This is a genomic window from Streptomyces sp. NPDC041970 (assembly GCF_055588985.1).
On sequence record NZ_JBVJCD010000003.1, the window covers coordinates 1 to 108,513 of the forward strand.

General features: G+C 73.1%; 89 protein-coding genes, 10 tRNA genes, 1 other RNA gene, 1 pseudogene and 1 riboswitch. Of the genes and pseudogenes, 53 read left to right on the plus strand and 48 right to left on the minus strand.

Features of this window, described 5'->3' with window-relative positions; genetic code table 11:
- Positions 1 to 158: 158 nt before the first annotated feature.
- Positions 159 to 2,417 carry an MMPL family transporter gene (locus ACZ6EJ_RS02545; RefSeq protein WP_469263990.1) on the minus strand — a complete coding sequence of 753 codons (2,259 nt, stop codon included), beginning with the start codon at positions 2,415 to 2,417 and terminating at the stop codon, positions 159 to 161.
- Between the two features lie 238 nt (positions 2,418 to 2,655).
- On the opposite strand from ACZ6EJ_RS02545, the gene ACZ6EJ_RS02550 reads away from it, so the two are divergent.
- Positions 2,656 to 3,855 carry a sensor histidine kinase gene (locus ACZ6EJ_RS02550; RefSeq protein ID WP_469263991.1) on the plus strand — a complete coding sequence of 400 codons (1,200 nt, stop codon included), beginning with the start codon at positions 2,656 to 2,658 and terminating at the stop codon, positions 3,853 to 3,855.
- A complete protein-coding gene (locus tag ACZ6EJ_RS02555) occupies positions 3,852 to 4,607 on the plus strand; it encodes a response regulator (protein ID WP_469263993.1) in 756 nt (251 codons plus the stop codon). The genes ACZ6EJ_RS02550 and ACZ6EJ_RS02555 overlap by 4 nt, the downstream gene beginning before the upstream one ends.
- Positions 4,608 to 4,721: 114 nt before the next feature.
- On the opposite strand, the gene ACZ6EJ_RS02560 is transcribed toward ACZ6EJ_RS02555, so the two are convergent.
- Together ACZ6EJ_RS02560 and ACZ6EJ_RS02565 are read right to left on the minus strand one after the other, a co-directional pair.
- Positions 4,722 to 5,903 carry a spore photoproduct lyase family protein gene (locus tag ACZ6EJ_RS02560; protein ID WP_469263995.1) on the minus strand — a complete coding sequence of 394 codons (1,182 nt, stop codon included), beginning with the start codon at positions 5,901 to 5,903 and terminating at the stop codon, positions 4,722 to 4,724.
- A gap of 788 nt (positions 5,904 to 6,691) precedes the next feature.
- Entirely contained in the window at positions 6,692 to 7,288 is a 597-nt protein-coding gene (locus ACZ6EJ_RS02565) for a hypothetical protein (RefSeq protein WP_469263996.1), read from the minus strand.
- Between the two features lie 418 nt (positions 7,289 to 7,706).
- On the opposite strand from ACZ6EJ_RS02565, the gene ACZ6EJ_RS02570 reads away from it, so the two are divergent.
- The 3 genes and pseudogenes from ACZ6EJ_RS02570 (at position 7,707) to ACZ6EJ_RS02580 (ending at position 8,981) form a co-directional block, all read left to right on the plus strand.
- A complete protein-coding gene (locus ACZ6EJ_RS02570; protein ID WP_469264243.1) occupies positions 7,707 to 7,829 on the plus strand; it encodes a BsuBI/PstI family type II restriction endonuclease in 123 nt (40 codons plus the stop codon).
- 383 nt (positions 7,830 to 8,212) lie between these two features.
- Positions 8,213 to 8,404, plus strand: a complete 192-nt coding sequence (locus tag ACZ6EJ_RS02575; RefSeq protein ID WP_469263998.1) for a hypothetical protein — start codon at positions 8,213 to 8,215, stop codon at positions 8,402 to 8,404.
- Between the two features lie 13 nt (positions 8,405 to 8,417).
- Positions 8,418 to 8,981 (plus strand): annotated as a pseudogene (locus tag ACZ6EJ_RS02580) (HD domain-containing protein).
- On the opposite strand, the gene ACZ6EJ_RS02585 reads toward ACZ6EJ_RS02580, so the two are convergent.
- Positions 8,969 to 9,436: an NUDIX hydrolase gene (locus ACZ6EJ_RS02585; protein ID WP_469263999.1), complete on the minus strand. Its 468-nt coding sequence runs from the start codon at positions 9,434 to 9,436 to the stop codon at positions 8,969 to 8,971. The pseudogene ACZ6EJ_RS02580 and the gene ACZ6EJ_RS02585 overlap by 13 nt on opposite strands.
- Positions 9,423 to 10,196 (minus strand): XRE family transcriptional regulator, encoded by a 774-nt coding sequence (locus ACZ6EJ_RS02590; RefSeq protein ID WP_469264000.1) that lies wholly within the window; start codon positions 10,194 to 10,196, stop codon positions 9,423 to 9,425. The genes ACZ6EJ_RS02585 and ACZ6EJ_RS02590 overlap by 14 nt, the downstream gene beginning before the upstream one ends.
- Positions 10,197 to 10,293: 97 nt before the next feature.
- Here ACZ6EJ_RS02590 and ACZ6EJ_RS02595 point away from each other — a divergent pair, with 97 nt between their 5' ends.
- From ACZ6EJ_RS02595 to ACZ6EJ_RS02615, 5 genes are all read left to right on the plus strand, one after another.
- The gene (locus ACZ6EJ_RS02595; RefSeq protein WP_469264001.1) at positions 10,294 to 10,986 is read left to right on the plus strand and encodes an HAD family hydrolase; all 693 of its coding nucleotides are present in this window, start codon (positions 10,294 to 10,296) and stop codon (positions 10,984 to 10,986) included.
- Positions 10,987 to 11,092: 106 nt separating this feature from the next.
- On the plus strand, positions 11,093 to 11,995 hold the full coding sequence (locus ACZ6EJ_RS02600; protein ID WP_469264003.1) for a radical SAM protein: 903 nt from the start codon (positions 11,093 to 11,095) through the stop codon (positions 11,993 to 11,995).
- Positions 11,988 to 12,629 carry a P-loop nucleotide/nucleoside kinase family protein gene (locus tag ACZ6EJ_RS02605; RefSeq protein WP_469264005.1) on the plus strand — a complete coding sequence of 214 codons (642 nt, stop codon included), beginning with the start codon at positions 11,988 to 11,990 and terminating at the stop codon, positions 12,627 to 12,629. Before ACZ6EJ_RS02600 ends, ACZ6EJ_RS02605 begins: the two co-directional genes overlap by 8 nt.
- The gene (locus tag ACZ6EJ_RS02610; protein WP_469264007.1) at positions 12,547 to 13,194 is read left to right on the plus strand and encodes a class I SAM-dependent methyltransferase; all 648 of its coding nucleotides are present in this window, start codon (positions 12,547 to 12,549) and stop codon (positions 13,192 to 13,194) included. The genes ACZ6EJ_RS02605 and ACZ6EJ_RS02610 overlap by 83 nt, the downstream gene beginning before the upstream one ends.
- 16 nt (positions 13,195 to 13,210) lie before the next feature.
- On the plus strand, positions 13,211 to 13,798 hold the full coding sequence (locus ACZ6EJ_RS02615) for a class IV adenylate cyclase (RefSeq protein WP_469264008.1): 588 nt from the start codon (positions 13,211 to 13,213) through the stop codon (positions 13,796 to 13,798).
- Between the two features lie 746 nt (positions 13,799 to 14,544).
- Here the strand turns inward: ACZ6EJ_RS02615 and ACZ6EJ_RS02620 are convergent.
- The 6 genes from ACZ6EJ_RS02620 to ACZ6EJ_RS02645 form a co-directional block, all read right to left on the minus strand.
- Positions 14,545 to 14,618, minus strand: a tRNA-Lys gene (locus ACZ6EJ_RS02620).
- Between the two features lie 226 nt (positions 14,619 to 14,844).
- Positions 14,845 to 17,127: a DEAD/DEAH box helicase gene (locus tag ACZ6EJ_RS02625; protein WP_469264245.1), complete on the minus strand. Its 2,283-nt coding sequence runs from the start codon at positions 17,125 to 17,127 to the stop codon at positions 14,845 to 14,847.
- Between the two features lie 228 nt (positions 17,128 to 17,355).
- Positions 17,356 to 17,952: a hypothetical protein gene (locus tag ACZ6EJ_RS02630; RefSeq protein WP_469264009.1), complete on the minus strand. Its 597-nt coding sequence runs from the start codon at positions 17,950 to 17,952 to the stop codon at positions 17,356 to 17,358.
- Positions 17,953 to 18,572: 620 nt separating this feature from the next.
- The gene (locus ACZ6EJ_RS02635; protein WP_469264011.1) at positions 18,573 to 18,968 is read right to left on the minus strand and encodes a fluoride efflux transporter FluC; all 396 of its coding nucleotides are present in this window, start codon (positions 18,966 to 18,968) and stop codon (positions 18,573 to 18,575) included.
- Positions 18,965 to 19,423: a FluC/FEX family fluoride channel gene (locus ACZ6EJ_RS02640; RefSeq protein WP_469264012.1), complete on the minus strand. Its 459-nt coding sequence runs from the start codon at positions 19,421 to 19,423 to the stop codon at positions 18,965 to 18,967. The genes ACZ6EJ_RS02635 and ACZ6EJ_RS02640 overlap by 4 nt, the downstream gene beginning before the upstream one ends.
- Positions 19,420 to 19,770, minus strand: coding sequence for a metallopeptidase family protein (locus tag ACZ6EJ_RS02645; RefSeq protein ID WP_469264013.1), 351 nt, complete (start codon positions 19,768 to 19,770; stop codon positions 19,420 to 19,422). Before ACZ6EJ_RS02645 ends, ACZ6EJ_RS02640 begins: the two co-directional genes overlap by 4 nt.
- Before the next feature lie 124 nt (positions 19,771 to 19,894).
- Between ACZ6EJ_RS02645 and ACZ6EJ_RS02650 the strand changes: the two genes are divergently transcribed.
- The 4 genes from ACZ6EJ_RS02650 (at position 19,895) to ACZ6EJ_RS02665 (ending at position 21,875) form a co-directional block, all read left to right on the plus strand.
- Entirely contained in the window at positions 19,895 to 21,511 is a 1,617-nt protein-coding gene (locus tag ACZ6EJ_RS02650; protein ID WP_469264014.1) for a metallophosphoesterase family protein, read from the plus strand.
- Positions 21,512 to 21,591: 80 nt separating this feature from the next.
- Positions 21,592 to 21,664: transfer RNA gene (locus ACZ6EJ_RS02655), tRNA-Glu, on the plus strand.
- Positions 21,665 to 21,702: 38 nt separating this feature from the next.
- Positions 21,703 to 21,777 (plus strand) — tRNA-Asp (locus ACZ6EJ_RS02660).
- 21 nt (positions 21,778 to 21,798) lie between these two features.
- Positions 21,799 to 21,875, plus strand: a tRNA-Phe gene (locus ACZ6EJ_RS02665).
- A gap of 408 nt (positions 21,876 to 22,283) precedes the next feature.
- Here ACZ6EJ_RS02665 and ACZ6EJ_RS02670 read toward each other — a convergent pair.
- The 3 genes from ACZ6EJ_RS02670 to ACZ6EJ_RS02680 are packed head-to-tail and all read right to left on the minus strand — an operon-like array spanning position 22,284 to position 24,414.
- On the minus strand, positions 22,284 to 23,159 hold the full coding sequence (locus ACZ6EJ_RS02670) for a cytochrome c biogenesis CcdA family protein (protein WP_469264015.1): 876 nt from the start codon (positions 23,157 to 23,159) through the stop codon (positions 22,284 to 22,286).
- The gene (locus ACZ6EJ_RS02675; protein WP_469264017.1) at positions 23,156 to 23,959 is read right to left on the minus strand and encodes a DsbA family protein; all 804 of its coding nucleotides are present in this window, start codon (positions 23,957 to 23,959) and stop codon (positions 23,156 to 23,158) included. The genes ACZ6EJ_RS02670 and ACZ6EJ_RS02675 overlap by 4 nt, the downstream gene beginning before the upstream one ends.
- Positions 23,960 to 24,018: 59 nt before the next feature.
- Entirely contained in the window at positions 24,019 to 24,414 is a 396-nt protein-coding gene (locus ACZ6EJ_RS02680) for a hypothetical protein (protein WP_469264019.1), read from the minus strand.
- A gap of 170 nt (positions 24,415 to 24,584) precedes the next feature.
- Between ACZ6EJ_RS02680 and hrpA the strand changes: the two genes are divergently transcribed.
- The 3 genes from hrpA to ACZ6EJ_RS02695 all read left to right on the plus strand — a co-directional run bounded on the left by hrpA (position 24,585) and on the right by ACZ6EJ_RS02695 (position 29,281).
- The gene (gene hrpA, locus ACZ6EJ_RS02685; RefSeq protein WP_469264020.1) at positions 24,585 to 28,532 is read left to right on the plus strand and encodes an ATP-dependent RNA helicase HrpA; all 3,948 of its coding nucleotides are present in this window, start codon (positions 24,585 to 24,587) and stop codon (positions 28,530 to 28,532) included.
- A 163-nt stretch (positions 28,533 to 28,695) separates the two neighbouring features.
- Positions 28,696 to 28,770: transfer RNA gene (locus tag ACZ6EJ_RS02690), tRNA-Asp, on the plus strand.
- A 148-nt stretch (positions 28,771 to 28,918) separates the two neighbouring features.
- Positions 28,919 to 29,281, plus strand: coding sequence for a DUF6274 family protein (locus ACZ6EJ_RS02695; protein WP_469264022.1), 363 nt, complete (start codon positions 28,919 to 28,921; stop codon positions 29,279 to 29,281).
- A gap of 570 nt (positions 29,282 to 29,851) precedes the next feature.
- On the opposite strand, the gene bldC is transcribed toward ACZ6EJ_RS02695, so the two are convergent.
- Positions 29,852 to 30,058: a developmental transcriptional regulator BldC gene (gene bldC / locus ACZ6EJ_RS02700; RefSeq protein WP_003949541.1), complete on the minus strand. Its 207-nt coding sequence runs from the start codon at positions 30,056 to 30,058 to the stop codon at positions 29,852 to 29,854.
- A gap of 653 nt (positions 30,059 to 30,711) precedes the next feature.
- Positions 30,712 to 31,557, minus strand: coding sequence for a DUF8083 family protein (locus ACZ6EJ_RS02705; protein WP_469264023.1), 846 nt, complete (start codon positions 31,555 to 31,557; stop codon positions 30,712 to 30,714).
- 172 nt (positions 31,558 to 31,729) lie between these two features.
- On the opposite strand from ACZ6EJ_RS02705, the gene ACZ6EJ_RS02710 reads away from it, so the two are divergent.
- Positions 31,730 to 32,821, plus strand: coding sequence for a Leu/Phe/Val dehydrogenase (locus tag ACZ6EJ_RS02710; protein ID WP_469264024.1), 1,092 nt, complete (start codon positions 31,730 to 31,732; stop codon positions 32,819 to 32,821).
- Between the two features lie 369 nt (positions 32,822 to 33,190).
- Positions 33,191 to 33,448 (plus strand): DUF3073 domain-containing protein, encoded by a 258-nt coding sequence (locus tag ACZ6EJ_RS02715; RefSeq protein ID WP_084993563.1) that lies wholly within the window; start codon positions 33,191 to 33,193, stop codon positions 33,446 to 33,448.
- Between the two features lie 135 nt (positions 33,449 to 33,583).
- Here the strand turns inward: ACZ6EJ_RS02715 and purM are convergent, their stop codons facing one another.
- The 9 genes from purM to purS form a co-directional block, all read right to left on the minus strand.
- The gene (gene purM / locus ACZ6EJ_RS02720; protein WP_469264026.1) at positions 33,584 to 34,657 is read right to left on the minus strand and encodes a phosphoribosylformylglycinamidine cyclo-ligase; all 1,074 of its coding nucleotides are present in this window, start codon (positions 34,655 to 34,657) and stop codon (positions 33,584 to 33,586) included.
- A 60-nt stretch (positions 34,658 to 34,717) separates the two neighbouring features.
- Positions 34,718 to 36,244 (minus strand): amidophosphoribosyltransferase, encoded by a 1,527-nt coding sequence (gene purF / locus ACZ6EJ_RS02725; RefSeq protein ID WP_469264027.1) that lies wholly within the window; start codon positions 36,242 to 36,244, stop codon positions 34,718 to 34,720.
- Positions 36,245 to 36,596: 352 nt separating this feature from the next.
- The gene (locus tag ACZ6EJ_RS02730; protein WP_469264028.1) at positions 36,597 to 37,451 is read right to left on the minus strand and encodes an META domain-containing protein; all 855 of its coding nucleotides are present in this window, start codon (positions 37,449 to 37,451) and stop codon (positions 36,597 to 36,599) included.
- Positions 37,452 to 37,510: 59 nt separating this feature from the next.
- Entirely contained in the window at positions 37,511 to 38,314 is an 804-nt protein-coding gene (locus ACZ6EJ_RS02735) for a maleylpyruvate isomerase family mycothiol-dependent enzyme (protein WP_469264029.1), read from the minus strand.
- Positions 38,315 to 38,367: 53 nt separating this feature from the next.
- Positions 38,368 to 39,204, minus strand: a complete 837-nt coding sequence (locus ACZ6EJ_RS02740; protein WP_469264030.1) for a peptidoglycan DD-metalloendopeptidase family protein — start codon at positions 39,202 to 39,204, stop codon at positions 38,368 to 38,370.
- Positions 39,205 to 39,231: 27 nt separating this feature from the next.
- Positions 39,232 to 39,738 (minus strand): ArsR/SmtB family transcription factor, encoded by a 507-nt coding sequence (locus ACZ6EJ_RS02745; protein WP_469264032.1) that lies wholly within the window; start codon positions 39,736 to 39,738, stop codon positions 39,232 to 39,234.
- 122 nt (positions 39,739 to 39,860) lie between these two features.
- Positions 39,861 to 42,110: a phosphoribosylformylglycinamidine synthase subunit PurL gene (gene purL / locus ACZ6EJ_RS02750; RefSeq protein WP_469264034.1), complete on the minus strand. Its 2,250-nt coding sequence runs from the start codon at positions 42,108 to 42,110 to the stop codon at positions 39,861 to 39,863.
- Positions 42,107 to 42,787 carry a phosphoribosylformylglycinamidine synthase subunit PurQ gene (gene purQ, locus ACZ6EJ_RS02755; RefSeq protein WP_469264035.1) on the minus strand — a complete coding sequence of 227 codons (681 nt, stop codon included), beginning with the start codon at positions 42,785 to 42,787 and terminating at the stop codon, positions 42,107 to 42,109. The genes purL and purQ overlap by 4 nt, the downstream gene beginning before the upstream one ends.
- Positions 42,784 to 43,032 carry a phosphoribosylformylglycinamidine synthase subunit PurS gene (gene purS, locus ACZ6EJ_RS02760; protein ID WP_469264037.1) on the minus strand — a complete coding sequence of 83 codons (249 nt, stop codon included), beginning with the start codon at positions 43,030 to 43,032 and terminating at the stop codon, positions 42,784 to 42,786. Before purS ends, purQ begins: the two co-directional genes overlap by 4 nt.
- Before the next feature lie 408 nt (positions 43,033 to 43,440).
- Here purS and ACZ6EJ_RS02765 point away from each other — a divergent pair, with 408 nt between their 5' ends.
- The 8 genes from ACZ6EJ_RS02765 (at position 43,441) to ACZ6EJ_RS02800 (ending at position 48,799) form a co-directional block, all read left to right on the plus strand.
- Positions 43,441 to 43,776 carry a histone-like nucleoid-structuring protein Lsr2 gene (locus ACZ6EJ_RS02765; RefSeq protein ID WP_469264039.1) on the plus strand — a complete coding sequence of 112 codons (336 nt, stop codon included), beginning with the start codon at positions 43,441 to 43,443 and terminating at the stop codon, positions 43,774 to 43,776.
- Positions 43,777 to 44,092: 316 nt separating this feature from the next.
- A tRNA-Gly gene (locus tag ACZ6EJ_RS02770) sits at positions 44,093 to 44,164 on the plus strand.
- A gap of 80 nt (positions 44,165 to 44,244) precedes the next feature.
- Positions 44,245 to 44,317: transfer RNA gene (locus ACZ6EJ_RS02775), tRNA-Gly, on the plus strand.
- Between the two features lie 129 nt (positions 44,318 to 44,446).
- Positions 44,447 to 45,463, plus strand: a complete 1,017-nt coding sequence (locus tag ACZ6EJ_RS02780; protein ID WP_469264041.1) for an ABC transporter ATP-binding protein — start codon at positions 44,447 to 44,449, stop codon at positions 45,461 to 45,463.
- Positions 45,460 to 46,284, plus strand: coding sequence for an ABC transporter permease (locus ACZ6EJ_RS02785; protein WP_469264042.1), 825 nt, complete (start codon positions 45,460 to 45,462; stop codon positions 46,282 to 46,284). The genes ACZ6EJ_RS02780 and ACZ6EJ_RS02785 overlap by 4 nt, the downstream gene beginning before the upstream one ends.
- A 95-nt stretch (positions 46,285 to 46,379) precedes the next feature.
- Positions 46,380 to 48,086, plus strand: a complete 1,707-nt coding sequence (locus ACZ6EJ_RS02790; protein WP_469264043.1) for a histidine kinase — start codon at positions 46,380 to 46,382, stop codon at positions 48,084 to 48,086.
- On the plus strand, positions 48,083 to 48,703 hold the full coding sequence (locus tag ACZ6EJ_RS02795; RefSeq protein ID WP_469264044.1) for a response regulator: 621 nt from the start codon (positions 48,083 to 48,085) through the stop codon (positions 48,701 to 48,703). Before ACZ6EJ_RS02790 ends, ACZ6EJ_RS02795 begins: the two co-directional genes overlap by 4 nt.
- 23 nt (positions 48,704 to 48,726) lie before the next feature.
- Positions 48,727 to 48,799: transfer RNA gene (locus ACZ6EJ_RS02800), tRNA-Gly, on the plus strand.
- Positions 48,800 to 48,849: 50 nt separating this feature from the next.
- On the opposite strand, the gene ACZ6EJ_RS02805 is transcribed toward ACZ6EJ_RS02800, so the two are convergent.
- The 6 genes from ACZ6EJ_RS02805 to ffs all read right to left on the minus strand — a co-directional run bounded on the left by ACZ6EJ_RS02805 (position 48,850) and on the right by ffs (position 58,245).
- The gene (locus ACZ6EJ_RS02805; RefSeq protein WP_469264045.1) at positions 48,850 to 49,764 is read right to left on the minus strand and encodes a phosphoribosylaminoimidazolesuccinocarboxamide synthase; all 915 of its coding nucleotides are present in this window, start codon (positions 49,762 to 49,764) and stop codon (positions 48,850 to 48,852) included.
- 95 nt (positions 49,765 to 49,859) lie between these two features.
- Positions 49,860 to 51,320 (minus strand): N,N-dimethylformamidase beta subunit family domain-containing protein, encoded by a 1,461-nt coding sequence (locus ACZ6EJ_RS02810; RefSeq protein ID WP_469264046.1) that lies wholly within the window; start codon positions 51,318 to 51,320, stop codon positions 49,860 to 49,862.
- A 1,227-nt stretch (positions 51,321 to 52,547) separates the two neighbouring features.
- Positions 52,548 to 54,194 (minus strand): M48 family metalloprotease, encoded by a 1,647-nt coding sequence (locus ACZ6EJ_RS02815; RefSeq protein ID WP_469264047.1) that lies wholly within the window; start codon positions 54,192 to 54,194, stop codon positions 52,548 to 52,550.
- Between the two features lie 352 nt (positions 54,195 to 54,546).
- Positions 54,547 to 55,797, minus strand: coding sequence for a phosphoribosylamine--glycine ligase (purD, locus tag ACZ6EJ_RS02820; protein ID WP_469264048.1), 1,251 nt, complete (start codon positions 55,795 to 55,797; stop codon positions 54,547 to 54,549).
- Positions 55,798 to 55,875: 78 nt separating this feature from the next.
- Positions 55,876 to 58,083 (minus strand): DNA polymerase III subunit gamma and tau, encoded by a 2,208-nt coding sequence (locus tag ACZ6EJ_RS02825; protein ID WP_469264049.1) that lies wholly within the window; start codon positions 58,081 to 58,083, stop codon positions 55,876 to 55,878.
- A gap of 65 nt (positions 58,084 to 58,148) precedes the next feature.
- Positions 58,149 to 58,245: signal recognition particle sRNA small type (gene ffs / locus ACZ6EJ_RS02830), an RNA gene on the minus strand.
- 142 nt (positions 58,246 to 58,387) lie between these two features.
- Between ffs and ACZ6EJ_RS02835 the strand changes: the two genes are divergently transcribed.
- Positions 58,388 to 58,475, plus strand: a tRNA-Ser gene (locus ACZ6EJ_RS02835).
- 90 nt (positions 58,476 to 58,565) lie between these two features.
- On the opposite strand, the gene ACZ6EJ_RS02840 is transcribed toward ACZ6EJ_RS02835, so the two are convergent.
- The 6 genes from ACZ6EJ_RS02840 to ACZ6EJ_RS02865 form a co-directional block, all read right to left on the minus strand.
- The gene (locus ACZ6EJ_RS02840) at positions 58,566 to 58,847 is read right to left on the minus strand and encodes a helix-turn-helix transcriptional regulator (protein ID WP_469264051.1); all 282 of its coding nucleotides are present in this window, start codon (positions 58,845 to 58,847) and stop codon (positions 58,566 to 58,568) included.
- Positions 58,831 to 59,595, minus strand: coding sequence for a hypothetical protein (locus ACZ6EJ_RS02845; RefSeq protein WP_469264052.1), 765 nt, complete (start codon positions 59,593 to 59,595; stop codon positions 58,831 to 58,833). The genes ACZ6EJ_RS02840 and ACZ6EJ_RS02845 overlap by 17 nt, the downstream gene beginning before the upstream one ends.
- Positions 59,592 to 60,923 (minus strand): hypothetical protein, encoded by a 1,332-nt coding sequence (locus ACZ6EJ_RS02850; RefSeq protein WP_469264053.1) that lies wholly within the window; start codon positions 60,921 to 60,923, stop codon positions 59,592 to 59,594. The genes ACZ6EJ_RS02845 and ACZ6EJ_RS02850 overlap by 4 nt, the downstream gene beginning before the upstream one ends.
- Complete coding sequence (locus tag ACZ6EJ_RS02855) at positions 60,920 to 62,899, minus strand: hypothetical protein (RefSeq protein WP_469264054.1); 1,980 nt, start codon at positions 62,897 to 62,899, stop codon at positions 60,920 to 60,922. Before ACZ6EJ_RS02855 ends, ACZ6EJ_RS02850 begins: the two co-directional genes overlap by 4 nt.
- Positions 62,896 to 63,705, minus strand: a complete 810-nt coding sequence (locus ACZ6EJ_RS02860) for a toll/interleukin-1 receptor domain-containing protein (RefSeq protein ID WP_469264055.1) — start codon at positions 63,703 to 63,705, stop codon at positions 62,896 to 62,898. The genes ACZ6EJ_RS02855 and ACZ6EJ_RS02860 overlap by 4 nt, the downstream gene beginning before the upstream one ends.
- A gap of 186 nt (positions 63,706 to 63,891) precedes the next feature.
- On the minus strand, positions 63,892 to 65,220 hold the full coding sequence (locus ACZ6EJ_RS02865; protein ID WP_469264056.1) for a helix-turn-helix domain-containing protein: 1,329 nt from the start codon (positions 65,218 to 65,220) through the stop codon (positions 63,892 to 63,894).
- Between the two features lie 441 nt (positions 65,221 to 65,661).
- Here ACZ6EJ_RS02865 and ACZ6EJ_RS02870 point away from each other — a divergent pair, with 441 nt between their 5' ends.
- Positions 65,662 to 65,841, plus strand: a complete 180-nt coding sequence (locus ACZ6EJ_RS02870; protein ID WP_469264057.1) for a hypothetical protein — start codon at positions 65,662 to 65,664, stop codon at positions 65,839 to 65,841.
- Positions 65,842 to 66,428: 587 nt separating this feature from the next.
- Positions 66,429 to 68,171 (plus strand): lysyl oxidase family protein, encoded by a 1,743-nt coding sequence (locus ACZ6EJ_RS02875; RefSeq protein WP_469264059.1) that lies wholly within the window; start codon positions 66,429 to 66,431, stop codon positions 68,169 to 68,171.
- A 303-nt stretch (positions 68,172 to 68,474) separates the two neighbouring features.
- Here the strand turns inward: ACZ6EJ_RS02875 and ACZ6EJ_RS02880 are convergent, their stop codons facing one another.
- The 4 genes from ACZ6EJ_RS02880 to ACZ6EJ_RS02895 all read right to left on the minus strand — a co-directional run bounded on the left by ACZ6EJ_RS02880 (position 68,475) and on the right by ACZ6EJ_RS02895 (position 75,040).
- Positions 68,475 to 69,626, minus strand: a complete 1,152-nt coding sequence (locus ACZ6EJ_RS02880) for a hypothetical protein (RefSeq protein ID WP_469264060.1) — start codon at positions 69,624 to 69,626, stop codon at positions 68,475 to 68,477.
- 78 nt (positions 69,627 to 69,704) lie between these two features.
- Positions 69,705 to 73,310: a cobaltochelatase subunit CobN gene (gene cobN, locus ACZ6EJ_RS02885; RefSeq protein ID WP_469264061.1), complete on the minus strand. Its 3,606-nt coding sequence runs from the start codon at positions 73,308 to 73,310 to the stop codon at positions 69,705 to 69,707.
- 89 nt (positions 73,311 to 73,399) lie between these two features.
- Positions 73,400 to 73,479, minus strand: a riboswitch (cobalamin riboswitch).
- Between the two features lie 278 nt (positions 73,480 to 73,757).
- A complete protein-coding gene (locus ACZ6EJ_RS02890) occupies positions 73,758 to 74,627 on the minus strand; it encodes a hypothetical protein (protein ID WP_469264063.1) in 870 nt (289 codons plus the stop codon).
- A gap of 5 nt (positions 74,628 to 74,632) precedes the next feature.
- Positions 74,633 to 75,040 (minus strand): hypothetical protein, encoded by a 408-nt coding sequence (locus tag ACZ6EJ_RS02895; protein ID WP_469264064.1) that lies wholly within the window; start codon positions 75,038 to 75,040, stop codon positions 74,633 to 74,635.
- 698 nt (positions 75,041 to 75,738) lie between these two features.
- Between ACZ6EJ_RS02895 and ACZ6EJ_RS02900 the strand changes: the two genes are divergently transcribed.
- The 3 genes from ACZ6EJ_RS02900 to ACZ6EJ_RS02910 are packed head-to-tail and all read left to right on the plus strand — an operon-like array spanning position 75,739 to position 79,241.
- The gene (locus ACZ6EJ_RS02900) at positions 75,739 to 77,031 is read left to right on the plus strand and encodes a cobalamin biosynthesis protein CobG (RefSeq protein WP_469264066.1); all 1,293 of its coding nucleotides are present in this window, start codon (positions 75,739 to 75,741) and stop codon (positions 77,029 to 77,031) included.
- A 57-nt stretch (positions 77,032 to 77,088) separates the two neighbouring features.
- Positions 77,089 to 77,715, plus strand: a complete 627-nt coding sequence (locus tag ACZ6EJ_RS02905; protein ID WP_469264067.1) for a precorrin-8X methylmutase — start codon at positions 77,089 to 77,091, stop codon at positions 77,713 to 77,715.
- Positions 77,715 to 79,241, plus strand: a complete 1,527-nt coding sequence (locus ACZ6EJ_RS02910; protein WP_469264068.1) for a precorrin-2 C(20)-methyltransferase — start codon at positions 77,715 to 77,717, stop codon at positions 79,239 to 79,241. The genes ACZ6EJ_RS02905 and ACZ6EJ_RS02910 overlap by 1 nt, the downstream gene beginning before the upstream one ends.
- A 9-nt stretch (positions 79,242 to 79,250) precedes the next feature.
- On the opposite strand, the gene ACZ6EJ_RS02915 is transcribed toward ACZ6EJ_RS02910, so the two are convergent.
- The gene (locus ACZ6EJ_RS02915; protein ID WP_469264070.1) at positions 79,251 to 80,012 is read right to left on the minus strand and encodes a cobalt-precorrin-6A reductase; all 762 of its coding nucleotides are present in this window, start codon (positions 80,010 to 80,012) and stop codon (positions 79,251 to 79,253) included.
- 17 nt (positions 80,013 to 80,029) lie between these two features.
- Between ACZ6EJ_RS02915 and ACZ6EJ_RS02920 the strand changes: the two genes are divergently transcribed.
- Positions 80,030 to 81,172, plus strand: a complete 1,143-nt coding sequence (locus ACZ6EJ_RS02920) for a cobalt-precorrin-5B (C(1))-methyltransferase (protein ID WP_469264072.1) — start codon at positions 80,030 to 80,032, stop codon at positions 81,170 to 81,172.
- 6 nt (positions 81,173 to 81,178) lie between these two features.
- On the opposite strand, the gene ACZ6EJ_RS02925 is transcribed toward ACZ6EJ_RS02920, so the two are convergent.
- On the minus strand, positions 81,179 to 81,550 hold the full coding sequence (locus ACZ6EJ_RS02925; RefSeq protein ID WP_469264074.1) for a hypothetical protein: 372 nt from the start codon (positions 81,548 to 81,550) through the stop codon (positions 81,179 to 81,181).
- Between the two features lie 685 nt (positions 81,551 to 82,235).
- Here ACZ6EJ_RS02925 and ACZ6EJ_RS02930 point away from each other — a divergent pair.
- Positions 82,236 to 82,763 carry a GNAT family N-acetyltransferase gene (locus tag ACZ6EJ_RS02930; protein WP_469264075.1) on the plus strand — a complete coding sequence of 176 codons (528 nt, stop codon included), beginning with the start codon at positions 82,236 to 82,238 and terminating at the stop codon, positions 82,761 to 82,763.
- Between the two features lie 55 nt (positions 82,764 to 82,818).
- On the opposite strand, the gene ACZ6EJ_RS02935 is transcribed toward ACZ6EJ_RS02930, so the two are convergent.
- Positions 82,819 to 83,739 carry an NAD(P)-dependent oxidoreductase gene (locus ACZ6EJ_RS02935; RefSeq protein ID WP_469264077.1) on the minus strand — a complete coding sequence of 307 codons (921 nt, stop codon included), beginning with the start codon at positions 83,737 to 83,739 and terminating at the stop codon, positions 82,819 to 82,821.
- Positions 83,740 to 83,798: 59 nt separating this feature from the next.
- On the opposite strand from ACZ6EJ_RS02935, the gene ACZ6EJ_RS02940 reads away from it, so the two are divergent.
- A complete protein-coding gene (locus tag ACZ6EJ_RS02940) occupies positions 83,799 to 84,272 on the plus strand; it encodes a MerR family transcriptional regulator (RefSeq protein WP_469264079.1) in 474 nt (157 codons plus the stop codon).
- A gap of 90 nt (positions 84,273 to 84,362) precedes the next feature.
- Here the strand turns inward: ACZ6EJ_RS02940 and ACZ6EJ_RS02945 are convergent, their stop codons facing one another.
- The 3 genes from ACZ6EJ_RS02945 to cbiE form a co-directional block, all read right to left on the minus strand.
- A complete protein-coding gene (locus ACZ6EJ_RS02945; protein ID WP_469264081.1) occupies positions 84,363 to 84,941 on the minus strand; it encodes a dihydrofolate reductase family protein in 579 nt (192 codons plus the stop codon).
- A gap of 529 nt (positions 84,942 to 85,470) precedes the next feature.
- Positions 85,471 to 86,220 carry a precorrin-4 C(11)-methyltransferase gene (gene cobM, locus ACZ6EJ_RS02950; RefSeq protein WP_469264083.1) on the minus strand — a complete coding sequence of 250 codons (750 nt, stop codon included), beginning with the start codon at positions 86,218 to 86,220 and terminating at the stop codon, positions 85,471 to 85,473.
- Positions 86,217 to 87,494, minus strand: a complete 1,278-nt coding sequence (gene cbiE / locus ACZ6EJ_RS02955) for a precorrin-6y C5,15-methyltransferase (decarboxylating) subunit CbiE (RefSeq protein ID WP_469264084.1) — start codon at positions 87,492 to 87,494, stop codon at positions 86,217 to 86,219. Before cbiE ends, cobM begins: the two co-directional genes overlap by 4 nt.
- 243 nt (positions 87,495 to 87,737) lie before the next feature.
- Here cbiE and ACZ6EJ_RS02960 point away from each other — a divergent pair, with 243 nt between their 5' ends.
- From ACZ6EJ_RS02960 to ACZ6EJ_RS02985, 6 genes are all read left to right on the plus strand, one after another.
- Positions 87,738 to 88,148 (plus strand): YciI family protein, encoded by a 411-nt coding sequence (locus ACZ6EJ_RS02960; RefSeq protein WP_469264086.1) that lies wholly within the window; start codon positions 87,738 to 87,740, stop codon positions 88,146 to 88,148.
- A gap of 22 nt (positions 88,149 to 88,170) precedes the next feature.
- On the plus strand, positions 88,171 to 89,406 hold the full coding sequence (locus tag ACZ6EJ_RS02965) for an RNA polymerase sigma factor (RefSeq protein ID WP_469264088.1): 1,236 nt from the start codon (positions 88,171 to 88,173) through the stop codon (positions 89,404 to 89,406).
- An 888-nt stretch (positions 89,407 to 90,294) separates the two neighbouring features.
- Positions 90,295 to 90,921, plus strand: a complete 627-nt coding sequence (locus ACZ6EJ_RS02970) for an HhH-GPD-type base excision DNA repair protein (RefSeq protein ID WP_469264090.1) — start codon at positions 90,295 to 90,297, stop codon at positions 90,919 to 90,921.
- A gap of 229 nt (positions 90,922 to 91,150) precedes the next feature.
- Positions 91,151 to 92,677, plus strand: a complete 1,527-nt coding sequence (locus ACZ6EJ_RS02975; RefSeq protein ID WP_469264247.1) for a M28 family metallopeptidase — start codon at positions 91,151 to 91,153, stop codon at positions 92,675 to 92,677.
- Positions 92,678 to 93,278: 601 nt separating this feature from the next.
- The gene (locus ACZ6EJ_RS02980) at positions 93,279 to 93,575 is read left to right on the plus strand and encodes a type II toxin-antitoxin system VapB family antitoxin (protein ID WP_003955420.1); all 297 of its coding nucleotides are present in this window, start codon (positions 93,279 to 93,281) and stop codon (positions 93,573 to 93,575) included.
- Positions 93,576 to 93,735: 160 nt separating this feature from the next.
- Positions 93,736 to 94,332: a LytR C-terminal domain-containing protein gene (locus ACZ6EJ_RS02985; RefSeq protein WP_469264248.1), complete on the plus strand. Its 597-nt coding sequence runs from the start codon at positions 93,736 to 93,738 to the stop codon at positions 94,330 to 94,332.
- Positions 94,333 to 94,563: 231 nt separating this feature from the next.
- On the opposite strand, the gene upp is transcribed toward ACZ6EJ_RS02985, so the two are convergent.
- Entirely contained in the window at positions 94,564 to 95,199 is a 636-nt protein-coding gene (gene upp / locus ACZ6EJ_RS02990; RefSeq protein ID WP_469264092.1) for a uracil phosphoribosyltransferase, read from the minus strand.
- Between the two features lie 103 nt (positions 95,200 to 95,302).
- Between upp and ACZ6EJ_RS02995 the strand changes: the two genes are divergently transcribed.
- The 11 genes from ACZ6EJ_RS02995 to cas2e all read left to right on the plus strand — a co-directional run bounded on the left by ACZ6EJ_RS02995 (position 95,303) and on the right by cas2e (position 108,085).
- Positions 95,303 to 95,545 carry a hypothetical protein gene (locus ACZ6EJ_RS02995; RefSeq protein WP_469264094.1) on the plus strand — a complete coding sequence of 81 codons (243 nt, stop codon included), beginning with the start codon at positions 95,303 to 95,305 and terminating at the stop codon, positions 95,543 to 95,545.
- A 215-nt stretch (positions 95,546 to 95,760) separates the two neighbouring features.
- Positions 95,761 to 96,318, plus strand: a complete 558-nt coding sequence (locus tag ACZ6EJ_RS03000; RefSeq protein ID WP_469264250.1) for a tRNA adenosine deaminase-associated protein — start codon at positions 95,761 to 95,763, stop codon at positions 96,316 to 96,318.
- Between the two features lie 331 nt (positions 96,319 to 96,649).
- A complete protein-coding gene (gene tadA, locus ACZ6EJ_RS03005; protein WP_469264251.1) occupies positions 96,650 to 97,078 on the plus strand; it encodes a tRNA adenosine(34) deaminase TadA in 429 nt (142 codons plus the stop codon).
- A gap of 66 nt (positions 97,079 to 97,144) precedes the next feature.
- Positions 97,145 to 97,229: transfer RNA gene (locus tag ACZ6EJ_RS03010), tRNA-Ser, on the plus strand.
- A 1,199-nt stretch (positions 97,230 to 98,428) separates the two neighbouring features.
- Entirely contained in the window at positions 98,429 to 103,072 is a 4,644-nt protein-coding gene (casA, locus tag ACZ6EJ_RS03015; RefSeq protein WP_469264252.1) for a type I-E CRISPR-associated protein Cse1/CasA, read from the plus strand.
- Entirely contained in the window at positions 103,069 to 103,836 is a 768-nt protein-coding gene (casB, locus tag ACZ6EJ_RS03020; RefSeq protein WP_469264096.1) for a type I-E CRISPR-associated protein Cse2/CasB, read from the plus strand. The genes casA and casB overlap by 4 nt, the downstream gene beginning before the upstream one ends.
- Positions 103,837 to 103,952: 116 nt before the next feature.
- Positions 103,953 to 105,221, plus strand: a complete 1,269-nt coding sequence (gene cas7e / locus ACZ6EJ_RS03025) for a type I-E CRISPR-associated protein Cas7/Cse4/CasC (protein ID WP_469264098.1) — start codon at positions 103,953 to 103,955, stop codon at positions 105,219 to 105,221.
- Complete coding sequence (cas5e, locus tag ACZ6EJ_RS03030) at positions 105,218 to 105,979, plus strand: type I-E CRISPR-associated protein Cas5/CasD (RefSeq protein WP_469264100.1); 762 nt, start codon at positions 105,218 to 105,220, stop codon at positions 105,977 to 105,979. Before cas7e ends, cas5e begins: the two co-directional genes overlap by 4 nt.
- Entirely contained in the window at positions 105,979 to 106,767 is a 789-nt protein-coding gene (gene cas6e, locus ACZ6EJ_RS03035; protein WP_469264102.1) for a type I-E CRISPR-associated protein Cas6/Cse3/CasE, read from the plus strand. The genes cas5e and cas6e overlap by 1 nt, the downstream gene beginning before the upstream one ends.
- Positions 106,764 to 107,723 carry a type I-E CRISPR-associated endonuclease Cas1e gene (gene cas1e / locus ACZ6EJ_RS03040; RefSeq protein ID WP_469264103.1) on the plus strand — a complete coding sequence of 320 codons (960 nt, stop codon included), beginning with the start codon at positions 106,764 to 106,766 and terminating at the stop codon, positions 107,721 to 107,723. Before cas6e ends, cas1e begins: the two co-directional genes overlap by 4 nt.
- Complete coding sequence (gene cas2e, locus ACZ6EJ_RS03045; protein ID WP_469264105.1) at positions 107,720 to 108,085, plus strand: type I-E CRISPR-associated endoribonuclease Cas2e; 366 nt, start codon at positions 107,720 to 107,722, stop codon at positions 108,083 to 108,085. Before cas1e ends, cas2e begins: the two co-directional genes overlap by 4 nt.
- The last annotated feature ends 428 nt before the right edge of the window (positions 108,086 to 108,513 follow it).

Here is a 108,513-nt window from a genome sequence, read left to right on the forward strand (position 1 = left end):
CGGGGGGGGTGGGGGAGGGAAGGGGGACAGGCCTGTCTCCCCCCCCCCCCCCCCCCCGGGCACCCCCCCCCCCCCCCCCCCCCCCCCCCCCCCCCGACGGGGGGGGGGGGGGCCGCGGCCGAGCGGAGGGCGGCGCGGGGCCGGCCCGTCCCGTCGGATCAGGTGGTGGTCGTGAGGGACGCGCCCCGGTCGTCGGTCGCGGCGGTCGGCGGCACGCCCGGCTCAGGGCGCTTCCCGCGGCCGGGGCGCCCGCCCGGTCGGACCGGCCACCAGATACGGCGTCCGAGCAGCGCGGCCGCCGCCGGGACGATCACGATCGAGAGGACGAAGGCGGACAGCAGGATGCCGAGTCCCGTCGCGAAGCCGATCTGCTGCGTGGAGGCGTTCGAGCCGACGGCGAGGCTGCCGAAGGACGCGGCGAGGACGACACCCGCGGTGGCGATGGCCGGCGCGGTGTGGCGTACGGCCCTCGCGACCGCGGCGCGGGCGGTGCGCGGCCCCCCCATCTCCTCCCGGATGCGGTCGCTGATCAGGATGTTGTAGTCGGTGCCGATCGCGACGACGAAGAGGAACAGCACGAGCGGCAGGGCGAAGTCGACGCCCGGCTTGCCGAGACCGTGCTGGAAGACGAGGGTCGCCGCGCCCAGCGTGGCGGCGAAGCACAGACCCACCGAGAGCATCAGGACGACCGGGGCGAGCACACTGCGCAGCAGCACCAGAAGGATGAGGGCGATCAGTCCGGCGGCCACGGGGAAGACGGTCCGGAGGTCCTTGTCGACGGCGGTGGAGATGTCGGCGAAGATCGCCGCCGTACCGCCGACATGGGCTTCCACGCCCGCCGGGGCGTGGGCCGCGACGGCGTCGCGCACCGGCCCCGAGACGAGGTCGCGGGCCTCCGGGGTCCGGGAGTCCGCGGTCAGGTACAGATCGATGCGGGCGGCGTCGCCCTTCTCGTTGAGGACGGGCGCGCCCACCGTGCCGACGCCCTCGACGCGGGCCAGCCCGCCGGGCAGTCCGCCCAGGTCCGCGGTGGTGAGGCGCCGGCCCTCGGGGACCGTGACGTAGACGGTGGCCGGGTCGAAGACGCCGGCCGGAAGGGCGCGGGCGATCTCGGCCCCGGTGGCGGCGGCCGGCGTCCCGTGGCCGGTCCCGCCCTGACCGAAGTCCATGCGGATGCCGACCAGGCCCACGGCGAGCGCGCCGAGCAGGACGACACCGGCGAGCACCGACGTCAGCGGCCTGTCGGCGACGAAGTCGCCGGTCCTCCCGGCGAGCCCGTGGCGCGGCGTGCGCTTCAGGGCGCGGGAGGGCCAGAACATGCGCCGGCCGGTCACCGCGAGCAGGGCGGGCATCACCGTGAGGCTGGCCAGGAGCATGACGAGTACGGACACGGCCACGGCGGGACCCAGCACCCGGAACTGCCCGAAGGTCGCGATGCCCAGTGTCGCGAAGGCGGCCACGATGGTGAGGGCGGCGGAGGTGACGGCGGTGCCGACGCGGGCGCCCACCTCGGCCGCGACGGCCCGCGGGGGCGCGTCGGGACGCTCCCGCAGGAGCTCGCGGAAGCGGAAGAGCAGGAAGAGGAAGTAGTCGATCCCGATGCCGACCAGGACGACGCTGATCATGCTGGGCGTGGAGGTGTCCAGCCTGACGCCGGTGAGCAGGGCGCCCCCGACGACCACGCCGGTCGCCGCGCCGCCCACGATGACGACCGCGATCAGCGGGACGAACGCGGCGAGCACACTGCGGAACACCAGCACGTTGATCAGCACGATCAGGCCCAGCATGACCATGCCGACGACGCGCTGGGTCGTCTCCTCCGCGTCCAGCGTGTCGACGATGTCGGCGAGGCCCCCGGTGAACCCGGTCCGCAGGCGCACCTCGGCGAAGGCCTCCTCGGTCTGCCCGCGGAAAGCCTCGTAGAGGCCGTGCAGAGCGGGGTCGGTGGTGTTCCCCTCCAGTTGCACGGACAGCAGCGCGAAGCTGCGGTCGGGGGCGGTCATGCCCACGGCGACCTCGGGGGTCTGCGCGTAGTCCTCGGTGAGGAACGGGATCGGGTCGTCGTCCGCCGTCGTCGCGGTGTCCTTCGGGTCCGGCATCGTCACGCGGCGGCTGCCGAGCTCCTTCGCCACGGACGCGATGTGCTTCTGGTCCGCGCCGGTCAACGGCTCCCCGTCGGGCCTGCCGACCAGGACGGTGACCGTACTGGCGTCGGGCCGCACACCGAACCGGTCCTCGGCGACCTGGAGCGCGGCGGCCGAGTCGTAGCCCTTCGGCAGGAAGTCGCCGCTCTGCGCCTGCGTCGCGCGGGGTCCCAGCGCCCCGGCGATCACGGCGAGGAAGACGCCGACCACCGACCACAGGGCGATGACCTTCCAGGGATGGCGGGTGGAGAACCCGGTCAGGGCGCGTATCACGGACTGCCTCCGGAGCAGAGAGGTGAGGGGGGTCGCCGGCGCTTTCCGGCCTGCCTCCAGCACATCAGCGCGCCCGTACCGGCTCATCGGAGCAGGGAACGAGAAGCAGGGTGGGAGTGCGGTGTCACCGGCCCCCCGGACCAGGAGCCCGCTCCCAGACCGGGATCGTCCTCAGGCCCTGCCCGCCGGTCCCGAGTACGGGGAGAATGGACGTGCCCGCGGCCGAGGAAGGAACACGATGCCCACGCCCCACGCCTCGTCCGCCGAGGAGCAGGCCCGGCCCCCGACCGGGGCGGGCGGGGACGCCGTGCCCTGGACCCGCAACGACGCGCTGGTCACGGTCGGCGCCGCGGCCCTCGACCTGATCGGCTTCACCCTCACCAGTCAGGACGTGCAGGGCTTCGTCCCCGTGGCCGGCTGCCTGCTGATGACGGTGTCCGCCCTGGCGCTGCTCGCCCGGCGGCGCGCCCCTCTCCTCACCCTCGCCGGCGTCCTCGCCGTCGGGCTCGCCGTCCAACTGAGCTGGCCGGTGGGGCAGGGCTTCAACGCCGCCATGGTCGTCGCCCTGTACTCCGTCGTGCGCGCCCGCGGCCCCCGCGTCTTCGTGCCGGCGGCTCTGGTGAGCATGGCGCTGCCGCTGATCGGGGGCGCGTTGCGCTTCCACAGCGTGTTCCTGCAGTTGGTGGGGAACTGCACGGCCGTGCTGTTCGTGGTCGTCGCCGGGATCGTGATGAACCGCTGGCACCAGGAGGTCGAGGCCCACCGCAGGCTGCTCGCCGAACGCGCCGTGGCCGACGAACGCCGCCGTATCGCCCGCGAGATGCACGACATCGTCGCGCACCATGTGACGACGATGCAGTTGATGGCGGGCGGCGCCCGCGCCAACCTCGACCGGAACCCGGAGGTGACGCGGGAGGCGCTCGTCACCCTGGAGGGCCTGGGACGTACGGCGCTACGCGAGATGCGGCAGTTGCTCGACGTCCTGCGGGCCGACGGCGAGACGCGGGAGGAGACGACCGCGCCCCAGCCCGGCATCGCGGACCTGGACCGGATCGTCGCCGAGTCGTCGGCGGCGGGCCTGCCGACGGAGTTCGAGGTACGGGGAGAGCCCCGGCCGCTCCCGACCAGCGTGGAGCTGACGGTCTTCCGCGTGGTCCAGGAAGCGCTGACCAACGCCCGCAAGCACGCGGGAAGCGGCGCCCGCGCACGCGTCCTCCTCGTGTACGGGGACCGCGAGGCGAGGGTGGAGGTCATCGACGACGGGGAGGGGACGCCCGGCGGTCCCGTGTCCCTGCCCGGCTCCGGTCACGGCCTGATCGGCATGGGCGAACGCGTCGCGCTGCACGGCGGCGCCTTGGAGACGGGGCGCCGGCAGGGCGCCGGCTACCGGGTCGCGGCACGGCTGCCGCTGCCCGAGGGAGAGGGGGCACGGCGATGAGCGGGACGAACGGCGGCACGGAGGCGACGGACGGGAAGCCCGTGGCGACCGGTGGCGAGGCGGCCTCCGCCACCATCCGCGTACTGATCGCCGACGACCAGCTCCTCGTACGCTGCGGCCTGGTGCTCATGCTCGGGCCCGAGCCCACGATCGAGGTGGTCGGCGAGGCCGCGGACGGCGCGCAGGCCGTGGAACTCGCCCGGCGGCTGCGGCCGGACGTCGTCGTCATGGACATCCGTATGCCGGTCCTGGACGGCATCGCCGCGACCGAACGCCTCACGCGGGAGGCGCCCGAGTGCCGGGTGCTCGCGTTGAGCACCTTCGACATGGACGAGCACGTCGTCGCCGCGCTCCGCGCGGGCGCCTGCGGGTTCCTGCCGAAGGACATCTCGCCCGAGGAGCTGGTCACGGCAGTGCGTGTGATCCACACCGGCGAGGCGGTGGTCGCCCCCCGCCTGCTGACCCGGCTCATCTCCTCCTACGTGACGGCCCCGCGGCGGCCGTCGCGACGCGCGTCCGCCGGCCCACCGGCGAACGCCCCCGACGGGCTGACTCCGCGCGAGCGGGAGGTGTGGCGGCTGATCGCCCTCGGCCTGGACAACAACGAGATCGCCGACGAGATGGCCGTGAGCCCGTCCACGGTGAAGAACCACATCACGGCGCTCTTCGCCAAGCTCCGGGTCCGCGACCGGGCCCAGGCGGTGATCGCCGCCTACGAGACGGGCCTGATCAGGACGGGCGAGCGCGACTGACGGGGCCCGCGCGGACGGTGGCCCGTACGAGGCCGGGGGCCGCTGTGCGGGCCGCGGGCGATCTGCCGGGCCCCGGTCCGTACCTCCTCGGGCCGGCAGGGGGGGCGGGCGGGCTCAGAACGCGTACCTGATCCGGAGCCACGGGGCGTGGGCGGCGATCGACTCCCGCAGCCGGACGATGGCGTGGTGCTTGACCTCGCGGGCGTAGCGGACGTTGAGGGCGCCGTTCTCCGAGCGTTTCGTCTCCTGCGCGGCCGGCTGCCACAGGAGGTCCTCGGCCCGCGGGTGCCAGCCCAAGTTGACCTCGTGGAGCTGCTGGTTGTGGGTCAGCATGATGATCTCGGCGGCCGCCTGCTCCTTCACCCGGCCGGGGAGGACGTCGTCGAGCTGGACGAGGAGCTCGGCCCAGTCCCGCTGCCAACCGGGGCGCAGCACCACGGGGGAGAGGTTGAAGTGGACCTCGTACCCCGCGTCGAGGAAGTCGGCGGCGGCCGCGATGCGCTCAGCGACCGGGCTGGTGCGGATGTCCAGCAGGCGGGAGTCGTCCGCGGGCATCACCGAGAAGCGCACCCGAGTGCGGCCCCGCGGATCCAGTGCGAGCAGGTCGGGGTTGACGAACTTGGTGGCGAACGAGGCCTTCGCGGTGGGCAGCGTCCGGAACGCGGCGATGAGGTCGGCCGTGTTGTCGCAGATCAGGGCGTCGACGGAGCAGTCGCCGTTCTCGCCGATGTCGTACACCCAGGAGTGCGGGTCGCACTGGTTGGGCTCCCGTTTGGGGCCCTGCGCCCGTACATGCCGTCGTACGTGGGCGACGATCGCCTCGATGTTGGTGAACAGCGTGATCGGGTTGGCGTACCCCTTGCGGCGCGGGACGTAGCAGTACGCGCAGGCCATGGCGCAACCGTTGGAGGCCCCGGGGGCGATCCAGTCGGCCGACCTGCCGTTGGGGCGGGTCGTGAGGCTCTGCCGGACGCCCAGGACCAGGGTCTCGGTCTTGATCCGGGTCCAGCGGGCGATGTTGCCGTCGTTGCCGTGGAGGGAGGGGATGCGCCAGTGGCCGGCCACCTCGGTGACGGGCACGCCCGGCAGCCTCGCCAGGATCTGCTGCCCGCGCGGGGAGGCGAGCGCGGCGGGTTCCGCGTACACCTCCCGTACGTTCAGCATCCGCCGGGCCCGCGCACTGTCCCGGAACCCGCTCCCGCCGCCCGTCCGCGAGGCGGGCGCCGCGTCCTCCCAGCCGAAGAGGGCCTGCTGCTCGGGCCCTGCGGGTTCGCCCCCGCCCGGACGCTGATTCACGGCACCGCCCCCGCTCCTGTCACGATCCGGGCGCCCGCCTCCCACCGGAGAACCCGAAGCGGACGGACCCGACCCTATGCGGGCGCACGAGGAGGACGGGGGCGGGGACACGGCGGCGTACGGGTGGGGGGGGCTGCCGGCCCTGTGCGGGGCGGCGTCTGCGCAGCGACCACGCGCCCACGCGTGGGGCGGAGGAGTCGCCCGCTCGCCTCCGCGTCACCGCCACCCGCTTCCATGCGGGCCGGCAGCGGGCCGGCAGGAGGCCATTTCCCGTGCCCGCACGGCGAAGCCCCCAGCTCGATCGGGCTCTGAGCTGGGGGCGAGGCGGTAGGCCGTGTGGGACCCGAACCCACAACCAACGGATTAAAAGTCCCGGCAAGTTCCTGCCGGGACTTCCGTTGGGGACTTCGGGGATCCAGAAATCCCTGGTCAGCGACTCGCCCCTGCCGTCCGGTCCAGATCTGAGCGCGTCGTGCCGAAACGTCCGCTCACGCATCCGAGCTCGCCGCAGGCATCGCGTCCCGACACGCTCTCTCCCGTTCGCCCGGGAGTCCTGGAGGGTTCGCACGCGTCCTGACCTGCGGCAGAGCGTGCTCGCCGGGGTGACGTGAACGGGCTTGCACCCGGCTGAATGCAACCCGGACTGCACCCTTGTCGGGGCGCGGGCGTCGCACAGTTGCGGTCCCGGCGGGTTTGCCGCCCCGTCCCGCTGACAGGGGGGTGGCGGCCGACGACGTTTTCCTTACGCTGCCCTCAGCAGGCGGGCGCGTCTGCTGAGGGCCGGGGCTCTACTCTTCGGAGGCATCGTCCACGCCGAGATCGTGGCGCATGGCGGCCCTCAGGTCGGACAGCAGGGCCCACGACATTTCCGTCTCGATCTCGAGGGCATCGAGTTCGCTGGTGCTGGGATGGCCGCCTGCCATCATTCTCTTCAGCAGCCCGTAGGTTTTGTTGAGCTGGTGGTTTGTTGCTCGGGCGTCTGCCAGCACGGCGCCGGGCACGATCATCTGTGCTTCTGCGTAGCTGTCGCGAAGGACCAGGCGCCGTGCCTCAAGTTGCTCGGCACACGCCTGGGTTTCTGCGTCATTCCGGGCGCGTAGGACGTGCATGAGGTTGATCTGTGCGGTCTGGTACTGCCGTGCCGTGGTGTTGAGGGAGATATAGCAGGCGCGGCGCAAGTCGGTCAGTTCGCGTCGCGCCGTAAGGCGTGTTTCCTGCTGCCGGACCTGTTCGGCATGGGCGCGGTCTTCGCGTTGCTGGCGAGCGGTCGCTTCCAGTTCATGGCGCTTGAGCCGATCGGCTCTGCTCTGTGTCAGCAGAGCCGCGCCCAGGGTGCCGATGACACCGACGACAGCCACAACGAGCGCACCCCAGGTCTGTCCCACAGCTCCCACCTCGTATCGGGCAGGTGGGACCTGCCCTGCCTGCATCAATGGTGCCGATCATAAAGTTCGGCCTTGTGCCATGACTCGCTGTCCGCTTGTTCGGCAGAACTTCCCTGGCCGACGGGGGCCAGGGCGGTCACTGATCGTGCGGGACGCTCTCTTCGGCAAGGGGGAGGTCGTGGGGCAAGCGCTGGTTTGCGCGCAGTGTGCTCGGGACCAGGCGCAGGGCGACGTGTGCGTCGAGTTCCGGGCCGTCTGGGTCGAGGCAGTGGGCCTGGGGGATGTCGAGAACGGTGCACCGCCCATCGCGGCTGGTGGCGGAGGCGTAGACGAGCCCGTCGATGGGTCGTTCCCGGCCGAAGGCCGGAAGAGATATTCGGTGACGATCTGCGTGGGCACATAGGTCAGGTGCTCGTGGCTGAAGAAACTCTTCGCGACGGACAAGGCAGGGTTGGTGTTCGTGAACTGCTTCCCGGACCGCACCACGATGCGCACATGGCCGGCCGATCTCGCCTGGGAGACCGAAGCCCCGGGTGGCTGACGCGCCTGATCACCTGATCCACCTGAACGGCTCACGGTTCCTCGGCCCCTACGAGTGAGCCCCTCCAGCTTGCGCTCTGATCAGGTGAGCCCCGGCGGGCGCGGTAGTGACAAGTCCGGTGTGAACCGCGGACAACCCGGCGGCCAGTAGCGCGCACAGCTCCTCCCTCATCCGATTCTCGGCGAGCCGGTGGGCGTGACTGCCGGGGCCCGTCTTACAAGAAGTAGCTGCGCGGCCGCTTTCCTGTTGCCATGGTGGTACCTGTGTCCCGTCGAAATGCAGCCCAAGATCACGCAATCATCACCAACGCCATGACACTTGCGTTCGGCCATCAGGTGGCTGCCACCTGGTTGGGGATCCACTCCGGGGCAAGTGCTTCCCAGGTGGTGGAGTTTTCGGAGACGCAGTCGCTCAGGGCTCGGGTGGCTGCTGTCGAGGTGTACGCGGCGACGGGGAAGACGAGCGAGGAGGATGGGCCGGCTCTCCTTGAGCACGAGAGTCGGAGCTACCAGGACCTGATGCGGAACGAGCTGTCCACTGGCGAACTCAACCTGCCCGCCTCCGGCGCGCGGTGAGCGGCGGCGGAGCATGAATGGATCACTGTCGAAGTGGGCGTTCTCGGTGGCTGAAGCGGAGTTGAGCGAACCGCTTCCTCGTCGATGGATGCACTCGTAAGGGGTCGCGTGGCGCGGGAGCGAACTGGCGGAGCTCGTCGAGGACGCGGCGGACCTGTTGCTTGCTGCTGCGGTACTGCACGACGTGGGTTACGCGCCTCGCCTGGCCGTCACTGGTTTTCACCCGCTGGACGGCGCTCGGTTCCTGCGTGACGCCCACGCTGCTGACGAACGGCTGGTACGGCTCGTAGCCAACCATTCGCTTGCGTTGCTGGAGGCAGAGGAGCGCGGCTTGAGGGCCGTGCTGGAAGCCGAGTTTCCACTTCTGGACGACCAGCGCCTTGTGGACGCACTTGTGTACTGCGACATGACGACAACACCGGACGGCCAGGTCACGACGGTCGAGGCTCGGTTGGCCGAGATCACCGGGCGATACGGGTCCGACAGCGTGGTGGGGCGGTTCATCCGTCGGGCATCGCCGGACATCCTGGCGGCCGTAGGGCGGGTGGAGGCGGCGTTGGCGGCTCAGCCCAGATAAGGGTATGTGCCAGCCAGGTAGTCGCCGATCTGCTGGCGCATGCTGGGGTGGATGTCGTAGTCGTCCAGATCGTTGGGGTGGACGTAGCGGACGCCGTCAGCTTCATCGTTGACGGCGGGCTCGCCGCCCACGGGGCGGCCGATGTAGGTGTTCTCGTACTGCTGGCGGATCTCGCCGTCTGTATAGGCCACGATGTGGTTCGGGTTCGTGTAGACCCCCAGGAAGCCCGTGATCTCGGCAATGATCCCGGTCTCTTCCAGGCACTCGCGCACGGCGCACTGGGCTGCTGTCTCGCCGATGTCCTGGGCGCCTCCCGGCAAGGCCCATTGGCCGGTGTCCCTGCGGCGCTGGAGGAGTATGGCGCCGTTGTCGTCAACGACGAGCAGGTTGTTGGCGGGGATGAGCGTGTTCGCCTTGGGGGCCTTGGGGTCGTTGTAGTACTCAGTCCTGCCCATCTGACGAGGGCTCCTCCTGGTCTGGTGTCCAGGGCCGTGCGGTGGCCCAGACAGCTTCGAAACTCTGAGCGTAGTTGTCGAACCAGCCCGTGGTGTCAGCTCTGCGGAGATGCAGGAGGGGGTTCGCGCTGGCCGGCTGGCCCCAGACGTGCGGGTTGACCAGGAGGTTGTTGTCGTAACGGAACATGGAGGTGTAGAGCGTGGTGTCGTGCAGTCTCACCTCGCAGCCTGCCTCGGAGAGTAAGGGCCGGTAGTAGGTGAGGGAGGCACGGATCTTGGCGGCGAGGGTGTCGCCGATACCCTCCTCCCGGCCCCGGATGGCTGCTGCCTGGCCGTTCGAGTCGCCGAAGCAGAGACGCACTCGCACCCCGTCCGACGCACGCTCGGCGAGCATCTTCGCGACGTGGGGGTTGGACTGGGCGAAGAAGGTGCCGGAGAACACGAGGACGTTGATCTGCTCCTGCGCGCCTTTGAGCAGCGACAGCCAAGTGTCCCGTGGGACGCTCGCTCTGTTCTGGTAGGTCGTGACGAGCTCCTGCTCTGACCCGGCGGCTTGCTGGAGGACCGAGCGTTCCGGCGCCGGCCAGAGGAACAGCTCCTCCACCCGCAGGTGCCGGGCGACGCGGAAGCGGTGGCGGGCGTGGGGAACACGTCCGCCGAGCCATCGGCTCACCGTCTTGGGGTCGACCTCGCAGACTTCGGCTAGGGATTCGGGTGGGATGCCGCGTTGGGCGAGTACGGAGTGCAGTCGCTCGTTCACAGGTGCCATAGAAGCTGAAGGGGCCGGGAGCGGCAAGGACGTTCCGGGACGTTCTGCGGGACATCGACGGCACGACCAGGGTGCTTACGCTGGGCGTATGGAGCTCATCGTCCTGTGGGACATCGACCACACGCTGATCGAGAATGCCGGGGTCAGCAAGGAGATCTACGCCGCTGCCTTCACAGCGCTGTCGGGGAGAGAGCCCATGGGGCCGGCGCGGACGGAAGGTCGTACGGATCGCTTGATCATGCGCGACATGTTCCACCGAAACGGTGTGTCTGAGCCGGACTGGGCTGCTGTCGAGGACGCTCTCACGGCCGCGGGTGCCGCGCGTCTGTCCGAGCTCAGCCAACGCGGAACAGCCTTGCCTGGCGTGCGTGAGATCTTGAAGGAAGTCTCCGTACGCAGTACCTGGGTGTCCTCGGTGCTCACCGGAAATGTCGCGGCCAACGCGCGGGTGAAGGTATCGGCCTTCGGCCTTGACTCCCTGCTCGATCTGCGAGTTGGCGCCTATGGTGCTGATGCTCTTCACCGGCCGGACCTGGTTGCTGTCGCCCGTGAGCGTGCTCAGCGGCTGCGAGGTACGCAAGGTGACGTGCCCGTCGTGCTCGTGGGCGATACGCCCAGGGACGTTGAGGCCGCGATCGCTACGGGCTCCGAGATCATCGCGGTCGCCTCCGGCGTCCACAGCGCCGAGGAACTGGCCGCTGCCGGTGCTCAAAGGGTGCTGCCCGATCTCGTGGACACCGCTCGCCTCCTCGGGATCCTGGAGACGTTCGCGGCGTCCTAAAACGTCCCAGGACGTCCTTGGAGCGTCCCGATACGCGGTGACGGGGTCCGCACCTGCCCCGCCAATATCAGGTCTCCCACCAGGCAAACGCCCGAAGGAGACCCTCGTGATCAGCGAAATCACCGGGATCCGCAGAATCCGGATGCTGTACCTGCAGCTGCTCTACCGCTGCAACTTCCAATGCCTGCACTGCTTCCACGGCAAGCGGCTCCAGCACGCCGACGCCTTCACCGCGGACGAGGCGATCAACCTCATCACCCTCATGCGCGATCAGTACGGCACCGAGGCCGTCACCCTGCTGGGCGGCGAACCGTTCGTCTACCGGGACCTCACCCAGGTTCTCCGGTACGCCAAGCGGGGCCTGGGCCTGCGGGTCGAGATCTGCACCAACGGCTACCGGATCGAGCGCCGGCTGACCGAGATCGCCCCCGACCTGGACCTGCTCCGGGTATCGCTGGAGGGCATCGGCTCGACCAACGACCACATCCGCAAGTTCGGAAGCTACCGCAGCGGGCTGAGCGCCCTCGAAATCGCCCAGCGCCTCGGTGTCCGCACCGGAGCCACCATGACGGTCACCTCACGCAACATCGAAGAGGTACTGCCGCTCGCTCGCGTACTCCAGGGCTACGGCGTGGAGCAGCTGAAACTGCACTGCCTCCGGCCGGTCGGCAACGCTGCCGATCACCCCGAGCTCCTGATCGCCGACCCTGCGGCCTACACCCGTCTTCGCGGCCGGCTGGATGCGGCCGACCTGGAGATCGAGGTGATCGTCGACGAGGACCTGTCCGAGGCCGGCGCCCCGGACTCCTGCCCTCCCGACGGGGGCCCCGTCGAGATCGAGCGGATCGAGGCCGACCCCCGTGGCGCGCTCACGATGTCCTGCAAAGCAGTTGGCAAGGACTCGCACGCCTTCTGGTACGACAAGCTGGCCGACCACATCGACCACCGGCCCTCACCCACCGACGAGCTCACACTCGCGGTACCGGACGTGGTGTACGGCCGTGTCTGACGGTCCGCTGTTCGAGAGCCTCGAAGGGCTCCGTGGCACCGGAAAGTCGACCATCGCCCCGATGCTGGCAGCGGCCCGCCGTGCCGTCCTGGTCCCGACCGTACCGCTCTTCTACCAGCCGCTGCGCCGGGAGGTGGACCGGCGTGGAAACACCGAAGCCCGGATGTGCTTCTACCTGTCCGCGCTGTTCACCGTGACCGATGAGATCGGGCGCCTCCTGGCCGAAGGCACCTCGGTGGTCGTGGAGAGCTACTTCGCCCGCTGCCTGGCCAACCACCAGGCACTCGGCTCCAGCCTCGGCGTCAGGCTCCCACCCAGCCTGCCCCAGCCCGTGACGTACCAACTGACGTGCGGCAAAGGCGAGCGGGAGCGCAGGCTCGCCGAGCGCATCAAACCGGTCTCCCGCTGGGACGTCCTGGCAGAAGAGATGGCAGACCGCGTTTCCGACGCCTATGCCCAGTTCCCGATGCACCACGTGGACACCACACATCTGGACCCCGACGAGGTCCTCCAGACGATCCTGTCCATCGACACGCGAGGAGCCCCCCACCGTGCATACGCAGAGCCTGTGGGAGCACACCCTCACGTTCTTCCCCCAGTTCCTCGCCGCGCTGAAGGAGCGTGCCGCTCCTGACGCCACGGTCATGGTCGTGGGAGCGAGCGACGGAAAATTCGTCCTGCCCCTGGCCGCGGCCGGCTACCAGGTGATCGCGGTAGAGCACGACCCGCTCGCTCTGCATGGTGGCGAGGTCATCCTCCCGGGTGACAACCAGGCCCACGCCATGGGCCTCGTCGACCGCCTCAAGCTCGAATCACTCCACGACCGCGTGCAGACCGTGGAGGAGGACTTCCTCCAATGGGAGCCTTCGGGCACGCTCTGCGATGCCATCTGGACGAGCTGCTCCTGGCATTACAGTGCCAACCATCATCGCCCGCTCGCTGATTTCGTCACCCGCATGCAGTCCTCTGTCGGTCGGAACGGCCTGTACGGGGCTGAGTTCATGATGCCCATCACCCAGCGCCAGCACCTGATCGAGCACTACACGTCCCCCGAGAAGCTCAGGTGCCACTTCATCGGCGACTGGGACGTCCTGCTGACCCTGCGCACGAACGAGTTCACCGAGCGAGCCCACATCGGCCAGCTCCAGGACCACACCCACCGGATGGGCCTGCTCCTCGCAGCCCGCACCCCCTCCTAGTACGAAGGACGAACCCGTGAAGCACGAGTACGAGGCCAAGTTCCTCGCCATCGACGTCACCGGCCTTCAGACCCGGCTGACCGCCCTGGGCGCCACGCAAGCGTTCCCGCGCACCCTCCTGACCCGCAAGATCTTCGAGAACGACGCACTCGAAGGAGGCGCCTGGGTGCGACTTCGGGACGAGGGCACGCGATCGACGCTGACGCTCAAGCAGGTCACCGACGCCACCACGATCAACGGCACCACCGAGATCGAGACCGAGGTCACCGACCTGCACGCCATGGCCGAGATCCTGCGCGGCCTCGGTATGCGCGAGGTCCGTTACCAGGAGAACTACCGCGAGGAATGGCGCCTTGGAGAGGTCGCCTTCGACTTCGACACCTGGCCGGACCTCCCCACCTTCGTCGAGATCGAGGGCCCCGACGAGGCATCGGTCCGCCAGGCAGCCGCCCTGCTCAACCTGGACTACTCCGAAGCACGCTTCGGCAGCGTCGATGAGATCTACAAGAGCGAGTCCGGCAGGGACATCCTGGCCGAATCCACCCTCCTCTTCGCCGACGCCGACAAGCAAGCTCCGGCCGGGGCAGCTATCCCGAGCGAGTGATCTCTAGGACCGAGCTGTGTGCATAGAACTGGCCGTGGCACCTGGGGTCATACCCGGCATCGCCGAGTTCGCGCGCGGCGGTCTACCCGCCGCAGCAGACACTGACGACGGCAATACATGGACGGACGGAATCTGCTGGCTCTACTGCGGCCGGCGCTGGACCCGTGTTCTGTGGATCGGCCCCGTGAGCGCAGCCGGCGCCCGGGCAGCCATGTTCGCCTGCGGTTCGTGCATCCGCGTTTCGCAGGAGCAGGTCTGGCAATCCCTTCTCCTTCACGATGACCCGGCTCGTCAGGCCCCGGCGAGCACGGCCCCGCGCCCGAGCGACCTGGCGAACGCCGTGTCGGAAGACATCGGGCGCGGGGCGGCCTGTTCCAGTCGTGGATGAGGCCGTCGGAGGTCAGCGAGCCTGTGACGCCCCTTCACGCTGCTGTCGGGGCTTTGGCGCCCTCCGACGGCCGGCCCGGTCACCAGGTGTGGTGACCGGGCCGGCCGTCGTTACGCACGCCCATCAGCGGGGTTGGCTGGCTCCAGGCTGGGTGGCGATGCGTACGGCGGGGGCATGGCCTCTGTTGCTGACCGGTCTCTATGGATCCGGCTAGCCGCGCGCGACAACCGCCCCCACGAGCCAGCCGAGCCGACCTCGCCGCTGACTGTTGAGGAGAAAGACGAAGCGCCCCGGCCGACCGAAGCCGGTCGAGGCGCTAAGTAGCAGGTCAGAGGGGTTGTCCTCGCCCTGCTGTCGGTAGGCCGTGTGGGACTCGAACCCACAACCAACGGATTAAAAGTCCGCTGCTCTGACCAATTGAGCTAACGGCCCTCGATCGATCACCCCCGAGCATAGCCCGCCCGGGCCCGGCAGCCGATCCGGTATCCCGGTCCGGGGCGTCGTGCCCGGTGGGAGGCGGTGCCCGCGGGTGGGGGCGCCGGGGGTGGAGGGGGTCGGGGATGGCAACAGGGCCCGTACAGCACCGAGTCGGTTCGGTGGCGTACGGGCCCTGTCGGTCCGTCAGGCGGACGGGCTCGGCCGGGGGGCCGGGCCGGTGTCAGCCGTTGCGCTTCCAGCGCGGCTTGTCGTCGCGGCGGCCGAAGGTACCGGTGTTGGTTCCGGTGTTGGCGCCGCGGTGGTCGTCACGACGACCGGTGGGGCGGTCGCCGCCGCCGGGGCGGAAGCCGCCCGAGGGGCGGTCGTCGCGGCGGTCGCGGTTGAACGGACGGTCGCTGCCGCCGGCGCGGAAACCGCCCGAGGGGCGCTCGTCGCGGCGGTCGCGGTTGAACGACGGACGGTCGTTGTCCCGACGCTCGAACGGACGCCCACCACGGTCATCGCGGCGGTCGCCGCCACCGGAGCGGAAACCGCCCGAGGGACGCTCGTCACGACGGTCGCGGTTGAACGACGGACGGTCGTTGTCCCGACGCTCGAACGGACGCCCACCACGGTCATCGCGGCGGTCGCCGCCACCGGAGCGGAAACCGCCCGAGGGACGCTCGTCACGACGGTCGCGGTTGAACGACGGACGGTCGTTGTCCCGACGCTCGAACGGACGCCCACCACGGTCGTCACGGCGGTCGCCGCCACCGGAGCGGAAGCCACCGGACGGGCGGTCGTCGCGGCGGTCGTTGCCGCCGCGGTAGCCCCCGCGGTCGCCGCCCCGGTTGTCGCGGCGCTCGTAGTTGCCCCGCTCGTCGCGGCGCTGCTCGTCGCGGGCGGCCGGCTGCTCCGGTACGGAGACGGCTGCCACGAGGGCGGCCTCGGCCTCGGCGGCCACCTCGGCCACCGCCGCCTCCGGGTCGTCGCCCCGCTCGCGGGCGGCACGGGCGACCAGGCGGTCGGCCTCCTCGCGCAGCTCGACGGCACGGCGCTGGACGCGCTCCAACTGCTTCGTCAGGTCGGCGGCCTCGCGCTCGGCCTGCTTGGCGGCGTTGTTCGCGGAGTCGGCCTGGACCTCGGTGAGCGAGCGGGCGCCGGTGATCTCGGCGACCTCCGGCTCGAAGACGCCCGCGCCCTGCACGATGTGGCGCGAGGCGTCGACGCCCGCGTCCTCCATCAGGCGGAAGATCTGGCGGCGCTGGTGCGGGAGCGCCAGCGAGACGACTACACCGGACTTGCCGGCGCGGGCGGTGCGGCCCGAGCGGTGCAGGTAGTCCTTGTGGTCGCCGGCCGGGTCCACGTTCAGGACCAGGTCGATGCCGTCGACGTGGATGCCTCGGGCGGCCACGTCGGTCGCGACGAGCGCGTTGACGTAGCCCTTCTTGAAGTCCTCCAGGACCCGCGTACGGGCGCCCTGGGTCATGCCGCCGTGCAGCGCGTCGGCCTTCACGCCGGACTCGATGAGCTGCTCGGCGATGCGGTCGGCGCCCAGCTGGGTGCGGACGAAGATGATCGTGCGGCCCTTGCGGGCGGCGATGGCGGCGGTGACCGGCGCCTTGTCCTTCGGCTTCACGACCAGGACGTGGTGCGACATGGTCGTCACGTTGCCCTGGGCGCTGTCGACCTCGTGCGTGACCGGGTCGGTGAGGTAGCGCTTGACCAGCGTGCCGATCTCGTTCTCCATGGTGGCGGAGAAGAGCATCCGCTGGCCGCCGCCGGGGATCTGGTCGAGCAGCTCGGTGACCTCGGGCAGGAAGCCCAGGTCGGACATCTGGTCGGCCTCGTCGAGGACGGCGACCTGGACGTTCGCGAGGGAGCAGGCCCCGCGGTTGATGATGTCGCGCAGGCGGCCCGGCGTCGCGACGAGGACGTCGACGCCGCGCTCCAGCGCGTAGATCTGGTTGCCCATCGACGTACCGCCGCAGACGACCTTCATCTTGAGGCCGAGCACGTCGCCGTAGGGCTGCAGCGCGTCCGCGACCTGCATCGCCAGCTCACGGGTCGGCGTGAGGATGATGCCGCGCGGCTTCTTCTTCTCGGTGGAGCCGCCGGCCAGCGTGGCCAGCAGCGGCAGGCCGAAGGAGAGCGTCTTGCCGGAGCCCGTACGGCCGCGGCCGAGGATGTCCTTGCCGGCCAGGGCGTCCGGGATGGTCGCCGCCTGGATCGGGAAGGGGGCGGTCACACCGTTCTGCGCGAGCTTGCGGACGATGCCCTCGGGCAGGCCCAGGGAGCCGAAGGTGACGGTCGGCTCGGCGTCGGCGGGCTCGGCCGTCTCGACGTCGGCCTCCGGCGTCTCCGTCGTGTCGGCGGAGGCCTCCTCGGCCTGCGCGTCCGCGACGAAGTCGGCCACGGACTTCTCCTCGACGGGGGCGGCCGGGGCGGTGGCGCCGGCGGGGGCCTCGGTCACAGCGGCCTCGACGAGCTCGGTGAGCTCGGCGTTGTCGATGTTCTCGGGCATGACGGTGCGGTCAGAACTGGAAATTGACATGCGAAATGCGAAACCTTCCGGAGTCTCGGCACGCGCCCATAACTCCGTGATTCGCAATTTCGACCGCCTCAATGCGGTCCAGCCACGGCAAGGGAGAGTACGCGCCACACGGCGCTCTTCTGTGTCGGCGCCGGGCAATGGGATCAAACGATCTACTACCATACGCACCCTCCCCCACTTTGCGCAAGCCGCCCCCCGTTACACCGCTCCCACCTGCGGTGATGCCTCCGGAGTCCGCATCGCCACGGTGCCGTGCGGGCCGTGCAGCGCGTAGGTGCGCAGGTGTCCGGCGGGCGTGGTCGAGGGGGGCGGTTCCGGGGGTTGGGTGGGCTGCGGCTCGGGTTCCGGTTCCGGCTCCGGGGCGGGCGTCGAGGGGGGCGGAGGCGGCGGAGGGGGCGGGGGCTGCGGGGTGGCGGGCGGCTCCTCCCCCGGCCCCGGCGTGGAGGGCGTGGGCGTCGGGGTCGGGCGCCCGCGGGTGGGCTGCGGAGCGCCGGGCCGGGGACGCGCCCCCTTCTCCGCGGCCGGCCGCCCGCTCCGGGACGCGTCCGGGCGGGGGCCGCCGCCCTCGGGGACCTCCCGGTCCGACTGCGGGTGGGCGTCGCCGCCGTGGGCCCCGGCCCGCCCGGTGCGGGGCGTCGTGGCCCCGGCCGGGTCGGCGGCCGACCCCTTCGGCACGTCGGACCGCGTGGGCCCCGGCCTGGCGCCGTCCTCGCCGACGCTCATACAGCCGGTGGACGCGGCGATCGTCAGCGCGGTGACGGCTGCCCAGCGGACGGGGGCGGACAAGTGGCGCACGGGTGGCACCTCCGGGAAGAGGGAACGGCGGGCGGGCGCGGGGCGGGGAGCGCGGTGACGGGGACGGGGACGGGTTACGGCAGCGCGACACCGCGCGGGCCGGAGCGGTCGCAGCGGCGGGGTGGTACGGCGTCGCACCGTGCCCAACTCCCCCGACCCCGCCGGAGACACGCCCGAACGGTCACCCGACCGCCACACCCCGGCCCCCGCCCGGCCGACGCCACCCCGAACCAGACCCCCACCGCCACGCCCGGAGCCCGCCGACACCGGGCTCGCGACCCCCGCGCCCCGCGCCCCCGCCTTCGAGCGGCCGCACCGACGCACGCCCCCGCGCCCACACCGGCGCGCGGCCCCCGCACCGACGCCCGCCTCCGCGCCCCGCCCCGCGTAACCCGCCGACACCGGCTCGCGCCCCCCGCGCCCACACCGGCGCGCGGCCCCCGCACCGACGCCCGCCTCCGCGAACCCGCCCCCGAGCGGCCGCACCGACGCCCGCCTCCGCGCCCCGCCCGCGTAACCCGCCGACACAGGCTCGCGCCCCACCCCCGAGCAGCCGCACCGCCACACGCCCCCACGCGCCGCCCGCCCACGCCCCCGCCCCGCGACACGCGCCGCCCGCCCTACCCCCCGGTGAACCCGCCCGCCACCTGCGTCCCCAGGAACACCGCGCCCAGCCCCACCAGCACGGACGCCGCCACGTTGGCCGCGGCCAGGAAGGTCCGGCCCGTCTCGGCCAGCCGGAGGGTCTCGTACGAGAACGTCGAGTACGTCGTCAGCGCCCCGCACAGGCCCGTGGCGAGCAGGGCGTACGCCGGGGAGGAGGCCGGGGCGGCGGAGGAGACCGCCGCCCCGGTCAGGAGCCCGAGCAGCAGGCTGCCCGCCGCGTTGACCGCGAAGGTGCCCCACGGGAAGACGTACGGGGTGCCCGGACCCTGCCGCACCCGCACCGCGCGGTCCGCCAGATAGCGCAGGGACGCGCCGGCCGCCCCGCCGGCCATGACCAGGAGCCAGTTCACGCCGTCCGGCCCCCGTCCCGGTCCAGCAGCGCCCGCGTCGCCGAGGCGGCCGACCAGACCGCGCCCAGCGCGGCCGCCGCCGTCGCCGCCGCGTACCCGAGGGCCGTCGCGGTCTCCCCGCGCGTCAGGAGGCCCGCGACGTCGGCGGCGTACGTCGAGAAGGTCGTGAAGCCGCCGAGCACGCCGACCCCGAGGAACGGGCGCACCAGCGGGTGCGTCACCCGGCCCCGCTCGACGGTCAGCACCATCAGCACGCCGATGAGGGCGCAGCCGCTCGCGTTGACCGCGAGGACCGTCCACGGGAAGCCGTCGCCGCCCGCGGGCCACAGCGCCAGGGCCCCGTACCGGGCGAGGGCGCCGAGCGCGCCGCCCGCCGCGACCGCCGCCAGCACCCGGCCCTGCGGGGCGGCGGGCGGGCCGGGCGGCGGCAGGGGTCCGGGGGCGGGTGCGCTCACCCGTAGCCCAGGGCGTGCAGCCGGTCGTCGTCGATGCCGAAGTGGTGGGCGATCTCGTGGACCACGGTGATCTCGGTCTCCGCGACGACGTCCTCCTGCGAGTCGCACATGCGCAGCGTCGGCCCCCGGTAGATGGTGATCCGGTCCGGCAGCACCCCGGCGTACCACTCGCCGCGGTCGGTGAGGGGGGTGCCCTCGTAGAGTCCGAGCAGGTCGGGGTCGCCGGGGTCCGGTTCGTCCTCGACGAAGACCGCCACGTTGTCCATCAGCCGCGTCAACTCCGGCGGAATCCGGTCCAGAGCCTGGCTCACCAGCTCCTCGAACTGTTCGCGCGTCATCTCCAGCACCCGGCCATTGTCGCGTACGGGGGCCTCCGCGGGCAGGCCGCACGCGCCCCCGACCGCTCCCCCGCGCCGCCGCCCCGCCCGGTGATCGCGCATGGGCCGGGCCGTACCGGGGCATACGGGCCCAATGGTCCGCGTCCCGTTCCGTGCCGCAGCCGACCGCATACGGCACCGCCTCACCCGGCAGCCCCGCCCGACGTCCTGCGCACACACCCCGGCGCGCACCCCCGCGCACCACTCCTCACCTCTCGCGCCCCGCGCGCGCCTCGCCGGACGCCCGTTCGCGCGCGCCCTCGGCATGGTCGCCGTCGTCGCGCTGGGGGCCTGGCTCGGGCTGCTCGCCGTGGGGAGCATCCGTACGCCGGTCGGCCCCATGGACACCACGATGACCCTGCGCCCGTCGCTCACCGGCGGCAGCAAGATCAACGTGTCGCCGCTCGGGGCCCTGGAGCTGGACTCGCACATCGCGCCGCTGCGGCTGGACGTGGACGTGGACCGCCTCGACCCGGAGCGCTCGCAGGCCCTGGTCGACCAGCCGGAACGGTTCTCCGGACTCCAGGACGAGGTGACCCGCGACGTCGCCTCCGGCACCCGCGAGCTGGCCGTGCGCTCCTGCGTCGCCGTCCTCACCGGCGCGACCGCGCTCGGCCTCGTCGTCTACCGCCGCCCCCGCCGCGCCCTGGCCGCCGGCGGGCTCGCCCTGGCCCTGCTGGCCGCCTCCGGCGTCAGCGCGTACGCCACCTGGAACCCCAAGTCCGTCCTGGAGCCGCGCTTCTCCGGGCTGCTCTCCAGCGCCCCGTCCCTGGTCGGCGACGCCCGGTCGATCGTCACCGAGTTCGACGTCTACCAGCGGGAGCTGGCCCGCCTGGTCACCAACGTCACCAAGCTGTACGACGCGACCTCCACGCTCCCCGTCTACCAGCCCGACCCCGGCACCATCCGGGTCCTGCACGTCTCCGACATCCACCTCAACCCGGCCGCCTGGCACATCATCGCCTCGCTCGTGAAGCAGTACGAGATCGACGTGATCATCGACTCCGGAGACACCATGGACCACGGGTCCACCGCGGAGAACGGGTTCCTCGACCCGATCCGCGGCCTGGGCGCGCCCTACGTCTGGGTGCGCGGCAACCACGACTCGCAGGACACCCAGGACCACCTGCGGACGCTCCCGAACGTGCGCGTCCTCGACGACGGCGCGGCGGTCGACGTGGGCGGGCTGCGGATCGCGGGCACCGGCGACGCCCAGTTCACCCCGGACCGGTCGAAGCCGGTCGGGGGCGACCAGGCCGCCCGGCTGGAGGGGATGCGCCTGGCGTCGGCCCTGCGCGACCAGGAGCGCGCGGGCGCCCCGGTCGACATCGCGGTCGCCCACGATCCGAAGACCGCCCGCGAGACCGACGGCACGGTCCCGCTGGTCCTCTCCGGCCACGTCCACCACCGGGTCAACGAGCAGCTCGAACTCGGCACGCGGCTGAAGGTCGAGGGCTCCACGGGCGGCGGCGGACTGCGCGCGGTGCAGAACGAGAAGCCGGAGAAGGTGCGCGCCTCGGTGCTCTACATGGACCGCTCCACCCGCCGCCTCCAGGCCTGGGACGAGATCACGCTGGGCGGTCTCGGGCTGACGACGGCCGAGGTCAGCCGCCATCTTCCGGAGGAGAACCTGAAGAAGGGCGCCCCCTCGCCCACGCCGTCCGCCCCGTCCCCGACGCGCTCCCCCGCGCGCCCGACGCCCTCGCCGTAAACCGTTTTGGCGATAGCTCCACCCATCCCATATGCTTCTCACGTCCCCGACGCGCTGCAAAGCGAACAGGCGGGCCCTTAGCCCTCATCGTCTAGTGGCCCAGGACGCCGCCCTTTCAAGGCGGTAGCACGGGTTCGAATCCCGTTGGGGGCACGTTTTACCGTGTGCGAGACTTGTTTCGCACATTGCTTGGTCCTGTGGAGCAGTTTGGAGTGCTCGCCACCCTGTCAAGGTGGAGGCCGCGGGTTCAAATCCCGTCAGGACCGCTGCAGCCCCAGCGGCTGCGTGGCTGGGTAGCTCAGTTGGTACGAGCGATCGCCTGAAAAGCGATAGGTCGCCGGTTCGATCCCGGCCCCAGCCACCACACCGAGAACGCCTCGACGGCCTGCCGTCGAGGCGTTCTCGTTGCGTGCGCCGGCACGGGAGGCCCTGGGAGCAGTCGTCTCCCAGGGCTTCCCGTTGAGCGAGGTCACGCGGCCGGAGTCGCGGAACGTCGAGATGCGGAACCAGCCCTCGGGGACACTCGTGACGTAGCCGCGCTCGAACGCCACGCACTCCGGGCAGCCGCGCTCGAACGCCATGCGCTCCAGGCAGCCGCGCTCGGTCGCCACGCACTCCAGGCAGCCGAGGTCGAGCACCGCCGCAGGTCGCCGGGCAGCTCCCTCCGCGCCGTGCTCCGGTCGCACACCGACGTCGGGGCGGGCGGGGCCGACGGTCGTGGGTCGTGCTTGTCGAGGCGACCCGGAACCCTGGGACCAGGGCCCTCGCCGTGTCACACCGTCGCGTCGACCTCCGCCTCCGCCTCCGCCTCCGCCTCCGCTCCGGCCTTCCGCCGGCTCCGTACGACCCGCACGCCCAGGACCAGCAGCACGACGACCACCACGGCCCCCAGCAGCGCCGCGTCCGGGACCCGCCCGCCCAGGTCCTGCGCCCGCTGCTCGACCGCGAACGAGGCGTCGACCCCGAGCAGTCCGGGCAGCGCGGTCGTCCCGTCGTACACGAGGAACAGCGCGCCCAGGGCGATGAAGAACAGCCCCGACAGCAGCGACGTGGTGTGCAGCTCGAACCGGCCGAGCCGGACGGTCCGGCCGCGCAGCCAGGCGCGGCGGCCGAGGTCGAAGCGCTCCCAGAGCAGCGCCAGCACGAACAGCGGGACCGCCATGCCCAGCGCGTAGACGGCCAGCAGCAGTCCCCCGTAGACCGGGCTGCCGCTGACCGCCGCGACGGTGAGGACGCTGCCGAGGATCGGACCCGCGCAGAATCCGGCCAACCCGTAGACCGCGCCCAGGGCGTAGACGGAGAACGCCGTGGTGGGGCGAATGCGGCCGCTGAGGGCCGCGATCCGCCGCGAGGCGAAGCCCAGGCCGACGATCTGCGCCGCGCCCAGGGCGATGATCAGCCAGCCCGCCCCCGTCACCAGGGCGTCGCGGTGCCCGTAGAACAGCCGGCCCGCGTAACTGCCGGCCGCGCCGAGCGGGACGAGGGTGGTGGCGAGGCCGGCGTAGAAGATGCCGGTACGGGCCAGCAGCCGCGAGGCGGAGTCGATGGAGTACGCGAAGAAGGCCGGGAGCAGCAGGGCGCTGCACGGGCTGACCAGGGCGAGCAGCCCGCCGAGGAAGGCCGCGAAGTAGCCGATGTCGGCCGTCACTTGGCGGGCACCCCGGTGCTCCCCGCCGTGCCGGCCGCCTTCGCCTGCTCGGCGGCCGCCTCGATGGCCTCGGTGAACGTCTCGTCCGGCTGGGCGCCCGCGATCGGGCGGCCGTTGATCAGGAACGACGGGGTGGACGTGGCGCCGATCCCGTACGCCTGCTCCTGGTCCGCGGCGACCGCCTGCCGGGCGGCCGGGCCGTCGAGGTCCTTCCTGAACCGGGCGAGGTCCTTCACCCCGGCCTCTGCGGCCAGCGCCTCGACCCGGTCCTTGCCGAAGCCCTTCTCCTTCGCGCCCTCGGCGTAGGCGGCCCGGTGGAACTCCCAGAAGCGGTCCTGCTGCCCGGCGGCCCAGGCGGCGCGCGCGGCGGTCTCCGACTCCTCGCCGAAGATCGGGAAGTTGCGCCACTCGATGCGCAGCGTGCCGTCCTTCACGTACTTCTCGATCAGCGCGGGCTCGGTGTCGCGGGCGAACTTGCCGCAGTAGCCGCACTTGAAGTCGGCGTATTCGATCAGGACGACGGGCGCGTCCGCGCGGCCGGTGGCCAGTTTGTCGTCCGCGTCGCGGCGGGCGAGCTTCGCCAGCTCCGGGTAGACGCCCTCCCGCGGGTCGGCGGTGACCTCGGCGGCCGGGGCGGACGCGGCGCCGGGGGAGGCGCCGTCGGGGGCGGTGGCGCGGTAGGAGGCGAAGCCGAGGAGGCCGGCGGCGAGGACGACCGCCGCTCCGTAGACCAGGGGCTTGCGCGAGGAGGGCTTGGCGTTCGAGGACGTGGCGGGCCGGGTGTTCCGGGGCGTGGGCATACGGCGCTCCGTGCTGGTGGTGCGGGAAGAGGGCAGGGGTGCGGACGGCGCGGGCCGGCCTACACCCGCAGCACGGAGAGCTGGACCGGGGTCGGTGTGGCGGGGACCGGCGCGCGCACCCGTATGTCCGGCGACGGCGCGGCCGGCAGCGCGCCCGTCGCGGCGGGCAGCCCCCAGGAGGCGAGGCCCGGCGCCAGGTCGCACCCGGCGCGGGCGCGGGAGGGCACGGCGGGCTCGCCGTCGTGGTCCTGCGACCTCCCGCAGCCGGGGACCCCGCCGTCCTCCGCCGCGGCTGAGGCTTCCGGGGCGTGGGCGGCCTCCGGTACGGAGGCGGGCGCCGCGGACACGGGCGCCTCGGGCGCTCCGGCCGGCCCCGCCCCCGCCGCCGGTCCGCACAGCAGCCCCACGACGACCGCGAGCAGCGCCGCCAGGGCGCACCACTGCTGACGGGACACGGGCGGGCCTTTCCGGCTGGGCGGGCGGGGCGAGCGTTCGACTGCCCGAAATGGTACGTGCCGTGATCGCGCCCGCCGCCTCGGTCACCGCGTACGGGTCCGGTGCGTGACGCACTCCGCGGGAAATGAGGTCGCCACTCCTCGGGGCCGGGTGAGATCCTGGGACCCGTATGTCTACTTCCTTCGCTGATCTCCAGTCCCAGCTCGGACAGCTCTCACTCCGCGACGCGAACCGGCTCGGCCGGCGCCTCGAAGGGGCGCGCCGCATCCGCAAGCCCGAGGCCCGACAGTCCGTCCTGGACGAGATCGCGGCCGAGGCGGGCAAGGCGGCCGAACGGCTCGCGGCGCGCGCGGCCCGGCTGCCCGCCCTGTCGTACCCCGAAGAGCTGCCGGTCAGCCAGAAGAAGGACGAGATCCTGGAGGCGATACGCGACCACCAGGTCGTGATCGTCGCCGGCGAGACCGGGTCCGGGAAGACCACGCAGATCCCCAAGATCTGCATGGAGCTGGGGCGCGGCGTCCGGGGCATGATCGGGCACACCCAGCCCCGCCGCATCGCCGCCCGCACGGTCGCGGAGCGGGTCGCGGACGAGCTGAAGACGCCGCTCGGCGAGACCGTCGGCTGGAAGGTCCGCTTCACCGACCAGGTGAACCCGGAGTCGACGTATCTGAAGCTGATGACGGACGGCATCCTGCTCGCCGAGATCCAGACGGACCGCGAGCTGCTGGCGTACGACACGATCATCATCGACGAGGCCCACGAGCGGTCCCTGAACATCGACTTCCTGCTCGGTTACCTCGCCCGGCTGCTGCCCAAGCGGCCGGACCTCAAGGTCGTCATCACCTCGGCGACCATCGACCCGGAGCGGTTCGCGCGCCACTTCGGCGAGGCGCCGATCGTGGAGGTCAGCGGGCGGACGTACCCCGTCGAGGTGCGGTACCGCCCCCTCCTCGAGGACGAGGGCGAGGACTCCGACCGCGACCAGATCACCGCGATCTGCGACGCCGTCGACGAGCTGGGCCGCGAGGCGCCCGGCGACGTCCTGGTCTTCCTCTCCGGCGAGCGCGAGATCCGGGACACGGCGGACGCGCTGAACAAGCGCGACCTCCGGCACACCGAGGTGCTGCCGCTCTACGCGCGCCTCTCCCACGCCGAGCAGCACCGCGTCTTCCAGCGCCACACGGGGCGCCGCATCGTCCTCGCGACCAACGTCGCCGAGACCTCGCTGACCGTCCCCGGCATCAAGTACGTGATCGATCCGGGCAACGCCCGCATCTCCCGCTACAGCCACCGCACCAAGGTCCAGCGCCTCCCGATCGAACGGATCTCCCAGGCCAGCGCCAACCAGCGCAAGGGCCGCTGCGGCCGTACGTCGGACGGCATCTGCATCCGGCTGTACTCCGAGGACGACTTCCTCACCCGGCCGGAGTTCACCGACCCGGAGATCCTGCGGACCAATCTGGCCTCCGTCATCCTCCAGATGACCGCGGCCGGGCTCGGCGACATCGAGAAGTTCCCCTTCATCGACCCGCCGGACCACCGCAACATCCGCGACGGCGTGCAGCTCCTCCAGGAGCTGGGGGCGCTGGAGACGGGCGAGAAGTCCCCGCGGGAGGGGCGCGGCGGGCAGCGCCTCACCCCGCTCGGCCGCAAGCTCTCCCAACTGCCCGTCGACCCGCGCCTGGCCCGCATGGTCATCGAGGCCGACCGCAACGGCTGCGCCCGCGAGGTCATGGTCATCGCCGCCGCGCTCTCCATCCAGGACCCGCGCGAGCGGCCCTCGGAGAAGCAGACGCAGGCCGACCAGCAGCACGCCCGGTTCAAGGACGAGACGTCCGACTTCCTGGCGTACCTGAACCTCTGGCGCTACGTCCGCGAGCAGCAGAAGGAGCGCGGCTCGTCCTCGTTCCGCCGGATGTGCAAGCAGGAGTACCTGAACTTCCTGCGCATCCGCGAATGGCAGGACATCTACGCGCAGTTGCGCACGGTGGCCAAGCAGATGGGCATCGCCGTCGAGGAGCCCAAGGCCGACGAGTCCGTGCCCGAGCAGGCGGTGCACACCTCACTGCTGGCCGGACTGCTGTCGCACATCGGGCTGAAGGACACCGAGAAGAACGAGTACCTGGGCGCGCGCGGCGCCAAGTTCGCGATCTTCCCCGGCTCGGCGCTGTTCAAGAAGCAGCCCCGGTTCGTGATGTCGGCGGAGCTGGTGGAGACCTCCCGGCTCTGGGCGCGGGTCAACGCGAAGGTCGAGCCCGAGTGGATCGAGCCGCTGGCCCAGCACCTGCTCAAGCGCACGTACAGCGAACCGCACTGGGAGAAGGACCTGGCCGCGGTGGTGGCGTACGAGCGGGTCACGCTCTACGGAGTGCCGATCGTCGCCCAGCGCAAGGTCAATTTCGGCCGTATCGACCAGGAGACCTCGCGGGAGCTGTTCATCCGCAACGCCCTGGTCGAGGGCGACTGGCGCACCCATCACCAGTTCTTCCACGACAACCGCAAACTCCTCGGCGAGGTCGAGGAGTTGGAGCACCGCGCCCGCCGCCGCGACATCCTCGTGGACGACGAGACCCTGTTCGACTTCTACGACCAGCGGATTCCGGAGCACATCGTCTCCGGGGCGCACTTCGACGCGTGGTGGAAGCAGAAGAAGCGCGAGGAGCCGGACGCGCTCGACTTCGAGCGCTCGATGCTCATCAACGAGAAGGCCGGGGCCGTCACCAAGGACGACTACCCGGACACCTGGCGCCAGGGCAAGCTCTCCTTCAAGGTGACGTACCAGTTCGAGCCCGGCGCGGACGCGGACGGCGTGACCGTCCACATCCCGCTCCAGGTGCTCAACCAGGTCACCGCCGAGGGCTTCGACTGGCAGATCCCCGGACTCCGCGAGGAGGTCGTCACCGAGCTGATCCGCTCGCTGCCGAAGCCGATCCGCCGGCACTACGTCCCCGCGCCGAACTACGCGGACGCGTTCCTGGACCGGGCCGTCCCGCTCCAGGAGCCGCTGCCCCAGACCCTGGCCCGCGAGCTCCAGCGGATGGTCGGCGTGCCGGTCACCGCGGACGACTTCGACCTGGACCGGGTCCCGGACCACCTCAAGGTCACGTTCCGGATCGTCGACGAGCGGCGGCGCAAGGTCGCCGAGGACAAGGACCTGGAGGCGCTGCGGCTGCGGCTGCGCCCGAAGGCCCGCCAGGCCCTCTCCAAGGCCGCCGCGGCGACCGCGGGGCCCACGGGCGAGTCCATCGAGCGTTCGGGCCTCACCGACTGGACGATCGGCACGCTGGACCGGGTCTTCGAGACCCGCCGGGCCGGCCAGCCGGTGAAGGCGTACCCCGCCCTCGTCGACCAGGGCGACACCGTCGCCGTACGGCTCTACGACACCGAGGCCGAGCAGCAGCAGGCGATGTGGCGCGGCACCCGCCGCCTGATCCTGCTGAACATCCCGGTGCACCCGGCGAAGTTCGCCTCCGACCGGCTGACCAACCAGCAGAAGCTCGCCCTGTCCCGCAACCCGCACGGGTCGGTGCAGGCCCTCTTCGAGGACTGCGCCACCGCCGCCGCCGACCGGCTGATCGCCGCGCACGGCGGCCCCGCGTGGGACGAGAAGGCGTTCCGGACGCTGTACGACAAGGTCCGCGCCGACCTGGTGGACCTCACCGTCCGCACGATCGACCAGGTCCAGCAGATCCTGGCCGCCTGGCAGGCGTGCGAGCGCCGGCTGAAGTCCACCGGCAGCCCGACCCTGCTCGCCAACGTCGCCGACGTCCGCGAGCAACTGGCCCGTCTCGTACCGCCCGGTTTCGTTACGGCGACGGGGCTGCGCCGGCTGCCGGACCTGATGCGCTACCTCGTCGCGGCCGACCGGCGGCTCCAGCAGATGCCGACGGCCGTGCAGCGGGACACCACGCGCATGGCCAAGGTCCACGAGATGCAGGACGAGTACGCCTGGCTCCTCGAACAGCTCCCGCAGGGCAGGCCGGTGCCGCAGGAGGTGCTGGACATCCGCTGGATGATCGAGGAGCTGCGGGTCAGCTACTTCGCGCACGCACTGGGCACCGCGTTCCCCGTTTCCGACAAGCGGATCGTGAAGGCGATCGACGCCGCGGCGCCCTGACGCGGGGGCCGCCGAGGGGCCCCGCCCCTCGGCGGTACGGGGGCCGGTGGAAGGCCCTCCGCGGCGGTGACGGCGTCACCACCAGGAGTGAAGTCGACCTGGACCTCTTCCCTCCTGTACAGTCTGGTTTCGCAGCGAGCCGCAAGGCAAGCGGCGAAAACCTGGTCCTGTGGAGCAGTTTGGAGTGCTCGCCACCCTGTCAAGGTGGAGGCCGCGGGTTCAAATCCCGTCAGGACCGCAGTGACGAAAGCCCGGATCGCATCGATCCGGGCTTTCGCGCGTCTTGACGGCGGCGTACACCACGGGTACCCCGGAGAGTCACAGGTTGTCCCCCGCCCGCCGCCGATCCCCGACGGGGCGGCCGGGCCCACCGGGAGGTGGCTCGTATGTCCGCGTCCACCGCACGCCATGAGACCCGCGCGCTGCTGCGCGCCCATCTGGCGGCCGCTTCCGGCTACCGCCACCTCACCCGGCACTGCCCCATCTGCCACCGGCTCCTGCGCCTCGCCATGGAACGGGCGGAGGCCGCGGAGCCGGCGGGTCCCGCGGAGCCCCCGGACCGCCGCGAGGGCGACGCTCCGTCACCGACCGGCGCGGACCCGCAGGGCGGGGCAGGGAGCCCCGCAGCGGCCCAGGAGGCCCCGCGCGCCCCCGAGGGGCCCCGTAGCGGCGCCGGACGCCACGAGGCCGCCGACGCCCCCGCGGGGCGGCCGGGCCGGGGCGAGGACGAAAGGCCCGCCACGACGTGACCATCGGCCGAGTGCTTCCGCGCCCGCGCGGTGGCAGGCTGATAAGTGGCGGACAGCGGGGTTGGCAAGCTCCGCGCGGTGTGACGGTAGTCACCGGATGACTTTTCCGACCGGGGGAATTTACGCCTCTCCTACAAGTGGTGAATTTAATATGTGCAATTGCACGGGGGTGGCCGCTCGACGGGGACCGTTCCGTCCGGAGCTGTCCCGCCGCGTCCCGGACGCTCACCCACACTCCCCCACAGACCCGCGCACAGGCCCACGAACACCGTCCGAGCGACCCCGAAGCGGACCGACCGCCCGGTTCTGAACGGCCCGTCGAAGCCCCGGCGGACCCGCACCGGGCGGTCCGCCCCGAGGCCCGGCCAGCCCTGCCGGAGGGCACAAAAAAGATCGCGCTGGACCCGGCGGAGTCCAACGCGATCGAGATGACGCACCCATGGGACACAGGTATGACGCCCGTTGGGGCAGGCGTCCGTCGAGTGGAGCTATGGGGCGGGCGGCAGGGTTGGGGGACCCGGAAACCGCCCTGTCGGTGATGCTGTGCTGCTGCGGCGCGACAGGGGTGTGTCAGGCCTCGCTGCGCTGCTGCGGAATGCCCGCCAGCAGGGCGCGGACCTCCGCCTCGCGGTACCGGCGGTGTCCACCGAGCGTGCGGATGGACGTGAGCTTGCCAGCCTTGGCCCAACGGGTGACCGTCTTCGGGTCCACGCGGAACATCGTGGCAACCTCAGCCGGGGTCAGCAGCGGCTCGGCATCAGGGGTGCGAGCGGTCATGAGCGGCCTCCTCGGGAGAACCGAACCTTCTCGGTTCTTTCCTCTAAATTCTGCACCTTGACCCGCGTTGCCCGAAATGGCGAACGCGGGCCGAGTCGGTTATAGGACGAACGGCTTGTCCTCGGCACTACAACTACACCATCCGCCCAGCCACGTCGGCCAAACCGATGGAATTGCCCTCCCAGGTGTTCATCAGCGACGGAAGCCGATGGACCATGCCATAGCGGACAGTCACCCAACCGTGACGATCAGTCACAGAGCGATCAGGAGTCGTCAGACCCCCCATAGAGTGCAATGCTGAGCATTCTGCCCCTACTTGGACAGAAGGAGCCCTCCCCGGACTCCTTGTCCTATTTTGGCACGAGGAGTAGGGAAGGGCGCAAGGGCCCCGTTAGTGCTGTCCATCACGCTTGAGGCAAAGGCCCGGTTCGGGACGTAGGTCCTGAGCGCGGTCACTGTGCTTCCGCCTCCCTCACCCCACGTGACCCACGGGACGCAGGTTCACGACCCGTCAGTTCCCTGCCGTCGTCGTCGCCGCCCTCCGCCGTGGCGGCCCGCGCGCTCTCCTCCCTCCGTCCCACCGGCCTGCCGACCGTCCTGGATGAAGGATGCCCCGGTTCCATCACGTTGATGCCGCTGTGGGTCTTTTCACGTCAATTGGTGAACTGCCGGTCCCTGACGGCCCGCCAGCGCTCCGCGAGCCGCGCGTACGCCGCGCTCGCACCCTCGCCGTCGCCGTCCCGCAGCGCGGCGAGCCCCTCCGCCACGTCCGCCGCCGACCGGTCCGCGGCCAGCCCCTCCGCCGGGAGCGCGTGCACCAGGCCGCCGTAGTCCAGCTCGACCAGCGAGCGCGGGTGGAACTCCTCCAGCCAGCGGCCCACGTCCACCAGCCCTTCCGTCAACGGACCCTCGGCGAGGTTCTCCCGGAGCGTGCGCAGCGCCCGCGCCAGCCGCCGCCGGGCCTCGACCATCGGGGTGCGGTAGCGCAGGACCGGCCCCGCGCCGCCGCCGTCCGCCGGGGCGTACTCCCGCTCGTCGTCGTGGAAGAGGACGAACCACCGCACCGGGACCTGCCAGACCGTGGTGCGGATCCACGGCCGCGCGTCCGGGTGCCGCCGCCGCCAGCGCTCGTGGTCCGCCCGCGCCTGACCCCGCACCACCGGCGGCAGCAGAACGTCCAGCACGTTGGCCGGAAACATGCCCTCCAGTTCCTCCAGGGCCAGCCACCCCCGCAACCTGGTCCGCCACGGGCAGACGCACACCGCGCCGTCCAGCTCCGCCACGAACGCGTCGCCGCTCTCGTGCACGGGCACCCCCACCGGAGGCGTCGGCGCCAGGTCCGCGAGCGAGCGGCGCAGCTCGTCCTGGGCCGTGGGGCGGTCCGGACGCCGCGCGTACCGCGCCCAGTGGCCGCGCTCCGGCTCCGCGAACGCGGCGAGCGGCTCGTAGACCCGGAGATAGGACGTGTAGGGGACGAGCACCGAAGACACCACCGACATGGAGCGCATCGTGTCATGGCCGTACCCCCAGGGGGTGATCCTTCGCACGGGGGGAGATGCGCGCCGTCCGAGGACTTACGCTCTTGCCCATCGGGCCGGCCGCGCCGGTCGGTCCGGGGCTCTCCCCACCCTCAGGAGGGCTTCCGCCGCTTCGTACTTGGGAGTCACCACCGTGACCGATGTGACCGGCGTGCCTGACGACGTACTGCACACCCTGTTCCACTCCGACCAGGGGGGACACGAGCAGGTCGTGCTCTGCCAGGACCGTGCCACCGGCCTCAAGGCCGTCATCGCCCTCCACTCCACCGCCCTGGGCCCGGCCCTCGGCGGCACCCGCTTCTACCCGTACGCCTCCGAGGCGGAGGCCGTCGCCGACGCGCTGAACCTCTCGCGCGGGATGTCGTACAAGAACGCCCTGGCCGGTCTCGACCACGGGGGCGGCAAGGCCGTCGTCATCGGCGACCCGGAGAAGATCAAGACGGAGGAACTCCTCCTCGCCTACGGCCGGTTCGTGGCCTCGCTCGGCGGGCGCTACGTCACGGCGTGCGACGTCGGCACGTACGTGGCCGACATGGACGTCGTCGCCCGCGAGTGCCGCTGGACCACCGGCCGGTCGCCCGAGAACGGCGGCGCCGGGGACTCCTCGGTGCTCACGGCCTTCGGCGTCTTCCAGGGGATGCGGGCCTCGGCCCAGCACCTGTGGGGCGAGCCGACGCTGCGCGGCCGCACGGTCGGGATCGCGGGCGTCGGCAAGGTGGGCCGCCACCTCGTCGAGCACCTGCTCGGCGACGGCGCCCGCGTGGTGATCACCGACGTGCGCGAGGAGTCGGTGCGCCGGATCACCGACGCGCACCCCGAGGTCGCGGTCGCGGCGGACACCGACGCGCTGATCCGCACCGAGGGCCTGGACGTCTACGCGCCGTGCGCGCTCGGCGGCGCGCTGAACGACGCGACCGTGCCCGCGCTCACCGCCAAGGTGGTGTGCGGCGCGGCCAACAACCAGCTCGCGCATCCGGGTGTGGAGAAGGACCTGGCCGACCGGTCGGTTCTTTACGCGCCCGACTACGTGGTCAACGCCGGCGGCGTGATCCAGGTCGCGGACGAGCTGCACGGGTTCGACTTCGACCGGTGCCGGGCGAAGGCCGCGAAGATCTTCGACACCACGCTGGAGATATTCGCACGTGCGAAGGCGGACGGCATTCCGCCGGCCGCGGCGGCCGACCGGATCGCCGAGCAGCGCATGGCGGAGGCCCGCGTCCGCTGACCGGATCGGGCCGCCGCCCCCGGCCGCCCGGACCGGAGCGGTCCCGCCCCGTCGTACGGCGCCGCGCGCCCCCTCCACGGCGCCGTACGCGCTCGCGCCCCCGCCCCGCCGACCTGGCCGAGACAAGACTCACGCCGGTCGGCGGGTCGTACGCCCGCAAGAGGTTAAAATCGCGGTTGACCAGGGAGGACGGGGCTCCTCACTGGCCCTGTGCCGGGACCGGGACGCGGGCGGCGTACCGTATGGCCACGGAAGCAGGTACCGTTAAAGCCCTACAGGCACGGTCTCTCTGCCGAGAGACCGTCCTGAAACATGAACGGGTGTCAAGACTCTGGGGCCGTCGAGCCCCGTCACCGAGGGGGTCGAGCCATGGGGCGCGGCCGGGCAAAGGCCAAGCAGACCAAGGTCGCCCGCCAGCTGAAGTACAGCACCGGCGGGACTGACCTGTCGCGTCTGGCCAATGAGCTGGGCGCATCGCCTTCGAGTCAGCCACCGAACGCAGAGCCGTTCGAGGATGACGACGAGGAAGATGACCCGTACGCACAGTACGCGGATCGCTACAACAAGGATGACGACGACGATCAGGACGATCCGTCCGGGCCGTCGTCGCAGCGCCGCGGCGCTTGACCTCGCGCTGACACGAGAACCCGGTCCGGGCCCGTCCCGGACCGGGTTCTGTGCTGTCCCGGTCCGGACGGCGGCTGCCCGGCCCGCGGGGTCCGGCGGTGTGCCGGACCCCCTCGGCGGGCGGGGCCGCCTGCCTCAGCGCGCGTAGTCGCCGGTCAGCTCGGCGCCCGTGGCGTGGTCGCCGCGGGCGGTGATCTCGCCGGCGACCCACGAGTCGACCCCGCGGTCGGCCAGGGTCGTCAGGGCGGCGTCCACCGAGTCCGCCGGGACGATCGCGATCATGCCGACGCCCATGTTCAGCGTCTTCTCCAGCTCCAGCCGCTCGACCCTGCCCGCCGTGCCGACCACGTCGAAGACCGCGCCGGGCGTCCACGTGGAGCGGTCGACGGTGGCGTGCAGGTGGTCCGGGACGACGCGGGCCAGGTTGTTCGCCAGGCCGCCGCCGGTGACGTGGCTGAAGCCGTGCACCTCGGTCGTCCGGGTGAGGGCCAGGCAGTCCAGCGAGTAGATCCGGGTGGGCTCCAGCAGCTCCTCGCCGAGCGTCCGGCCGAACTCCTCGACCTCGCGCTCCAGCGACCAGCCGGCCCGGTCGAAGACCACATGGCGGACGAGCGAGTACCCGTTGGAGTGAAGACCGGAGGAGGCCATCGCGATCACCGCGTCGCCCTCGCGGAGGCGGTCCGGGCCGAGCAGCCGGTCGGCCTCGACCACGCCCGTGCCGGCTCCGGCGACGTCGAAGTCGTCCGGGCCGAGGAGACCGGGATGCTCGGCGGTCTCGCCGCCGACCAGGGCGCAGCCCGCCAGGACGCAGCCTTCGGCGATGCCCTTCACGATGGACGCGACCCGCTCGGGGTGCACCTTGCCGACGCAGATGTAGTCGGTCATGAACAGCGGCTCGGCGCCGCAGACGACGAGGTCGTCCACGACCATGCCGACGAGGTCGCGGCCGATGGTGTCGTACACGCCCATCTGCCGGGCCAGGTCCACCTTGGTGCCGACGCCGTCCGTGGCGGACGCGAGCAGGGGGCGCTCGTAGCGCTTGAGCGCCGAGGCGTCGAAGAGGCCGGCGAACCCGCCGAGGCCGCCGAGGCCCGCGACCTCGGGGCGCTGGGTCTTCTTCACCCACTGCTTCATCAGCTCGACGGCGCGGTCGCCGGCTTCGATGTCGACGCCCGCTGCCGCGTAGGAAGCGCCTGTTGTCTCAGACATGGCCTGGGATCTTTCGTGTGGAGAGACGGGGCTGGTGCAAGGGGCGCGGACCGGTCCGGGTCACGGACGGCGCAGCGCGTCGGCCGCGGCGGTCGCCGCGGGGCCCGCCGCCAGCTCGGTCTCCAGCAACTGCTTGCCGAGCAGCTCCGGGTCCGGGAGGTCCATCGGGTACTCGCCGTCGAAGCAGGCGCGGCAGAGGTTCGGCTTGTCGATCGTCGTCGCCTCGATCATCGAGTCGATCGAGATGTACGCGAGGGAGTCGGCGCCCATCGAGGTGCGGATCTCGTCGACGGTCATGCCGTTGGCGATCAGCTCGGCACGGGTGGCGAAGTCGATGCCGAAGAAGCAGGGCCACTTGACCGGCGGGGAGGAGATCCGGATGTGGATCTCGGCCGCTCCGGCCTCCCGGAGCATCCGGACCAGGGCCCGCTGGGTGTTGCCGCGGACGATCGAGTCGTCGACGACCACCAGGCGCTTGCCCTTGATGACTTCCTTCAGCGGGTTCAGCTTGAGCCGGATGCCGAGCTGCCGGATGGTCTGCGAGGGCTGGATGAAGGTCCGGCCGACGTAGGCGTTCTTGACCAGTCCGGCGCCGAACGGGATGCCGCTGGCCTCCGCGTACCCGATCGCGGCGGGGGTGCCCGATTCCGGGGTGGCTATGACGAGGTCCGCCTCGGCGGGGGCCTCGGCGGCCAGGCGGCGCCCCATCTCCACGCGGGAGAGGTAGACGTTGCGCCCGGCGATGTCGGTGTCGGGGCGGGCCAGGTAGACGTACTCGAAGACGCAGCCCTTGGGCTTCGCTTCCGCGAACCGCGAGGAGCGCAGGCCGTTCTCGTCGATGGCGACCAGCTCGCCCGGCTCGATCTCGCGGACGTAGCTGGCGCCGCAGATGTCGAGCGCGGCGGACTCGGAGGCGACCACCCAGCCGCGCTCCAGCCGGCCGAGGACCAGCGGGCGGATGCCCTGGGGGTCGCGGGCGGCGTAGAGCGTGTGCTCGTCCATGAAGACGAGGGAGAAGGCGCCCTTGACGTCGGGGAGCACCTTGGTGGCGGCTTCCTCGATGGTGAGCGGCTTGTCGTCCTCGTCGCGCTGCCCGGCGAGCAGCGCGGTCACCAGGTCGGTGTCGTTGGTCGCGGCGACCTGGGTGGCGCGGCCGTCCTTGCGCGGGAGGTCGGCGACCATCTCCGCGAGCTGGGCGGTGTTGACCAGGTTCCCGTTGTGGCCGAGGGCGATCGAGCCGTGCGCGGTGGCACGGAACGTCGGCTGCGCGTTCTCCCACACCGAGGCGCCGGTGGTGGAGTAGCGGGCATGTCCGACCGCGATATGGCCCTGGAGGGAACCCAGAGACGTTTCGTCGAAGACCTGCGAGACCAGTCCCATGTCCTTGAAGACCAGGATCTGGGACCCGTTGCTCACTGCGATGCCCGCGGATTCCTGTCCGCGGTGCTGCAGGGCATACAGTCCGAAATAGGTGAGCTTGGCGACCTCTTCACCCGGAGCCCAGACACCGAAGACGCCGCAAGCGTCCTGGGGGCCTTTCTCTCCGGGGAGCAGGTCGTGGTTGAGTCGTCCATCACCACGGGGCACGACACCGAGTGTAGGGGAGATCGACCACTGGTCCGAATTGGGGACCGGTCGGCGAAGGCGGGGCGGAGCACGGCGAACGCGTCGCGGGCGGAGCGCGGAGGGGCGTTTCGGGGGGCTTCGGCCGGTCACGCGGTGTGACCGGCCTCCGGGCGCACGCCGCGGCGGAGACGGGCGTGCGCCGTCCGGCGGCCGGTCGCGGGGCCGGTCGCCGGCGCGTCGGAGCCGTGGCGGACCGCCCGGCGGCGGGCGGGCGGCCGTGGCGTTCGGTGAACCCCGGCGGCTGCGGCCCCGGCGGTCGGCCGCGCGGCCGTTCCGTGGCGAGCCTCACACCCCCAGGGGCGCGCGGACCGGGTCAGCCCCGCTCCTCGGGGGCGGGTCGCGCGCCGCCCTCCGGCTCCGGGGGCGCGGCCTGGGCGCTGATGCCGGCGCCGTCGGCGGACGCGGTGAGCGTGAGCGTTCCGCCCGTGATCGTGTAGGCGGTCGCGCCCTTGAGCGCCGCGAGCACCGCGCGCTCGGTCCCGCCGTCCGCCCCCGGGCACATCCGGCGGGTGCCCGCCAGCGGGCCGAAGGTGATCGTGCCGTTCCCGACCTCGGCCGGGCCGCGGAAGGCGTTGCAGCCGGAATGGCCCGCGACCGTGCCGTCCGCGCGGAGGGTGAGGTGCGGCCGCCGCTCGGGCGGCAGGTCGGCGGGGACGCCGGTGGCCGTCTCGCCGTCGAGCAGGGTGGTCACCTCCCACCGGGTGCCGGTCAGCTCCGCGGCGGGCTGCTCGCTGAGCGCGAGGGCGTCGCCGTTCGCCGCGGTGAGGGTCAGCGTCCGGCCGGACAGTCGGGCCGTGAGCCGGCCGGTGAGCGTGGCGGTGGCGGCCTTCTCGAACGCCTCCACCTCCGCGTCGCACGCCATCTGCGTGGAGACGGGGCGGCCCACGGTGATCCGGTCGCCCTCGACCCGCGCTTCGGCGCTGACGCGGTTGCACCCGAAGCCGGCGGTGGCCGCGCCCTTCCGGTCGAACTCCAGCCGGGAGCCGGGCGGGGCCTTCGTCTTCTCGCCCCCGGCGGTCAGGGAGTCGACGTTCCACCGCACCCCGGTGACGGGCACGTCGCTGCGCGCGGTGTCGCCGGGCCCGCCGGAGCCGGGCTCCGTGCCGCAGGCGGCGAGGGTGAGGAGGGCCAGGGCGCTGACGCTGAGAGTCATCCGTTGGGTGCGCATGGCGATCTGACGGTGCGGGGGCCCGGTTCGGTTCCCCCGCGCCGGGCGGGCGGTCCGGCTCAGCCCATGAGGGGCAGCAGCGCGGCGAGGTCCGCCCGTTCGCCGCTCGCGCTGACCTGGGCGTCCGCCAGGGCCCGCGCCCACTCCGTACGGCCGGTGGCGAGCCGCACCCACGTCAGCGGGTCCGTCTCCACGACGTTGGGCGGGGTTCCGCGGGTGTGCTGGGGGCCGCTGATGCACTGGACCACCGCGAACGGCGGGACGCGCACCTCGACCGAGCCGCCGGGGGCCCGGTCCGCGAGGGCGTCCGCCAGCAGCCGGACGCAGGCGGCCAGGGCCTGCCGGTCGTAGGGGATCTCCGCCCCGAGCGCCTCGTTGAGGTCGTCCGTGTGGACGGTCAGCTCGACGGTCCGGGTCACCAGGAAGTCGGTCAGCCGCATGGAGCCGACCCGCGTGGGCAGCAGCCGGTCCCCCGCGCCGGAGGCCGGGACGTCCGCGGCGAAGCCCGCCTCCACCTCCTCGTACAGCGCGGCGAGGTCGGGGCGGTCGGCCGCCAGGTCCTCGACGTCCTCGGCGATCCGGGCGGCGTACGCGGCGGTGGCGGGCGGCCACTCCAGCAGGGTGAGGCCGGGCTTGGGTCCGGGCGGCTCCGGCAGCGCCAGGGACCGGCTCACGCTGCCCAGGACCATCGCCACGTGCGCGGCGAGCTCGCGGACCGTCCAGTCGCCCAGCCGGGTGGGGCGGGCGAGCTGATCGGGCGTCAATCCCGTGACGGCGTCGCGGACATGGGCGAACTGGGCGAGGACCGCGGTCCGGGTCCGGAGGTGGTCGTAGGCGCGCGGGCGCTTCTTGGCCTGGGGCATGGGACCGAGACTAACCGGCGGCGGTGGCGCCGCGGCAGCCCCCGGCCCCCTCCTCAGACCGGCTCGGTCCGCTCCCCCGCCGTGAACGCCTCGCCGCCCGCCGGGACCCCCACGCCCCGCCAGGTGAACGGCACGCCACGGGCGTCGTCGGGGTCCGGGCCGTCCATGAGCTGGAAGTGGAGGTGGGGTTCGGTGGTGTTCCCGCTGTTCCCGCAGCGCCCGACCACCTGCCCGGCCCGCACGGTGTCGCCCGCCCCCACCTGGAGCGAGCCGCGCCGGACGTGGGCGTAGAGGGCGTACGTGCCGTCCCCGAGGTCGAGGACCAGGTGGTTGCCGATGATCCGGCCCGCGCCGAGGACGTCCCGCACGGGGGCCTCGATCAGCATCAGGTAGAGCAGCGCGGGCAGCGAGTTGCGGCTCAGGTGGTCGCGCCGGCCGTCGCTCGCCCGGACGACCACCGCGTCGGCCACCGCGAGCAGCGGGGCCCCGAACGCCGGGAAGTCGCGGTTGCGGCGGAACACCGGCCACAGGGCGCGGAACGGCGGGCGGGCCGGGGGCTCCCCGTCGCCGGTCTCCGGCTCGGCCACGACGTCGATCGCGTACGTCTGCCCGTACACGTGCGTCCCGTGGCTCGGGACCTTGTCCGCCGGGCTGTTCAGCGCGGACCAGCGGCCGGTCACCGGCGGTTCGACCTCCCTGGCGGGGCGGTCCCGCGCCGCCCCCGAGGGACCGCTGCGGCTCACGACGAGGCCGATGACCACCGCCACGACCGCGGGCGCGAACGTCGGGACGAGGGGCAGCGGATCGGAGAGGACCCCTACGAGCACCACCGCGAGGAAGACGAGCCAGCACACGCGGTACAGCACCATCACGGCCTTGCGGACGGACATGTCGTCTCCCCCAGGGGTCTGCGGTTCCTACGGTCGCGCCGCCGTGAGCGCCACCAGCAGCGGCACCACCCGGACGGCCGGGATCTCGTACCGGCCGCGTCCGGCCGCGTGCAGCCAGCCCGCGCCGGTCAGTTGGCGCAGGTGGTGGTAGATCTGGCCGGTGGTGCCCGCCCCGTCGAGCGCGGCCAGCTCGGCGGCCGTCCGCACGCCGCCGAGGATCTCGCGGAGCAGCCGCAGCCGGACCGGGTGGCCCAGCGCGGCGAACGCGTCGGCCGCGTCCGCCCAGTCCCCCTCGACCAGGGCCGCGGTCAGCGCGCCGTACTGCCACTCGTAGCGCTCGCCGGTGGGCAGCGTGACCGCTCCGGTGAAGAGCACGCCCCCGTCGGCCGCGACCTCCCCGGCCTCGGCGAGCTGCGCCTTGAGCCCTTCCAGCGCCCAGAAGTCGCCCTCGCCCAGCGCGGGCTCGTCGCGGTCCTTCCGCTCCAGCGCCGTGAGCCGCCGCTCCAGCGCGGCGACCCGCTCCTCCAGCTCCACAGCATCCACCTTACGTAATTACGTAATAACGTTCAACGGGTCGGCGCCGAGCAGCGCGAAGCCCCCGCCCGGACCGGACGGGGGCCTCACACGTGCCGCTCGACGCGCGACCCGGCCTGCGCTCAGGCGAGCAGCGCGGGGATCGTCGCCTCGTGCGCCGTACGCAGCTCGCTCAGCGGGATGCTGAACTCGCCCTGGACCTCGATCTCCTCGCCGTCCACCACGCCGATCCGGGCGACGGGCAGACCCCGCGCGCCGCACATGTCGGTGAACCGCAGCTCCTCGCTGCGCGGGACCGAGACGACCGCACGACCCGCCGACTCCGAGAAGAGGAAGGTGAACGCGTCCAGGCCCTCCGGCACGACCAGCCGGGCGCCCTTCCCGCCGCGCAGGCAGGACTCGGTGACCGCCTGGACGAGACCGCCGTCCGAGAGGTCGTGCGCCGCGTCGACCATGCCGTCGCGGGAGGCGGAGATCAGGATCTCGGCCAGCAGCTTCTCGCGCGCCAGGTCCACCTTGGGCGGCATACCGCCGAGGTGATGGTGGACGACCTCGGACCAGGCCGAGCCGCCGAACTCCTCGCGGGTGTCGCCCAGCAGGTAGAGGAGCTGGCCCTCTTCCGCGAAGGCGACCGGCGTACGCCGGGTGACGTCGTCGATGACGCCGAGCACGGCCACGACCGGCGTCGGGTGGATCGCCGTCTCGCCGGTCTGGTTGTACAGCGAGACGTTGCCGCCGGTGACCGGGGTGCCCAGCTCCAGGCAGCCGTCCGCGAGGCCGCGGGTGGCCTCGGCGAACTGCCACATGACGTCCGGGTCCTCGGGCGAGCCGAAGTTCAGGCAGTCGGAGATGGCGAGCGGCTTGGCGCCGGAGGCGGCCACGTTGCGGTACGACTCCGCCAGCGCGAGCTGCGCGCCGGTGTACGGGTCGAGCTTGGCGTACCGGCCGTTGCCGTCGGTCGCGATGGCCACGCCCAGGTTGGTCTCGGCGTCGATGCGGACCATGCCCGCGTCCTCGGGCATGGCGAGCACGGTGTTGCCCTGGACGAACCGGTCGTACTGGTCGGTGATCCAGGACTTGGACGCCTGGTTCGGGGAGGCGACCAGCTTCAGGACCTGCTCGCGCAGCTCGGCGGCGTCGGCCGGGCGGGGCAGCGCGCCGGCGTCGTCCGCCTGGAGCGCGTCCTGCCAGGACGGGCGGGCGAACGGGCGGTGGTAGACGGGGCCGTCGTGGGCGACCGAGCGCGGCGGCACGTCCACGATCTGCTCGCCGTGCCAGAAGATCTCCAACTGCGAGCCCTCGGTCACCTCACCGATGACGGTGGCGATGACGTCCCACTTCTCGCAGATCTCCAGGAAGCGGTCCACGTGCCGCGGCTCGACGATCGCGCACATGCGCTCCTGCGACTCGCTCATGAGGATCTCCTCCGGCGAGAGGGAGGAGTCGCGCAGCGGCACGGTGTCCAGCTCGACGCGCATTCCGCCGGAGCCCGCCGAGGCCAGCTCGCTGGTGGCGCAGGAGAGCCCGGCGCCGCCGAGGTCCTGGATGCCCGCGACGAGCTTCTCCCCGAAGATCTCCAGGGTGCACTCGATGAGCAGCTTCTCCTGGAAGGGGTCGCCGACCTGCACGGCGGGGCGCTTCGTCGGCTTCGCGTCGTCGAACGTCTCGGACGCGAGGACCGAGACGCCGCCGATGCCGTCGCCGCCGGTGCGGGCCCCGTACAGGATGACCTTGTTGCCGGGGCCGGACGCCTTGGCGAGGTGGATGTCCTCGTGCCGCATCACGCCGATGCAGCCGGCGTTGACCAGCGGGTTGCCCTGGTAGCAGGCGTCGAAGACGACCTCGCCGCCGATGTTGGGCAGGCCCAGGCAGTTGCCGTAGCCGCCGATGCCCGCGACGACGCCGGGCAGGACGCGCCGGGTGTCGGGGTGGTCGGCCGCGCCGAAGCGCAGCGGGTCCACGACCGCGACCGGGCGGGCGCCCATGGCGAGGATGTCGCGGACGATGCCGCCGATGCCGGTGGCCGCGCCCTGGTAGGGCTCGATGTACGAGGGGTGGTTGTGCGACTCGACCTTGAAGGTGACCGCGTACCCCTGGCCGACGTCGACGACGCCCGCGTTCTCCCCGATGCCGACGAGCATCGCGTCGTTGGCGGGGACCTTCTCGCCGAACTGCTTGAGGTGGACCTTGCTGCTCTTGTACGAGCAGTGCTCCGACCACATCACCGAGTACATGGCCAGCTCGGCGCCGGTGGGACGGCGGCCCAGGATCTCGCGGATCCGGGCGTACTCGTCCTCCTTGAGGCCCAGCTCCCGCCAGGGCTGCTCGGCGTCCGGGGTCTCGGCCGCGTGCTTGACCGTATCCAGGCTCATGCGTTGACCAGCTTCTTGATGATCGAGGTGAAGAATCCGCGTCCGTCGGTGCCGCCGGTGCCGATCAGCGGCTCCACCGCGTGCTCCGGGTGCGGCATGAGGCCGACGACGTTGCCGGCGGCGTTGGTGATGCCCGCGATGTCGCGGAGCGAGCCGTTGGGGTTGCCGTCCAGGTAGCGGAAGGCGACGCGGCCCTCGGCCTCCAGCTCGTCGAGCGTGCGCTCGTCGGCGGTGTACCGGCCGTCCATGTTCTTGAGCGGGACGCTGATCTCCTGGCCGGCGCTGTAGTCCGAGGTCCAGGCGGTCTCCGCGTTCTCCACCCGCAGCCGCTGGTCGCGGCAGACGAAGTGCAGGTCGTTGTTGCGCAGCATCGCGCCGGGCAGCAGATGCGCCTCGGTGAGGATCTGGAACCCGTTGCAGATGCCGAGGACCGGCAGCCCGGCCTTCGCCTGCTCGATCAGCGTCTCCATCACCGGCGAGAAGCGGGAGATGGCGCCCGCGCGGAGGTAGTCCCCGTAGGAGAAGCCGCCGGCCAGGACCACCGCGTCGACCTGGTGCAGGTCCTTGTCCCGGTGCCACAGGGGGACGGGCTCGGCGCCGGCGATCCGCACGGCGCGCAGGGCGTCGCGGTCGTCGAGGGTGCCGGGAAAGGTGACGACGCCGATACGGGTGGTCACTTCTCCTCCACCTTCACGGTGAAGTCCTCGATGACGGTGTTGGCGAGGAAGGTCTCGGCCAACTCGTTGATGCGGGCGAGGGCGGCGTCGTCGACCGGCCCCTCGACCTCCAGCTCGAAACGCTTTCCCTGACGAACGTCCGCGATTCCCTCGAAGCCGAGACGGGGCAGTGCGCGCTGCACCGCCTGTCCCTGCGGGTCGAGGATCTCGGGCTTGAGCATGACGTCGACTACGACGCGTGCCACTGGCACTCCCGGTGTGGTGGTGTGGTGCGGCTGTCTCTCCGGGGGGTTCCCCAGACCCCCGCGGGTCCACTCAGCGTACCTGCCCAAAATTTCTACGCGGGTAGATATCGGGCGGCGCAAGTGCGGCGCAGATCACGTCAAGATTTCGATCGCGACACCGCGCGGGAAAAGGTCCGGAAAAATTCCCTCGCGGATTGCGCACGGATTGCACACGGACACGCGCGACTAATTGGCCGGACTTCGCCATGCGGTACCCACCGCTGTACAAATGATTACCGGGGAAAGCAGTATTGACCTGGGACACCGGAACAGTCGGCTTCCCGTCGACCCGCATCCGCCCGCCTGACAGCCGGAAGGCAGGCATCGCGCACGCAACACGCGCGCTGCCGTGAGAAAGGACCGATATCCGTGGCTCAGCGTGTAGTGGTGACGCTCTTCGACGACATCGACGGAGGAGAAGCAGCGGAAACGGTGACCTTCGCCCTGGACGGGAACACGTACGAGATCGACCTCAATCCCGCCAACGCGAAGAAACTGCGGAAGGCCCTCGCGCCGTACGTGGCCGCCGGCCGGACGCAGACGAACGCCGGCAGGCACGGCAGGAAGCCGACGGCCTACCGCCACACCTCCGTCGCCCCGGACCCGGCCGCCGTCCGCGCCTGGGCCCGCTCGCACCGGATGGAGGTGCCGGCCCGCGGGCGCATCCCCAAGAAGGTCTACGAGGCGTTCCAGGCGGCCAGTTGAGCCGGAGGGCCGATCCGCGGCGGGGGGGCTCGGCCGAGCCCCCCGCCGGATGCCCGGCAGCCTCCGCGGGCGCCCCGGCGGCCCGCGCCGGGCAGCCGCGGCGCCCTCCCTTGGACCGGGCCGCCGGCCCCTCCCGCCCGCTCCGCGCCCGCGCGTCGGACGCTCCGTCAGGCGCGGTGCCGCGGACCGCGACTCCCTCCGCGGGACCCGCGCCGCGGGACCCGCCGGGAGCCGACTTGCGCGACACCCCCGCAGGTCGGCTAGAGTCTGGAGCACGCCGAGGGGCGAGGCCGCAAAGCCGAATCCCACGCAGCGTGCGGGTGTAGTTCAGTAGTAGAACATCCCCCTTCCAGGGGGAAGGCGCAGTGTGCAATTCCTGTCACCCGCTCTGCACAGCTCCATCAGACCACTCCGGTGGATCAGGTAGAGTAGTGCTCGCACCACCGGTGAAAGCCGAGTGGTCGCAGTGCGGACGTAGCTCAGTTGGTAGAGCGCAACCTTGCCAAGGTTGAGGTCGCCAGTTCGAACCTGGTCGTCCGCTCGTGATCAAAGGCCCCGACCTTTCAGGTCGGGGCCTTTGTCGTGCCCCCCGTCCCCCCATGACGTTTGTCATGACCCCTGGTGACAGCGCGCACTGCCCGGAGCCCCGACCGGGCGGAAGCCTGGAGGCATGACCAGCGACGACATGCTCAGCGACCGCCCGGACGGTCCCGTGATCGAGGCGCACGGAGTCCGCCGGCGCTACGCGGGCGGCTTCGAGGCCGTGTCCGGGATCACCTTCTCCGTGGCCCGCGGCGAACTGTTCGCCCTGCTCGGGACGAACGGCGCGGGCAAGACCTCCACCGTGGAACTCCTGGAGGGGCTGGCGCCGCCGACCGCCGGCGCCGTCCGGGTCCTCGGCCACGACCCGTACCGCGAACGCGCCGCCGTCCGGCCCCGGACCGGGGTGATGCTCCAGGAGGGCGGCTTCCCCTCCGACCTCACGGTCCTGGAGACCGTACGGATGTGGTCGGCCTGCACCACCGGCGCGCGCCCGGCCGCCGAGGCCGTGGGCATGGTCGGCCTGACCGCCAGGGGCGGCGTACGGGTCAAGCAGTTGTCCGGCGGCGAGAAGCGCCGCCTCGACCTCGCGCTGGCCCTGACCTCGCGGCCCGAGGTCCTCTTCCTCGACGAGCCGACGACGGGGCTGGACGCCGAGGGGCGCCGCGAGACCTGGGAGCTGGTCCGGGCGCTGCGCGACGGCGGCACGACCGTGCTGCTGACCACGCACTACCTGGAGGAGGCCGAAGCGCTCGCGGACCGGCTGGCGATCATGCACCAGGGCAGGATCGTGACGTCCGGGACCATCGCCGAGGTGACCGCGAGCCGGCCCGCCCGCATCCGGTTCGAGCTGCCCGACGCCGTGCCGGCGGCCCGGCTGCCGCTCTCGCTGCGCGCGGCGGCCGAGGGGCGGCGGGTCGAGATCCGCACCCCCGCCCTCCAGGAGTCGCTGCACGAACTGCTGGACTGGGCACGGGAGTCGGGCGTACCGCTGCACGGGCTCGACGCCCGTTCCGCCTCGCTGGAGGAGGCGTTCCTCGACATCGCGCGGACCCAGCACGCCGCCCGCGACGAGGACCCGCGCCGGACCGCGGCCCGATCCGGCGGCGCGAAGGGGACGAGGAACGCGAAGAAGGTGACGGCATGACGACGGCCCCCGCGCCCGCGCCCGACCGGGCGGCCCCCGCGCGCACCTCCGGGAGCACGGCGGCCGCCGCCCGGCGGCTGGCCGCGCTCGGCCGCGCCGAACTGGTCCTCCTGCTGCGCAACCGGACCGCGATCACCGTGGCCCTGGTGCTGCCCGTCGTGATGACCCTCTCGATCCGCGCCTCGCTCCAGCGGATCGACCTCGGCCCCACCGGACTCACCGTCGCGGGGGCCGCCCTCACCGGCGGCGTCGGCATGGTGCTGGTCCAGGTCGTCTACATGAACCTCGTCACCGGTTACGTCACCCGGCGCGAGGAACTCGTCCTCAAGCGGCTGCGCACCGGCGAGATCTCCGACCGCGAGATCCTGACCGCCACCGCGCTGCCGTCCGCCGCGCTGGCGCTCGCCCAGTGCGTGCTGCTGGTCGCGGCCGGGACCCTCGCCTTCGACCTGAGCGCGCCGCGCCGGCCCGAGCTGTTCGCGCTGGGGCTGCTGCTGGGGCTCGTACTGGCGTCCGCACTGGCGGCGGCCACCGCCGCGGTGACCCGCACGGTGCAGACCTCGCAGCTCACCACGTTGCCGCTGTTCTTCGTCTCGCTGTTCGGCTCCGGCATCTTCGTCCCGCTCGCGGTCTTCCCGGACCGGCTGGCCGCCGTGCTCCAACTCCTGCCGCTGACCGGCGTGATGACCCTCGTGCGGCACGGCTGGCTCGGCGGCGCCGGGACCGGCGACCTGCTCACGGCCGGGGCGACCGCGCTGGCCTGGACCGCGTTCGGGGTGTTTGCTGTGCGGCGGTGGTTCCGCTGGGACCCGCGCGGCTGAGGACCGGACGAAAGCGGCGGCCTGCACCACGGGGACGACGGGCCGCCACGGGGACCACGGGCCGCCATGGGGACGACGGGAAGGGACGGGACGAGGTGATCGAGCGGGTAAGGGGCTGGCGGCGCGGCTGGCACGAGCGCACCAAGCTCCAGCGCATCGACCTCTACACACGGGCGACCCTCGCCTCGATCACCTGGTTCTTCCTCCTGAGCTGGGGCCTCCTCCCGCTCGGCACGACGTTGGGCCGTGGCCCGGCCGCGGTGGCGCTCGGCGGGGCGCTGTTCGCCGTGAACGTCGTCCAGTCGGTCCTGGGCAACCGCAACGTGGCGCCCGCCTTCGCCCACTACCGGGGGTCGTCGCCCTTCCCGCCGCGCCGACTGCGGCTGCCCGCCGCGCTGCTGGCGCTGATGACCTGCCTGCTGGTCGCCCTCGCGGCGGTGGAGGGCGTGCAGGACGAGGCGCTGACCCTGCTGGTGCTGGACCTGCCCGTGGCGTTCGGTATTCCGTACGTGCTGCTCGTGCCCGTCCGGAGGCTCCTGCTGCACAGCGCGGCCTTCGCGGCGGTGGTGATGGCGCTGCTGGCGGCCGTCGGGACGCCCGGCCGGTCGCTCGTCGGCGCGGCCGTCTCGCTGGTCGTGGTCACCCTGCTGGTCCTCACCTCGGCCCGGCCGAGCGCCTGGAGCCTGTCGGTGATGTGGCAGGCGGAGGAGGCGCGGGACACGCAGGCCCGGCTGGCGGTGGCGGAGGAACGGCTGCGCTTCGGCCGGGACATGCACGACGTGCTGGGCCGCAACCTCGCGGTGATCGCGCTGAAGAGCGAGCTGGCCGTGGAGCTGGCGCGGCGGGGGAACCCCGCGGCGGTGGACCAGATGGTCGAGGTGCAGCGGATCGCCCGCGCCTCCCAGCAGGAGGTCCGCGACGTCGTACGCGGCTACCGGGAGGCCGACCTCTCCATCGAACTGGCGGGAGCCCGCGGGGTGTTGGAGGCCGCCGGGATCACCTGCACCGTCGAGGGCACGGGCGGACCGGCCCTCCTCGCGGCCCCCGCCGCCGTCCGGGCGGCCCTCGGCTGGGTGGTGCGCGAGGCGGCGACCAACGTCCTGCGCCACGGCGACCCGCGCCACTGCTCGATCCGGCTCACCGACACGCGGGACGCGGTCGTGCTGGTGGTCGAGAACGACGGGGCGGCGCGGGGCCCGGCGGGCGGGGGCGGTGCGGCGGGCGGCCCGGTGGGCGGGGGTGGTGCGGCGGGGCGAAGCTCGGTGGGCGGGGGCAGTGCGGCGGCGAGGGGCCCGGTGGGTGAGGGCGGTGCGGCGGCGGGCGGCCCGGTGGGCGACGCCCGTGCGGCGGTGAGAGGCCCGGTGGGCGAGGCCCGTGCGGCGGCGGGCGGCCCGGTGGGTGAGGGCGGTGCGGCGGCGGGCGGGCTGGCGGACGACGGCAGGACGGCGGCGGGCGGCCCGGTGGGCGACGCCCGTGCGGCGGGGCCGGGTACGGAGGGTGAGGGCTCCGGGCTGGCCGGGTTGCGCGAGCGGCTCGGCGCCCTGGGCGGAACGCTCCGGGCCGGAGCCGTCGGGGACGGACTCTTCCGGGTGACGGCGACGGTGCCGCTGACACCCCCGCCTCCCGGCCCGCGCCGCGCCGGCTCCGCCTCCGCCGCGCCCGCCGATGCCGCCGTGCGCGTCGACGCCTCCGCGCGCTCCCTCGCCGTACCCGCCGACGCCCGTACGTCAACCGATGCCGCCGCGCCTGCCGATGCCGCCGCGCCCGGCCTCGCCGTACCCGCCCTCCCGGAGGAACGATGACCACCGACCGGCCCCTGCGCGTCCTGCTTGCCGACGACGAGCACCTGATCCGGGGAGCGCTGGCCGCGCTGCTCGCCCTGGAGGAGGACCTGGTGGTGGTCGCGGAGGCGGCGAGCGGTCCCGAGGCGCTCGCGATGGCCCTGGCGCACCGGCCGGACGTCGCCGTCCTGGACCTCCAGATGCCGGGCGCGGACGGTGTGAAGGTCGCCACATCGCTCCGGACGGAGCTGCCCGACTGCCGCACCATGATCGTGACCAGCCACGGTCGCCCCGGACACCTCAAGAGGGCCCTGACCGCCGGCGTGCGCGGCTTCGTCCCGAAGACGGTCAGCGCCCGGCGGCTCGCCGAGATCATCCGTACCGTCCACGCCGGGAACCGTTACGTGGACCCGGAGTTGGCGGCCGACGCCATCGCCGCGGGCGACTCCCCGCTGACCGCGCGGGAGGCCGAGGTGCTCGAGCTCGCGGCGGACGGGGCGCCCGTCGCGGAGATCGCCGAGCGGGCCTCCCTGTCCCAGGGGACCGTGCGCAACTACCTCTCCTCGGCCACCTCCAAGATCGGCGCGGAGAACCGGCACACGGCGGTGCGTCTCGCCCGCCGACGCGGTTGGGTATAGTAGGCACCGCGCTTCGGCGCAACGCGGACGTAGCTCAGTTGGTAGAGCGCAACCTTGCCAAGGTTGAGGTCGCCAGTTCGAACCTGGTCGTCCGCTCCGTAGACAGAAGGCCCCGGTCCTTGCGGACCGGGGCCTTCTGCGTGCGCCTACGACCAGTTGGTGCCGGTCAGGACCTCGTACGCCTCGATGTACTTGGCGCGGGTCGCCTCCACGATCTCCGGCGGCAGGGCCGGGGGCGGCTGCTCGCTCGCCCGGTCCCAGCCGGAGTCCGGCGAGGTCAGCCAGTCGCGCACGAACTGCTTGTCGTAGCTGGGCTGCGCGCGGCCGGGCTGCCAGGTGGCGGCGGGCCAGAAGCGCGAGGAGTCCGGCGTCAGCACCTCGTCGGCGATGATCAGGCGCTCACCGCCGTCCTCGGTGGTCTCGAAGCCGAACTCGAACTTCGTGTCGGCCAGGATGATCCCGCGCACGCGGGCGAGGTCCCGAGCGCGGCGGTAGACGTCGAGCGTCGTCTGCCGCAAGTGGGCGGCCGTCTCCACGCCGACCTCGCGGGCGACGTGCTCGTAGCTGACGTTCTCGTCGTGGTCGCCGACGGCCGCCTTGGTGGCCGGGGTGAAGATCGGGCCGGGCAGCTCGGAGCCGTCGACCAGGCCCTCGGGGAGGCCGATGCCGCAGACCGTGCGGGAGGCCTTGTACTCGGTGAGCCCGGAGCCGGTGAGGTAGCCGCGGGCCACGCACTCGACCGGGACCATGCGCAGGGGCGTGCAGACCAGGGTGCGGCCCGCCCAGTCGGCCGGGGCGCCGGGCGGCAGCTCGGTGGAGACCACGTGGTTGGGGACGAGGTCGGCGAGCTGGTCGAACCACCACAGCGAGAGGCGGGTGAGGACGCGCCCCTTGTCGGGGATCTCGGTGGGCAGGACCCAGTCGTACGCGGAGATGCGGTCGCTGGCGACCATGACGAGGTCGCCCGCCTCGTTCCGGTACAGGTCACGCACCTTGCCGGTGTGCAGGTGGGTGAGGCCCGGAACCGAAACGGGCTCGGGCTTTTCTACAAAACCGGACACGGTGCCTCCGCGTAGATTGATCCAGGAGCGACTCCGATTGTCCCGTACGGAGCGGACGGACGCGGGAGCGGGGGCGCGGACACGCCCCACCGGCCTCAGTCGCGTTTGCAGATCCGGTCCAGGAGGTTGGCCGTGGCCTGCTGGACGCGGGGGTCGACATGGCCGGGGCGGTCCAGCGCCGGGGACCAGGCGAAGGTGCCGGAGGCGAAGACGAGCGCGCCGGACGGCGCCTGGTACAGCGAGGTCTCCTGGTGGCGGACGGCCCCCTCGGAGTCCTCGTACGGGGAGTGGGCGAGCAGGATGCGCCGGTCGTGCTCGGGCAGGCTGGTGCGCGGGAAGTAGCGGTCGGCCTCGCCGGCCACCAGGCCGTCGATCTCGTCGCCGTCGGCCGCGCCCGTGGCGTCCCAGAGCCAGTGCTCCGCGTTGCGCACGACCAGCGGGCGCGGCTCGGGGACCCGGCCCGCGTACTGGATGCCCAGGAGCTGCTGTTCGGGGCGGTCCACCTCGCGCCACAGGGCGGTCCTGCCGGGGCCCCTGCGCTTGCGGCAGGTCAGCAGGCGGTCCGGCTCGCCGGAGGCGGAGGGGGCGAGGCCCACCTGCCAGTACATGGTGTTGGCGGAGAGGAAGACGAGCGAGGTCCCGCAGTCGCGGGCGCGCTCGGCGGCCCGGCGCATGGGCAGCGACCAGTACTCGTCGTGGCCGGGGAAGACCAGGCCCCGGTAGCGGCTGGGGTCGACACGGCCCGCGTGCAGATCGCGGGCGTCGGCGTAGGCGAGGTCGTAGCCGTACCGCTCGGCCCAGCGGATGAAGTCGTACGCGTGCCCCACGTGCAGCGGCAGGCCCGCTCCGGCGTAGGGCCGGTCGAACGAGATCGTGACGGCCGCGTCCTCCTCGCCGAGCAGTCGGCCCTTCTCGTCCCACGCGTGGTAGAGGCTGGCGCCGGTGCGGCCGTCCTCCGGGTAGAGGTTGTACGCCTGCCAGGTGATGTCGGGCAGGAGGAGCAGCAGGTCGGCCGGGTGGTCGTGGCGCACGGTGAACGGGACGTGCGAGCGGTAGCCGTCGGCGGTGGTCAGGACCGCCACGTACGCGCCGACCGACCAGTAGCTCGGGATCTGGAGCCGCCAGGACATCCACCAGTGGTGGCAGGAGACCGTCCGGTCGGCGGCGAGCGGCGGCGGCTGGACGATGCCGGAGAGCCGGGGGCTCGTGGTGATCTTGGCCGCGCCGTCGCCGCCGTAGTGGCCGATCCGGTAGACGTCGACGGAGAACTGCTGGGGCGGGTCCACGGTGATGTGGAAGTCGATGGCCTCGCCGGGGGCGGCCGCGCCGGGCGAGACGAAGCCCTTGATCTGCCGGTTCACGTCGTCGGCGGGGCGGGTGCCGCCGCCCGCGGAGCGGCCGAGCTCCGGATCGGCGTACCAGGGGACGACCTGGCCGGTGTCGTCGAAGTAGTTCTCACTGCCGCGCAGCCAGGGCAGCGGGCCCTGCCCGAAGGGGTCGCTCACCGCGTGCGCGAGGGCACCCGATTCCCACCGCCGGATCTGCTCCGCCCCCATGCCGCGCCCCTCCCTCAGGTCCCCCGGAAGGTCCCCCGGACAAACTCTGGTGCGCCGGATGTCAGCGCCGGTCCCAGCACATCACATTACGCGTGCGGTCCGTCACCCTTCGTCGTGAATTGAGGGGAACGGGGCCCGCCCCCGCCGACGCGCGCCCCGGTGCCCGCCCGGCCGTTCGTTCATCTGTCCGCCCGGCCGTTCGTTCATCGGTGAGGTGGGGAGCGGTGGGGGTGATTGCGCTGCTCGGGGGCGGGGGCCCGGCGGGCGTGGGGGGCGGTGGTGGGGGCGGTGGTGGGGGTGAGCCGTGCGGGTGAGGGCGCGCTGGGAAGGGGCGCGGGGGCGCAGGGGCTTGTGGGTGTGCGCGGGGGCGTGCGCGGGGCTTGGGGGGCGTGCGCGGGGCGCGTGCACGGCTTACGGGGAGCCTTGGGGCTTTTCAGGTGCAGGGACAGCGTGCGGGGGCGTAGGGGCCGGCCTCGCGCGCTCGGTGGGCGCACGGTGGTGAGGGCTTGCGCGGGGGCGCGGGAGTGGGGGGCGGAACGGGGGGCGAGTGCCTGCGGGCGTGTGTGAGGGCGCGGGGGGGTGCGCGGGGCGGGGGCCTGTGGGGGTGTGTGGGGGCGCAGGGCTGCGGGGTGCGCGGGAAGTGCGGGGCGCGGGGCCTTGCGGGGGCCTGCGGGCGTGCGCGGGAACGGGGGCGTGCGGGAAGTGCGGGGGCGCGGGAGCGGGTGCCTGCGGGCGTGCGCGGGGCGTGGGTGCCTGGGCGGAGGTACGCGGGGGCGTGGGCGGAGGCGCGCCTGCGGGGTGCGCGGGGGTGCGGGGGTGCGGGGGGGGCGGGGCTCAGCGATGGCTCACCGGCGTACGCGTACGGCTTCGCGGCTTCGCGGCGCGCGGGAACTCCGGGATGACACACCGGCGCACGCGCGGCTTCGCGGCGCGCACGGCGCACACGCCGCGCGAGGACTCCAGGACGACGTACGGGCGTACGCGCGTGCACGGCGCGACGGGAACCCCGGACGACCCACCGGCGTACACGTACGCCTTCACGGCGTACACGGCGCGCGGGAACCCCGGACGACCCACCGGCGCACGCGCACGCCTTCACGGCGTACACGGCGCGCGGGAACCCCGGACGACCCACCGGCGTACACGTACGCCTTCGCGGCGTACACGGCGCGCGAGGGCTACGGGACGACCCACCGGCGTACGCGCACGGCTTCGCGCCCCGCGGGGTCACACCAGGCGGACCGGCTTGTCGGAGCGCACGCCGACCTCGGCGAGCCAGGACCGCAGCGGGTCAGGGTCCCCGTCCTCGACCAGGCTGAGGACCGGGGGCGCGAGGTCCGCCCGGCGCTCGCCGCCGACGAGCAGCGCGGGCCCGTCCAGCCAGTCCAGGCCCGGCGCCGCGCCCGCGGTGTCCACGGCCGCGCAGCAGACCATCGCCGCGACGTGGTCGACGAGCAGCTCCGTACCCGTACGCGGCGGCTGGAGCGGGAAGAGGGGCAGCGGGCCGGGGCCCCAGAGGTCGAGCGGGTCGTCTGCGCCGCCGGGGGCGCTCTGCCCCGGTCCGCCGGGCGACGGGGCTTCGGCCTCCTCGCGGGCGACCGCCGCGCCGATGCCCGCGGCCAGCGCGGGGCCCCCGCCGGGGCCGGCCAGGTGCTCCATCACCCGCGCCAGGGTGGGGACGGCCGGGTCGGCGGCGGACGCCGGGGGAACGCCCAGGGTGTCGAGGACCCGGTGCAGGCGGGCCGCCTCCGTGCGCCACTTCCGGTCGACGACCTCGTCCGGATACTGCTGCCAGTCCACCGGCGCCCACCCCGGACCGCTCTCCGCGGGGCCGCCGTGGAAGAGGCGGGCGGCGAGCAGGGACGCCGCCTCGTCGGCCACACCGGGCTCCTCCAGCAGGTCGCACGCGGGGCGCTCGCCCAGGCGCGAGGCGAAGCCGTCGGCCAGCCGGTCCCGGCGGGACAGCTCGGTGAGCGCGGAGACGACCCCGGCGTCCAACCGGGAGGGCCAGCGGCCCATCCGCCAGGCGGGCAGCGCCACCCGCGTCAGCAGCCGGTCCCACCCGGCGTACGCGAGGCCGACCTGCTCCTGGGCGGTGATCCGCAGCCCGTAGTCGACCGTCCGGGCCCGCATCGACGCGGCGGCGGCCACGCAGCGCTCCATCTCGGCGGCGTGGCCCCGGCAGGCGCGCAGCAGGAGCCGGGCGACCCAGCCGACGAAGGCGCGCGGCGCCCCGCGCACCGCGCCCCGGCCGGGGACGGCGGCATCGGCGACCGCAGCGTCCAGCCCGCGCACGAAGCGGCGGGCGGCGGCTATGTCGGGGTGCGCCGAGGGGCCGGTGCCCGCCACGACGGGGGCGAGCACCGCGCGTAGCTCGGCGACCCGCATCCACCACAGGAACGGCGAGCCGATGACGAGCACGGGGGCGTCCTGCCCGGCGGAGCGCCGGGGCCGGAGGCTGCGGTGCGTACGGTCCTCCAGCCAACTGTCGCAGTCCGGGGTCAGCGCTATCGCCGAGGGCGCGGGGACGCCGAGCCGGTCGGCCAGCTCCCGGACCAGGAGGTAGAGATCGGGGGCGCCGCGCTCCGGCACGGGAACCGTCGGACTCACGGCGGGCCGGGCGCGGGCCACGGAGACGGCCACCAGGACCGTCACCAGCAGGACGACGACGGCGAGGGCCAGCACCGACCAGCGCACGGCCTCCCACCCCGGACCGCCCAGCCACCCCCGCGCGCCTGCGGCGAACAACACCACGGCGACGGCCGCGGGCAGGATCGCCACGGCCAGCGCCCTGCCGCGGATGCGCAGCAGGGAGAGCGCGCGGGCCTGAGCGGCGCGCGCACCCAGCTCCTCACCTGCGTCGGTACCGGACACGACCGGATGTCACCCCCTCTGGCCCTCGGCGGCGTTGCTCACTCCCCCACTGTGGCACCCGCCACCGACATCGCAATGCCGGTGGGCCAAGTGCCGGAACGCCTGCGCCGCACCCTAGTTGGGGCTCCGGCAACCGTCATCCGGATGGCGCAGTCGTCACTCGATGGAATGGCTTTGGGTAAAGCTGCTGACGCCCCCGTGTCCGCCGGGCAGCCTCCCGCGCGCACGGGGCAGCCCCTCGCGCCTGCCGCGTACGCGGGCGGGCGGAGGGGCTGCGGGGCTGTGCGACCGCGGTGCGGGCGGGGCCGGAGACGGGCGGTCGGAGCCGGGTCCGGGGAGGGCCAGGACCGGGTCAGCCCTGCGAGGCCTTCAGGGCGATGTCCGTACGGTGCTGGGAGCCGTCGAGGCGGATCCGGCCGAGCGCGGTGTACGCGCGCTCACGGGCCGCCGCGAGGTCCTTCCCGGTCGCGGTCACCGAGAGCACCCGGCCGCCCGCGCTGACGACCGCGTCGCCCTCCGCGCGGGTCCCGGCGTGCAGGACGTACGCGTCGGGGGCATCCTGCGCCGCGACGTCGGCGAGCCCGTGGATCGGGTCGCCGGTGCGCGGGGCGTCCGGGTAGTTGTGCGAGGCGATGACCACGGTGACGGCGGCGTCGTCGCGCCACGTCAGCGGCGGCAGCACGTCCAGGGCGCCGTTGGCGGAGGCGAGCAGGACACCGGCCAGGGGGGTCTTCAGCCGGGCGAGCACCACCTGGGTCTCCGGGTCGCCGAAGCGGGCGTTGAACTCGATGACCCGCACCCCGCGCGAGGTGATGGCGAGGCCCGCGTAGAGCAGCCCGGAGAAGGGCGTGCCCCGGCGGCGCAGCTCGTCGACGGTCGGCTGGAGCACGGTCTCCAGGACCTCGTCGACCAGCTTGGGGTCGGCCCACGGGAGCGGTGAGTAGGCGCCCATGCCGCCGGTGTTGGGACCCTCGTCGCCGTCCAGGGCGCGCTTGAAGTCCTGGGCGGGCTGGAGCGGCAGCACGGTGGTGCCGTCGGTGATCGCGAAGAGGCTGACCTCGGGGCCGTCGAGGAACTCCTCGATGACGACGCGGTCGCAGGAGAGCGCGTGGGCGCGGGCCGCCTCGACGTCCCCGGTGACGACGACGCCCTTGCCGGCGGCGAGTCCGTCGTCCTTGACGACGTACGGGGCGCCGAACGCGTCGAGGGCCTTGTCGATCTCGGCGGGCGTGGTGCAGACGTAGCTGCGGGCGGTGGGCACGCCCGCGCCGGCCATGACGTCCTTGGCGAACGCCTTGGAGCCCTCCAGCCGCGCGGCCTCGCCGGAGGGGCCGAAGCAGGGGATGCCGGCCGCGCGCACGGCGTCGGCGACCCCGGCGACGAGCGGCGCCTCCGGACCGACGACCACCAGGCCGACGTCCAGCCCGGCCGCGAGGCGCGCGACGGCGTCACCGTCGAGCGCGTCGACCGGGTGCAGTTCGGCCACCTCTGCGATGCCGGCGTTGCCGGGGGCGCAGTACAGAGCGGTGACATCGGGGTCGAGGGACAGAGAGCGGCACAGGGCGTGTTCGCGGGCGCCGCCGCCGATGACGAGGACCTTCACGGGGTGCAGCCTAGCCGCCGGGCGCGGCCGGGCCCGACGGCCGCCGGTCCGTGGACGGGCTCCTTGCCGCCGTGCCGCTCACTGCTCGTTGGTGAACTCCTCGACCACCGTGGCGCCCAGCTCGCGGACGATCAGCTCGTGGCCGGAGAGCGCGGAGTCGACGAGATCCGGATCGTCGGCCTCCGGGGTGTCGTCCTCGGGCGCCACGGACCGGGGCGGCTCGGCCCCGTACGAACCGGGCGGGGGCTCGGGCGCGGCCTCCCGGTGCTGCGGCGGCGCGGAGGAGGGCGGCGCCTGCGGGGACGCCGGCGCCTGGCGCGGCTGCGACGGGGGGGCGGGGTGCTGCGGGGCGGAGTGCGCGGGGCGGGGCTCGTAGGCGACCGGGGGCGCGGCCGGGGCGGGCTGGTACTGCGGGGCGGGACGGCCGCCGGACTGCGGGGGCGCGCCCGCGCCGCCGGAGGGGTCGACGACCGCCTCGACGCGCCACTGGGCGTTGAACCGCTCGGCGAGGGCCTGCTTCAGGACCTCCTCGCTGCCGCTGCCGGCGAAGTTGTCGCGGGCTCCGGCGCTGAGGAAGCCGATCTGGAGGGTGGTCCCGTCGAAGCCGGTCACCTGGGCGTTCTGGCTGAGGAGGATCCAGGTGAAGCGCCGCCGGTTCTTGACCGCCTCCAGGATGTCGGGCCACATGTTCCGCACCTGGGCGGCGCCCTGGGCCATGCTCTGTCCCCCCTCGGGCGCGACCGGCGCGACGGGGGCGGCCGGGGCCGGGGCGGCCGGGGCCGGGGTGGCGGGGGGCGTCGGGGCGGGGGCGGCGGCGGGGGCCGGGCCGCTGCCGGGGGCGGAGGCGGTGGGCCAGCCGCCGGGACGACGGGCCTGCTCGCCGCCGGCGGCGGTCGGCCAGGAGCCGGGCCGCTGACCGGGAGCCTCGGCCGGTGCCTGCGGGGCGGGGGCCTGCGGCGCGGGGGCGGTGGGGGGCGCGTAGGCGGCGGGCGCGGGGGCCTGCGGGGCGGGGGGCGTCTCGCTCCGCGCGGGGGCGGCGGGGGCGTGGGCCTCCGGGCCCGGCACGTACCCCGTCGGAGCCGCCGGGGCGGGGGCCGGGGCCGCGAACGAGGCGGCAGCGGCGGCCGACGCCCCGCGCTCCAGCCGGTCGAGCCGGGCCTGCAGCGACCGCTCGTCGTCGAAGGCGGCGGGCAGCAGGACCCGAGCGCAGATCAGCTCCACCTGGAGGCGCGGCGAGGTCGCGCCGCGCATCTCCGTGAGCCCCTCGTTGACCAGGTCGGCGGCGCGGCTCAGCTCGGCGGCGCCGAAGACGGACGCCTGGGCCTGCATCCGCTCGACCACGTCGGCGGGGGCGTCGATGAGCCCCTTCTCCCCGGCGTCCGGCACGGCGGCCAGGATCACCAGGTCGCGGAGGCGCTCCAGCAGGTCGGCCACGAAGCGGCGGGGGTCGTTGCCGCCCTCGATCACCCGGTCCACGACCTCGAACGCGGCGGCCCCGTCGCCCGCCGCGAAGGCGTCGACGATGGAGTCGAGCAGCGAGCCGTCGGTGTACCCGAGGAGCGAGGTCGCCATGGCGTACGTCACACCGTCGTCGCCCGCGCCGGCCAGCAACTGGTCCATCACCGACATCGAGTCACGCACGGACCCGGCCCCGGCCCGCACGACGAGCGGCAGGACGCCGTCCTCGACGGGGCTGTTCTCCCGGTCGCAGACGTCGGCGAGGTACTGGCGCAGGGTGCCGGGCGGCACCAGCCGGAACGGGTAGTGGTGCGTCCGGGAGCGGATGGTCCCGATGACCTTCTCGGGCTCCGTCGTGGCGAAGATGAACTTGAGGTGCTCCGGCGGCTCCTCGACCACCTTCAGCAGGGCGTTGAAGCCCGCCGGGGTGACCATGTGCGCCTCGTCGATGATGTAGATCTTGTACCGGCTGGCGGCGGGCCCGAAGAACGCCTTCTCGCGCAGGTCACGGGCGTCGTCCACGCCTCCGTGCGACGCGGCGTCGATCTCGATCACGTCGATGGACCCCGGCCCGTTGCGCGCGAGGTCCTGGCACGACTGGCACTCCCCGCAGGGGGTGGGTGTGGGGCCCTGCTCGCAGTTCAGGCAGCGGGCGAGGATGCGCGCGCTGGTCGTCTTCCCGCAGCCGCGCGGCCCGCTGAACAGGTACGCGTGATTGACCCGGTTGTTCCGCAGGGCCTGCATGAGCGGGTCAGTGACATGCTCCTGACCGATGACCTCGGCGAACGACTCGGGGCGGTAGCGGCGGTACAGCGCAAGGGACGACACATCTACGAGGTTATCGGGGCCCACCGACAACCGGCCCCACACCGCCCGCCGAGCACCCCCGGAACGCAAAGGGCCCCCCACGCACCCGCCAGAGCCGACCTACCCTTGCTGCCTTCCGGCCCTGGGGGAGTTCAGTCAGATAGCGCCACGTGAGGGGCTGACGCCCACCTTAGCGGACTCCCACCCCCTCCGGTCCACCCGCCCACCCCGGCCCGCGCCCCGGCGGAGGACCGGAAGCCCCCGCGGACGATCTTGGAGGGCACATGTTCGCGAGCACCCTCCAACGTCTTGTATTGTTTGCGGCGGAGGATTCGCCTAGTGGCCTAGGGCGCACGCTTGGAAAGCGTGTTGGGGGCAACCCCTCACGAGTTCGAATCTCGTATCCTCCGCCATTGCTCTCACCGGGCAATACGTCGAAGGGCCCCACCGCTTGCGGTGGGGCCCTTCGACGTTGCCCGACTCGACGGGCTACTTCCTTCCGGTCATACGTCGTCCTCTCCCCCGGCGAACCGCGCGCCCGCTTCGAAGTCGTCGTGGTGCACCCTCACGTCCTGAATGCCGAGTGCTCGCAGGAGATCCGGCAACCGCACCACGTATCGCCGTCCGACCCTTCCCAGGGGGCAGGGGAAATCGCCGTTCCTGACGCGCCTGTACGCCGTGCTCGGGCTCAGGTCCAGCGCTCGTGCGGCGGTGCTCAGCCCGACTTCCGCAGGGAGTCCGAACATCACGGAGAAGGGCACGGACTCGTCACGATGGCGCTTCATCGACAGGCCTCCGCATCTCGAACAGGCACGGCTGCTCAACCGGTGAGCACCACCCGCCGCCACCCCGCGGCGGGTGCTGCCGGGGCCGCCCGCGTCTCCGTGTGTGGCGCACCTGGTCCACAAGGCCCATCCGGTACGCCAACGAGCCCAGGCGTTCGCCCTGCACCCGTTGGGCGAGCGTCCCGGACAACGAGGTGACGCGTACGACGGTGCCGGGCAGAGCCACCGACCGGGGCGCCGCCTCCTCTTTCACCGCGGCCCACTCGCCCACCGGCGTCTCTCGCGGGGAACGGCGGCCGGTTCGCCACCCGAAGGCGAACGCCGTGTCCATCAGATGCCGCTCCGCTCCGATCGACATGGCCGTGCCGACGGTCCGCACCCCCTCCAGCACCCCTAGCAGCAGTGCGGAGGCGACATCGGCACGCTCCGCCCCGGTACGGCGAGCGATCGTGTACGCCGCTGTCCGCAGACGTGGGGCGAGCAGCCACACGGCGATCAGGTCCCACTCCGGCTCCCCGGCCACCGCACCCTCTTGCAGGTGGTAGGCGATGTGGCGCCAAGCGGTGGCACGTTCGGGGGCGGCAGGGTCGCCGTGAAGCGTCCGGGCCCTCAGATCGCCCACCGCGATGCCCGCCCCGCCGCAGTGGGGTCCGATGCTCCGGCACTCCAGCACCGAGTCGGCGTACCGCTCCTCGACAGATCTGCCCACGCGACGGAAGACGTCGTAGGCCGTCGTGGAGGCGCTCACCGCCCACCTCCTCCGCCGCCACCTGTGCCGAAGCCGTCCGGTCCGGGGCCCGCGAATCCCGAGCCGGGCGGCTCGTCCGGTTCGGACACCAGGCCATCCGGCGTGACCTGCCAGCTTCCGGTCCTCGGCGCCTGCGTGCCCTCGTACCGGTGGGCGCTCCTTTCGTCCTCGTACAGAGGCCCTGGGTGCGGCCCGTCCGCGGTCGGTGCCGGTTCCGGCGCCCGTGCCTCGAACGGCTGCCCAGGGTGCGGCCCGCCCGCAGGCCCTTCTCCGCGCATACCCCTGCGGCCGCGGTCCTCGGCCTCCGGCTGACCTGCTTCCCGACGCATCCCCGCCAAGCGGTGCAGGAAGGCCGGGCGGTCGACCGAGTCCTCCGGAAACCCCATGAGGTCCATCACCTCGGAGAGCCGGTCGTGCAGCGTGGGCTCCCGTTCCGCTCCGAGGTCGCTCGGCCTGCTGCTCGGCGCCTCGTCCTCCACCGGTTCCGGATGATCGAACCCGCTCACCGGCTCCTGCTCCTCTTCCGGAGCCGGCGGCGACCGGAACAATGCGCTGTACTCCTCCGGCAGCTCCTGATCGTTCGCGGCGGCGGACAGGACGGTCAGGGGCGCGATCATCTCAACCGCGCGTGCGATCTCCTCCTCGTGGCGGGCCATCCACCACACCACCGCGCTGCCCGGACTCCGCAGGACGTCGTCGCCGAGGTATTCACGGAGATTGCGCTCGTGCTGCCGACGGCTCTCCCAGGCGCCCACGGCCCTGCGCAGACCGTCCATCTCCTCCAGATGCTCCCGGTCCTTCTGGCGGAGGGCGAGTCGGACGTCCGTGGCGAAAGCCTCGACCGTTCCCGCGTCGTCACGGAGCGGGGTGCCCAGGGCGCCTTCCAGCGTGTGCTCCAGAAGCGTGCAGCGACTGGGGTGTTCCGCCGCCGTCATCCACCGCACCCGTTGCAGGACGGACGTCGTGGCCAGGGCGGCCGGATTGCCGTGCGGCGGAAAGACGCGGTCCTCCACAAGCCTCCAGCAGACCGTGGCGGAGAACAGGAACGGGCAGTCCGCCACAGCGCTCTCGACCGGCACCACGACGACCGACGTCTCCTGGTAGGGGCGTTCCGCAGGCGGCTCCGGGGCGGCCTCGTCCGGCCCGAAGCCGTGCGCCGAGCGCTCGCCCTCCGTACGCGGGACGTGCATGTCGAGGAGGACGACGCCCGCGAGGAGCGCCGGCAGGAGGAACCACAGCCAGATCGGCCAACCGAGTACGCCTCCGGTCGTCAGCACCGCTGCCAGGAGGGCGGCTGAGAGGAGGCGGGTGATGTGGTGGGTGGTCATATCCCTTCCCTGTTCTCTCGCGGACCAGGCCCGGAGCTGAAGCTTCCGATTCCCAGTACGCGGTCGATGTGTCGGCAGAACCGGTCGGCTATCTCCACCCGGTCCTCGTGTCGCGCCTGTCCGTCGAGGTCGGCGGACCATGCGTCGTCGACCCAGTCGCACGTGATCACGTACAGGTGGTTCAGCAGGTCCCGGTCACCGGAGGAGGCGAGCAGCAGGGTGCCGAGGACCTGGTCGCTCGCCTGCTGCCGTGCCAGCAGAGAGAGCCAGCGGCCTACGGACGGAGACCACTCACCGGCCGGCGCCCCCACCAAGACCGCTCGCCACGCCAGCGTGAAGGCGGGCCAGGGAGGCTCGATCCGCAGGTTCTCGGGGTCCACCAGTGCCAGCAGGACGCCCAGGCCCCGTGTCGTGGGCCTCGATCCCGGCAGAAGGCGCTGGACCAGCCGCTCGTACAGGTGCGGGTTTCCGCGGGCCAGTTCCAGCAGGGCCGAGCGGGCGGCTTCCGTCGCGCTGTGGGCCTCCTCTCCCCGCAGCGCGAGGTGGCGGAGGCGTACGAGGGCCTGTTCGGGGTGGGTGACGGCTATGACGTGCCGGCAGACGCCCACCAGTACCCGTGCGAGGTCGGGATCGAGCCGCGGTCCCGTCACCCACTGGTAGATGCGGGAGCGGAAGCGCGACCCGTACTGCTCGTGGTTGAGGCCGAGTTCCAGCGCCGTCGCGGCGGCGGCGCTGAGCCGCCCGCCCGCCGCGGGCCGGGTCCACAGTTCGGCGAGGTGGAACAGGTCGTCGGGCCGGCCGACCGACAGCGCCTGTTCGGCCAAGCGGCCGACGAGGCGGTTGCGGTCCTCCGACGTGAAGCCCGGCAGGTCCACACAGTGCCCCACCCAGTCCCGGAAGCCCTCGCGGAGATCGGGGAAGTTCTCCCAGAAGTGACGTCTGACCGCACCGTCGTAGGCGAGCCTGGCGAAGCGCACCCGGCCGTCGCCCTCCCTGATCAGGGACAGTCGCTTGAGCTGTTCGTCGAGGCCCTCCCGTGCCAACCGCGGTGTCTCGTCCTTCGGCAGCCGCAGTACCTCCCACAGGCTGTGAGCGGCGCTCTGGACCGTCTCGGCGGACGCTCCGCTCGTCATGGCGGCCGCGAGCAGCAACGCCCGCTCCGGAAGGCCCCGGTGCTCGCGCAACTGGCCCGACACCTCCTGCCGCCAGTTGGTGGCGGCTGTTACGGCCTCGTCCCGCCAGTGCACGAAATCCGTGCCGTACCGGGCGCTGTCCCGCGCCTCCGCCACCAGATCCGCCAAGCGGTCCAGATCCTCCATCGGAGCGGCGGCGAACAGGTGGGACAGTTCATCGGTCCCGAGCTGTTCATAGGTGAAGGGCACGCCGCGCGCTCGGAGGTGCCTGCTGAAGACGGCTCGCCCGCGGGGACGTTCGATCCCGACCACCAGAACGGTGAGCTCCGCGTCGAGCATCCGGTCCAGGCCGGCCGGCACCACGACGACCATGCGCGCACCGCACCCCTCGACGAGCGACCGGTACCGCATGAGAACCCGCTGGGCGGCTGGGTATTCACCGTCTCCCACGTGCGAGAGATCGAGCAGGTAGCGGTCCTCCGGCGTCGGGTCCGGGGCGCCCTCCTCCAGCTTCGCCGGCAGCTCCTCGATCCGGCCGCCGGGCCCCGATGTCTCCCCGAGCAGCATCTTCGCCGTCGCACGCCGGCCGACTCCGGGGGCGCCCTTGAGGATCACGACGCCGCCGGGCTCCGTCAGCCGTTCGGCGGCCCGGCGGTAGCCGCGGGGCCACACGAAGCATTGGCTGAGGCGGAGCCGGTGCTCCCGCACGATCTCCACACGGGAGACGCCCGTTCTGGTCAGCGGCCCGTTGAGCCCCATCCCCCAAAGGTTGTACTGGTTGCCGCTGCCGCTGTGCAGGGGCCCTCGCGGGTTGTCGATCGAGGTGGGGCCCGGTCCGGTCAAGGTCGCCCGTCCACTGGTCGCCCGTGCCGGTCCGCGCTCTGCTGGACGTCCCCGCGGTTGTCCGCGGCGTAGTTCACCGCACCGCCGCCACTGGAGATGTTCGGGCCCAGGTACTGCTCGCGCGCCTGGTAGAGGTGCCCGCTACCCGTGTGGATCGGTCCCTGCGGCTCGCTGACGAAGGTGCCGGAGAAGCCGCCGTTGAGATTGCCGATGCCTCCGCGCTGGCGGTGATTGATCACGTTCGCCCTCTCACGGGCGCCTCCGGTCTCGTCCGACCCTCCGTCCCGGACGTCGTTCGCCGGGGACGAGGGAGACCGGTAGCCGTTGCTGCGAGCGGCAGCCGCCAGCTCGGGCGACAGCTTCACGAGGTCGTCGATCAGCCCCAGCAGGTCCGCCTCCACGTTCCGGTGGCTGAGCCGCCGGTACTGGCACTCGGCGAGATCGCCGATCTCCGCGGGAAGGTCCTCGGGTTGGAGCCTCTTCGCCCCTCCCACCAGCAGGGGAACGACGATGGCCCCGGTTTCCAGCGCTTCGTGGATCTCACGCCGGGTCCAGTCGTCCTCGCTTTCCAGCGGGCTTTGTCCGTCGGCCCCGGCCTCCAGCCACCGCGGGCCCATCACCGCCAACAGCACGCTGCTGCGCCGGACGGCGGTGAGCAGTTCCTGCGGGAACCGCCTTCCGGGCCCGATGGACTTGCTCGCCCGGAATACGTTGTCGGTGCCGAACACCCTGGACAGCTCCCTCTCCACGAGAGTGGCGGTCGCCTCCTCGTCATGGGTGCGGTAATTGACGAAAATCAAGGGCATGGTGAACTCCGTTCTGTGTGGTGTGTCGCAGCCGGGAATGGGTACGACAGGTCGCCGCCTGGACAGACCGAGGGGCGCCTTCAGAAAGAGGGCACAGGGGATCGATTCGAGGCCGCAGGTAAAACCGGCACACCGAAGAAGGGCAAGGCGATAAGGAGCCGATATCCGTATGGCGGGAAACGGCTGTCAGTTACCCGCGTTCAGAACGTTGGCGAGCGCGGGTCGCAGTCCGCGCACCATGGGGTTCCCGCGGAACCGCGACCATTCGCGGTCCAGCCGGCGTACGTCCGTACGCACGGTGGCCGAGGAGATCACGCTCATGAACGCCAGGAGTTCGCGCGCCGTTTCACAGGACCGCTCGACCTCGCCCGAGGCGGCCAGCGCCAAGGCGTGTCGGAGCCCATACCGAGCACGCGTGTTCAAGGCGTGCGGCGCGATGCGGCGGCATTCCCTTTCCAGCACCTCCGCCGCCTGCCGGGGGCGGCCCAGGTCGTACAGGCACCAGCCGGACACCATCGCGGCGGGATCGGTCAACTGCGTGGTGCCGAGCACCGGCCCGCCCGATACGTCCGCGGTGTCGGTGAGGAGAGCGCGTGCCCGGTCGAGCGCTCGCCCGCAGGACCTCTCGTCCCCGGTGAGCGCGTGCCCCTGGGCCTCCCGCTGCGCGGCCAGGCCCCTGATCCTGGGGGACGCCGCACTGCGTTGCGCCTGCTGGGCCAGCGCGATGGTCCGGAGCGCGTCCCCGTGGTAGTAGGTGACGAGCGCGCGGCGGACCAGCGCGTAGTCCGCCAGTTCCGCGTCGCCGCCGGCACGTGCCAGCTCGACCGCCTCGGCCGTGGCGTTCAGCGCCGCGGTCTCGTCACCGCTCTCCTGTGCCACCCACCCGATGTACTCGGCGAAACGGGATGCCGTGACGAACAGGCCGGTACGCGAAGCGCCCGTGGTCCGGGAAGCCAGCGCCATCACGTTCGCCGCCTGCGAGCGCAGAATGGGCAGTACGGCGGAGGGGGCCAGGGTCTGCCCCAACTGCTTCATCTGGTGGAGCTGGTTCTGGAAAAGCTCGACCGGCGGTACGCCATCCTCATCCCCCTGCCCGGCCACCGCGCCGTCCACCAGGCGGGCGGCGAGCAAGGAGCCGACACCCGTGGTGATCACCCTCCGACGCGCGGGCTTCGACGCGCTTCCCGCGGCCTCGACCTCTGCCGCGTACGCCCTGCGCAAGCGCCCACCGGCACGGAAATGGACATCGCAGCTCCGTGCCAGGCTCAGGGTGGGGGGATTGGCGCCGCGCTCGATCTTCGAAAGGTGCCCTTTGCTGTAACTCGTGATGTCGGACAACTGCTGCAGCGTCATGCCCGCGCCCTCACGCAACCGACGCAGCTCCGCACCGAAACGTAATGGGACGTCCATGCCCCCACCTTTCTCGCCGATCCGGGCCGAAGAATTGCCCCGGCCGCCTCTGTGAAGAGTCTGGCACGGCAGGACGGCGTTCTGCCGGGCAAAGGTGAGTTTCATGTTTCCTCCTTCTGCACACCCGTTCGCGGAATCCTCGGGCCATGCCGAACCCCCTCGCTCGCCGCCGACCGGCACCAGGGGGCGATACGCGGAACCGACGGAAACGGAGGCTCGCACCGGGAGCGCTCGCGTCGGAGGGACCCGCGGCCCGCTGCCACCGACGACGTCGATCGACCACCGGCAGCGGCTGGAGTACGGCCGACCTCCGCGCAGAGGCTCCGGAGGTGAGGGTGGGCGGGCGCCGCCCAGGGTCGGACGCCCCCTAGGGGTTCATGGTCTACCGAACAGAGAAGCCGCAGGTCAGGCAGGGGTTGCGGCGCTAACCCCCGCCTCCCTCATTCTCACCGTGCTGTCGGGGACCCCCACAGTCCACGGAAGGGGCAGGGCCATGCGTCCAGCTCCGTACGTGGGGTCGCACCACTCATCGAAGGATGTCTCCCCATGACCCTGATCCCGCTCGTGCTCGTCGTCGTGGTCACCGTCCTGACACTGCTCCTGGCCGCCGCGCTCGGCGCACTGGTGCTGTCGCGTCCCACGCTGACGGCACCGGTGCAAACGGCGGTGAGCGGTGTCGCGACGATGGTGGCGCTGATGGCTGTGCTCGTGGCCGTCACTCGCTGACCGCCGCAGGGGGCACAGGCTCCTCTGGCAGGACCGCCGCCTGCCCGCCCGATCAGTCGGCAGCCCCGGCCCGCGGTGGGCCGGGGCTGCCGGATCCGTCGTCCGTCCGGGCGGGAACGGTCGGAGCACCGATCGTCTGGGTCATGGGGCGCCTTCCCCCGTCCGCGAGGGCGCTCATCGGATCCGCCTGCGGAGGGGAGTCGGAACTCACGGGTGCGCGACCTCGATCCCAACGGGTCGAGCACTTCCAACCGGGCTCGTCGGTACCGCCATTGTGGCCGACTGCGACTACCGCGCACCGAAGCTCTCTCGCGTGGGCATCCATACGAATCAAGCCACCCCACCCCCGCCCCCGCACACCCCTCGCCGCCCCACTCGCCCGGACCCATGCGGATTTTCCCCCCAACCGGCCCCGGCGCGCAGCGGGTTGTTTTCGGACAACCACGGGGCATCCGGGCGAGGCAGACAACCTCCGGCGTCCCCCTCCGCCTCTCACAGGGCGGACACAGCGCGGCCACAGGGGAGTTCGGGCGGGCTGGACGTTCCACGCACCATCACGCACTCGGAAACCGGAAGTACGAGGAACGATGACCCGACCCCAGCAGGTCTCCACCAAACGCCTGACCCGGCCCGCCATCGCCGTCGCCTCGGCCATCGCCGTGACGGCCGGCGTCGTCGCCGCCGCGCCCGACGCCAAGACGGCCGAGGCCACGCCGAAGCTCAGCCTGATCGCCGCCTCCGCCACCGTGACGCTCGACTCGTGGAAGGAGGACCCCGGCGTCTACCTGGACCTCGGCACGTACCTCACCTCCGAGAACGGGGCCTTCGAGCTGAAGGTGACCCGTAAGTCCTACAAGGACCCGGTCATCGCCTCCCAGATCCTCCGGGACGGCGGCAAGACCGTGGCGAAGCCGCTTCCCGCGGGGCTCGTCAAGGACTTCTCCGGGCTTCCGGACTTCGCGAAGATCACCCTCACCGACGCGGCCGGCAAGACGGTGCTGACCAAGTCCGAGCCGTTCTGCCCGAACAACGCCTCCGGGCGGGTCCGGCCGGACGCGCCCGCCAACTCGAAGTATCCGCAGAGCTGCCCGGTGAACCCCTTCACCCTCGGCTCCGTGTGGGGCGTCGAGAACGGCTGGGCGTCCAACACCTACGCCGGGTACTACTCCAAGCCGGTCCAGCTCCCCGTCGGGAGCTACACCGCCAAGATCGGCGTGAACAAGAAGTACCGCGACCTCTTCGGCATCGCCGACACGACGCAGACCGTCAAGGTCACCGTGCGCGAGCGCAGTTGGGAAGGGGGCGAAGGCGTCGCCGCTTCCGCCAGGAGCGCGCACGCCGGCCACGGCGCCGCTGCCTCCGGGCACGGCGGCCACGCCGGGCACGGCATGACCGCCCGGTCCGAGGCCCCGGCCACCGCGACGAACGGCGCCGGTCCCACGTACAACGCCGGACACGGCCCCTACCCGGCGGCGCCGCCCGCGCTGCCCTGGGCGCTCAAGAAGGAGAGCGCCGGCAAGCAGGCGTTCTCCGCGGCCCGGATCGGCGACCGCTCCGGGCAGACCGACGGCTCGCGCCAGGCCCCCGGCGTACGGCCGAACGCCTACCGGCCCACCGGCAAGGCGGTCGTGCCGGACGTGCCCAAGCCCGACCTGCGCTCGCTGCCCGCGTACGGCATCACCGTCAGCGACGGCTACGAGGAGGTGCCCGGCAAGGACTACCTCGCGTTCAGCGCCAACGTGTGGAACGCGGGCCCGGCCAAGCTCGTCGTCGACGGCTTCCGCACGCCCGGCAAGGAGCTGATGGACGCCTACCAGTACTTCTACGACGCCAAGGGCAACCAGGTCGGCTACACCCCGACCGGCACCATGGAGTGGGACCCGCGCCCCGGCCACGAGCACTGGCACTTCACGGACTTCGCCAGCTACCGGCTGCTGAAGGCCGACAAGAAGGAGACCGTCCGCAGCGGCAAGGAGGCCTTCTGCCTGGCCAACACCGACGCCGTCGACTACACGGTGAAGAACGCCAACTGGCACCCCGGCAACACCGACCTCTCCACCGCCTGCGGCCAGGAGAACTCGATCTCCGTCCGCGAGGTGCTCGACGTCGGGTCCGGTGACACCTACACCCAGGACCTGCCGGGCCAGTCGTTCGACATCACGGACCTGCCCAACGGCACCTACTACATCCAGGTCCTCGCCAACCCGGAGAACCGCCTCAAGGAGACCAGCACCACCAACAACAGCGCGCTGCGCAAGGTCGTCCTCGGCGGCACGAAGGGCGCCCGCACGGTGACGGTCCCCGCGCACGAGCTGGTGGACGCCAACTGATCACCGCTCCTTCGTAGAACACCGCCGGCTCCGGGACGTCCAGTCCCGGAGCCGGTCGCGTTCCGGCGGCCGGCCCACCCGCCGGGGGGGGCCGGCCCACCCGCCGGGGGCCGAACCCGAGTCCCCGCCGAACAGGCCGCCCGCCCGTGACCGTGCGCCACCGCCCGTGCGCCCCGCCCCTCCCGGCCGCTGCCCCCACCGGTCAGCGCGGTGCCCACGGACCGCCACCGGGACCGGAGCGGCCCGGTCGGCCCCCGGCGACGGGCCGCCCCCGGCCGCCCCCCGCCGTCGCCCCCGACCCGTTCAGCCCGCCTTCCCCACCGGCCGCCGGTCCACGATCCGGGCCGTCGCGTCCGCGTCCAGGTGGGCGGCGCCCTCGCGGCCGGTGACCGTGACGCGGACGCGGGGGCCCCCGCCGGGTGCGGCGCCGGGGGTGACGTCGATGCGCCAGCTCCGGGGGGAGCGGACGCCCAGGGTGGTCCGGGCCTCCTCGACGAGGGCGGGGAAGAGTTCGTACGCGAGGGTCTGGAGGTGGATCGTCCCGGAGGCCGGGCGGGTCGTGTCGCCGCGGACCGCCATGCGGTGGTCCTCGATGGTGAGCACGGTGACGTCGGCGGTGCCCACGCGGGCCTCCAGCTCCAGCGCGGTCAGCCGCATCCGGCCGAGACCGAGGAGCGAGGACGAGGGCCCCGTGACCGTGGTGGACGTCGAGAACGTGCGGGAGGATCCGGTGGAGGCGGAGGCGGACGGCCTCTTGTCCGGGGCTACCCCGTCCTGGGCGAACAGCTCGACGCGGAAGAGGAGGACGACCAGCGCCGCACCCGCCAGGACGGCGGCCAGCGTCAGCACGCACCAGGAGCCCTCGCCGGGGTCCGGGTCCTTCACGAGCGCGGACTCCGGGGCCGGGTCGATCTCGGCCCGCTCGGCCCGGCGGCTCCACTCCGGGCTCGGGCGGGTGACGATCCGCACGTTCCAGGGCTCGTCCGGGCGGTACTCCACGACGGCGGTGCCGCGCGGCCGGTAGGCGGGGAGGTCGACCAGGTTGATGCAGTCGTCGATCCTCACCCGGTACGCCGGGCGGTCGTCCGGGGCGACGGTCAGCCGGAACGTGACCGGGACGTCGGCCGATTCACCGCTCGTCGCCCGCAGGTCCTCGATCCGGGCGAGGGCGGTCCGGGTGGCCGGCGGCGGCCGCCGACGCGCCGACCGCAGCCGCTCGACGAGGGCGGCGGCCGCGACCAGGAGCAGCAGCGCACCGCCCCCGGCGAGGAAGACGGGCGGCTCCTCCAGGATCACCCCGACCACCAGGGCGGCGAGCGCCGCCCCGATCAGCGTCGCCGAGCCCACGAGGCGCAGAGCGGCCGCCACCGTCGCCGCAGCCGAACGGCCCGCCGCCGACGGTCTGTCGGCCTCGGCGCCGTTGCCGTTCCCGTGCCCCTGCCCCGTCGTCCCCATGGCCGTGATGGTGCCGGGCGGGGGCGCGTCGGGGAAGGGGCCGGGCGCAGATCGGTACGGGCGGGCCGGGCGGTCCCCTCAGCCCTCGCCCTCCAGGTTGCCCTCCGTCTCCAGGTAGACCTGGCGCAGCGCGTCCAGGACCGCCGGGTCCGGCTTGGCCCACATGCCGCGCGACTCGGCCTCCAGCAGGCGTTCGGCGATGCCGTGCAGCGCCCAGGGGTTGGCCTCCTGGAGGAACTGGCGGTTCTCCGGGTCCAGCACGTACGCCTCGGTGAGCTTGTCGTACATCCAGTCGGCGACGACGCCGGTCGTGGCGTCGTACCCGAAGAGGTAGTCCACCGTGGCCGCCAGCTCGAACGCGCCCTTGTAGCCGTGGCGGCGCATCGCCCCGATCCACTTCGGGTTGACGACGCGGGCGCGGAAGACGCGGGACGTCTCCTCGACGAGGGTGCGGGTGCGGACCGTCTCGGGCCGGGTGGAGTCCCCGATGTACGCCTCCGGGGCCCGGCCCTTGAGCGCGCGCACGGTGGCCACCATGCCGCCGTGGTACTGGAAGTAGTCGTCGGAGTCCGCGATGTCGTGCTCGCGGGTGTCGGTGTTCTTCGCGGCGACCTCGATGCGCTTGTAGGCGCTCTCCATCTCCGCGCGGGCCGGGCGGCCGTTCAGCTCGCGCCCGTAGGCGTAACCGCCCCACACCGAGTAGACCTCCGCGAGGTCGGCGTCGGTGCGCCAGTCGCGGGAGTCGATGAGCTGGAGGAGGCCCGCGCCGTAGGTGCCGGGGCGGGAGCCGAAGATGCGGGTGGTGGCCCGGCGTTCGTCGCCGTGCTCGGCCAGGTCGGCCTGGGTGTGCGCCCGTACGTAGTTCTGCTCGGCGGGCTCGTCCAGCGAGGCGGCCAGCCGCACCGCGTCGTCGAGCAGCCCGACCGTGTGCGGGAACGCGTCGCGGAAGAAGCCGGAGATGCGGAGCGTGACGTCGATCCGGGGGCGGCCCAACTCCTCGTACGGGATGGCCTCCAGGCCGGTGACGCGGCGCGAGGCGTCGTCCCAGACCGGGCGGATGCCGAGCAGCGCGAACGCCTCCGCGATGTCGTCGCCCGCCGTGCGCATCGCGCTGGTGCCCCACAGGGAGAGGCCGACCGAGGTGGGCCAGTCGCCGTTGTCGGTGCGGTAGCGGGTCAGCAGCGAGTCGGCGAGCGCCTGGCCGGTCTCCCAGGCGAGCTTGGAGGGGACGGCCTTGGGGTCGACGGAGTAGAAGTTGCGGCCGGTCGGCAGCACGTTGACCAGTCCGCGCAGCGGCGACCCGGACGGGCCCGCCGGGACGAAGCCGCCGTTCAACGCGTGGACCGTGTGCGTCAGTTCGTCGGTCGTGCGGGCCATGCGCGGCACGACCTCGGTGGCCGCGAAGGCGAGGATGTCGGCCACCGCCTCCGGCAGCCCGGCGGCGACACGGGCGACGGCGGCCGGGTCCCACTCCGCGTCGTCCATCGCCTGGACGAGTCCGCGCGCCTGCTCCTCGACCGCGTCCGCGTCGGTGCGGGTCGCCGCCGACTCGTCGAGGCCCAGGGCCTCGCGCAGACCCGGCAGGGACGTCGTGCCGCCCCAGATCTGGCGGGCGCGCAGCACCGCCAGCACCAGGTTGACCCGGTCGTTCCCGGCCGGGGCGTTGCCCAGCACGTGGAGGCCGTCGCGGATCTGGACGTCCTTGATCTCGCAGAGCCAGCCGTCGAGATGCATGATGAAGTCGTCGAAGCCCTCGTCCTCCGGGCGGTCCTCCACCCCGAGGTCGTGGTCGAGCTTCGCGGCCTGGATCAGCGTCCAGATCTGCGCCCGGACCGCGGGCAGCTTCGCCGGGTCCATGGCGGCGATCTGCGCGTGCTCGTCGAGGAGTTGCTCCAGCCGGGCGATGTCGCCGTAGCTGTCGGCGCGGGCCATCGGCGGCACCAGGTGGTCGATCAGCGTGGCGTGGACGCGGCGCTTGGCCTGCGTGCCCTCACCGGGGTCGTTCACCAGGAACGGGTAGACGAGCGGCAGGTCGCCGAGGGCCGCGTCGGGGCCGCAGGCGGCGGAGAGCCCCGCGTTCTTGCCCGGCAGCCACTCCAGGTTGCCGTGCTTGCCCAGGTGGATCATGGCGTCCGCGCCGAAACCGTTGTCGTCGGCGGACGCGGCGATCCAGCGGTAGGCCGCCAGGTAGTGGTGCGAGGGCGGCAGGTCGGGGTCGTGGTAGATCGCGATCGGGTTCTCGCCGAAGCCGCGCGGCGGCTGGATGAGCAGGAGGAGATTCCCGCGCCGCAGGGCCGCGAGGACGATGTCGCCCTCCGGGTTCGCGGACCGGTCCACGAACATCTCGCCCGGCGCCGGGCCCCAGTGCCGCTCCACCGACAGGCGCAGCTCCTCGGGGAGCGTGGCGAACCAGCGGCGGTAGTCGGCGGCCGGGATGCGGACCGGGTTGCGGGCCAACTGCTCCTCGGTCAGCCACTCCTGGTCATGGCCGCCCGCCTCGATCAGCGCGTAGATCAGCTCGTCGCCGTCGCCGGAGACCAGCCCGGGGATGTCCTCCTCGGGCCCGAAGTCGTACCCCTCGGCGCGCAGTCGGCGCAGCAGGGCCACCGCGCTGGCCGGGGTGTCGAGGCCGACCGCGTTCCCGATGCGGGAGTGCTTGGTCGGGTACGCGGACAGCACGAGCGCGATCCGCTTCTCGGCGTTCGGGATGGTCCGCAGCCTCGCGTGGCGTACGGCGATCCCGGCGACCCGCGCGGCGCGCTCGGGGTCGGCGACGTACGCGGGCAGGCCGTCCTCGTCGATCTCCTTGAACGAGAACGGCACCGTGATGAGCCGCCCGTCGAACTCCGGCACCGCGATCTGGGTCGCCGCGTCCAGCGGGGAGACGCCCTCGTCGTTCTCCTCCCACGCGGCGCGCGGGCTGGTCAGGCAGAGCGCCTGGAGGACCGGGACGTCCAGCCCGGTCAGCGCGCCCGCGTCCCACGACTCGTCGTCGCCGCCGGCCGACGCCTCGGCGGGCCGGGTGCCGCCCGCCGCGAGGACGGTGGTCACGATGGCGTCGGCGGCGCGCAGCGCGTCGATCAGCGCGGCGTCGGGGGCGCGCAGGGACGCCACGTACAGCGGGAGCGGCCGGCCGCCCGCGTCCTCCACGGCGGTGCACAGCGCGTCGACGAACGCGGTGTTGCCGCTCATGTGGTGGGCGCGGTAGTAGAGGACGGCGACGGTCGGCGCGCCCTCGGGCAGCTCGCGGGCGGCGCGCTCCAGCGGGCCCCACGCGGGCGCGGCGGCGGGCGGCTCGAAGCCGTGGCCGGTCAGCAGCACGGTGTCGGAGAGGAAGCGGGCCAACTGCTCCAGGTTGGCGGGACCGCCGTGCGCGAGGTAGGCGTGCGCCTCGGCCGCGATCCCGATCGGCACGGTGGACGCGGCCATCAACTGGGCGTCCGGGGCCTGCTCGCCGGTGAGCACGACGACCGGGCGGCCCGTCGCCAGGACCTGGTCGAGCCCTTCCTGCCACGCCCGTACGCCGCCGAGGAGGCGGACGACGACGAGGTCGACGCCGTCCAGCAGCTCCGGGAGGCCGTCGAGGGAGAGGCGGGAGGGGTTGGCGTACCGGTAGCTGACGGGTCCCTCGCAGGCGCGGGCGCTCAGGAGGTCGGTGTCGGACGTCGACAGGAGCAGGATCATGCTGCGTCAGGCCTTCCTCGGGGTGTCCACGCCCCGGGCGGTGTCGGAGGGGTTTCCCCGCCCGGCCGGAGCCGGGCGCGCGGGGAAGGGAGTTCCTGACTCGCCCGGCCGGTGCTGGCGGCCGGGCTCACAGTGGCGGGACCGCGCCGGAATCTCACCGGGCTTCCTCCCCTGTCGCCGTCTGGCGATGGCGGCCTGAACGGACCACCGCCTGCATCCTAAGCGCCGGGCCCTCGGCGGGGGCAGGGGGCGTGGGTGCGGCGGTGATCACGCGGGGGTCGCCGGGTCACCGGGGCGCGAGGGCGGGGATCGCCGGGGCGGGGATCGCCGGGGCGGGGATCGCCGGGGCGGGGATCGCCGGGGCGGGGATCGCCGGGGCGGGGATCGCCGGGGCGGCTCTACCACCGCGCCGACAGTGTGACCTCGGGACCGCCCCGGCGGGGGCGCTCAGGGCGCCCGGGGGTCGCTCCGCTCACCGCCCTCGCGCCCCGTGCCGGACCGCTCGGACGCTTCCTGATGGGCGTCCGCGTCCGGCCGGTCGGATCGCCGGACCGTGAGCAGCAACGGGGTGGTGACACCGTTCCGATGACTCGCCTCGGCGAGGAAGGCGGCCAGCCATCCGACCGCGGCCGACGACCACTCGGCGAGGGTGCCGTGCAAGGTGGCCCGGTGGTGCGCGGGCCCCGCCCACAGCTCGTCGGTGATGGCGGGTTCCAGCTCGGGGGCCGCCTCGGCCGCCGAGGAGATCGAGTGGCACGAGAAGACGTCCTGGTCGAGTTCCCTCGTCCGCTCGGCGATGTCCGCCGCCGCTGACGGGATGGACGGGACCTGCCCGCTGTCCAACGTGACCCGCACCTGCGTCCTTCGACGCGGGTCACCGTCGGCGAACCAGCCGGCGTCCTGGAGCAGGGCCATCACGGCGTCCACCCGCGAAGCCCCGTCGAGGCATTGCACAGGCAGCAGCGCCTGGACCGCCCGCAGGCGCGGAGTGCCGATGCGCGCCACGGTGTCACCCGCGCAGGCGAGGAACGCCTGCACCGGCAACGGCCGCCCGACGCCGGCGACCCGCTCGGCCGACGACACCTGGAACCAGGCGATGCGCGACGGCGCTCCGGAGTGTGAGCCTGGGCCCTGCCCGGCGTCGTTCATGCCCCAGAGCCCGCTGGACCCGTCCTCCCTCTCGGAGGCGAGCCATCCCATCGCGGACGCCCGCGCGACGAACAGGCTGTAGGCGTCGGAGGAGCCGGCGGCCGGGTCGCGCCACGGATGCGGGGTCAGCTCGCCGAACAGGGCCGCGTACATGGTGCTGTCGTGCATGGCGCTCAATTCCGTCGGCAGTTGATCGTGCGCGTGGGTGTGGTGAGCTTGCCCGGATCGTCGGCGACGCCGATAAGGTCCACATCGACGACGCTGCGCCAACTCGTGGCGTCGCGGCTGTCGCATCCCCCTCGCCCGGTCGCCCGGTTACCGGCGCCGCCGCCGGATCTCACCGTCGACTTGCCCACCGTTCCCTTGTTCCGCCAGCCACCGTCACTGTAGTACTCCTGCAGTTGCACCGTGACGACAGCCGTCGAAGTGGCGCAATCACCGTTGATCCACCAGCCATGCCCCGACGCTTCGAAGGCGGACGACGAGACATGGACGTGGTCGCCATTGGTCGTAAAGACGCACACCGCCTCGGACCCCAGCGTCTCAACCGGAATACGGGAGCCCGAGTTCTCCAGGCTCAACCCACCGCCTGGAGGGGCAGTCGAGGGGACGACAGCCGGCGTGGGACCGGGCTCCCCCGGGGTTGCCATCGCCGTCTGCGGCGCACCAAGTGCCACCACGCCTGTGACACTGACGGCAAGGGAGATCTTACGAAGCGAGTCATGCATGACCGCACCTCTCGAGTCGATAGTCAGTGGGACTTAGGGACATCGCACAACCACCCACCGCAGATAATCACGATGGAGGCTGAGGAACAATCAACTACCGGCCAATTCGCATCTCGTTCATCGCGTGCAGCTTCCAGACAGATGAACCCGATCCCTCACCCGTTTAGATCTCCATGGAGATGCCTCAACCACGCGCCCGAAAAAGACGGAATCCGTAACACCACACGTCTTACACAAAACAATGATCTGCATCGGTACACGGTGAGTCGCATGGATGACGTCAGAAAAGGACGTCAGGGACTGGCCTGCCCGGAACGAACCCGCTTCGCTTTCACCACGACGGCACCCGCCGGAACGTGCGGGGCAGGCCGCACTCCCGCCTCCTCCGGCGCCTTGGCGTGCTCCCGCGACCAGCCACCGGCGGGCGCTCTCACGGAGAACTGCAGGTGCGCCGCTCCCGCGCCCCCGCTCCGCGATCGGCCAGCGGCCCTTTTCGGACGTGCCCCGGCCGCTCCCCCGCACGGCCACCCGCGCCGCTGAGGGCGGTCGGTATGCTCGCCGCCATGCCTGATTCCGCCCCCACGCCCCGCGCCGCGGGCGCCGCCGCCCCCCGCACCGGCGGGGACGCCTGTCCGGGCACGCTGCGGCTGCACCGGGCGGACGACGGGGCGCTGGCGCGGGTGCGCATCCCCGGCGGGGTGCTGGACCCCGGACAGGCGGACGCGCTGCTGGCGGTGGCCGACCGCTTCGGGGACGGCGAGCTGCACCTCACCTCCAGGGGCAACGTCCAACTGCGCGGCCTCGACGCGGACTGCGGGGCGGAGCCGGCCCGACTGCTCGCGGACGCCGGGCTGCTGCCGTCCGCCGCGCACGAACGGGCCCGCAACATCGTGGCGTCGCCGCTCGCCGGGCTCGACGGGTCGCCCGCGCTCGGGCGGTGGCTGACCGCGCTGGACGGGCTGGTGTGCGCGAGCGCCCCCGCCGCCGCCCTCTCCGGCCGCTTCCTCTTCGCCCTCGACGACGGGCGCGGGGACGTGGACGCCCTCGGCGCGGACGTGACCCTGATCGCGGCTGGCCCGGACGCCCTGCTGCGGGTCGGCGGCGGCGACGCGGTGTTCCCGGTGCCCGCCGACGAGGGGCCGCGCGCCGCGCTCCTGGCCGCCGAGGCGTTCCTCGACGCCGCCCGCCCCTGGGGCGCCTGGCGCGTGAAGGACCTGCCCGACGACGTACGCGCCGCCCTGCCCGCGCGGGCCGCCCGGAGCGCCGGGGCGGTGGGCCCGGCGCTCCACCGGCCCCGCCCGCGTACGGCCGCCGCCCCGCGGCCGGGCCCGGTGACCGGGACGGACGGGAACACGGGCGCGCTCGCCGTCGGCGTACCGCTCGGGCGGCTGCGCCCCCGCCAGTGGCGGTTGCTCACCGCGACCGCCCGGCGCCACGGCGGCGGACTGCGGCTCACCCCGTGGCGCGGCGTCGTCGTCCCCGCCCCCGGCGGACCGGCCGCGGATCGGGCGCTGCGCGAGCTGGGCGAGGCCGGTCTCGTCACCGGGCCCGACTCCCCCTGGGCCGGGGTCGGGGCCTGCGTCGGGCGGCCCGGCTGCGCCCGGTCGCTGGCCGACGTGCGGGCCCAGGCGGGGGCCGCTGTCGGACCGGTCGGACGGCTACCTGTGTACTGGTCCGGGTGCGAACGCCGCTGCGGTCACCCGCACGGGGAGTGGATCGACGTGGTCGCCACCCCCGACGGGCACCGGATCTCCCACGTGCGGGGGGAGCGGCGCGAGCCCGCGCGCACGGTCGGGGACGACCCGGCCGCGCTCGCGGCGGCGGTGGCCGCGGCCCGCGCCTGACCCACCGCTCGACCTCCCGTAGTAGCAGACGTATCGGCAGAAGAAAGCGACAGCACTGTGCACCAGTACGAGAAGGACGGACCGGCGATCTACCGCCAGTCCTTCGCCACCATCCGCGCGGAGGCGGATCTGGCCGGGCTGCCCGCCGACGTGAGCCAGGTCGCCGTCCGGATGATCCACGCCTGCGGCATGGTCGACCTCGTACGCGATCTCGCCTTCTCGCCCCGCGTCGTGGCCGACGCCCGCGCGGCGCTGCGTTCGGGCGCGCCCATCCTGTGCGACGTGGCGATGGTGGCGAGCGGGGTCACCCGCAAGCGGCTGCCCGCCGGCAACGACGTGGTGTGCACCCTGTCCGACCCCTCCGTGCCGGAGCTGGCCGCGAAGATGGGGACCACCCGCAGCGCGGCCGCCCTGGAGCTGTGGCGGGACCGGATGGAGGGGGCCGTCGTCGCGGTCGGCAACGCGCCCACCGCCCTGTTCCGGCTGCTGGAGATGGTCGAGGAGGGCGCGCCGCGCCCCGCCGCCGTCATCGGCGTCCCCGTCGGCTTCATCGGCGCGGCCGAGTCCAAGGAGGCCCTGGCCGAGCACGCGTCGGGGCTGGAGCACCTGATCGTGCGCGGCCGGCGCGGGGGCAGCGCGATAGCCGCCGCCGCGCTCAACGCCATCGCCAGCGAGGAAGAGTGATGACGGGCGGCGAGGCCGTCGGCACGGGCCGGCTCTACGGCGTCGGGCTCGGCCCCGGCGACCCGAACCTGATGACCGTACGGGCCGTCCAGGTCATCGGCGAGGCCGACGTGATCGCGTACCACAGCGCCCGGCACGGCCGCTCGATCGCCCGGTCCATCGCGGCCGCGCACCTGCGGCCCGACCACGTCGAGGAGGCCCTGGTCTACCCCGTCACGACGGAGGCCACGGACCACCCCGGCGGCTACCGGGGCGCGTTGGAGGAGTTCTACGAGAAGGCCGCCGCCCGGCTCGCGGCGCACCTGGACGCCGGGCGGACCGTCGCGGTCCTCGCCGAGGGCGACCCGATGTTCTACGGCTCGTACATGCACATGCACAAGCGGCTGGCCGACCGCTACGCCACCGAGGTCGTCCCCGGCGTCACCTCCGTCAGCGCGGCCGCCGCCCGGCTCGGGACGCCGCTCGTGGAGGGCGAGGAGGTCCTGACGATCCTGCCCGGCACCCTGCCCGAGGAGGAGCTGACCGCCCGACTCGCCGCCTCGGACACGGCGGTGGTGATGAAGCTGGGGCGGACGTTCCCGGCGGTGCGCGGCGCGTTCGAGGCGTCCGGCCGGCTGGCCGAGGCGCGGTACGTGGAGCGGGCGACGATGGCCGGGGAGCGCACCGGCGACCTCGCGGACGTCGACCCCGACTCCGTCCCGTACTTCGCGGTCGCCGTCCTGCCGAGCCGTGTCGACGCCCCCCGGCCCGCGACGCGGCCGGACGGCGGCGAGGTCGTCGTCGTGGGCACGGGGCCGGCGGGACCGCTGTGGCTGACGCCCGAGTCGCGCGGGGCGCTGGCCGCCGCCGACGACCTGGTCGGCTACACCACCTACCTGGACCGGGTCCCGGTCCGGCCCGGCCAGGCCCGGCACGGCTCCGACAACAAGGTCGAGGCCGAACGCGCCGCGTTCGCCCTGGACCTGGCCCGGCGCGGCCGCCGCGTCGCCGTGGTCTCGGGCGGCGACCCCGGCGTCTTCGCGATGGCGACGGCGGTGCTGGAGGCCGCCTCCGAGGACGCCTACGCGGACGTCCCGGTACGGGTGCTGCCCGGCGTCACCGCGGCCAACGCGGCCGCCGCCCGCGCGGGCGCGCCGCTCGGCCACGACTACGCCGTGCTCTCCCTCTCCGACCGGCTCAAGCCGTGGGAGGTCATCGCGGAACGCCTGCGCGCGGCGGCCTCGGCGGACCTGGTGCTGGCCCTGTACAACCCCGGCTCCAAGGCCCGCACCTGGCAGGTCGGCCAGGCCCGCGACCTGCTCCTGGAACACCGCGACCCGGACACCCCGGTCGTCCTCGCCCGCGACGTGGGCGGCCCGGCGGAGAGCGTGCGCACGGTACGCCTGGCCGATCTCGACCCGGCCGAGGTGGACATGCGCACCCTCCTCATCGTGGGCTCGTCCCAGACCCGCTGGGTCCACCGGGGCGGCGACACGGCCCGCCAGATCGTCTGGACCCCCCGCCGCTACCCGGAACCCCCGGCGTAACCCCCCGCCTCACCCACCGCCGCCCGCCGCCTCCGCGCACAGTCCCCGCAGCCAGCGCACCGCCTCCTGCCGCGTACCGGCCACCGGTACGCCCTCGGGGACCGGCGGGCGGCGTACCACCACGACGGGGATGCCGGCCTCGCGGGCGGCGGTCAGCTTGGGGGCGGTGGCGGACCCGCCGCTGTCCTTGGTGACGAGGACGTCGACGCGGTGGCGGCGGATCAGCTCCCGTTCGCCGTCCAGGGTGAACGGCCCCCGGTCGAGCAGGATCTCCGCGCGGGCCGGGAACGGCGGCTGCGGCGCGTCCACCGAGCGCACCAGGAACCACAGCGCGTCCAGCCCCGCGAAGGCCGCGAGACCCATCCGCCCGGTGGTCAGGAAGACCCGCTTCCCGAGTACGGGCAGCAGCGCCGCCGCCTCCTCCAGCGAGGCCGCCGGGTGCCAGCGGTCGCCGTCCTGGGCCACCCAGCCGGGGCGGCGCAGGGACAGCAGGGGAACATGGTCCTGCGCGGCGGCCAGAGCCGCGTTCCGGCTCATGGTCGCGGCGAAGGGGTGGGTGGCATCGATGACGGCGTCCACCGCGTGCTCGCGCAGCCAGGCGGCGAGCCCGTCGGCGCCTCCGAACCCCCCGATCCGGATGTCACCGGGCGGCAGCCTCGGGGCGGTGACCCGACCCGCCAGCGAGGTGGTGACACGGAGCCGCCGGTCACCGGCGAGGGCCTCCGCCAGCAGGCGCGCCTCGGTCGTACCCCCCAGAACGAGTACATGCATCGAAACGGACTCCTCCCATGAGCGATGAGGTGCGGGACGCGGACGCCGCCCGGAGCGATACGGCCTCCGGCGGGCGCGACGCCCAACTCAAGCACACCGGTCTGCGGCCCGGCTGGACGACCGGGGCCTGCGCGACGGCGGCGACGACGGCCGCGTACACGGCTCTGCTGACCGGTGACTTCCCCGACCCGGTGAGCATCACGCTGCCCCGCGGCCAGACGCCCGCGTTCGCCCTGGCGGTCGAGGAGTTGGCGGACGGGCGGGCGAGCGCCGGGGTGGTGAAGGACGCGGGCGACGACCCGGACGTGACGCACGGGGCCCTGGTCCGGGTCACCGTACGCCCCCTGCCGCCGGGGTCCGGCGTGGTGTTCCGGGCGGGCCCCGGCGTCGGTACGGTCACCCTTCCCGGACTGCCGCTGGAGGTCGGGGAGCCCGCGGTCAACCCGGTGCCCCGGCGGCTGATGCGCGAGCACGTGCGGCGGGTCGCCGCCGAGCACGGCGGGACCGGGGACGTGGAGATCACCGTCTCCGTGGACGACGGCGAGGAGATCGCCCGCTCCACGTGGAACGGGCGGCTCGGCATCCTGGGCGGGCTGTCCATCCTCGGCACCACGGGCGTCGTCGTGCCGTACTCCTGCTCGGCCTGGATCGACTCCATCCGCCGGGGCGTGGACGTGGCGCGGGCGGCCGGGCTGACGCACGTCGCGGGCTGCACGGGCTCCACCTCGGAGCGGACCGTGGTCGCGGAGTACGGGCTGCCGGACCTCGCGCTGCTGGACATGGGGGACTTCGCGGGGGCGGTGCTGAAGTACGTACGCCGCCATCCGGTGGACCGCCTCACGATCTGCGGCGGCTTCGCCAAGCTCTCCAAGCTCGCGGCGGGCCACCTGGACCTGCACTCGGCCCGCTCCCAGGTCGACAAGGGCTTCCTCGCGGACCTGGCCCGCGAGGGCGGCGCGGACGAGGAGGTGGCCGCCCGAGTCGCCGCCGCCAACACGGGCCTGGAGGCGCTGCGCCTCTGCGAGGCCGCGGACGTCCCCCTGGGCGACCTGGTGGCCGCCCGCGCCCGCGACGAGGCGGTGGCGGTGCTGCGGGGAGCGCCGGTGGCGGTCGACGTGGTGTGCATCGACCGCGCGGGGGCGGTGGTGGGGCGGGCCTGACACCCGCTACCCCGCACCGGGTGCGCCGGACGCGGCCGCCGCGAGCCGCGCCCGCCACCCGTCCGGCCGCCGCCCGGCGTCCGTCGCGGCCGCCGCGTCCCCGGCGAGGTCGACGCCGAGGTCGGCGGCGCGCCGGGCGGCCCAGTGCGCCCAGGCGGCGGCCTGTCGGCATTCGGGGCACTCCGTCTCCCCGGCCATGGCCCGGAACACGTGCTCGGGGCCGGGGCCCTCACACGTGACCAGGGGCGGGACGGGCCGGGGAGCGACGGGCTCCGGGGGCTCCTCCGGGCCCGCCCGGTCCTCAACGCCCCTGGCCTCGACCACCGCCTCCGGCATCTTCCGCACCAGCCGGTGCCGCAGGAGTACTCGGAGGCGCACCGGCGGCCGTCCCCGCTTCCCGCCACACGGCGAGGGCTTCCGCATCGGTCAGCGGGACGTTGGAGAAGAGCTGGCGCGTGGCCCACAGCCCGCGCTCCCCCGCGACCCGCCGTTCGTGTACGAACCCATGAGCGACCAACTGCTCCTTGGCCCGCTGGAACGCCCGCCCCCTGATGCCCAGTTGGCGTGCGTGCTCGGAGAGTGCCAGGTGGGTGCGGTCGTCCGGCAACCCCTGGACGTACAGCAGGAGGACCTTCGCGTCACTGCACAGACGCGGATGGCGCACGACGCCGTGCGAAGCCTTCGTGCAGCGCCGAACGGGCGCGATACCACGCCAGAGCATCCCGGTGGCTCCTGACCACTCGTGGGTGAAGGCCCTCGGACCGGTGCTGCTAACACCCCCGAGGGCCGCCGCGTGTGTACGTACACCCGTACGCACAGAGCGTGATGACCCGATTACGGTACCGCAGCCGGGGGCGCCCGACGGACCACCGCCTGAACGCGGACCGGCCGCCCCCTTCCGAACGGGAATCGCCCGTCGCGCAAGCACGTCGCGCGGCGGGCGAGTTGGTGGAAATCCGGGTGCAGGGCCGCTCGACGAGCAGGCGAACGCCGGGCAAGAGGACCACAGGCGGCCTCGCATAAGCTGACCGCCTCACGTCAGCACGACAGCGAGGGGCCACCCATGGGCGGCAGCGCCAGGATTCGTCTGATCGAGCCCGCCGACGCCGCTGCGATCGCCGCGCATCGGGTGCGTGACGTCGAGGTCTTCAGGCCCTGGGAGCCGGACCAGCCGGCCGCGTTCTTCACCCCGGAGGGCCAGGCGGAGCGGATCGACGGCCTGCTGGCCGCGTACCGGGCCGGCACCGCCTGGCCGGGTGTGGTGCTCGCCGACGACCAAGTGATCGGGCAGGTCACAGTCGGGGGCATCCTGCCGCAGCCGTACCTGCGCCGGGGCACCATCGGATACTGGATCGCCACCACCGCCCAGAACCAGGGGCACGCGGGGAACGCCGTCGGGCACGCACTCCGGGTGATGGCGGACGAACTCGGGCTGCACCGCGCCGAAGCCTCCACCCATCTGGAGAACCTGCCGTCGCAGCGGGTGCTGCGCCGCAACGGGTTCACTCCGTACGGCGTCGCGCACTCCTCGATCCTCCTCGACGGGACGTGGCGGGACGGACTGCTGTGGGAGCGGCTCCTCGGCGACTAGTGCCGCATCAGGCGGCGTTCGCCCTGTCGGCGGTGCGCATCGACGTCGTAGGAGGTCACGAAACCCGTGCCGCCTTCTTGAAGACCTCGAACACGGCCAGGTAGTTCTTGCCGCTGTGGCCCTCGGCGATCGCCCGCTCGGCGATCGCCTTCATGAGCCGCGGTTGGTCGGAGTGGACGCCCTGCTCCACACACGTGCGGGTGATGTGCTCAAGCGCGTTGAGGTTCATCTCCATGGTGCCCATGTCGCCGGGGTAGTCGCCCCTGTCCAGGTCGGGCGCCTGCTCGGTGAGGGTCGAGTCCACCACCGAGGGCATGAACCAGTTGAGTGCGAGATCGGCGAACGTGACCGCAGAGACGTTCGCCGACCCGACCAGCGCGGTGGCGTGCAGAAAGCCGTTCATGGTCGCGTACATCATGTCGAGCAGGGCCGCGTTGTACAGCACCGCCAGGCTGGGGTCGGAGCCGAGGTACCGGGGGTCGCCCATGCTCTCCAGCGTCGCCCGGTGCTCGTCGAAGACGTCCTGCGGACCGCTGTAGAGGAAGACGGAGTCGGGGTGCCCGACGAGCGGCGGCGGAACCATGATCGCGCCGTCCAGATAGGCGGCGCCCCGCTCGGTCGCCCAACCGGACGCTGCGCGCGCCTCGTTCGGGGTTCCGGAGTTGAGGTTGACCAGTACGCGGCCTCTCAGGGCGTCACCAGCGGAGTCGAGGACCGCGTACATGGTCTCGTAGTCCTTCAGGCACATGATCGTGAGAGGGCTCGCGGACACCGCCTCGGCGACGGTCCCCGCGCGGTGGACGCCCTTGGTGACGAGGCTGTCGGCCTTCTCCTGGCTGCGGTTCCACACGGTCGTGGGGTGTCCGTGGCCCCGAAGCGCCTCGGCGAGGGCGAGGCCCATGGGGCCGAGGCCGATGACGGTGACGGGTGCGGGTGCGGGGGCGGGCTGCGGGCTTTCTGATGGCTGGTTCGTCATGCGGAATAGTGTGCTGTCTCACATCGATGTCAGAGTCAACCGAAGGTGGGGGTCGTCATATGCGTATGGGGGAGTTCTCCCGACGGACCGGGGTCAGCCAACGCCTGCTGCGCTACTACGAGGAGCAGGGGCTGCTCAGGCCATCGCGGCGGCCCAGCGGATATCGCGAGTTCACGGACGAGGACATCGCCACGGTCCGGGGCATCCGTATGCTGCTCGGCGCCGGTCTCAACACCGCCACCATCGCCGAACTGATGCCCTGCATGGTCGACGACGGGCAGACCCTGGCACCGGCCTGTTCCGGCATCCTGCCCGACCTGAACCGGGAACGGGAACGCATCGACAAGGCCGTGGCCGGGCTGCTCGCCGCACGGGACGCACTGGACGGCGTCATCGCCGCCAGGGTGCCGACCGGGCACGACGACCCGGACATCTGCTACGCGGCCGGTGACGCGGAGCGACCCGGCGCCGCCCCTGCGGTGCAGCACGGCATCAGGTCCGACCAGCGCCGGATCGGGCGCCGTCGACCCTGACCACGACGGCCCGGAGGCGTCGGTCGTCGGCGTGGCGAGTCCACCGGATGGCGCGGCCCGCGTCGCACCCCGCCGGACGCACCGCCCCCGTCACACGTGCGGCGTCGGCCGGTAGGTCAGTTCCTGGGTGCGGCCGTCGAGCGTCCGGTGCTCGATCAGTTCGAGGTCGAAGTCGTCCGCGCCCCGGAAGATCGGGTCCAGCCCGGTCCGGCCGGTGATCACGGGGAAGAGCGTCACCCGGAGGCGGTCGACCAGGCCGGCGGCCATCAGCGCCCGGTTCATCGACAGACTGCCGTGGGAGCACAACGGGATCGGGGACTCCTCCTTGAGCCGGGTGACGACCTCGATCGCGTCGCCGCTCACGACCTGCGCGTCCGGCCAGTCGAGGGGCTCCTCCAGGGTGGACGACACCACCGTCGCCGGAAGGCTCCTCATCCGGGTGACCCACGGGTCGTGCGCCTCGACCTCCTCGGCGCCCGGAGCCAGAAATCGCGCCAGCGCCCGGTACGTGGTGGCCCCGAAGACCATCCGCTGCTCCGGCGCGAACAGGGCCAGGCGGTGGGCGAGGAGTTCGGGCCCCTGCTTGCCCCAGTAACCGCCCCAGTCGCCGTTGCCGGCGCCGAAGCCGTCGAGGCTGGAGAAGACGTCGAAGGTGTAGGTCACGGCCATGGTGTTCTCCTCGGCGCGGCTGACCGCGCGTGGCGGGAATCCGGGCCGGCGACCACGGCGGGGCTCAGCGCCCTCGGGCACCGGGTCTCCGGGAGTCCGGGCGCTCCGGACGGGCCCCAGGGGCACTCGCGGGCCGTGAGGGCGGGAGGCCGACGTCGTCAGCGGCACGGCGGGCAGGGACACGAGCGTGGCACGCCACTCGCCGCGACCGCCGCAACGACCTCCCGGCGTTCACCCGTACGCCACCCCCGACACTCCGCGCCCCTGCCGCACGCCGTCCTCGGCGGTACGTGCCCCTCACCCGTACGCCGTTCTCGGCGGTACGTGCCCCCAGCCGTACGCCGCCCCCGACACTCCGCGCCCCTGCCGCACGCCGTCCTCAGCGGTACGCGCCCCCAGCCGCACGCCGTCCTCAGCCGTACGTGCCCCCAGCCGCACACCACCCCGGCGCTCCGCCGCCCTCAGCGGTACGCCCCTCAGCGGCGCCCCGCCTCCACCGCACCGGGCACCGGAGCGCGGAACCGACCGGTCAGCACCCGTGCCGGTCGCGCCCCGGCGCGTACAGGTGGCTGTCCCGGAACTGGTCCGCCCCCAACGTCCGGCCCACCATGATCACCGCCGTCCGGATGATCCCCGCCGCCTTCACCTGCTCCGCGATCGAGTCCAGCGGTCCGCGCAGGATGACCTCGTCCGGGCGGGACGCCATCGCCACGACCGCCGCCGGGCAGTCCGCCCCGTAGTGCGGGAGCAGTTCGTCCACCACCCGGTCCACGTACCGCGCCGCCAGGTGCAGCACGATCAGCGCGCCGCTGCGGCCCAGCGTCGCCAGGTCCTCGCCCTCGGGCATGGCGGTGGCGCGCTGGGCGATCCGGGTCAGGATCACGGTCTGGCCGACCGTGGGGACCGTCAGCTCCCGCTTCAGCGCCGCGGCCGCCGCCGCGAACGCGGGGACGCCGGGGACGACCTCGTACGGCACGCCCGCCTCGTCCAACCGCTTCATCTGCTCGTTCACCGCGCTGAACACCGACGGGTCGCCCGAGTGCAGCCGGGCCACGTCGTGGCCGTCGGCGTGGGCCCGTACCAGCTCCGCGGTGATCTGCTCGATGTCCAGGTTCGCGGTGTCGACCAGCCGGGCGTCCGCCGGGCACTCGGCCAGCAGCTCGACCGGGACCAGGCTGCCCGCGTACAGACAGACCGGGCTGGCGGCGAGCAGCCGGGCGCCGCGCACCGTGATCAGGTCGGCCGCGCCGGGGCCCGCGCCGATGAAGTACACGGTCATGATCTGTCTCCCATGTGCGAAGGCGCCCCCGGCTCCGGGGGCTTGCGTACCGACCACTGCGTCACCGGCATGGCCTGGCGCCACCCGGTGAACCCGCCGACCGGGACCGCGTGCGCGACCGCGAGCCGCACCAACTCCCCGCCGTACGCCCGGTACCGCTCGGCGAGCAGCGCCTCGGACTCCAGCGTCACCGTGTTGGCGACGAGCCGGCCGCCCGCCGGCAGCGCGTCCCAGCACGCGTCGAGGAGGCCCGGCGCGGTGAGCCCGCCGCCGATGAACACCGCGTCCGGGGCCGGGAGCCCGGCCAGCGCCGCCGGGGCCGGACCGGTGACGACGCGGAGACCGGGGACCCCGAGGCGTTCCGCGTTACGGGCGATGCGCCCGGCGCGCGCCGGATCGCGCTCCACGCTCACCGCCCGGCAGGACGGGTCGGTCCGCATCCACTCGACGGCGATCGAACCGGACCCGCCGCCCACGTCCCACAGCAGTTCACCGGGCGCGGGCGCGAGCGCCCCGAGGGTCGCGGCCCGCACGTGCCGCTTGGTGAGCTGGCCGTCGTGCTCGTACGCCTCGTCCGGCAGACCGGGCGCCGCGCCGAGCCGCAGGGCGTCCGCCGCCGCGCGGCACTCGACGGCGACGATGTTCAGCCGGTCCCCCGGCGGGCGCGCCCACGTCTCCGCGACCCCGTCGACGTGCTCCTCGCCCTCGCCGCCCAGCCGCTCCAGGACCCGCATCCGGCTGGGCCCGAAGCCGCGGTCGGTGAGGAGGGCGGCCACCTCGGCGGGCGTGCCCGCGTCCGCGCTCAGGACCAGCAGCCTGCGCCCCTCGTACAGGGCGGCGGCGAGCCGGGCCGCCGGACGGCCCACCAGCGTGACGACCCCGGTGTCCTCCAGCGGCCAGCCGAGCCGGGCGCAGGCGTACGAGACGGAGGACGGGTGCGGCACCACGTGCAGGCCCCCGGCCCCCAGCTCCTCGGCGAGCGCCCGCCCGATCCCGTAGAACATCGGGTCCCCGCTGGCGAGCACCGCGATCCGACGCCCTCGGTGTTCGGCGAGGAGCCGGGGCACGGCGGGCCGCAGCGGCGAGGGCCACCCCACCCGCGCTCCGGCGCACTCCCCCGGCAGAAGATCCAGTTGGCGCGCCCCGCCGATCAGCACCTCCGCCGCGCGCAGCGCGTCCCGCGCCGCGCCGGACAGCCCGGCCCACCCGTCCGCGCCGATCCCGACGACGGAGACGGGCCGCGCGTGCGGGGGCGGTGCGGGGGACGGAGACACGGTCGGGACCTCGTCGTTCGGGGCCGGGGGACACGTCGTGCGGGGCTGGCGCGACGCTCCGGAACTCTACTGAACACCGGACGCCGCCTCCGCTCCCGCCCCCGAACCCGCGTGCGGGTGAATCGCACCCGCCTCCGCGCGTGGTGTCGAGAACACGGCCCCGGCTCCGACGTCCCCTGTGCAAGCGGAACCACGAGCCGAGACCCGCGCGGGCGGGTCGAGGAGAAGACGGAGGCGACGGTCATGAGGTATCTGGTGATGGTCCAGGGCAGCCAGGCGGACTACGAGGCGCAGGCGGGCAAGGGGACCCCGCAGAGCCCGGCGTGGGACGAGAAGGCCCTCCAGGAGATGTTCGCGTTCATGGGCCGGATCAACGACGACCTCGCCGAGACCGGCGAGCTGGTGACCGCGTACGGGCTGGTCGAGCCCGCGCAGACCCGGTTCGTCAGCCTCGACGCCGAGGGGCGCCCGGTGGTCTCGGACGGGCCGTACGGTGAGACCAAGGAACTGCTCGCCGGTTTCTGGGTGCTCGACTGCGAGAGCCTGGAGCGGGTGACCGAGATCGCCGCACGGGTGGCGCGCTGTCCGCAACCGGCCGGCGCACCGGAGTACCCCGTGGTGATCCGGCCGATCGGCGGTGGCATCGACGACTGACGCGGACGGCTCGGGGAGACGGATGGACCGTACGACACACGACGTCGAGGACCTGCTGCGGCGCCACGCCCCGCAGGTCCTCGGCGCGCTCGTCCGCCGGTACGGTCACTTCGACCCGGCCGAGGACGCGGTCCAGGAGGCCCTGATCGCGGCGACCGGCCAGTGGCCCGGCGAAGGGGTGCCGGACAACCCGCGCGGCTGGCTGATCAGGGTCGCCTCCCGCCGCCTCACCGACCGGCTGCGCGCGGACGCGGCCCGGCGGCGGCGCGAGGAGGCGGCGGCCGCCCTCACCCCGGTGGACGCGTTCGTCGCCCCACCGCCGGGGGAGGGCCGGGCCCCCTCCGAGGACGACACGCTCACCCTGCTCTTCCTCTGCTGCCACCCCGCGCTGACCCCCGCCGCGCAGATCGCGCTGACGCTGCGCGCGGTCGGCGGGCTGACCACGGCGGAGATCGCCCGCGCCCATCTGGTGCCGGAGGCCACGATGGCGCAGCGGATCAGCCGCGCGAAGCGGACGCTGCGCGGGGCGCGGTTCCGGCCCCCGGAGCCCGAGGACCGCGACCAGCGGCTCGCCGCCGTCCTCCAGGTGCTCTACCTCGTCTTCAACGAGGGCTACACCGCGACCGCCGGCCCCGAACTCCACCGCACCGACCTCGCCCGCGAGGCGATCCGGCTGACCCGCTCGGTGCGCCGGCTGCTCCCGCACGAGGGGCGGGTGACCGGCCTGCTGGCGCTGATGCTCCTCACCGAGGCCCGCGCCCCCGCCCGGACCGGCCCGGACGGCGAGCTGGTCCCCCTCGACGAGCAGGACCGCGCCCTCTGGGACCGCGCGGCGATCACGGAGGGCACCGCCCTCGCCCAAGAGGCGCTGGCCCAGGGCCCGGCCGGGGACTACCAGCTCCAGGCGGCCGTCGCGGCCCTGCACGACGAGGCGGAACGCGCCGAGGACACCGACTGGCCGCAGATCCTCGCCCTGTACGACCTCCTCGTACGGCGCACCCCCGACCCGGCCGCCGCCCTGGGCCGGGCGGTCGCGGTGGCGATGGTCCACGGGCCCCGCGCGGGGCTCGCCGCGGCGGACGCCCTCGCGGGACCGCTGGCGGGCCACTACCGCCTCGACGCCGTACGCGCGCACCTGTTGGAACGCGCCGGGGACCGGACCGCCGCCCACACCGCCTACCGCGCGGCGGCCGCCGCCACCCGCAGCGAACCCGAGGCCCGCTACCTGCTGAGCCGAGCGGCCCGACTGGACCCGTGAGGCCCCCGCCCCGCCGGCCGAGGAACCACCGCTTCGCCTTACGCCGTACGGCGGCCCTTCCTGCGTAGGGCGTGCGGTGCGCGGTGCGCGGTGCGCGGTGCGCGGTGTGCGGTGTGCGGTGTGCGGTGTGCGGTGTGCGGTGGTGGCCATCTTTACGCCGTAAATCGGCCGTCCCGTGCTCCGCAGACCGCAATTCCGTACGCTGTAAGGCAATTCCGTACGCTGTAAGGCGACCACCCACCCGTACGCCGCAAAGGCGCCGTTCCGTACGCTGTAAAGCACGACCCTCCCGCACGCCCAGGCCGGCCCCGTTCACCGCGGGCGGCCCTCCTTACGCCGTAAAGCGGCCGTCCCGTACCCCGCAGACCGGGCTTCCGTACGCCGTGAAGGCAGAACTCCTTGCGCTGCAAAGCGGCCGTCCCGTACACCGCGAACCAGCCGTCCGCACGCCGCGATCCGACCCGCCGTATGCCGTACGCCGTACGCCGCGCCTTCTCCGCGTGGCCGCCCGGAAGGCGTGGCGGGCTCGCTGCCCGGAGACCTCACCGGGGCGACGCCGTACGGCTCGCTCCGTACCCGCCCGGCGGACTCGGCGTCCTCGCGGTGGCCGTGGCGCTTCTGTTCGGGATCGTGCGCGTCCGCCCTCGTCTCCTCTGACCGCGCCCTCGTCTGACCGCACCCTCGCCACCCCCGCCGGCGTTCCGCGCTGCGGGGTGCGGGGTGCGGGGTGCGGGGTGCGGGCCCTGCCACGTCCGAGGCGCGGGCGGCCGCCTCTCCGGGCAGTACGGCGGCCCGGCCCCGCGGCCCGTACTCCCTTCGGCCGACAGGGGGGAGCCATCGGCGCAGCCCCGGTCGCCGTCGTGCACCGTGCTCGGGATGATCGGCACCATGACCACCAGCGAGAGCGGCAAGGACGTCACCCTGCGGATCGCCCAGCAGCCGGAGGCGGACGCGCTGCTCGCCCGCAGCCCGCTGGCCGCCCTGGTCGGCATGTTGCTCGACCAACAGGTCCCGATGGAGTGGGCGTTCACCGGCCCGTTCACGCTCGCGGAGCGCATGGGCTCGGACGACCTCGACGCGGGGCGGATCGCCGCCTACGACCCGGACGCCTTCACCGAACTCTTCACCGCCAAACCCGCCCTGCACCGCTACCCCGGCTCCATGGCCCAACGGGTGCGGCAGCTCTGCCAGTACCTGGTGGACGAGTACGACGGCGACGCCGCGGCCGTGTGGCGGGACGCCGCCACCGGGGAGGAGTTGCTGGAGCGCCTGAAGGCGCTGCCCGGCTTCGGCGTCCAGAAGGCCCAGATCTTCCTGGCGCTGCTCGGCAAGCGGTTCGGCGTACGGCCTCCGGGCTGGCGTGAGGCGGCGGGGGCGTACGGGGAGGCCGGCTCGCACCGCTCCGTCGCCGACATCACCGGCCCCGAATCGCTCGCCGAGGTACGGGCGTACAAGCAGGAGGCGAAAGCGGCGGCGAAGGCGGCCGAGGCCGCGAAGAAGCCGCCGAAGACATGACAGCGCGCCGGTGCCGACAGGCGGACCACCGGCCCGAGCGGAAGCGGGCTCGCCGGCCGGAAGCGGCACGCGTCACCGGGGATTGCGGCACAGAACACTGATCGGAATCGGCCGGAACGGTTCACATCCGTCACCCCACTCGCTAGCTTTCGCAGCACATTCGTTCAGGCGGACCGAAACGGCCGTCCCGACCGGAAGGACCCCTGTGCACGCGATACGTCGCAGAGCCATGGCCGCCGTGGCCGCCACCGCCCTCGCCACCCCGCTGCTCCTGGCCGCGGCCCCCCACCAGGGCAAGCCGTCGCCGCACGACCCGGCGAGGGAAGCCGCCAAGCTGTCACGGGAGTTGGTGCGGAACGCGACCGCCCGCGGCGCGCACCGCCACCTCCAGCAGTTCCAGGCGATAGCCGACTCGGCCGACGGCCACCGCGCCGCGGGGTCGCTGGGCCACGACGCCTCGGCGGCGTACGTGTACCGCCAGCTCCAGCGGGCCGGGTACAAGGTCTCGTACCAGAACTTCCGCTTCGTCTACACCGAGACCCTGGCCGAGAAGCTCGCCGTGGTCTCGCCGACGCCCCGCGACGTGACGATCAAGGCGATGACGTACACGCCCTCGACCAGGGTCGGCGGAGTGACCGCTGGCCTCGTCGCCGTCCCCGACGACGGGACGCCGGGCTGCGAGGCGACCGACTTCGCCGGCGCCGACTTCACCGGGAAGATCGCACTGATCAAGCGGGGCGGCTGCGCCTTCGCCCAGAAGCAGGCGGCCGCCGCCGACGCCGGAGCGGTCGGCGCGGTGATCTACAACAACACCGAAGGCGTCCTGTCCGGCACCCTGGGAGACGCCTCCGCCGGCCGGATCCCGACCGGCGGCCTCACCCAGGAGGAGGGCGAGAAGCTCGTCGCCGACCTCGCGGGCGGCGAGGTCACCGTCTCCTTCGAGATCCGCGAGCTCCAGGAGGAGCGCCCCACCCGCAACGTCATCGCCGAGACGCCGGGCGGCAGCGCGGCACGGACCGTGATGCTCGGCGCGCACCTCGACTCGGTGACCGAGGGCCCCGGCATCAACGACAACGCCTCCGGCTCCGCCGGTCTGCTGGAAGTCGCCCTGAAGCTGGCCCAGTCGCCGAGCAGGCCCGCCAACAAGGTGCGGTTCGCCTGGTGGTCCGCCGAGGAGAACGGCCTGATCGGCTCGGAGAAGTACGTCGCCGCGCTCTCCGAGGAGCAGCGCGAGCAGATCGCGCTCTACCTCAACTTCGACATGATCGCCTCGCCCAACGGCGCGCAGTTCGTCTTCGACGGCGACGACTCCGACCAGGTCGGCGAGGGCCCCGGCCCGGAGGGCTCCGCGCAGTTGGAGCGTGACATCAACGAGTTCCTGGACGGCAAGGCCAAGCCGCACGAGGGCACGGACTTCACCGGCCGCTCGGACTACGGCCCGTTCATCGAGGTGGGCATCCCCTCCGGCGGCACGGACACCGGGGCGGAGGACATCAAGACGGCGGCCCAGGCGCGGACGTACGGGGGCGAGGCGGGGATCGCGTACGACCCCTGCTACCACGCGGCCTGCGACGACCTGGACAACATCGACATGGGCCACTTCGACACCAACATCGACGTGATCGCCAACGCGGTCGGCACGTACGCCCACGACCTGCGCTCCCTGACCCGCCCGGTCACCCCCGCCCCCAGCACCGGCACGCCGGGCAGCGGCGGCGGACTGCGTGAGGGCCACGGCCACGAGGTCACCGAGTAACGCCCCCACCGCCCGCACGGACCCCGAACCCGTACGCACCCGCGCCGCAGGCTCCCAGCCCCACCGCCTGCGGCGCGGGCGCGCGCACGGGGCCACGACGGCACACGGGCGAGGGCCGCCCCGCTCTGGCGCACAACGGCGGACGAGCCGCACCGCGAGGACGACCCACGCCGACGCACGTCAGCGGGCGGCGGGCAGCGGGCAGCGGGCAGCGGCGCGCAACGGCGCACAACGAGGGGGCCGGTCGGCGAGGCTCCACGGCTCCGGTACGCACAACGAGGGGGAGCCGGTCCGCGAGACCCCACGGCTCCGGTACGCACAACCGCAGGCGGCAGGGGCGCGGACAGGCACGGACAGCGCACCGCAGCGGCCACGACGGCGCACGGCGGGGGCCGACGCACCGTGCGACGCACGTCCGCGAGACGGCGCACGCGGGGCGCGCCAGCGGCTCCCGGACTCGCGCCTGTGTTCGCGCGCCCACTCCTCCCAGCGACCCCTGTCCCCCTATCCCGCCCTATCAAGCGTTATGCAACCTTTACGCCGTCGGCACAGTGGGGTCGCCCGGCTGCGCCCGGCGGCCCTTGCCCGGTAGGCTTTCCGTGTGATCTTCAAGCGCATCGGAAATGGGCGGCCATATCCCGACCACGGCCGGGAAAGCACCCGACAGTGGGCGGATGTCGCACCGCGCCCGGTGCGCCTGGACCAGCTCGTGACCACCAAGGGCCAGCTCGACCTGGAGACCCTCCTCGCGGAGGACTCCACGTTCTACGGCGACCTGTTCGCGCACGTCGTGAAGTGGCAGGGCGACCTCTACCTGGAGGACGGGCTGCACCGCGCCGTCCGGGCCGCGCTCCAGCAGCGCCAGGTGCTCCACGCCCGCGTCCTCGAACTGGGCTGACCAGACCCGCCGCGCTCCGGTACCGCACCATTCACCCGAATCCATATTCGGGCCTTTCGGGTGCTTTAGGGTCCATCCGGACGCCCTGCGTTGATCATTTAGTACGCGATGCCACCCAGCGCATTACGCTGCGTCCATGACCATGCTCACTCCCCCCGGCATGGGCGGGAAGTACCGCATCACGGGAGACAGCTACCCCCGGATGCGTCGCCCTCGGCACCGCCGCAGGCTGGCCCTCGCAGGCGTCAGCGCCGCCGCGGCCCTCGGCCTGGCCGGCTGGGGCACGTTGCAGCTCGTCGACGTCTTCACCGGCGGCGACCGCAGCGCCAACGCGGCCGTCCAGCAGCGGGTCTGCCCCACGCCCAAGCCGGCGGCCCCCGCCAAGGCGCTGCCGAAACCGGCCGCCGTCAAGGTCAACGTCTACAACGCCACGACGCGCAGCGGCCTGGCCAAGGCGGCCGCCGCCGAACTGGAGAAGCGCGGGTTCGCCGTGGGCAAGGTGGGCAACGCACCCGAGGCGTACGACAAGAAGGTGCCCGGCGCGGCCCTGCTGCTCGGCTCCCCCACAGCGGCGGACGGCAGCTTCACCGTGCTCGGCGCCCAGGTGGCGGGCGCGGCGCGGAAGACCGACGCCCGCACGACGGCCGAGGTCGACCTGATCCTCGGGACGAAGTTCACGGCGCTCAGCACCCCGCAGGAGGCCGGTGCCGTGATGGCGGCCGCGACGAAGCCCTCCCCGGCCCCGTCCACCTGCTGAACCGGCGCGCACCGGCGCGCACGCACCCCGGCCGAGCGGAACGGCCGAGCGGAACGGCCGACGACACCGGCCCGGAAGCCCGGCCGCGGGACTGACCACGGCGGCCCGGAGGCCCGGCCACCGCTCAGCCGGGAGACGGAGATCAGCCGGAAGACGGGAAAGCGCCTCCCCCCGCGACGTACGCCGAACGACGTCGTGGGAGAAGGCGCGAAGCAGGACGGTCCCGGCCCGCTACTCGGCCGTGCCGTACATCCGGTCCCCCGCGTCGCCGAGGCCCGGCACGATGTAACCGTGCTCGTTCAGCCGCTCGTCGACCGAGGCGGTGACGACGGTGACCGGGGTGCCCGCCAGCTCGCGCTCCATCACCTCGACGCCCTCGGGCGCCGCGAGCAGGACCACGGCGGTGACGTCGTCGGCGCCGCGCTTGATCAGCTCCCGGATCGCCGCGACGAGGGTGCCGCCGGTGGCCAGCATCGGGTCGAGGACGTAGACCTGGCGGCCGGAGAGGTCCTCGGGCATCCGGGTGGCGTACGTCTCCGCCTGGAGCGTCTCCTCGTTGCGGATCATGCCGAGGAAGCCGACCTCGGCGGTCGGCAGGAGGCGCACCATGCCGTCGAGCATCCCCAGACCGGCACGCAGGATCGGTACGACGAGGGGGCGGGGGTGCGACAGCTTCACGCCCGTGGTGGGCGTGACCGGGGTCTCGACGTCGACCAGGTCGGTCCGCACATCCCTGGTGGCCTCGTAGGCGAGGAGGGTGACCAGCTCGTCGGCGAGCCGCCGGAAGGTCGGGGAGTCGGTGCGCTTGTCGCGCAGCGTGGTGAGTTTGTGCGCCACCAGCGGGTGGTCGACGACGTGGATCCGCATGTGTCAACAGTAACCGCGCCGCCCGCCCCCCTCTGCGCTGGCATCAACCACCTGATCGGGGGGAAGGTGAGGGCAACGGACCCAGCGTTGGGGTGGTGTGTCGATGCCGGACGGGCAGCAGCAGCGGAATCCGGGCTCACGAGGGCTGCGCGACGCGCGTGCGTCGCAGGACACGGCGAGTGAGGTCGAGGACGCGCAGGAGAGTGACGCGGCCCGCCGGCGCCGCCGCGCCCAGTTCCTCCGCGAGCTCCACGAAGCCAAGCAACTGCGCGACCGGGTCCAGCCGCGCAGAGCCCGCGCGGCCCGTATGCGCCAACAGATGCGGATGCGCACGTTCCGCTGGTGAGTCCCCCGTACCACCGGCGCGCACCCCCGCCGATCGGCCCGTCAGGGAGGCGGCCGACCGGGCACTCCTGGAACTGATGGCCGACGCAACGGCCGAAGAGGTCTCGCACGGCGCTTGTTTCTGCCACGATGCCGATTGGGCGGGGCTCAGAGCAGGCGGACCACCGTCTGCCCTCCCGCCGGACCGATTCGCCTATGACCAGTGGGAGAGTCACGGTGTACTTCGCCGCACTGCTCGCGCGCACCGAAGACGGGTGGGAAGCGAGCGACACGGAGCTCGACGATGTGGAGACCCTGTCCGACCTGACGGACCTGGCCCGAGAGGCCTCGGTGGACGAGGACACGGTCCTGGTCTACATCGAGCAGGAGGACGCCTGGTTCGGCGTCCTCCGGGTGGACGGTGAGGAGGACCCCCGCATCTACGTCTCGGACGCCGCCGCCGCCGCCCGCTCCTCGTACGGGGAGATCCTGCTCACCGACGAACTGCTCGGCCGCGAACCGGGCGCCGCCGACGAGATCGCCGCACTGGAGGAGCTCGTCGACCTCGACGTCACGGAGGACGACGACCCGGAGCCCCCCTCCCCGACCGGGGCCCTCGACCCGGACGACGAGACCCCCGACCCGGACGCCGTGCCGGCGGGCCCGCTCGGCGAACTGGGCCTCCTCACCGACCTCGGGATGTCCGAGAAGGAGCTGCTGACCCTCCAGACGGACGCCCTCTCGGAGATCGCGGAGGCCGTGGGGGCGTCCGAGGTCCTGGAGACGGTCCGCTGACCGAACGGGGCTGCCGCAAGCTCCGCCCCCTCCGCCGGCGTACGGACACGGCCCCACTCCGTACGCCCACTCGCTGTGCCCCTGCCCCCCGTCGCCCCCGATCCCGCAGCCGCGCCACCGACGGAGGACGCGACTCCGAACCCCGTGCGCGGCCCGTTTCCCCCGCCCGCACACGGGACCCCCGACCGCAACCCGCCCACGCACCCCGCCCGCGGCTGTCCGCTAGGGTCCGCGGGTGACCGCACGACCGCCGCACCCCTCACCCCGGCCCGCCTCCGACCCCGTACCGGCGCCCGAACCCGATCCGGTACGCGACCCCTGGCGGGCCCCGATGCGCCGCGCCCTGGCCGAGGCCGAACAGGCGGCGTCGGCCGGCGACGTCCCGGTCGGCGCCGTGGTGCTCGGCCCCGACGGCGCCCCGCTCGCCACCGCCCACAACGAACGCGAGGCCACCGGCGACCCGACCGCCCACGCCGAGGTCCTCGCCCTGCGCCGCGCGGCCGCCGCCCACGGAGCGTGGCGCCTGACCGGCTGCACGCTCGTGGTCACCCTGGAGCCCTGCACGATGTGCGCGGGCGCACTGGTCCAGTCCCGCGTGGACCGGGTCGTCTACGGAGCCCGCGACGAGAAGGCGGGCGCGGCCGGCTCCCTCTGGGACGTCGTCCGCGACCGCCGCCTCAACCACCGCCCGGAGGTCATCGGCGGCGTCCTGGAGGCGGAGTGCGCCGAAGGACTGACCTCCTTCTTCCGCACCCGCTGACCCCGCGCGCCCCCGCTCGGGGAACCGATTTCTGTCCCCGCCCCGAGATGGTCTAAGCTCTCTCTCGGTAGCGTGTCCGAGCGGCCGAAGGAGCTCGCCTCGAAAGCGAGTGTGGGGAAACTCACCGAGGGTTCAAATCCCTCCGCTACCGCTGTTGACACCCCCCTGATCTGCGGAAACGCGATCAGGGGGGTGTTTTGCGTGTGCGGCACCGCCCTCTCCCCGCACCGACCGGGAACGCTCGCCGCACGGCGGTGCGGGCACCCCTCCGTCCGGGGTACGGCCACCAAGTGACCAACACGGCCGCCAGGCGCGTCCTCCGCCCACGGGCCTGCTCGTCAGAGGTCGACCAAGAGCGCGGCGATCGACACCGCAGTCCGCAGGCCCCTCTCGGCTACCTCCCACTTCAGTCCCCGCGGCCCTCAAGAAGTGGGCCGCATGAGATGACGGTCGATGAGTCGGTGCCGGCAGGGGACGAAGACCTCTAACCCACCGCAGGAGCAGCGCCACCGCAGCCATGCGCTCGGCCCACGACGGCCAGGAGCACGACGACGATGACGACCACGAGGCCCCAGACCCAGAGAGCGAGGAGGTCAAGGGTTGGCGGCGTCATGAGCCCGACCGGAGGGCCGCTTGGATTGATGCTGGTCACAAGGACTCCTTGAAGCGAGAAGACGTAACGGAGTGGTGATCGACGGGGCACGTGCCGCAGGAACGGTCGGCGCCAGAGCTTGGCGGCCTGGGCCCGCGACTCCGGACGGACGATACAGTCCGTGTGCGCCTCGATGCACCCTGTTACCTCGAAAGAGTGCGTCTGCACCCAGACGTGACAAAAGCGGATGCCTCCCTAGTTCATCAAGGCGCCCTCAACCGCCACGCCCAGGAGGAGCCCCGCACGCGCGGGGAGCAGCACGTCGACGCCTCGCGCAGCGGATGCCTCCCTAGGGGCCACCCCCGCACTGTGCGGGGAACACTCGCATGTCGACCGCCGGGTCCTGATGCTGGGACCAGCTACGCCGAAAACCTACATCCACAAGCGGGCCGGAGATTCAGGAAGCTGTCCCGTCCCCGCGAAGGCCATCCGATCGAGGCATTTCGCGCACACGGCGTCGGCGGAACATCCAGGCAGTGGAGTTGTTCCGGGCGTCGGGCGACACGGACGACCGTGCCGCGTCGGAGAACGTGCCGGCGTACTAACTGCACAGGCAAGCGAGAGTCGAACTCGATCACGCCCGCAATCGTGCACACGCCCCGCTACGCCCACCCACGATCACTCTCGATCAACTTCCAGTCACTTCTGGACAACAGCGGCACCCCACCCATACCCCGCTATCGAATGACCCCATGGTCATGATCAGCCCGGAATGCCTCACCGCCTTCCGCCGCCTCTCCCACGCCTCACGCACCGCCTGGGGCAAGCACGAACGGGAGACGGAGGAGTGGCTTCCGTTGTGGCGGCACATGGCCGACAGCGCCGCCGTCGCGGGCAGGCTGTGGGACGCGTGGTTGCCCGACAACGTGAAACGGCTGGTGGCCGGACCGTTCCCCGGAGGGGTGGTCGATGCCCGGCAGGCGGCCGTCTACCTCGCCTGCGTCCATGACATCGGGAAGGCCACTCCCGCCTTCGCCTGTCAGGTGGAGGGGTTGGCCGAGCGGATGCGGGACGCCGGGCTCGCCATGCCGTTCCGGAAGCAGTTCGGCCTGGACCGCAGGATGGCTCCGCACGGGCTGGCCGGGCAACTGCTCCTCCAGGAGTGGCTGGCCGAGCGGTTCGGGTGGAGCGATCGGGCCTCGGGGCAGTTCGCCGTGGTCGCGGGCGGGCACCACGGGGTGCCTCCGGGGCATCAGCAGATCCACGACCTCGGGCTCCGGCCGCGCCTGTTGCGTACGCAGGGCGCGGGCGAGGACGCCTGGCGCTCCGTGCAGTACGAGCTGATGGACGCCTGTGCGCGAAGGGCGGGCGTGGAGGGGCGACTCGCCGCGTGGCAGGGCGTCCGGTTGCCGCAGACCGTTCAAGCCGTGCTCACCGCGATCGTCATCGTGTCGGACTGGATCGCCAGTTCCTCCGAGCTGTTCCCGTACGATCCCGCCTCCTGGTCCCCCGAGGGGGAGGAGGGGGAGGACCGCAGGCTCCGGGCCGCCTGGGCCGGGTTGGACCTGCCGGGGCCCTGGCGGGCGGAGGAACCGGGAGGGACGGCGGCCGAGTTGTTCCGGGACCGGTTCGAGCTGCCGGACGGCGCCGGGATCAGGCCCGTACAGGAGGAAGCCGTGCGGGCGGCGCGGGAGATGTCCGCCGCCGGGCTGCTGATCGTCGAAGCGCCGATGGGCGAGGGCAAGACGGAGGCGGCGTTCGCGGCGGCGGAGATCCTGGCGGCCCGGTCGGGGGCCGGGGGGTGCCTCGTGGCGCTGCCGACCCGCGCGACCGGGGACGCGATGTTCCCCCGGCTCCTCGACTGGTTGCGGCGCCTGCCCGCGGACGGGCCCCGGTCCGTGGTCCTCGCCCACGCCAAGGCCGCCCTCAACGAGGTGTGGGCCGGGATGACGCGGGCCGACCACCGCACCATCGCGGCCGTCGACCTGGACGGCGCGGACGACACCGTCTCCCGTGCCGGTACGGCGACCCGGACCGACCCCGCCTCGCTCCACGCCCATCAGTGGCTGCGCGGGCGCAAGAAGGGGATGCTCTCCTCCTTCGCCGTCGGCACCGTCGACCAGGTGCTCTTCGCCGGACTCAAGAGCCGGCACCTCGCCCTGCGGCATCTCGCCGTCGCGGGGAAGGTCGTCGTCATCGACGAAGTGCACGCCTACGACGCGTACATGAGCGCCTATCTCGACCGCGTCCTGGAATGGCTGTCCGCCTACCGCGTGCCCGTCGTGATGCTCTCCGCGACCCTGCCCGCCCGGCGGCGGCGCGAGTTGGCCGCCGCGTACGCCGGTGAGGAGACGCCCGAGCTGGCCGAGGCCCTCCATCTGCCGGACGACGCCTACCCGTTGATCACCTCGGTCGCCCCCGGCGGCGCCGTCCGCACCTCCCGACCCGCGCCCGCCTCCGGGCGGCGCACCGACGTGGCCGTGGAGCGGCTGGACGACGATCCGGCCGCGTTGGTACGCCGGTTGGCCGAGGAGCTGCGGGACGGCGGATGCGCCCTCGTCGTGCGCAACACCGTCGACCGGGTCCTGGAGGCGGCCGAACACCTCCGCGCGCACTTCGGGACGGACGCCGTGACCGTGGCGCACTCCCGATTCCTGGCGGCCGACCGGGCCCGCAAGGACGCCGAGCTGCGCGAGCGGTTCGGCCCCGGCGGCGACCGCCCCGCCGGACCGCACATCGTGGTGGCCAGCCAGGTCGTCGAACAGTCCCTGGACATCGACTTCGACCTCCTCGTCACCGACCTCGCCCCCGTCGACCTGGTGCTCCAGCGCATGGGGCGGCTGCACCGGCACCCGCGCACCCGGCCGCCCCGCCTGACCCGCGCCCGCTGCCTGATCACCGGGGTGAAGGACTGGGAAGCCGATCCGCCCGAGCCCGTACGCGGGTCGCTCGCCGTGTACCAGGGGGCGCACACCCTGCTGCGGGCGCTCGCCGTGCTGGGGCCGCACCTCGACGGCGTACCGCTGGTGCTGCCCGACCACATCAGCCCGCTGGTGCAGGCCGCCTACGACGATCGGCCGGTGGGACCCGCGCACTGGGCGCCCGCGCTGGCCGACGCCCGGCGGCGGTATCTGACCCGGTTGGCCGAGAAGCGGGAGCAGGCCGACGCCTTCCGGCTGGGCCCGGTGCGCCGGGCGGGGCGGCCCCTCTTCGGCTGGCTCGACGGCCATGCCGGTGACGCCGACGACAGCCGCAGCGGGCGCGCCCAGGTGCGGGACAGCGAGGAGAGCCTGGAGGTGCTGGTCGTCCAGCGCCGCGCGGACGGGCGGCTGACCACGGTGAGCTGGCTCGGCGGGGGCCGCGGCGGGTTGGACCTGCCTGAGCACGCGCCTCCGCCCCACCGGGCCGCCCAGGCGGTCGCGGCGAGCGCCGTGACGCTGCCCCGCGCGCTCACCCACCCGCGGGTGATCGACCGGACCATCGCGGAGCTGGAGCGGTTCGTCGTAGCGGCCTGGCAGGTGAAGGAATGCCCCTGGCTGGCGTGCGAGTTGCTGCTCGTCCTCGACGAGGACCACCGGACCTGCCTGTCAGGCCGGGAAGTCCACTACAGCCCCGACGACGGGCTCCGGGTGGGGCCTGTCGGCGGGCGTACGGCAAGCGGAGCGAAGGAACTCGCAGCGATGGCGTCGACCGTTCCGACCATTCCCTCCTTCGACCTCGTCTCCCGGCCCTGGCTGCCGGTGCAGGACGAGGACGGCAGGACCGTGGAGCTGTCGCTGCGCGACGTGTTCGCGCGGGCGCACGGGATACGGCGCCTGGTCGGCGACCTCCCGACGCAGGAGATGGCCCTGCTGCGGCTGCTCCTGGCGATCCTGTACGACGCGGTGGACGAGGCCGACGGCCGGTCGGCGGGCGCTCCCGCGCAGTTGGAGGACTGGGAGGCGCTGTGGAACGCGCCGGACTCCCTCGACGTCGTCGCCGACTACCTCGACCGGCACCGGGACCGCTTCGACCTGCTGCACCCGGAGCGCCCGTTCTTCCAGGTCGCCGGGTTGCACACGCAGAAGCACGAGGTCGCCCCGCTGAACCGGATCGTGGCCGACGTGCCGAACGGCGAGGCGTTCTTCTCCATGCGCCGGCCCGGAGTGGACCGGCTCGGTCTCGCGGAGGCGGCCCGCTGGCTCGTCCACACGCACGCGTACGACTCGTCCGGGATCAAGTCCGGGATGGTGGGCGACGACCGGGTCAAGGGCGGGAAGGTCTACCCGCAGGGCGTCGGCTGGGCGGGGGGCCTCGGAGGCGTCTTCGCGGAGGGGCACTCCCTGCGCGAGACGCTGCTGCTCAACCTGGTCCCGACCGCCGAGGAGAACCTTCTGACCGCGGACCCGAAGGCCGACGTCCCCGTGTGGCGGCGTGAGACGCCTCCGGGTCCCGGCGTGGCGGAGGGCGACCCGTCCGTCCCCCGGCCCGCGGGCCCGCGCGACCTCTACACCTGGCAGTCGCGGCGGGTGCTCCTGCACACGGAGGGACAGGACGTGACGGGGGTCGTCCTCGGTTACGGGGACCCGCTCGCCCCCGCCAACCGGGGGAAGCTGGAACCGATGACGGGCTGGCGGCGCAGCCCGGCGCAGGAGAAGAAGCTGGGCCGCCCGCTGATCTACCTGCCCCGCCAGCACGATCCGGCACGGGCGGCGTGGCGCGGTCTGGCCGGTCTGCTGCGCGCCCAGGGGTCGGACGGCGCCTCGGTCGGCCCGGGCCCGGCCCCCAGCCGGCCGCCCGGCGTCGTGACGTGGCTGGCCCTGCTCAGCACCGAGGAGGTCCTGCCGAAGGACGCCCTGCTGCGTACGCGGTTGGTCGGTGCGGTCTACGGCACCCAGCAGTCCGTGGTGGACGAGGTGGTGGACGACTCCATCGTCCTGCCGGCCGTCCTGCTCCACCAGAGCCACCCCCTCCACGGGGCGACCGCGATCGACGCCGTCGCCGACGCGGAGGCGGCCGTGACGGCGCTCGGCCGTCTGGCCGGGAATCTGGCGCGCGCGGTCGGTTCGGAGCCGGGCGGACCCACGGCCGTCGCCCGCGACCTGGGGTTCGGGGCACTGGACGGCCCGTACCGGCGCTGGCTGGTGGACCTGGGCCGGGCCACGGATCTGGAACGGGCGCGCGCCGCCTGGCGGGCCGTCGCCCGCCGCATCGTGCTCGACCTCGGGCGCGGGCTCCTCGACTCGGCGGGTCCGGGGGCGGCCGAGGGCCGGGTGATCGACCTGCCGGGCGTGGGCAAGCGCTGGGTCGACAGCTCACGGGCGGATCTGTGGTTCCGGAGCCGGATCAACAAGGTGCTGCCCGTGCCACCGCCGGACGCCCCCGACGACCTCGACGACACCCCTCCGGAGGGAACCGCATGACCACCAGCCCCACGACGAACGGCGCGGAAGACGGAGCCGTACCGCCGGTCGAGCCACTTCCCGCACACCGCCTGGCGGCCCGTGCGACGGGGATGTACATCACGCGGGTCCAGCCCCACTACCTGGCCAACAAGTCCTTCGCCGTGGCGGAGTTGGCCCGGTTGCGGCGCGGCGCGGGAAAGCGGGTGCACCAGCACCAGGACCTGTGGGGCGTCGGGGCGACGGAGGAGTTGGCCCGGCTGCTCGACAACCCGCCGGACCACTTCCGCGCGGAGCACGCGGAGGAGGCGGTCTTCCTCGCCTGCACGCTGTGGGCGCTGCACCAGCAGTCCGTCCGCGACGAGAACATGCACGACCGGAAGCAGAACCTGGGCGGAGCGGTACGGGCGCTGATCCGGCACCGGGGCGTGACGGGCCCGGACGAGGAGGACTCCCCGCTGCGCAAGCGGCTGGTCCGCATCGGTACGGCCGAGTCCCTGGACTCGGTGGCGGTACGGCTCAGGGAGATCGTGCTGCTGCTGCGCGGTGCGCGCGAACCCCTCGACTACGCCCGCCTGACCGGACAGCTCTACCGCTGGCAGCACCCCTCCGACCGGGCGGGGGTGCAGCGGGAGTGGGGGCGCGAGTTCCACCTGGCCGCCGTCCCCGCGCGCAAGAGGGGTTCATCCGCCGCCGAGAACGGCGACGCCGTCGACCCGACGCTGGGCGCGGACGAGGAGTACGGCGCTGATGGCGAGTACGGGGGTTACGCGGCCGGGGAGTGACGGCCGACGCCCCCCTCAGCGCCCGGAGCCTCCTGCGGCCCGCCCCGCCCGCTCCCCCGGCCCTTCGCACCACACCTTCCGCTTCCCCGCACGACGAACCGAGGAACCGAGTACCCATGACCAGGACGATTCTCGACATCCACATCCTCCAGACCGTTCCGCCGAGCAACCTGAACCGCGACGACACCGGGGCGCCGAAGACGGCCACGTACGGAGGCAAGCGTCGTTCGCGGGTCTCCAGCCAGGCGTGGAAGCGGGCCACCCGCACGACGTTCCAGGAGTTGCTCGACCCATCCGAACTCGGCATCAGGACCAAGAAGGTGGTCGAGGTCCTCGCCGACCGGATCCGGCTTCTCGACCCCTCGCTGCCGCGCGTCGTGGCACAGGACCTGGCGGTGGAGACGGTGCAGACGGCGACCGGCACCAAGGTCGTCGCAGCGCGGAAGGGCAAGGAGGAGGTGGAGGACCCCGCGGCGGAGTCCTCGTACCTGATGTTCCTGAGCGGCCGGCAGTACGACGCGCTGGCCGCGCTGGCGGTGGAAGGCGGCAAGGGCGGCGACGTCGGCGCACTGAAGGACTACCTCAAGGACAAGGAGAACAAGGCCCGCGCCAAGCGGCTCGCCCGCGGCGACCACTCGGTGGACATCGCCCTGTTCGGCCGTATGGTCGCGGACTCGACCGACCTGAACGTGGACGCGGCGGCCCAGGTCGCGCACGCCTTGAGCGTGCACGCGGTGGAGCCGGAGTCGGACTACTACACGGCGGTCGACGACTGGAACACCGACGCGGAGACCGGCGCGGGGATGATCGGCGCGGTCGACTTCAACTCCGCCACCCTCTACCGGTACGCCGCACTCGACGTGAACCGCCTCCAGGAGAACCTGGGCGCGGGCCATGAGGACGCCCGCCCCGTCGAGCCCACACGGCGGGCGGTCACCGCGTTCCTCGAAGGCTTCATCACCTCCCTCCCGACCGGGAAGATCAACAGCTTCGGCAACCAGACCCTCCCGGCCGCGGTGATCGTGAAGCTCCGTGAGCGCCGCCCGGTCAGCTATGTGGCCGCGTTCGAGGAGCCCGTCACGGCCGGGGCGAACGGCGGCTTCCTCAAGGGGAGCTGCGAGCGGCTCGCCGCCTTCGTCCCGGCCCTGGAGCGGAGCTTCGGGCTCTCCAACGGGCCGGGGGGCTGGGTTCTCCGCGTGGGGCGGGAGACCGAGAGGTTGGAGGAGTTGGGGACGCCCGTGGACCTGCCCGAGCTGCTGACCGCGGTGGGGGACGCGGTGGTCGCCCGGCTGGCGCCGCGGAACGAGCGGGCCGAGCGGTCCTCCGCAGGCGTGCCGCAGCAGCACGCCGTCGCCTCGGCCGAGGCCCCGGAGGCCGGGGCGTGAGCGTGCTGCTGCTGCGGCTCGCGGGCCCCCTGCAGTCCTGGGGGTCCTCGTCCCGCTTCACCCGCCGCACCACGGAGAACGCACCGACGAAGAGCGGCGTCCTCGGCCTCCTCGCCGCCGCCCAGGGGCGCAGGCGGGACGCCGACCTCTCCGACCTGGCCGCGCTGGAGTTCGGCGTCCGCATCGACCAACCGGGCACGAGGTTGCGCGACTTCCAGAAGGCCCAGCACAGCGACACGCTCAAGACGATGCCGTTGTCGGAGCGCTTCTACCTGGTCGACGCGGTCTTCGTGGCCGGGGTGAGCGGTGAGCCGGCGCTCGTACAACGGCTGTACGAGGCCCTGTTGGAACCCGTGTTCCTGCCGTACCTGGGCCGGCGCTCCTGCCCGCCCTCGCGGCCGGTCACGATCACCGAGCCGCTGGACGGCGAGCTGGAGCAGGCGTTGAGGGAAGCGCCGTGGGAGGCGTCCCCCTGGTATCGCAGGCGCCACGCGGCGTCCTACCGCCGCCGACGCCAGGACCCGCCCGCCGAGGTGCGGCTGGACCTGCTCCTGGACAGCCCGCCCGACGAGCCGCCGCACATGACGTGGCGCGACCTCCCGGTGAGCTTCGACCCGCGCCACCGGCAGTACGGGCTGCGGGGTGTGCGGACCGGCGACGTCCGCCTCCCCGTCGAGCCCGGCGCCCGGCCGTCCCCGCCGCCGCCGTCCCACGAACCCACCGCCCTGCTCACGCCCGTCGCACCGAGGACCGACTGATGTACCTCACCCGCTTCCGCGTCAACACCGCACGCCGCGACGCCGGCCGCCTGTTCGGCTCACCGCACCGCGTGCACGGTGCGGTGAACATGTCCTTCCCCACACCGCCCGCTCGGGACGGTGCGGGCCCCCGCGTGCTGTGGCGGGTGGACCGCAACGGAACGTCCGAGACCCTGCTCTACATCGTCAGCCCCACCCGCCCCGACCTGACCCACCTGGTCCAGCAGGCCGGCTGGCCCGCCTCGGACGAGCCCGGCTGGACGACGTTCGCGTACGACGACTTCCTCGCCGCCCTCCACGCGGGCGACACCTGGGGCTTCCGGCTCACCGCCAACCCCGTGCACAACGTCCGCCACCCGCACGCCAAGGAGGGCGAGCGGACGAAGCGCGCCGCGCACCGGACCACCCGCCAGCAGATGGTCTGGCTGCTGGACCGCCAGAAGAACGCCGGCTTCGAAATCGTCCAGAAACCGGAGGACCGGCGACTGCTGCCCGAAGGCGACACGCACGAGTTGATCGTCCGGGACCGGACGCCGCTCCAGTTCCAGCGGGGCCCCGCGCCGGTGCGGAGCCGCGGGGACAGCCACGTACAGATCACCAAGGTCACCTTCGACGGCCGACTGCGCGTCACGGAGCCGGAGCTGTTCCGCCGCACGCTCACGCACGGCCTGGGCAAGGCCAAGGCGTACGGCTGCGGGCTGATGACCCTGGCCCCGGTACGGCAGGCCGCGGCGCGGGGCGGGGACGAGGCGCGGGCGGACGCGGCGCGGAGGGTGGCGGAAGCGTGAGCACGGTCGGCCGCAGGGGCGCCTCCTCTCCCCGCGAGCTCACGCGGGTCGGCGACCGGCTCTCGTTCGTGTACCTGGAGCGGTGCACGGTGCACCGGGACGCCAACGCCATCACCGCCGAGGACGCGAACGGCGTCACCCACCTCCCCTCCGCCACGATCGGCACCCTCCTGCTCGGCCCCGGAACCCGCGTCACCCACCAGGCGATGGCACTCCTGGGCGACAGCGGGGCGGGCGTGGCATGGGTGGGCGAGCACGGGGTGCGCCATTACGCGGGCGGACGGGCCCTCACCCGTTCGTCCGGCCTGGTCGAGGCGCAGGCCACCGCCTGGGCGAACCGGCGCACCCGCCTGGACGTGGCCCGCGCCATGTACCGCCTGCGCTTTCCGGGCGAGGACACGGCGGGCCGCACCCGGCAGGAGCTCTTGGGCATGGAGGGCCGGCGGATGAGGGAGTGCTACCAGCGGGAGTCGGCCCGTACGGGCGTCCCCTGGCACCGGCGCGCGTACGACCGCGCGGACTTCTCCGCCGGGGACACCCCCAACCAGGCGATCACCGCCGCGGCACAGTGCATGTACGGGGTCTCCCACTCCGTCATCGCGGCGCTCGGCTGCTCCCCCGGTCTCGGCTTCGTCCACTCGGGCAACGAGCGCTCGTTCGTCATGGACGTCGCCGACTTCTACCGGACAGAGGTCGCCATCCCCGCCGCCTTCGACGCGGCGGCCGAAGGACCGGACGACATCGCCTCCCGGACCCGCCGAATGCTCCGGGACCGCATCAACCGCACCGGCCTGCTGGACCGCTGCGTCCAGGACGTCAAGGACCTGTTCGGCTACGACGGCACCCGCGACACGACCGAGGCGGACGGCACGCCCACGGACCGGGTCACGCTCCAGTCCGACGGAGACGTGCACGTCGAGGGCGGCCGCGACCACGGGGACGAGATCATCTGGTGACCGTCATCGTCCTGACCAACTGCCCGGCCGGACTCCGGGGCTTCCTCACCCGCTGGCTGCTGGAGATCTCGCCGGGCGTCTTCCTGGGCGCCCCGTCGACCCGCATCCGCGACCGCCTGTGGGCGGAGGTCCGCCAGTACTCCGGCCAGGGCCGCGCCCTCCTCGCCTACCGGACGGACAACGAGCAGGGCTACGCCTTCGAGACCCACGACCACCCCTGGCGCCCCACCGACCACGAGGGCCTCACCCTGATCCACCGCCCGACCACCCGCCCGCCGCGCACCGGGACGACCCCACCCGAGGTCCCTCGCCAGGGCTGGAGCAAGGCGTCGAAGCGGAGGAGGTTCGGGGGTGGGGGATGAGGGGTGGCGGGCACTTCTTGATCAGAAGGTCAGATTGGGAGGAAGGTCTGCTATGCCGGAAACTGAACAAGTAAGCAAAAACAGCCTTCTGCCGGGCTGAAACCGCAGGTCAGGAAGTGTGGTCCCCGCGCGTGCGGGGGTGGTCCCAGCGAAACTGGCTTCGGAGGCGGAACCGAGCGGTGATCCCCGCGCGTGCGGGGATGGTCCCCACCGGCCAGGGCAGCGCCAACACTGGTCGTCGTGCGTATCCCCGGCTCGTCCGACCGGCCGCCCCGCCCGGCACCGGAGACAACGCACCGGGTGAAGCGCACCGGGTGAGGCGCACCGGAGAAGGCGCGTCCCCACAGCAACGGGGGCGGGGGCGGGGGGCGCGCCTCGGGGGGGGGGGGGGAGGGGGGGGGGGGGGGAGGGGGGGGGGGGGGGGGGGA

What these genes read in the sequence shown, in the direction of transcription:
- ACZ6EJ_RS02840 (WP_469264051.1), bottom strand. Translation starts at nt 58,847, where the DNA reads ATGAAGCGCCATCGTGACGAGTCCGTGCCCTTCTCCGTGATGTTCGGA.
- ACZ6EJ_RS02945 (WP_469264081.1), bottom strand. Translation starts at nt 84,941, where the DNA reads ATGGCCGTGACCTACACCTTCGACGTCTTCTCCAGCCTCGACGGCTTC.
- cas7e (WP_469264098.1), top strand. Translation starts at nt 103,953, where the DNA reads ATGACCAGGACGATTCTCGACATCCACATCCTCCAGACCGTTCCGCCG.
- ACZ6EJ_RS02740 (WP_469264030.1), bottom strand. Translation starts at nt 39,204, where the DNA reads ATGTCCGTCCGCAAGGCCGTGATGGTGCTGTACCGCGTGTGCTGGCTC.
- ACZ6EJ_RS02960 (WP_469264086.1), top strand. Translation starts at nt 87,738, where the DNA reads ATGAGGTATCTGGTGATGGTCCAGGGCAGCCAGGCGGACTACGAGGCG.
- ACZ6EJ_RS02890 (WP_469264063.1), bottom strand. Translation starts at nt 74,627, where the DNA reads ATGCACGACAGCACCATGTACGCGGCCCTGTTCGGCGAGCTGACCCCG.
- ACZ6EJ_RS02715 (WP_084993563.1), top strand. Translation starts at nt 33,191, where the DNA reads ATGGGGCGCGGCCGGGCAAAGGCCAAGCAGACCAAGGTCGCCCGCCAG.
- ACZ6EJ_RS02860 (WP_469264055.1), bottom strand. Translation starts at nt 63,705, where the DNA reads ATGCCCTTGATTTTCGTCAATTACCGCACCCATGACGAGGAGGCGACC.
- ACZ6EJ_RS02940 (WP_469264079.1), top strand. Translation starts at nt 83,799, where the DNA reads ATGCGTATGGGGGAGTTCTCCCGACGGACCGGGGTCAGCCAACGCCTG.
- ACZ6EJ_RS02975 (WP_469264247.1), top strand. Translation starts at nt 91,151, where the DNA reads ATGGCCGCCGTGGCCGCCACCGCCCTCGCCACCCCGCTGCTCCTGGCC.
- ACZ6EJ_RS02550 (WP_469263991.1), top strand. Translation starts at nt 2,656, where the DNA reads ATGCCCACGCCCCACGCCTCGTCCGCCGAGGAGCAGGCCCGGCCCCCG.
- ACZ6EJ_RS02695 (WP_469264022.1), top strand. Translation starts at nt 28,919, where the DNA reads ATGTCCGCGTCCACCGCACGCCATGAGACCCGCGCGCTGCTGCGCGCC.
- ACZ6EJ_RS02625 (WP_469264245.1), bottom strand. Translation starts at nt 17,127, where the DNA reads ATGCCCGAGAACATCGACAACGCCGAGCTCACCGAGCTCGTCGAGGCC.
- cobN (WP_469264061.1), bottom strand. Translation starts at nt 73,310, where the DNA reads ATGATCCTGCTCCTGTCGACGTCCGACACCGACCTCCTGAGCGCCCGC.
- tadA (WP_469264251.1), top strand. Translation starts at nt 96,650, where the DNA reads ATGCGCCGCGCCCTGGCCGAGGCCGAACAGGCGGCGTCGGCCGGCGAC.
- ACZ6EJ_RS02870 (WP_469264057.1), top strand. Translation starts at nt 65,662, where the DNA reads ATGACCCTGATCCCGCTCGTGCTCGTCGTCGTGGTCACCGTCCTGACA.
- purM (WP_469264026.1), bottom strand. Translation starts at nt 34,657, where the DNA reads ATGTCTGAGACAACAGGCGCTTCCTACGCGGCAGCGGGCGTCGACATC.
- ACZ6EJ_RS02985 (WP_469264248.1), top strand. Translation starts at nt 93,736, where the DNA reads ATGGGCGGGAAGTACCGCATCACGGGAGACAGCTACCCCCGGATGCGT.
- ACZ6EJ_RS02995 (WP_469264094.1), top strand. Translation starts at nt 95,303, where the DNA reads ATGCCGGACGGGCAGCAGCAGCGGAATCCGGGCTCACGAGGGCTGCGC.
- ACZ6EJ_RS02675 (WP_469264017.1), bottom strand. Translation starts at nt 23,959, where the DNA reads ATGCCCACGCCCCGGAACACCCGGCCCGCCACGTCCTCGAACGCCAAG.
- ACZ6EJ_RS02850 (WP_469264053.1), bottom strand. Translation starts at nt 60,923, where the DNA reads ATGACCACCCACCACATCACCCGCCTCCTCTCAGCCGCCCTCCTGGCA.
- cobM (WP_469264083.1), bottom strand. Translation starts at nt 86,220, where the DNA reads ATGACCGTGTACTTCATCGGCGCGGGCCCCGGCGCGGCCGACCTGATC.
- ACZ6EJ_RS02865 (WP_469264056.1), bottom strand. Translation starts at nt 65,220, where the DNA reads ATGAAACTCACCTTTGCCCGGCAGAACGCCGTCCTGCCGTGCCAGACT.
- ACZ6EJ_RS02910 (WP_469264068.1), top strand. Translation starts at nt 77,715, where the DNA reads ATGACGGGCGGCGAGGCCGTCGGCACGGGCCGGCTCTACGGCGTCGGG.
- purL (WP_469264034.1), bottom strand. Translation starts at nt 42,110, where the DNA reads ATGAGCCTGGATACGGTCAAGCACGCGGCCGAGACCCCGGACGCCGAG.
- ACZ6EJ_RS02920 (WP_469264072.1), top strand. Translation starts at nt 80,030, where the DNA reads ATGAGCGATGAGGTGCGGGACGCGGACGCCGCCCGGAGCGATACGGCC.
- ACZ6EJ_RS02915 (WP_469264070.1), bottom strand. Translation starts at nt 80,012, where the DNA reads ATGCATGTACTCGTTCTGGGGGGTACGACCGAGGCGCGCCTGCTGGCG.
- ACZ6EJ_RS02595 (WP_469264001.1), top strand. Translation starts at nt 10,294, where the DNA reads ATGGAGCTCATCGTCCTGTGGGACATCGACCACACGCTGATCGAGAAT.
- ACZ6EJ_RS02970 (WP_469264090.1), top strand. Translation starts at nt 90,295, where the DNA reads ATGACCACCAGCGAGAGCGGCAAGGACGTCACCCTGCGGATCGCCCAG.
- ACZ6EJ_RS02780 (WP_469264041.1), top strand. Translation starts at nt 44,447, where the DNA reads ATGACCAGCGACGACATGCTCAGCGACCGCCCGGACGGTCCCGTGATC.
- ACZ6EJ_RS02810 (WP_469264046.1), bottom strand. Translation starts at nt 51,320, where the DNA reads ATGGGGGCGGAGCAGATCCGGCGGTGGGAATCGGGTGCCCTCGCGCAC.
- ACZ6EJ_RS02795 (WP_469264044.1), top strand. Translation starts at nt 48,083, where the DNA reads ATGACCACCGACCGGCCCCTGCGCGTCCTGCTTGCCGACGACGAGCAC.
- ACZ6EJ_RS02730 (WP_469264028.1), bottom strand. Translation starts at nt 37,451, where the DNA reads ATGCGCACCCAACGGATGACTCTCAGCGTCAGCGCCCTGGCCCTCCTC.
- ACZ6EJ_RS02650 (WP_469264014.1), top strand. Translation starts at nt 19,895, where the DNA reads ATGGTCCGCGTCCCGTTCCGTGCCGCAGCCGACCGCATACGGCACCGC.
- hrpA (WP_469264020.1), top strand. Translation starts at nt 24,585, where the DNA reads ATGTCTACTTCCTTCGCTGATCTCCAGTCCCAGCTCGGACAGCTCTCA.
- casA (WP_469264252.1), top strand. Translation starts at nt 98,429, where the DNA reads ATGATCAGCCCGGAATGCCTCACCGCCTTCCGCCGCCTCTCCCACGCC.
- ACZ6EJ_RS02930 (WP_469264075.1), top strand. Translation starts at nt 82,236, where the DNA reads ATGGGCGGCAGCGCCAGGATTCGTCTGATCGAGCCCGCCGACGCCGCT.
- ACZ6EJ_RS02785 (WP_469264042.1), top strand. Translation starts at nt 45,460, where the DNA reads ATGACGACGGCCCCCGCGCCCGCGCCCGACCGGGCGGCCCCCGCGCGC.
- ACZ6EJ_RS02935 (WP_469264077.1), bottom strand. Translation starts at nt 83,739, where the DNA reads ATGACGAACCAGCCATCAGAAAGCCCGCAGCCCGCCCCCGCACCCGCA.
- ACZ6EJ_RS02965 (WP_469264088.1), top strand. Translation starts at nt 88,171, where the DNA reads ATGGACCGTACGACACACGACGTCGAGGACCTGCTGCGGCGCCACGCC.
- ACZ6EJ_RS02900 (WP_469264066.1), top strand. Translation starts at nt 75,739, where the DNA reads ATGCTCGCCGCCATGCCTGATTCCGCCCCCACGCCCCGCGCCGCGGGC.
- ACZ6EJ_RS02705 (WP_469264023.1), bottom strand. Translation starts at nt 31,557, where the DNA reads ATGTCGGTGGTGTCTTCGGTGCTCGTCCCCTACACGTCCTATCTCCGG.
- cas6e (WP_469264102.1), top strand. Translation starts at nt 105,979, where the DNA reads ATGTACCTCACCCGCTTCCGCGTCAACACCGCACGCCGCGACGCCGGC.
- ACZ6EJ_RS02585 (WP_469263999.1), bottom strand. Translation starts at nt 9,436, where the DNA reads ATGGGCAGGACTGAGTACTACAACGACCCCAAGGCCCCCAAGGCGAAC.
- ACZ6EJ_RS02880 (WP_469264060.1), bottom strand. Translation starts at nt 69,626, where the DNA reads ATGGGGACGACGGGGCAGGGGCACGGGAACGGCAACGGCGCCGAGGCC.
- ACZ6EJ_RS02875 (WP_469264059.1), top strand. Translation starts at nt 66,429, where the DNA reads ATGACCCGACCCCAGCAGGTCTCCACCAAACGCCTGACCCGGCCCGCC.
- ACZ6EJ_RS02735 (WP_469264029.1), bottom strand. Translation starts at nt 38,314, where the DNA reads ATGCCCCAGGCCAAGAAGCGCCCGCGCGCCTACGACCACCTCCGGACC.
- upp (WP_469264092.1), bottom strand. Translation starts at nt 95,199, where the DNA reads ATGCGGATCCACGTCGTCGACCACCCGCTGGTGGCGCACAAACTCACC.
- ACZ6EJ_RS02555 (WP_469263993.1), top strand. Translation starts at nt 3,852, where the DNA reads ATGAGCGGGACGAACGGCGGCACGGAGGCGACGGACGGGAAGCCCGTG.
- bldC (WP_003949541.1), bottom strand. Translation starts at nt 30,058, where the DNA reads ATGACCGCTCGCACCCCTGATGCCGAGCCGCTGCTGACCCCGGCTGAG.
- casB (WP_469264096.1), top strand. Translation starts at nt 103,069, where the DNA reads ATGACCACCAGCCCCACGACGAACGGCGCGGAAGACGGAGCCGTACCG.